This window comes from Rodentibacter caecimuris, assembly GCF_001019715.1.
GTDB lineage: Bacteria > Pseudomonadota > Gammaproteobacteria > Enterobacterales > Pasteurellaceae > Rodentibacter > Rodentibacter caecimuris.
In genome coordinates this window covers 1550353-1665695 of record NZ_BBXJ01000001.1, presented here as the reverse complement: position 1 = coordinate 1665695, position 115343 = coordinate 1550353, and the positions used below count along the sequence as shown (strand labels likewise).

The following is a 115343-nucleotide window of genomic DNA, read 5'->3' as shown; positions in this document are numbered from 1 at the left end:
CGCCAAGATGAATATGAAATCCAAGATCGATCATTTTTTCGGTGAGAGGTTCATTATTCAATCGGGCTAAGAGTTCTAGGGCTGCCGTTTTAGCAATTTCCAAACGAGGTGTGATGACTGTTGCCAGTTGGGGGCTAACGGAAAAGCCCACGTCATGTCCGTGAAATCCGGCAATAGCAATTTGCGTAGGAATATTAATACCTAAGCGTTGGCATTCGAATAATGCGCCAATGGCTAAATCGTCATTTGTACAAAATATACCATTGGTTTCTGGGCGTTTTTCGAGAATTTGACGAAGCTGTTTTCCGCCTAAGGTGAAGGATGAGGGTTCTTCGGTGATTAAACTATAGGGTTCAAGCCCATATTTTTTCATCGCTTGTTCATACCCCTGCATTTTTAGCTGGGTACGTTTATCCATTCGGGCGGTAAAATAGACTACATGGTTATGCCCGCGTTTAATCATGGTTTCCACCATGGCTTGTGCCGCAGCAACATTATCAAATCCAATCACTTGCTGAATACCGGGCTGTGTGCTGTCCATAATTTCAATCACCGGAATATTTGCTACTTCAATCATTTTGAGGGTTCGCAAAGAATGGTAATTTTCCGACAAAATCAGCCCGTCCACATTATACGAAAGCAAACTTTCAATGCGTTCTTCTTCCTTTTTAACACTATAACCGTAATGTGCCAGCATAGTTTGGTAACCGGCTTGGTCGAGGACGAGCTCAATCCCTTTTAGTACATCGGCAAAAACATGGTTGGTTAGTGAAGGAAGCAGTACGCCAATGGCTTTACTCTTGGCATTTGAGAGAATTTCCGGGGCTCGGTTGGGAATATAACCAAACTGCTCAATCGCCGCCGCAATTCGGGTTTGGGTTTCTTGTGCGACAGAATCGGGATTACGCAGATAACGGCTTACCGTCATTTTGGTGATACCAAGGTGAGTCGCAATATCTTGTAAGGTGGGGCGTTTATGTTTCATTAAAAGTCAGATTGAATAATGTATTGCGAAAGTATAGCAAAAACATTTGATTTTTTGACCGCACTTTTGTGTGAAAAAAGGTATAATTTGCCATCAATTTATTATGAGGAAAGGCTATAGTGGACGAAATTCGTTTAACACAATACAGTCACGGTGCCGGTTGAGGCTGTAAAATTTCGCCTAAGGTGTTAGGGACAATTTTACAAACGCAACTTGAACATTTTGTCGATCCGCATTTATTGGTCGGCAATGATACGGCAGATGATGCGGCGGTGTATGATTTGGGAAATGGTACTGCGATTATCAGTACCACAGATTTCTTTATGCCTATTGTGGATGATGCCTTTGATTTTGGTCGTATTGCGGCAACCAATGCCATTAGTGATATTTTTGCTATGGGCGGTAAGCCAATTATGGCGATTGCGATTTTAGGTTTCCCAATAAATAAGCTACCGGCAGAAGTTGCGCAAAAAATTGTGGAGGGGGGGCGATTTGCCTGTCATCAAGCCGGTATCTCTCTTGCCGGCGGCCATTCTATTGATGCGTCGGAACCTATTTTTGGTTTGGCGGTAACCGGCGTGATTAGTACTGAAAAAGTGAAACGAAATGCTTCGGCTCAAGCCGGCTGTAAACTGTATTTAACTAAACCTTTGGGGATTGGGGTACTGACTACGGCGGAGAAAAAAGGCAAGTTAAAACCCGAACATCAAGGTTTGGCAACTGCCGCAATGTGCCAAATGAATATTATCGGTAGCCAATTTTCCGAAGTGGACGGTGTAACCGCAATGACGGATGTAACGGGTTTTGGTTTACTTGGGCATCTACTTGAAATTTGTGAAGGCTCAAATCTAAATGCCGAGCTGTTTTTCGATAAAATTCCTACTCTTGAGGGCGTATCGGAATATATCTCGGAAGGTTGTGTACCGGGTGGTACGACACGTAATTATGACAGTTATGGGCATAAAATAGCTAGATTAACGGATTACCAAAAAGCCGTATTATGTGATCCGCAAACTTCCGGTGGGTTGTTAGTTGCAGTGAAACCGGAAAGTGAAAAAGAAATATTGGCGATTGCACAACACGCCGGTATTGAAGTTTATGAAGTGGGCGTATTGAAATCAAGAGAAGCGGAAAGCCCAATCTTTGTCGAAGTGGATTAAAAAAAGCGTGGTATTCATTCCACGCTTTTCGTTAGATTCGTTGTAAAATCAAATTCCCCATCATTGCAATATGTGCCGGTTCGGCATTGAGAGACGGAATATATTGATAAGATTGCCCGCCGTGATTGAGAAAGTTTGCACGATTTTCTTCATCAATTTCTTCAATGGTTTCTAAGCAGTCCGCAGAAAAATTAGGGCAGACGACCGCAACTTTTTGAATGCCTTGCATACTGGCGGATTCCAAGAATTTATCGGTGTAGGGCTGTAACCATTCTTCACGTCCAAAGTGAGATTGAAAGCTCATATTCCATTGATTTTCCGTTAAACCGAGTTTATCCGCCACGGCAATGGTTGTTTCCTTACAATGTTGTCGATAGTAATCGCCCATATTTTCGTAACGTAGCGGAATACCGTGATACGAAAATAATAAAAACTCGTCAGGTTTTAACCGCACTTTAATGGATTCAACTAACGCATTGATGTAGTTTTCATCTAAATGATAAGAGTGAATAAATTCAAAAGGAACAATATTTCGCGTGTTCTTTAATGCTCTCGCGAAAGCATCAAATAGTGCGCCGGTTGTGGTACTGGAATACTGTGGATAAAGCGGCAACACAATAATTTTTTCCAGCTGATTTTCAAGTAATTTATCAACCGCACTTTGCATAGAAGGATTGCCGTATGTCATAGCAATTTCTACCTGTATATCCATATCTTGGGCATCAAAATAGGCTTGTAAGGCTTTTTGCTGTTGTTTTGTAATAGCCAGCAACGGTGACCCCTGTTCTGTCCAAATCGCTTGATAATTTTTAGCAATGCGTTTGGAACGTAAAGGAAGAATTACGGTTTTAAGTAAAGGTAACCATTTCCAAGAGGGTAAATCGACCACGCGCGGATCGCTTAAAAATTCCCATAAATAACGGGAGATTGCCGAAGGAGTGGGTTGGGCCGGTGTTCCTAGATTAGCTAAAATAACACCGATTTTTTTTGTTTTTGTCATAAATCTATAATAGAAAGGGTTAATCGTGAAACGTGGCAAAGTTTATCCTGATCGTTGCGGATGTCAATTTGCCAAACATGGATATTTTTACTTAAATTGATAGGCGTAGCCTTTGCTGTCACTTTTCCTTGGCGTACCGGACGAAGGTGATTTGAGCTAATATCCAGTCCCACAGCGGCTTTACCTTCCTCGACACAAAGCAATCCGGCAAGCGAGCCGACAGTTTCCGCCAGAGCAACAGAAATCCCCCCATGTAATAGACCAAAAGGCTGTGTTGTGCGGTGATCCACCGGCATTGTCGCCTCAAGCCAATTCTCACCAAAAGCAGAAATTTCAATCCCAAGATGTTCAACGGCACAGTTTTTACCCATTTCGTTGAGTTGTGAAAGCGTAAATGGTTTTTTCCAGATCATTTATTGTCCTTAATGTAAAATCCCTCTTGTCATAAAGAGGGATAAGAAATTGAAACTATTTTTGCCCGCTTAATACTTCCAACAATGCTTGTATCGGATGTTTTAAGGTAACATTTTCATAGCGTTTTACCTGGCTGCGGCAGGAGTAACCGGTTGCTAAGCAAAAGTGCGGATCTTTTCCGTGGAGTTTTTTGCCCCATGAAATATCGTAAATTTCACGGCTCATGGTTTGATTTTGCACTTCATGTCCGAACACGCCTGCCATACCGCAGCAGCCCACTTTTTCTACCGTTAATGGTTGCCCGAATTTTTCAAAAATTTGTTGCCATTCTTTTGGGCTGTTCGGCATAAATGTGGCTTCCGTACAATGGGGAAAGAAATGCCAGTGGAAAGTGCGGTCAGAAATCGGTGCATTTTCCAATCGGGAATTTAAATTGGCAGAATGAAGTTGTATTTTTAACCATTCGTGAGCAGTAAGCACATGAAAATCACCGCGTTTTTCCTGTAATGCTTCTTTATATTCATCACGGTAGGAAAGCACAATAGCCGGATCGACCCCCACCAGTGGTACCCCCAATTTGGCAACACGGTTAAGTAATTCCGCCTGATTTTTGGCAGTTTTGGCAAAACGGTTTAAGAAGCCTTTTACATGTAGTGCTTTGCCGTTTGGTTTGAAGGGCAGAATGATCGGTTTAAAGCCTAATTTTTGTGTGAGAGCCACAAAATCCCGCACGACTTTGGCATCGTAATAAGAGGTGTAAGGATCTTGCACAATGAATAACATTTTTTCTTTTTCTATTGTGCTTAAACGCTCTAATTCTTCTAACGATTTGCCATGATAGCCAATTTCTACGAGCTGTTGTTGTAAATTCGGTGTAGAAAGTAGCGGCAAATCCGTCATGCCGATAACTTTCTCCGCTAATCGTTGGGTTGTCTTTAATTTTGTAAAATAATTGAAGAATTTAGTCTGTTTTGCCATATAAGGAGCGGCAAATTCTAAATTTGCTACAAGATGATCTTTTACGGGGCGTAAATAGCGACTGTGGTAAAAATGGAAAAATTTTGCACGAAAACTTGGTACGTCAATTTTTATCGGACATTGGCTGGCACAGGCTTTACAGGCGAGACAGGTATCCATCGCCGCTTTTACTTCGTGGGAAAAATCATAATCTCCCCGCCATTTTTGTATGCTATGGCGCAGACGGGCTACAAGTGCGGTCAGTTTTGTTTCGGTTTTTTTGAAATCTAACTTATCCGGTGTGATATTTTCATTGGCGAGTAAGCGGAGCCATTCGCGTACCATTGCGGCACGCCCTTTTGGGGAAAAAACACGATTTTTGCTCACTTTCATGGAAGGGCACATAATGCTGTGTTTATCAAAATTAAAGCATAAGCCATTGCCGTTGCAGTTCATTGCCCCTTTAAATTCATCGCGTATTTGAATCGGGATTTGACGATCATAGTCGGCGCGCATAGGGGATAAAATGGCATAAAGTTCATCTTCAGAACCTAAAGGCGTGCAGATTTTACCGGGGTTTAGGCGATTATGGGGATCAAAGAGGGATTTTATATAGCGGAGTTCATTCCAGAGTTCCGGCGTGAAGAATTTTTCACCATAATGTGAACGTACGCCTTTGCCGTGTTCACCCCACAATAAACCGCCGTATTTAACGGTGAGTTCTGCCACTTCATCAGAAATTCCTTTGAAAAGTTTGACTTGTGCTTTATCGCATAAATCTAATGCCGGGCGAACGTGTAATACACCCGCATCCACATGACCGAACATACCATATTGTAGGTTATGACTGTCTAATAGGGCTCGAAATTCCGTGATGTAATCGGCAAGATGTTCCGGGGGGACACAGGTATCTTCCACAAAAGGAATCGGTTTTGCACTGCCTTTAGCATTGCCAAGCAAACCGACCGCTTTTTTACGCATTGCATAAATACGTTCAATGGACGGTAAGTCGGTACAGACTTGATAGCCGATAATATGATCTTTTTGCTCGGCTATTTTTTCATCTAATGCTTGGCAAAGTGCGGTCACTTGGCGATGAATTTTTTCTTTATTATTACCGGCGTATTCCACGATATTTAAGCCAAGAATCGGGTTATTTTCTTCTTCCGTTAAAAGTTCGCTTACCGAGTGCCAAATAATGTCTTGTTTGGCAAGATTCAGTACGTTGGAATCCACCGTTTCGACAGAAAGGGCATTCGCTTTCACCATAAAAGGCGCATTGCGTAACGCAGCATCGAAAGAACTATACTTTATATTAATAAGGATACGATATTGTGGAATCGGTAATAAATTAAGTTTTGCTTCGCAAATAAAGGCAAGAGAGCCTTCGGAACCGGTAAGCAAGCGGGTGAGATTAAATTCGGTTTCATCGTCGCTAAAGACATTTTTTAAATCATAACCGGTCAAAAAACGATTAAGTTGTGGTAAATCCTTTACAATACTATTGCGTTTTTCTTTACAACGTTGTGCGATAGTTTGGTGAAGTGTTTTGGCCGTTTCATTTAAACCAAGAGTGTCAATATGATCGAAAACTGCCTGGGATTTGACCGCACTTGTATCAAGAATTTCTCCATTTATTAAGACGCTACGTAGTGCTAGTACGTGAGTGGATGTTTTTCCGTATTGCAGTGAACCTTGTCCGGAAGCGTCGGTATTAATCATTCCGCCCAAGGTCGCACGGTTGCTGGTGGAAAGTTCGGGAGCAAAAAATAAGCCGTACGGTTTTAAAAATTGATTAAGTTGATCTTTTACTACGCCTGCTTGTACCCGAACCCAGCGTTCTTCGACATTTAGCTCCAAAATAGCGGTCATGTAACGGGACATATCTACAATAATATTGTGATTGAGTGCTTGCCCGTTAGTGCCTGTTCCACCGCCTCGGGGGGTAAAAGTGAGCGATTGAAAGTCGGGGAGATTCGCCAATTTTGTGATACGTACGACATCCGCCACTGTTTTTGGGAACAATATAGCTTGAGGCAGATACTGATAGACACTGTTATCCGTAGCAAGGCTTAGTCTATCGGCATAATCTGTCGCAATATCCCCTTCAAAATGTTGTTTTTTTAGCTCTACAAGGTAACGTTGAACGCTTTTATCAAGTTGTGGCGTGTTGGAAAGACGAGGTAGCATAGTATCATTCGTAAAATAGGAAAAAAGAATAGAGCGATGATATATGATGTAAAAAAGAATGTCGATTTTTACAGCAGGAACCTAGTATAAAAAGGGGAAAAGCAAGGGAAAATAGACTAGATTATTACTGAACAAGAATTCATTTATTGCATTGATTGTTTAATAAATAAACAAAAATGACAAAAAAAGTTTGATCTTTGAGTTTTTTATAGGATAATAATCCTACTTTTGAACGTTCCTTTGGCGATACAAAGGAATTGAATTTGTCAAAAGGATAGATATAGGGCAAATTCAAAACCCTAGTTAAGCAAATGTTTAGAGTGTTACTTATTTTATAAAGTTCACGATAGACGAGGAAACTTTTCTTATTTTTATCAATCGATGACTAAATAGAGGACATCAAAATGAAAAAAACTGCAATCGCATTAGTAGTAGCTGGTTTAGCAGCAACTTCAGTAGCTCAGGCAGCTCCACAAGAAAATACTTTCTATGTTGGTGCTAAAGCAGGTTGGGCATCTTTCCATGATGGTTTAAAACAATTCGACTCAAAATATGGAAACGGTTTTGGTGTTAACCGTAACTCTGTAACTTACGGTGTTTTTGGTGGTTACCAAGTTTTAAACCGTGACAACTTAGGTTTAGCGGTAGAATTAGGTTATGATGATTTTGGTCGTGCTAAATTCTCTAAAGGCGAAAAAGTTGTTTCAAAACACACTAACCACGGTGCACACTTAAGCTTAAAAGGAAGCTATGAAGTGTTAGAAGGCTTAGATCTTTATGGTCGTGCTGGTGCAGCATTAGTTCGTTCAGACTATAAAAATGCTAAAGGTGTTGCAGAGGAAGATAGCGTTTGGGGTACTCGTGCTCACAGCTTAAAAGTGTCTCCGGTATTTGCAGCAGGTGTTGAGTATGCATTACCTTCATTACCAGAGTTAGCATTGCGTGTTGAATACCAATGGTTAACTTCTGTTGGTAAAGATAACAAAATTGCAGAAGATGCAGACTATACTCCGTGGATCGGTTCTGTAACTGCAGGTTTATCTTACCGTTTCGGTCAAGGTGCTCCGGTTGTTGCGCCTGAAGTTGTAAGCAGAACTTTCAACTTAAATTCTGATGTTACTTTCGCTTTCGGTAAAGCAAACTTAAAACCACAAGCACAAGCAACTTTAGACGGTATCTATGGTGAAATCGCACAAGTAAATAGCGCTAAAGTAGCAGTTGCTGGTTACACAGACCGTATCGGTAAAGATGCAGCAAACTTAAAATTATCACAACGTCGTGCAGATTCTGTAGCTAACTACTTAGTTGCTAAAGGTGTTGCAGCGCAAGACATCACTGCAACTGGTTACGGTGAAGCGAATCCTGTTACTGGTGCAACTTGTGACGCGGTTAAAGGTCGTAAAGCACTTATCGCTTGCTTAGCACCAGATCGTCGCGTTGAAATCGCAGTTAACGGTACTAAATAATTTCATTTAGTTATCCGTTGATGGATTAAATAGAAAAAGGCCTAAACTTCGGTTTAGGTCTTTTCTTTTAGTAAGAAGAATTTTGTTAATTTTATTAATAGGAACATTATTATGAAAAAATGGCTTGTTATTATCCTTGTTGTTATCGTGGCAGGATTTACTTTAATGTCTAGTTATAACGGTTTAGTTAAAGCGGAAGAAGAAATTGATTCTGTGTGGGCAAACGTAGAATCTTCTTATCAACGCCGTGCGGATCTCATTCCAAATTTAGTAAATACAGTGAAAGGGCAAGCGAATTTTGAACAGCAAACCTTAACGAATGTGATTGAAGCAAGAGCAAAAGCGACACAAACTAAAATTGATCCTGCAAATATGACGGAAGAACAACTTGATCAATTCCAGCAGGAGCAAAATCAAGTAGGATCCGCATTATCCCGATTACTTGTTACTGTTGAACAATATCCGCAATTAAAGGCGCATGAAGGTTTTATGAATTTACAAGCACAACTTGAAGGAACAGAAAATCGTATTAATGTTGCCCGTAATAAGTTTAATGATGCAGCTCGATTGTATAACCAAAAAGTGCGTCAATTTCCAACAAAATTTGCTGCGTTGATTTTGGGTTTTAAAGAAAAACCTTACTTTAAATCCTCAGTAGGTGCTGAAAATGCGCCAATAGTGAATTTTAACTAGGACATAGCGGATGAAATTCCTTTCAAGAATCCCTGTTGATAAAAAACAAATAGAGGCGGCAATTGCTCGCCTTGAAAGTCAAAGTTCGGCAGAATTACGGGTTTATATTGAACGTAAATTACCAAAAACCGAAAAAGGATTATCGGCGATTGAGCGAGCATTACAAATTTTTGGTGAGCTTGATATGCATCAAACGGCAGCAAAAAATGCAGTATTAATTTATGTTGGATACAAAAATCATCTTTGTGCCATTATTGGTGATAAAGGAATTCATCAATTTGTCGATGATGCTTATTGGCAAAAACAATGTGATTTAATGATTGCACGCTTTAAAGAAAAAGCCTATACAGAAGGCCTCGTTGAGGCGATTGAGCATATTACCGATACCTTAAAAATTCATTTCCCTATTCAACCGGATGACAAAAATGAATTATCAAACGAGGTGATTATTCATGACTAAACTTTTACAAATATTGAAAAGTGCGGTTGTTTTTATCTTCGTTTTTTGGGGTGCTTTTGTCTCTGCCGCGCAGTTTCCGCCCACGCCAAATCCGTTCCATTATGTGAATGATTACACGAATACACTTTCCCCGCAGCAACGGCAAATTCTTGAAAATAAACTAATAGCTTATAGTAATGCGACTAGCTCACAAATCGCGGTTGTGCTTGTTCCTACTACTGGTGAATATGAAATCGCGGATTATACTTTTGCCTTAGGCGATAAATGGGGAATTGGACGTAAGCAGCTGAACAATGGTGTCTTGATGCTGATTGCCAAAAATGATCGTAAGGTATTTATTGCCACAGGACAGGGATTGGAAGGCATATTGCCCGATGCATTTTTATCACAAGTAATTCGCAATGCCATCTTACCTCAATTCAAACAAGGTCAGTATGCACAGGGTATTAACGATGGTCTGAATGATATTATTGCAGCAAGCCAAGGGGAGTACGGTGCTTATCAGACGGAAGAGAGCGAGTTTGATAAATACATTCCTTTCATTATGGCTCTGGTGTTTATTGCCTTTGTGGTGTTTGGTGAATATCAATATCATAAAGATGAAATTTATATCAGCCCAAATCAGCGTGATCAGCTAAATCGAATTGTCCGTCAATCAACATTATCCCGTCGTCGTGGAGGCGGTTCCGGTTTCGGCGGAGGATTTGGAGGCGGATTCGGCGGTGGTGGCTCATCGGGGGGCGGTTTTGGCGGCGGAGGATTCGGCGGTGGTGGTGCCGGAGGAAGTTGGTAAACCTGATATAATCACTCAAGTTCTAATTTGTTATACCTCTAACTTATGTTAGAATGCGCGCCTATGTTTTTTATGGGGAACATTATGGAAACGTTAGACAAAATCAAAAAACAAATCAGCGAAAACCCAATTTTAATTTATATGAAAGGCTCACCAAAATTGCCTTCTTGTGGTTTTTCCGCCCGTGCATCAGAGGCATTAATGAACTGTAAAGTACCTTTTGGTTATGTGGATATTCTTCAGCATCCGGATATTCGTGCTGAGTTACCTGCTTACGCCAATTGGCCAACTTTCCCACAATTATGGGTAGAGGGTGAATTAATTGGCGGCTGTGATATTATTCTGGAAATGTATCAAGCAGGTGAGTTGCAAACGTTATTAAGCGAAGTTGCAGCAAAGCACCAAGAAGCGTAATCTTCCATCCTAAAACCCGTTTATTGCGGGTTTTATTTTGTCTAAATTTTGTGATCAAACTAACAGTTTTGTTTCAAGGTGCTTGTATATTTTAAAAAGTTTATATAGACTTTTAGCCCTTAGTCGGGGTGCTAACATTGTTTGGCTGAGAGATACCCGTGAACCTGAAACAGATAATGCTGGCGTAGGAAACTAACTCTTTTCATTAGGCTGTTTCTTCATTTCTATTTTTATAAGGACAGTACAATGAAGAAAATAATCCTCATTTCAACCGCACTTTTTGCTGCTTCTGCATTTGCTCAAACTGCTACACAACCACTCACTGTTTATACTTACGATTCTTTTAGTGCCGATTGGAGTGCCGGGCCGAAAGTAAAAACTGGCTTTGAAAAGCAATTTCCACAGTGTCAGTTAAATTATGTTGCTTTTGATAATAATGGTACTTTGTTTAATCGTGTACGCTTAGAAGGAAAAAAAATTAAAGCGGATGTGGTATTAGGTTTAGATAATCATCAAATTGATGAAGCCAAAAAATTAGCAATGTTCGAACCTAACCAAGTGGATCTTGGTAAATTGGCATTGCCGCTAAAATGGGATGATCACACATTTTTGCCTTTTGATTTTGCAAAATATGCTTTTATTTACGATAAAAATAAATTAACTAACCCACCAACAAGTTTGAAAGAATTGATTGCGCGTAAAGATCTAAAAGTACTATATCAAGATCCGCGTACCAGTAGTATCGGGCGCGGTTTATTACTTTGGGTAAATACCCTTTATCCGCAGTCGGAAGCACAAAATGTCTGGAAAACCTTATCAGAACACACTGTAACGATTACAAAAGGTTGGACAGAAGCCTACGGTGCATTCTTAAAGGGGGAGGGGGATCTCGTGTTAAGCACAAACACCTCGCCAATTTACCATATTCTTTCTGAGCAAAAAGATAATTATATGGCAACGGAATTTAGTGAGGGCGGCGTATTACAAGTGGAAGTCGTTGCTAAAGTGGCGAACCGTAATAATACTTGCGCGGATCACTTTCTTGATTATTTGATTTCACCGGAAGCACAAGCCGATATTGCGAAAAATAATGTGATGTTACCGGTCATTGATAGCCCTATCGAAAGTCATATTGATGCGCTAAAAAAACATACTCAAAATACGCCGGTACTGGATACGTCAAAAGTCACGGGAGAACAATTAAAAACTTGGATTAATCAGTGGCAAAAAGCACTTTCTAAATAGTTTCTAATGATATCGTTGTTTTCTCATCCGCATTTCCGTCCTCGTCATTATATTGGCGGAAGTGCGGTTATTTTTTTCATTGTTTTGCTTTATAGCACATCGCTTTCTGCGGTATTTTCCGTCTGTGGAAATTATTCTTGGGAGGCTTTCAAGCAGGATGACTATTTACACCAAGTTATCTTTTTTAGCTTCGGGCAAGCCTTTTTGTCAGCATTGCTTGCCGTGCTGATCGGGGCATTATTTGGACGTGCGTTTTTTTATCAGCCTTTCCCGGGAAAACGTCTTATCCAGCGTTTCCTTTCCCTTACTTTTGTGTTGCCGGCGCTTTTGGCGATCTTTGGCTTACTCGAAATTTATGGCACAGAGGGTTGGCTAAGCCGGCTAATGAAGTGGTTAGGGATTAATTGGAAACCGACAATTTATGGGTTGAACGGTATATTAATTGCCCACCTCTTTTTTAATATTCCCCTTGCTGCTAGGGTAACGCAACAAGCCTTGCAAGCTATTCCCTCAGAACAACATCAGTTAGCCGCACAATTAAATATTCGAGGTTGGCAATTTTTTCGTTTAATTGAAATACCTTATCTTAAAAACCAGCTTTTACCGACTTTTGTTCTCATTTTTATGCTGTGTTTTACCAGTTTCACCATCGTGCTTTCTCTTGGCGGCGGGCCACAAAATAGCACTTTGGAGGTTGCTATTTACCAAGCGATCTTTTTTGAATTTGATTTTCCTAAAGCGGCTTTATTTGCCTTGATTCAATTTGTTTTTTGCTTTGTATTATTTGGGGTATCCCAAATTTTTGCTAAACCGCCGGAAACCAACCTTTCCCAACGCTATATTTGGTTGATGCCGCCATCAAGTGCGGTCAAAATTTTTAATGTTTTTATTTTGTTTAGCGTATGTTTATTTCTTTTCATACCATTGCTGAGTATTGTGGTGGAAGGGGTGAGCGCACCGGAATGGTTTAGTTTTTGGCAAGATCCCCAATTATGGAAAGCGTTAATCTATTCCCTTTCGATGGCACCCGCTTCAGGTGTATTAGCGATAGTATTTTCTTTTTTACTACTTCTGCTTTCCCGCCAGCTACAATGGCTTCATTTTCCTGTGTTTGCAACCCTCATTCAAACCGGTGGTATGATGATTTTAGCCGTACCGACGTTAATTCTCTCGGTAGGATTATTTTTAATTTTACAGGAAATGGATTTTAGCAATGTTCATTTATTTTTAATTGTCGTGCTGTGTAATGCGTTAGCCGCAATGCCTTTTGTCATTCGAATTTTAAACACACCGATGATGCAAGCCATGCAGTATTACGAAAAGTTGTGTTTATCGCTAAATCTTAAAGGGTGGCAACGCTTCAAATTAATTGAATATCCCTTATTAAAAACACCGCTAAAATATAGCTTTACTTTGGCGACAACGCTCTCTTTAGGGGATTTTACGGCAATTGCGTTGTTTGGCAGTCCGGATTTTACTTCTTTACCGCACTTGCTTTATCAACAAATCGGACAGTATCGGAGTCAAGAGGCGGCGATTACGGCATTGATTCTGCTTAGCTTATGCCTTGGATTATTTATGTTTATTGAACACAATAGGGAAAACAATGATTAAATTAAAACAAGTGAAATTTAATTATCAATCCATGCCGATGATGTTTGATTTGCATATTTGTGAGCAAGAAAAAGTCGCAATTATCGGTGAGAGTGGTGCGGGAAAAAGCACTTTATTAAATCTGATCGCCGGTTTTGATTATGCCAATGCGGGGGAAATTTGGCTTAACGGTGAAAATCATACGAGAAGCGCCCCTTATGAACGTCCGGTTTCCATGTTATTTCAAGAAAATAATTTGTTCACTCATTTAACCGTGGCGGAAAATATCGCATTAGGCTTAAAACCGAATTTGTCCCTTTCAAAGGAAGAGGAAATGCGAATTGAACAAGTCGCAAGTGCGGTCAATTTACAGGATTTTTTAACGAGAAAATCGACCGCACTTTCCGGTGGACAAAAACAACGTGTTGCATTGGCACGTTGTCTGTTACGTGATAAACCCATTTTATTATTGGATGAACCTTTCTCCGCACTTGATCCGCAATTACGTATGGAAATGTTAAAGTTGCTCGACCAGTTATGTGATGAAAAAATGCTAACCTTACTGCTTGTTACCCATCAGCCTAAGGAATTAGAAGGGCATATTGATCGTATTATTCATATTCATCAGGGACAAAATTTATAGGAAAAAAGTATGACAACCGTACAATCTGTTCAATTAACCGAAATAACCCCTCATCCCTCAGTGGAGTATTGGTCTGTTTGTAAAGTAGAAGCGTTGTATGAAACGCCTTTTTTGGAGTTGATTTATCGTGCTGCACAAGTACATCGCGAACATTTTAATCCGCAGGCAATTCAACTTTCAACATTAATGTCAATTAAAACAGGCGGTTGTCCGGAAGATTGCGGTTATTGTCCGCAATCGGCACGTTATCAAACCGGTGTGCAAAATCAGCAATTATTGGATGTGGACGAAATTATTGCTAAAGCTAAAATTGCTAAGTCTCGCGGCGCAGGGCGATTTTGTATGGGGGCGGCGTGGCGTGGCCCGAAACCCAAAGATATGGGAAAAGTAACGCAAATTATTAAGGCTGTGAAAGAACTTGGCTTGGAAACTTGTGGTACGTTTGGATTATTACAAGACGGAATGGCTGAAGAATTGAAAGAGGCGGGATTGGATTATTATAATCATAATCTTGATACCGCACCGGAACATTATCATGAGGTTATCGGCACACGCCGTTTTGATGACCGCTTAAGTACCTTAGGTAAAGTTCGTAAAGCAGGTTTAAAAGTATGTTGTGGCGGTATCGTGGGAATGAATGAGACCCGTAAAGAGCGTGCCGGTTTAATTGCCAGTCTTGCGAATTTAGATCCTCAACCTGAATCGGTTCCCATTAATCAGTTAGTTAAAGTGGAGGGAACCCCTCTGGTTGATGCGGAAGATTTAGACTGGACGGAATTTGTTCGTACTATTGCCGTTGCACGAATTACGATGCCCAAAAGTTATGTGCGCTTATCGGCAGGACGCCAAGGAATGACGGAAGAAATGCAGGCTATGTGTTTTATGGCTGGTGCCAATTCTATTTTCTATGGTGATAAATTACTCGTTACCGGTAATCCTGAAGAAGACGGTGATCGATTACTTATGGCAAAACTCGATCTTGAACCCGAAACAGAAGAAAATCGAAAAACACTTGAACGATAGAGTAGAAGGGATAAAAAGTGCGGTTAATTTTAACCGCACTTTTCGATTTTAATTATTTTTTGATTCAAACTCCGCTAATGCTTCGTCAAACTGTTCCGCAACAAGAGGGTGTACAGGGGAAAACACAGAGGATGTGAGTGTAATAAATGAACAAACTAAGAAGCCGGGGATAATTTCATAAAGTTGAGATAAATCGTCCCAGCCTAAGAATTTCATTAATGGACTCCAACCCACTACGGTTACAGCACCTGATAACATCCCCCATAATGCCGCTTTAGAACTAATATTACGGTTAAAGAGTGAGAGAATGACCACAGGCCCGAATGCTGCACCGAAACCTGCCCAAGCATAAGATACCAATCCCATCACTTTAGAGTTTGGATCTTGGGCGATGACAATGGCAACAACGGAAATAGCCAATACCATTATGCGACCAACCCATACTAATTCTTGGCTTGAGGCACTTTTACGGAAGAAACCTTTATAGAAATCTTCAGTAATCGCAGCCGAGCACATTAACAATTGAGCGGATAGCGTACTCATGACCGCGGCTAAAATTGCTGATAAAACAATGCCGACAATCCACGGATTAAACATCACTTTTGAAAGTTCAATAAAAATAGATTCTGCATTTTCGAGTGGAATATTTTGGTGAGTGAAATAAGCCAAACCAAAGTAACCTACCGATACGGCTCCCCCTAGACAGAGGAACATCCACACAATACCGATTGTTCGCGCTTTATTAAGTGCTGACACCGAATCTGCCGCCATAAAGCGAGCCAAGATATGCGGTTGTCCGAAATAACCTAACCCCCAAGCAAGAGCAGAAATAACGCCGATTCCCGATACATTATGTAACCAGTTACTATATGGAATATTGGTCGCGGCGGACTTGGCGGCTAACGCTGCGTTGATTTCTTCCCATCCGATATTCACGAATGCCATTACCGGTGCAAGAATGAGCGCAAAAATCATTAAAGAGGCTTGAATAGTATCACTCCAAGAGACAGCCAAATAACCGCCGATAAAGGTATAAGCGATAGTGGCAATTGCCCCCAACCAAAGCGCGGTATAATAATCCAATCCAAGTAAACTTTGGAACAATTTTGCCCCTGCGACTACACCGGAAGCACAGTAAATAGTGAAGAAGAATAAAATAATGGAGGAAGAAATAATTTTTAACGCTTTTTTCTGACGCGGGAATCGTTGGGCGAAGAATTCAGGTAAAGTGAGAGCGTTGTTATACTTTTCAGTGAAAATACGTAAACGTCCGGCGACAATTTTATAGTTCAGAAAAGCACCGACTGTCAGCCCGACAGCAATCCATGCTTCGGATAAGCCGGAGAGATAAATTGCACCTGGTAAGCCCATTAAGAGCCAACCTGACATATCGGAAGCACCGGCAGACATTGCTGTTACAAAGCTGCCCATTTTTCGTCCGCCGAGAATATAATCGTCAAAGTTCTGAGTTGAACGGTAGGCATACAAACCAATGCCTAAAATTACCAATAAATACAAGCCAAATGTGATGTAAATCTGCATAGCTTTACTCCTGTTATTAAGGTACTGCCTTTGTAGAGCACTATTCAGCCATTTAAATAATGAGCTACACTGTGGCTGAATAAACTCTATTTTACAAAGGGCGATATTTTCGCTTGTTAATCATAAAAAGAAAACAAAGATCGTCATTTTTTATAGACTTTTTAAATCAATGTTCTTCTGCCGCCATTAATGATGTGTTTCCTCCGGCAGCCGTTGTGTTATAGCTACGAGAGAATTCATCATATAAAGGTAATAAATCTTGTGTTGTACACCAGTCGAAACATTTAAAGATCGCTTTACTGTTTTCCGCTAACCATAGGCGACGTTGTGTATCAAGTGCGGTCAAATACACGCCTTTTTGACAGTGTCCGAGTTTGGTATCGACCCGAATCCCCGCTTGGCGATTTTGGGCAAGCGGGTGGCTAGGTTCAACCAAAACAGTAAAACCTGCCGATAATAGTTTTTCTGCTGCCGACTGAGAAGCTGATAAATCGCCGTTAAGGATTGCGACTTCACAAGGTAAATAGGCAAGGCTATTATGTTCACCAGTAATACTTTCCAATACCGGTTTAGATTGCGGGAGGCTGTTTTCATCACCAAATTGGCTGTAATAATTTGGTGTACGGGTTAAGCGTTGGAGATAAAATTCTCCGCCTGCTTTAGGCCCCGTACCGGATAAACCATGTCCTCCGAACGGTTGTACTCCCACGACCGCACCAACGATATTTCGGTTGATATAGAAATTACCGCAATTGAGGTGTTTTTCCACTAAGCTCATTTGTTTACGGATCCGACTGTGACAACCTCCGGTTAAGGCATAACCTTTTTCATTGACTTTGTCGAGTACGTTGATGAGCTCTTCCTTGCGATAGCGAATAATATGCAGGATAGGGCCGAATACTTCTCTTTGTAGCTGATCGAGATTATCTAACAGATAAACGGACGGAGCGATAAAATGCCCGTCTTCCGGTACAGCTAGTTCAGTATAAGCAACTGCCACTTTACGCATATTGGCTTGATGGTTGAGCAAGTTTTGTTTTGCTTCTTCGTCAATAACCGGGCCAATATCGGTTTCAAGTAAACGTGGATCACCGAGGCTTAACTCTTTCATTGCCTCGCTAATCATTCGGTAGTACTGATCGGCGATTTCTTCTTGCAGTAATAGAATACGAAGGGCGGAGCAGCGTTGACCTGCTGAATCAAAAGCGGAGCTTAATACATCTGCGACCACTTGTTCCGGTAAGGCGGAGCTATCGACTACCAGTACGTTTTGTCCGCCTGTTTCCGCAATCAAAATAGGATCATTGTCTGCCACAGCTAAACGTTTTTCGATCAGTTTTGCTACTTCGGTTGAGCCGGTGAATACGACGCCGTCAAACGGTTGTTGGACAAGTGCCGCCCCGAGTTCTCCGTCCCCTAATACTAATTGTAAGGCTTCTCTTGGAATACCGGCTTGGTGAAGCAATTTTACCGCTACATAAGCAATGAGTGAGGTTTGTTCCGCAGGTTTGGCTATCACCGCATTACCGGCAGCGAGGGACGCAGCAATTTGACCGGTAAAGATTGCCAGTGGGAAATTCCAAGGAGAAATACAAAGTACGTTGCCACGGGCTTCACCCAGTTTATTGATAGCCGACAGACTTTCAAGTTGATTTGCATAATAGCGGAGAAAATCAACTGCCTCACGAAGTTCTGCAATAGCATTCGGTAACGTTTTGCCGGCTTCAATCATTGCTAATTTCATCAATAAACCGTGATTCTCTTCATAGTGATCAGCCGCTTTGCGTAAAATATTGGCTTTTTCGACCGCACTTTTTGCATTCCAGTTTTGGTTGGTAGCGGCTGAAAATACCGCTTGCGCTTGATCGATTTCTAAGAAACGTATTTCACCGATAGTTTCTGTTAGTTTTGCAGGATTTTTCACATACTGTATGGATTGTTGGCTTGGAGCTGCCAGTAGGGTAAGGGATTCCGCATTTTCGATTTGAGCGTTATTCAAGGCTTGCTCAAGTTTTTCCAATACCAGCTCGTTGGTTAAATCAAAGCCGGCGGAATTAAGACGATCGTGAAATAATTCAAGGGGGTTACGTACCAGTTTATTGGGTTCGTCATTGGATCTACTATACAGTTTCCACGGCGGAGTAACTAACTGAGAAACCGGAATACTCTCGTCCACTAATTGATGAACAAAGGAAGAATTTGCACCATTTTCAAGCAAACGGCGAACGAGGTAAGCAAGTAAGGTTTCATGAGTCCCTACCGGAGTATAAACACGAACTTGTTGGCTGAAGTTTTCATTACCCACGATATTGTCGTAAAGGTTTTCCCCCATACCGTACAAGCATTGAAACTCAAATTTTTTTCCTTGTCCGAGTTCATAGATAGTACACATGGTTAGAATATTGTGGGTCGCAAATTGTGGGTAGATAACATCCTGTGCTTCCAACAATTTTTTGGCGCAAGCAACATAGGCAATATCGGTATGATTTTTACGGGTGAAAAGCGGGAAATCGTCTAAACCATCGGTTTGCGCCCATTTGATTTCACTATCCCAGTAAGCACCTTTTACTAGGCGGATCATCAAATAGTGTTGTTTTTCACGGGCAAGATTAATCAAATAATCTAAAACATAAGGACAGCGTTTAGAGTAGCTTTGTACAACAAAACCAATTCCCTTGTAATCTTTGAGTTCCGGTTCATCAAGTAATTTTTCGATCAAATCAAGAGAGAGTTCGAGGCGATTGGCTTCTTCCGCATCAATATTTACACTAATGTTGTATTTTTGTGCCAGTAAGAAGAGTTGTTTTATACGAGGATAAAGCTCATTCATTGTGCGATCATATTTTGCACGATTATATTTCGGATGAATGGCGGAAAGTTTTACAGAGATACTATTACCGTTGTAAATATTTCGATCAACGGCATTTTTACCGACTTCTTCAATGGCATGTAAATAATCATTGAAGTAACGATCCGCATCGCTCGCAGTCATTGCGGCTTCACCCAACATATCGAATGAGAAAGTAAATCCTTTTTTGTAGCGGGGTTGAGTGTGTTTTAGCGCTTCATGTATATTTACGCCTGCGACAAATTGCTTCCCTATAATCTGAATGGATTTCACCATGACCTGACGCATGACAGGCGCGGCGAAACGGGAAAAGATATTTTTTAAATTATCGGTGACTTGAGTCTCTGTGAGATTTTCACTGATTTTTCTACCGAACATCAAACCATAACTGGCGGCATTAATGAAAAAAGATTTTGAGTTGCCCAGATGGGATTGCCAATTGCCGTCTTGCAATTTTTCGTAGATGAGATCATCACGGGTTTTGTCATCGGGAATACGCAATAAGGCTTCTGCCAAACACATCAATGCCACACCTTCTTCAGAACTTAAAGAAAACTCTTCCATTAAGGCATCTGCGCCATACTGTTTCTGTTTAATGTGGCGTAGTTTATTGATGAGTTTGGTTGCATGATCTGTAATACGTTTTTCTTGTTCTTCGGTAAAATCAAGCGTTGCCATTAGTTGATCTACTGCTATTTTTTCATCAAGACGATAGTTTTCAGTAATGCTTCGGCGTTTGGGAGAATAAGTTTTAGAAAGTGAAATAGACATTTGATAACCCTTTGTTTCTATTGTGTTACAAGATTATTTTTTGAAAGTAAATCCATTTAAACAAAATGTAAACAAAAGCTTTTGATATTTGTGAGTAATATCACAGAAAAAATGTGTAATGAGAGAGGAATATAAAAAATCCTCTTATTTAAGTTTAATAAGAGGATTTAGAGATGATTAAATATGTTGATTGATAAAGTTAGCTAACTGACCTTTTGGTAGTGCGCCTACTTGTGTTGCAACGACCTCACCGTTTTTCATTAAAAGTAAAGTCGGGATACTGCGTACACCGAATTGACCGGCAACCAGTTGGTTTTCATCAACATTGATTTTTACGATTTTTACTTTGCCTGCAAATTCCGGTGCAAGTTCGTCTAATACCGGTGCGATCATTTTGCAAGGGCCACACCATGGCGCCCAAAAGTCAACTAATACCGGAACATCAGAACGTAATACATCCGCTTCAAATGTTGCATCTGTTGTGTGTAGTACTTGGCTCATTTTTATTTCCTTTGTCTGTGAATAATGCCCTTATGTAAGGGCATTTTGTGAAATTACAAGTGCGGTCAGAATAGCACGAGTTGTTTAAAAATACACTTATTAATTTAATTACTAAAAGCTAAGAGGGGTAAACCAAGTTTTTACAAGGTTTGCCTGATTTTAGTTTATATACATTGTCCAGTGTGACGTCCGCAATACTGGTTAATGCTTCTTCCGTTAGGAAAGCTTGATGACCAGTAAGGAGTACATTATGGCAAGAAGAAAGGCGTCGGAAGACATCATCTTGAATGACTTCATTAGATTTATCCTCAAAAAATAGATCGCGTTCATTTTCATATACATCCATTCCTAATGCTCCAATTTTGCATTGCTTTAGCGCATCAATTGCAGCCAATGTATCAATGAGGGTGCCACGGCTTGTATTTATGATCATGACCCCATCCTTCATCTTTGCAAAAGCGTCACGATTGAGTAAATGGTAATTTTCCGGCGTCGCGGGGCAGTGTAGCGTGATGACGTGAGATTTTTCATAAAGCTCGTCAAGTTCGACATATTTTGCACCGAGTTCCTCAGCTACGGGGTTTTTAAAAGGATCATAAGCCAGAATATGCATACCAAAACCTTTTAAGATTCGCATAACGGCAATCCCGATTTTACCCGTACCGATGATTCCCACTGTTCGTCCGTGCATATTAAATCCGATAAGCCCTTCTAAAGAAAAATTGGCTTCACGGGTACGTTGATAAGCACGATGAATCCGGCGATTAAGTGTCATCATGAGGCCGACGGTATGTTCAGCCACGGCTTCGGGAGAATAAGCCGGCACACGAACCACTTGAAGGCCAAGATCCTGTGCCGCTTTTAAATCCACATTATTGAAACCGGCACAACGCAGCGCAATGACTTTTACGCCAAGTGCGGTTAATTTTTCCAGTACTTTTCGACTTCCGTCATCATTGACAAAAATACAAACTACTTCGCAATGTTCCGCTAGACGGGCTGTGTTTTCATTTAACATGAAGTCGAAAAATTCAAGATTAAAACCATATTTTGCATTAATTAATTCAAAGTATTTACGGTCATAATTCTTTGTACTGTAAACGGCGATTTTCATCTTGCCTCCAAGGATTATTTCAACTGAGAAAAGGCCTGAAGTAAATCTGCTTTGATATCTTCTACATTTTCAATACCTACTGAAAAACGCAATAAAGTATTGGTGATACCGCGAGCGATACGTTCTGTTTCCGGAATATCCATGTGGGTTTGGGTTGCCGGATAAGTAATAAAACTTTCCGTTCCGCCAAGACTTTCCGCAAAAGTGATAAGCTTGATAGATTTTAAGAACGTGTTGATCCAGTTTTCATTTTTCAAACGAAAAGAAAGCATTCCCCCTTTGTTCGGATAAAGAACCGATTCAATCTGCGGTTGGGATTTTAAAAATTCAGCGATCGCCTGAGCATTTTCTTGATGGCGTTTCATGCGTAGAGAGAGGGTTTTCATTCCACGAATTGTTAACCACGAATCAAAAGGCGAAAGTACTGCACCGGCGCCATTTTGAATGTAAGCGATACGCTCACAAAGCTCTTGACCTTTCGCCACGATTAAACCGACAAGGACATCATTATGACCTGCAATGTACTTCGTACCGCTATGAATAACAATATCCGCCCCTAAATCTAATGGGCGGGAAAGCACGGGAGTTAAGAACGTATTATCGACGATTAACATTAATTGATGTTTTTTAGCAAGTTTTGCGATTTCCGCTACATCGCATTCTTCCATTAATGGGTTAGACGGTGTCTCAATAAAAATTGCTTTGGTATTGGGCGTAATGGCGGCTTCAATATCTGCAGCAGAGGCGGTATTAACGTAAACCGGTTTGACACTATTATTCTTTTTGTAAGCAAAATCTAAAAGGCGATAAGTTCCGCCATAGACATCACTGGAAACAATCCACTCGTCCGGTGCAGTAAAAAGAGTCATTAATACTTGGATTGCCGCCATACCGGATGAAAATGCAAAGCCCCGCTCTCCGTTTTCTAATTGAGCGATAGTCTCTTCTAATACGGTACGAGTCGGGTTTTTTGTCCGTGTATAATCAAACCCGGTGCTTTCACCAATGCCATGGTGTCCGTATGCAGTAGAAAGGAAAATTGGGGTAGAAACCGCACCGGTACGTTCGTCGCTACGATTGCCGGCTTGGGCGAGTAGGGTATCAATTGTGTATTGTTGTGTTGTCATAATATCCTCGAAAATAATTTAAAAAAGCGACCGCACTTTTTATTAAAAAAGAACGAAAACATTTTGGCATAAAGCCCTAAGTGATACAAAGGAGAAATTGAGGGATTGCAATAAATTTCATTTTTTCATCATTTGTTGTTAATAATTTAAACGATATGCAGTTTTTTTAGACGGTTAAGATTTTTTTTAAGATCTGTGATTGACAGCGTTTAAAATTTCCGTAAAATGCGCACCACTAACAGCGAATGCGGGAATAGCTCAGTTGGTAGAGCACGACCTTGCCAAGGTCGGGGTCGCGAGTTCGAGCCTCGTTTCCCGCTCCAATTACTGGCGTGTTAGCAAAGCGGTTATGCACTGGATTGCAAATCCATGTAGCTCGGTTCGACTCCGGGACACGCCTCCATAATACGCTGTAAGTTAGTTTGCCCGAGTGGTGGAATCGGTAGACACAAGGGATTTAAAATCCCTCGCCTTTCGAGGCGTGCCAGTTCAAGTCTGGCTTCGGGCACCATCTAATGGCTGCTAACTATTCGCTGAAAAACTTCTTTAATATCCTATTCTTAGGGTCGTTAGCTCAGTCGGTAGAGCAGCGGACTTTTAATCCGTTGGTCGAAGGTTCGAATCCTTCACGACCCACCAATGCTATCTTAATCACTTACCTCTAGGCTTTTCATTAGTTTGCTCTTGACAAGAGAGTTTGACTATGGAAAATTTATCCCAAAATTCAGCATTTATCGTTACGGTTATGTCCACTAAAGGGGGCGTAACGAAATCAACGAATGTTGCCAATATCGGTGCGTTTTGTGCAGACTGTGGTTTGCGCACTTTGATGATAGACACCGATGTTCAACCAACTTTATCTACCTACTACAATTTAAACTACACAGCACCTCAGGGATTATTTGAATTCCTTATTCAAAGTAATACAAACCCTGAGCAAGTCATTTCAAAAACCGAGTATACTCATCTCGATATTATCCAATCTAATGATCCTACGGATGCGATTACCACACATTTACGTAATTCTCCGGATGGGATGTTGCGTTTCAATGATCTTGTCCGTTCCTTAGAAAACTATGATTTAATTCTCGTTGATACAAGAGGAACAAAAGGGATCACTGTCGATATGTCTGTATTGGCAAGTGATTTGGTCATTTCGCCACTCAAACCTGAGTTGCTATCAGCTCGTGAATTTGTTCGGGGAACAATGGGGCTTTATCAGCAACTTCAAGTCTTTACCAAACATGGTTTCAAATTACCTCAATTAAAAGCAGTCATTAACTGCTTAGACAAAACCAACGACGCAAAATCAGTGGTTGAAAGTCTGCGTAAACTCTTCATCGAAAGCAATGATAGCTATATGGAATTGCTTGAATTAGCGATTCCGGCACGTGTGGCTTATCGTGAAGCAGCCAGTCTTGCCCTTCCTGTTCACCGCCATAATAAGGATGAAAAAGAGAATATCCGCAAGCTCTGTATTTCACTTTTCCCGCAATGGGCGGATAAATTCCAAACTCGTTAATTGGAGGTGAAAGATGAGTCAACAGCCTCCAATGATTTGCAATATTGAAGCAGAGCAATCCGTGATTGGCGGATTGCTTCTTGATAATAATAAATGGGATGAATTGAGTTCTATTATAACAGCAGATAATTTCTATCTCAGTCATCATCGATTGATGTTTACCGTTATCAGTCAGCTTCTTATGAATAATGAACCGGCTGATATGGTGACGGTAGAACATGCGTTAAAACAACAGAACTGGCTTGAAGAGTGCGGTGGGCTTGCGTATTTGGCTGAAATTACACATAAGACACCAAGTGCAACCAATGTTGAAGCCTATGCCAAGATTGTACGGACCGATAGTCAAGCCCGCCAACTTTATGCGTTAGGCGATTTTCTAAGAAAGGAAACCGGAAAAGTGAATTCCCAGGATTCACTTGATGCACTGATTTCTAATACAGAAAAGCGATTGACGGAGTTGACCCTGAATCGTTCAGATAAAGAAACAAATGTCAATTTATCTGAAGTACTCAATCTCATTGTAACAAGAATGGATGAAAGCAAAAAGAATCTTTCCCCTGTTACCGGGACATCGTTTGGTATTGATCGTCTTGATGTGAATACAACCGGTTCACAAGCCGGTGATTTGATTTTACTTGCTGCTCGCCCTTCAATGGGTAAAACCGCACTTTCACTGACCTTTGCCAAAGCAGCACTTGAACAGAAAGAAGGAAGTACTGTTCAGTATTACAGCCTTGAGATGCCGGCAGAGCAAATTATGCAACGTCTCCTGGCACTCCTTGCCCGAGTTCCCTTACAAAGAATACGTCAAGCCATTCAAATTGATGAAACAGAGTGGGCAAGGATTGGTAACGCTTTTGGCATGATTGCACATCAGTGGAAAGACCGCTTGTTATTAGATGATAACAGTTACCTCACGCCACAACTCCTACGGACGAAAGTTCGTCGTAATGTTCGTAAATATGGCATACCTTCGGTCATTATTATTGATTATTTACAGTTAATGTCTGACCCGACTTATAAAGACGGTAAAAATCGAAACTTAGAAATTAGCAGTATTTCAACGCAGCTGAAACAGTTAGCAAAAGAAATAGGCTGCCCAATTATCGCCCTGTCCCAGTTAAACCGAAATTTGGAACAGCGTGCAGATAAACGACCTATCTCCTCGGATTTACGAGATTCAGGCTCACTGGAGCAGGATGCCGATATGATTTTCTTTATCTATCGGGATGAAGTGTATAACGACAATACGGAAATGCCGGGTATTGCTGAAATCATTATAGCCAAGCAACGTAATGGTCCGATTGGCACAGTATTAAGTCAGTTTAGAGGGGAATTGTCACTTTTTGAGAATATCCCGGATGAAGAATATGAACGATTAGCGAGATTATAAAAATGAGTGTGAAAAATCCTTTTGTTCCTTCTAAAAATAAAGAAGAACGTGCGAAAAAAATGTTGGCAGCGTTATCCACACCTGCAATTATGAATCATTCGCCGGAATATGAAAAAATGGTACAAAGCCAATCTCTCAATCCCTATCAGTCCGTTTCATCAGAAACGGAAATGCAAAGTGGTAATCGCTTAATTACGGTTACCTTAGATCAGCTACGTCCTTATGAAGGTAATCCCCGTCGTACTAAAAACCCGGCCTACGAAGAAATTAAGGCATCAATAAAATCCCGTGGATTGGATCATTCACCGAATATTACCCAACGTCCCGGAGATAGTTTTTACACGATTTTAGATGGCGGTAATACCCGTTTACAGGCACTTAATGAGCTCTTTAAAGAAACGAAAGATCTTCGTTTTTGGTCGATTGAGTGCGTTTTTAAACCTTGGCAAGGTGAAGCGGATGATATCAATTCACAACTTAATATTTTGATTGGGCATTTGGCTGAAAATGATGTGCGGGGTGAGCTTTCTTTTATTGAAAAAGCCCTAGGGATTCGTGAGGTGAAAAAGTTATATGAGCAAAAATATGGCGAATATTTTTCACATCGTAAGCTCAGTGAAAAACTAGGCGAGAATGGTTATCCAATATCTCATCAAATTATAGCCAAAATGGAGCAATGTTTAACGTATTTATATCCGCATATTCCAAATGTGTTGTTAAACGGGATGGGAAAACCTCAGATTGAAAAACTTCTAACGATTCGTCGCAATGCACAACTTTCATGGGAAAAGCATATAGAAGAAACAAAGGCTCATCAAGATTTCGATGTGGTTTGGATGAATGCGCTCACCGGATTTGATGAAGAACCAACGGAGTTTGTTATCAATGATTTTCAAGATCAATTGATTGGTCATATCACCGAAGCATTCAGTTATCAAATTCCCTATGAAACCTTTAAATTTGAAATAGATCTTGCCGAACAAAAACTGAAGAAGTTAGCTGAAAAGCAACCGGAAATTTTACAACGAACGCAAGATAGCGAGAGCCGAATTAAAGAGGCAATATCCCAACAGGTTGAGCAATCCCAGCGAAATATAACACGTCACGAGCAGAAGACATTGGCACAGTCCGAGCAACCCCAGGTGAAAGAACAAGATGATGAAACCATTCCTTCAATGAGGACCTATCAAACGACTTCATCTGGTATTTCTTCTGTGCCGGACTCTGATAACGGGGACTTGCTACCTCATTTAGGGATTTCAGAAACAGATTTTTCCTCTGCGGTTATTCAGCATTTTAATGATCTTGGGTTTACCCTGGGTGTTAATCCGGAAAAACAACGTCAAGAAGAAGCGGCACTTAATGGATTGGAATTTGCGAATTGTGGTAAACAGCCGGTCACCACTATTTGGAAAATCTATCCAAACCGCAAACATAAAATGGAAGCCTATTCTCTTGCCCTAGATATTGCTGAAGAAGTGGGATTGGGGCAATTTGTGGAACATGTACAACATGAGCCGATTGATTATAGCTACCGTATGCGTCCCCTTGATGGGAAAGAATATTCGGAATTTACGTTGTTTGTTTATCACCTATTAACCACATTGGCGACAGAGCCACAACGAGTACCACAAGCTGATTTATTAAATTCAGATTATTTAATTGGCAATACGATGTCGGATTTAATGCTCGTTCGTTTATTCCGTTTAATTCGTTTACACCGTTATATCAACGCACAACATATTGGAGGTCAAAATGCTTAATACGAATTTGAATCAAGCGTTGATTTCAGAAATCATCGCCCACATTCGCCGTGGTGAACTTAATTATTGCTATCAGTTAGGTTTTGATGAATCTGAGTTGGCCGCCATTATGAATTTGAAAACGGAGGAAATTTGTGAGCTATGTGATAGTAGCAGTTCTTTTGCCTCTATTCAGATCAATCATTCCGTTTTTTGGAATCTTATCGAGTCAGTCCGTGTAAATTCACAAGAGCGTAACATTATTGATCGTGCGTTGAACCTGGGGATTTCCGGTGAAATGCTACGTTCTCGATTTGGGTGGAGCTCTTCAGAAGTATCGGCACGTCGAAAATTATTGGGGATTAAAGAACATATCGGTCGCAAGAAAAACGCAGATGAACAAGATGAGTTAAAAGTGTGGGAACTTTGGCAAGAGAATAAGCATTCAGTTTCATCAAATGAAATTGAACAGTCTACAGAAGGATTAGATTTGCTGATGTATATCGCCGAGGAAACGGAGTTAAGTTTAACAGAAGTCTGGCGTCTTGTTTCGCAATGGATAAAAGAAGGGAAATAATTTTCCAAATAAAAAGCGAGTTGGGGAACTCGCTTAGGGATTGTTGTTTAATGCGGAGCACCTTGGGTTAGAAGGGACAGTACTCATTTCATTGCATTAGGTGCTCCATAATATAGAAATTATTCAACATGGCAATAGAAAAACTAAATAGAAAGTATGGAGTAAAAAATGTTACCGGAAAATAAAGACTTTCAAGGTTTATTGTTTGTCGGGAATCGACATGAGACCGTACCGGTAAGGTTGTTGCTGGATAAATACCTCACCTCAAGAGCAAAGATGGCTTGGCAGCTTATTAAGCTGCATTCAATGCAATTTAAGGGGGCGATGTTTCCTTCTTATGACACTTTAGCGTTGTGGTTGTCAGATCGAAGCTATCAACAAAAACCGATATCACGTAAAGTGGTCAGCCAAACGGTTATGTTACTGCGTTTAACCCGTTGGCTGACATTATGTGAAACCGTACGAAATAGTCACGGACAAATATTGGGTAATGTCTATGTCATGAACGATGAACCTTTTAGTATTGCAGATAGTTTAGTGATTAATGATGACTATCTTCGTTTTGTCGAAAAGATGGCAAAACATCGTGATCCTATATTACGCGATGTCGCGCTTTCTATTGTTGATGAGGTTGTGCAAAGTTCGGATACCGTATGGCATTTAGTTTCCCATATTGAAATTATCCGTGAGCGTTATTTAGCATTTGTTGAGCAACAAACGCCTGAATCAGTATCTCCATCCTTACCATCAAACTTGGCTCAGGCTATCGAAAAAACACAACAAAAATTACTGAGTTCCAATAGGGAACTCTGTAAAGAAGAAAGGGAACTGAGTCAAAAAACAAACAATTTACCAAGTTCCAAAATGGAACTCAGTAAAAATTCGCTGAGTTCCAATAGGGAACTGAGTCACCAAAATAACGATAAGTCATTGATTTTAGGCTTAGTTCCATTAGGGAACTCAGTAAAAGCACAGTACAGTACTAGTACTATAAATACTCAGTACAGTACTAGTACTATAAATACTCAGTACAGTACTAGTACTGAACGTACCGAATTTATTTATTCACAATTAGGGCAATTTAAATTGAGTGCGTTGGAAAAACAGTCTATCGCAAACGAGATGATGAAATTAGATCAAGAGACACTACAAGCCGTCATTTTTGAAGCAATACAACGTATTCAAGATGGGAAAGTACTCAAGCCCGCCGGCTACTTGTTTAATTTGGTTAAGCGAGCCAACAGTGGGGAATTTAAACCTTATTTGTTGAATAAAAACCGTCAAACTTCGACAGTTCAAGTCGATGAAGCAGGAGGGGAGAAATCTGGCTCTAAACGAATATTACCCGGTTTAACTGATTCATCATACCAAACGCATTGTGTTGATTTTGATGACATTCGGAAACTTGCCGGTTTAATGCGGGTATAGTCTGGTACAGGTTAAAGTTTAGTAGTTAGTACAGAAAATAGACAAAGTGTAAACAGTGTTTACAGTTAGTACAAAAAATAGACAAAGTGCCACCCAGGGTGGCAGTTAGTACGAAAAATAGACAAAGTGTAAACAGTGTTTACAGTTAGTGCAAAAAATAGACATTAAATTCTTTACATAAAAAGAGGTAACACCATGATCGCAGAAAATACATTGCATGAACCACAATCAACTCAACCGCAAATGGGCGCACTTCGTAGCGAAATTACATTAACATTGCATTCCCAATATGCAACACGAATGTGGCAAGGTCGCCCTATCCTTCGTGAAGGGAAAAAAATTGTTCGTCCCGGGATTTTAAGCATACCGGGATGTCTATCACTTCTCTCTCAGCTCCAAAAAGATGCGGCAAATGACGATCCTTATGCAGACTATTATTTAGCTGAATTTGAAAATATGGTGCTCAATAATACAGAACAAATGAAAAAACTTATCGCAGATTTAGTTGAAATCCATGCAGAACAGCTCCCGGATGGGATTGATATTCAACGCTGTAGTAATATTGAGCCCGCTATTTACCAAATCTATGCTGACTCCCCTTTAGCGTATAAATTGATTTATTTACTTTGTGAGTTTGATACACTGGCAAAAACGACGATGACGGCTGCTTATATCGCCTTGCTGACAAAAGCCGAAGCCCGTGAATGGCTTGAAGCCGGTTCAATTTTATTACGTCGTTGTTTTGGGGTTATCGAAACGTACCGACATAGCGGAATTACCCGCCAAGATGTGCGTAATAATTCAGCGCGTTATCAAGAAGTGCGACAACGCTTTAAACTTGAACTGCCGCAGGACATTTTAGAAGGAACGCGTCGGGCACGTTTTGCACCGGATATTCATCCAAGTACATCCGATAATAGTGATGTTTTAGAGAGGGAGTAAATTATCACAATGAAAATTTATGCGTTAATTCCGGAAAATATGTATCGAGATCTTGCCGCTAAACATAATATCAACGGGCTTATGCGAAATTTTTTCGGGGAGTTATCTTCACCGGAAGAAATTAAGCTATTACTGGAGCAGATTCGCATTGCACGTGACGGTATGATTGCAAGTTATCCCACGATTGTTAGAAATATAACCGATACGCTCGTGGGGACGCTTCCTCTTTTACTTTATCGTGATTCAGCCAGTAGTGCCGGCTCAGTTTATTTACGTTGGCGCAATGTAGAAAATAATAAAAGCGGACAAAAAGCTTGGGAAAATATTGTCAGTGATGTGAGCTATTCTGATGAAGTCAGAAAATCGTTGGTGCAGATAGAAAAAGAGCGTCTGGTGCTGAATATGCAAGTTTCTATATTAACCTCTATTATGCGCCAGTTATCAGAGTGTGCGGAGAAAATGGAAAAAATTGATGAGCTATGTCAAGGTGGGGAACATATTTGATCTCCGATCTTTGTTGCCTGTATAGCCTTTTTTTCATTGCTTGTAATCCCTTGAAAATAGTTGCTTGTAAAGGTTTAAATAAAAGGCCTTTAAAGGTAAGGGAGCGAGCCCCTTACCTTTGACGAGGAAAAGGCAATGATAATTTAAGTGAAGTGTGATATTTTCAAGTGTGAATACATAGCAGTACATCACTTTTAAGGAGCAATTATGTCTGAGCCTGATAAAATGAATCTCGCATTTCTGATTGTATTTGATCTAATTGGTTTTGCGGTAATTTGGGGATTTTATAAATATCACCAGCAAGCTCGTATGACGGAGTTGAAGAAAATCATTAGGAATGCATTGCTAAGAGATTTTTTTAACGATGACTCATTGGATATTTATATTGCTAAAACTAAGCTTAAATATGATGAAGTTTGTACCACATTATTTGGGTTACTTGTTGAATTAGAGGATGATAGTGATTTTGATGATGAAGCTAAGTTAGCTTATTTACGGAAAATTTCTCTACGTTATCAAAATATGGGGTTTCTATCTGACTTACCTGTCACTTTGCGAAATAAGATGAGGGCACTTGTAAAAATGAATGAGTCTTCTTCAGAGCTAGTATTTCAAATTGCCCAAGAAATTCAAACCTTAAATACTAAAAATCAGTTTAAGTTATGTTGTACCGTAGTTATCGGTATCATTACAACATCAATCAGTATATTTCAAATTATTCCTGAAGGACTTATTCTTATTAATAAAATAGGAAATCTTTTTTAATTTTTTAAAGCATTTGATTAATAGTTGGTTTTTGTCGGTTTATGAGTAATATCTCTACCAAATTTATTTGTAGAGGTAATCATGAAATTGCCATATTCTCAACGTTTACGTTACCTATATCTCCGCTGGAGATTAAAAAAATTTCTGTTAAAAGAGCAAGAAAGTCAATTGGAAGTATTTTTGAAACATATTTCTTCTAACCGATGCTATATCGATATTGACCTTTTTGAATCTTTTCGCTCTCAACATAAATTATCTCTTGGTGAAATGGGTATCTTATTGAGAGAAATTCTTTGGAATCCCTATAAATTTTTTAGTTTTGAATCTGATCTTGTATTAGATTGGTTATATCCGTCGCTGGACTATTATTCGGATTATGAAATTTTAAAGGTAGTTTTTACACCCACTCTTCTCAGTCAAATTGACAATTCTCTAAAGAATGAAAAGCGGGATGAATTGGAGATCGTCCAGGATTTTTATCGTAGTCTTGTGGAGTATATTATTAGAAAACGTTTGTATCTTTATTCAAATATTGAAAAGAGAGATATTGTTTATGGAATTTGATATAGAGTCGTTGTCAAATGATAAGATTTACGAGGAAATGAGAACGCCTCTTTTCTTGAGAGTAATAAAAAATCCGCCGCCTTGGGCTTTTGATTCTATTCAGCCTTGGGATACGCAGTATCTTTCTCAAGCAAGGATATTTCTCCGCCGTCATTATTGGACTTCTCAAGGTTCTGTGAATGTGTTTCGGGTTGTAGGTACCGATTGCCAACAATATCAAAATTGTTCTTGGTTAGATTTCCTTACATCGGGTAAAAAAATGAATATCAACCTTTCATTGCAGAACAAACAACCTGAATATTATCGCGATATAGCAGTGAAACTTCCGACCATATATTTCAATACCTTTGATGGAATAGATTACTATATTGGTTCAGATGGGAATCATCGAACCTGTCTTGCTAAATTTATGTTTTATGAAACAGGAGAAACCCAACTGCATGGCGTGACAATCAATCATTATGATATTGATGAGGCGTTTTATCGGCTATACCGTGAGCTAAGTGAGAAGATTAGCCAACTTGGTTTATCCGTTATTCTCACACCAGAATCAAAACAGATAAAACGAGAAGATACAGCTGGTTGGATGATTGATTATTTTCAACCTTATTTAATTTGGAAAGAACACGATAAGGAAAGTTATCGTGAATTACAAGAAGAGCTGAATTTTGAACAAGCAGAGAGAAAACTTTTTGAGCTCACAACTCAATTATCTGTTAAACAACAATCTAAAAATAAGCAAAAATCTTGGTTGTCGCAATTAATATCGCTATTTAGGAGATAAAAAATGGTAAATGTGAAAATGACGTTTACAGTCGAAATCGAGGGAGAAACCATTGTTCAACATCAAATCGAAGAACAGGCAGAAAAACGCTCTTACTTCTCTCAGGAGCGTAAATTAACAAAAGAAATTGTAGACAAGATGAATGCCTTCCACGCTGAAAGATGGATTGAAGCAAGACCTTGGGATAACTTTACAATAGATAAAAATCCGTAGATATTATCGATTACAGATTTTATAAATAGCTTTCGCTAAGGTATTTAGTTTAATCGCAATAAAATCTTCCTGAGAATAGGGTGATTTATTCCATTCTTTTATAAGGTCGTTTGGATTTCTTTCTCCTAAATCTAGTGACAAGAGATTTGAGGCTGCAATAACGGCTTCGCCAAAGGTAATACTAAGTTTTTCTGACATATTGATTTTCCTATTTTTGTTGTGGTAGATAAAAATGGAAATTCAATACAGCACATAGAGTCGGTGTGGCTAAATAAGCGACTCATAATTCTCTTATTTATCAAGTGAATTTCCTCTTAAGTATTCTTCATAATGTATGCACAATCTCCATCAATTCATTAATTACGCATGGGAGTAATATTATGGGAAAAGTGAATATTCATTTCAGTATCAGTATTGATGGAAAGTCGGTGGTTGATTCGTCAGTAGAGTACGAAAAAATTAAATCTCCCTTTAATGAGGATGATGAGAAAAGATTAGCGATTGATGTACTTAACCAATTAAATCAGCTTGAAACTCGAAATCATATCTATGCGGAAAACTGGGAAGAATAATATTTAAAAATAAGGAGTTATTATGGCTGGAGTAAACAAAGTAATTATTGTGGGACACCTTGGAAATGATCCCGAAATTCGTACGATGCCAAATGGGGAGGCAGTTGCCAATATTAGTGTAGCAACCAGTGAAAGTTGGACAGATAAAAATAACGGTGAACGTCGTGAATTAACAGAATGGCACCGTATTATTTTCTATCGTCGTCAAGCTGAAATCTGTGGTGAATATTTGAAGAAAGGTTCGCAAGTTTATGTAGAAGGTCGCTTGCGTACACGTAAGTGGCAAGATCAGAATGGTCAAGATCGCTACATAACCGAAATCCAGGGTGATGTGATGCAGATGTTAGGTTCTCGTCCGCAAAATTCAAATTCAGCAACGGGTCAACATCAACCTTCTCAACAACAGGGGCATCAACCTCAGCCAGAGCAGTCTACAATGGATAACTTTGATGATGATATTCCGTTCTGAATTCCATAAATATAAAATATGTCAGATTGAATGGAGATATTCTTGATGAAAAACGTTTTTCTTATTTCATTAATAGCATTAAGTTTGAATGGATGTGCCGAACTTACTGCTATTAACAATAAAGTGGGTGAGTTTGCAGGCCAACTCAATAAAACATTGGGAATTGGGAGTATTCAGTCTTTTGATGACGAAGCCACTTCTAAGCGTGATATTGATACTCTATATGTTCGTTTAAAACGAGAATTTAATTTTCCAACGAAAGATGAATATTTAGGGCGAGCATATGGTGATGTGCGTAAATGGAAAACACATCAAATGGAACAAGATGGCATTGTTCATGAAACCAATCCGGGTGTTTATTATCGTATGGCTAGGGCACTTGGTGAGAAGAATCAATATTACCTTGATATTAGCCTTGAAAAAGATGGGAGAAATAGTAAAGTATACTGGAAAGTCCGTGGTACGCCTGAATTGGCCACAGAAATTAAACAAGATATTTTAAAAACTATAAAATAATAAATGGTGAATTCTCCTTATTTGCTCCAACATCTGTTGGAGCTTTTTTTTGAAAAATTCTTTTTATCTTTTTTCTCTTTTTGTTCAATTGACAAATTTTTATAATATTTTTGTATCTTATAACAATAACTTTCCTTGAGATCCTACCGGTCAATCCTTTGACCATTCATCTCATCTAAACTCTCGCCCCATGATGAAAAGGGGCTTTTTTTTGCCCAAAAGAATTTGTTTTTAGTGTGATTTTCATTCCTTTTACTTCAGTAAAACATTCATTTAGTTTTTCCATTTGAGGTTTGCTTAAGCTTAAGTTCTGATGAAGTTGTTCAAGTAAACTTTTAATGAATTTATGTTCTGGTTTCTTTTCTAGGAAGACCCTTAACCAGAAATCAGTGGCATAGAGTGATTGTAATGATTTATAGGTAAACTCTGGATATTTCTTACCATGCATGACCATACTAAGGTATTTTTCATCATCCAGTGATATTTTGTTCTCAATTACATATTTTTGATAAATACTGTTTAACTTTTTTGACTTAAAATCTGAAATTTTTTGAATGTGAGCAAGTTTTTCAAATCTTAACAACAAGTAAGCCTTAGCAGCATTTTCGTCAAAGTAGTTATCAAAATCTAATGATGTAGGCAAGTTTTCATCTTGCTCTGTATTGATTGCTATTTTTACCTCCTTTTTAGTGGAGATATGTTCTTCTACACACCCTTTTGTTACATCTATAATTTTTTCTTTAGGGTTATCCACTTTATTTGGATCTTTCGCACAGCTTGGCCCAGCATAACTTAGCATCCCATTATCGTGTTGGACAATCACGGCCTTACCCGATGTAATATGTCGAGGACAAAATTGACATTTTACTGTTGTAGCAAAATCAATTCTAATTTTCTTCCATCCCATAAATACTCTCCTTTATTTACAATTGAATTATTGATTGTTTAGGTTTCATTGATTCGATTTAATTGTAGGAAATATAATTAAAAAGGATTTCTCATGTCATCATCGATCTTTCCTCGAATGATTGAACAAGTTATGTCAGATTATCAAGAAGAATTAGAGAACTGGGTTATGTCTGCGCCAATAGAAGATATTCGGGATTTTTTTATCACCATTCATGGTGGCGTATATCCTGATGATTGGGAAGACTTTGTCAGTCGCCATCAAAGTAATTCTAGCTTAGAACTAGAGACCATTTCTTCTTGTGAAGCATGTCGGCAGCTACTTCTTGCTATTCAAACAACAGATCTTTCTCGAAAAGAATTAAAATCGTTCTTCATAAAGAATGGCAGTAAAAAATTCTCTAAACATTCATAACAATTAATCGTTACTTTTACCTTAAAACCGATTTAACTTCAATATAATTAATTAACATGAGTCAATTTGGTAACGATGAAACTTTTTCTTTGTGAAAAACCTTCTCAAGGTAATGATATTGCCAAAGTATTAGGGGCAACAAAACGTGGTGAGGGTTGTTTATCAACACCGGATGGTCAGCTGATTGTGACCTGGGGAATTGGGCATTTGGTTGAGCAGTTTAATCCGGAACAATACGATCCCGCTTTTAAAAAATGGGCATTTGAAACCTTACCCATTATTCCGTCACAGTGGGGGCTTTCACCTAAAAAAGAAACGAAGAAACAGTACAATGTTGTGATAAAACTCATTAAGCAAGCACAATTGGTTGTGATTGCTACCGATATTGACCGAGAAGGGGAAACGATAGCCCGGGAGCTGCTTGATTTAGCGAAGTTTCGAGGTCAAATAAAACGCCTTTGGTTGTCTGCATTAGATGATGCCAGTATTCGTAAAGCATTAGGGGCATTAAAGAATAACGAAGACACTTTACCACTTTACTATGCGGGACTTGCCCGTAGCCGAGCTGATTGGCTTATCGGGATGAATTTCTCCCGCCTTTTTACGCTGCTTGCCCAACAAAAAGGTTATCAAGGTAAACCATTAAGTGTGGGACGTGTACAAAGTCCTACGTTAAGTCTTGTCGTTAATCGTGACCGCGAAATTAAAAATTTCATTCCAAAGCAGCACTTTACATTACAGGTTATGCTTTCTGAGGGAACGCAACCTTTTGCTACACAATATGTTATCCCTGAACAATATTGTGATACAGATGGGCTTTGTTTATCCGCTCAAGTGATACAGGCTGCTAATCAGCAAATTCGTCAAATCGGTCAAGCGAAAGTTGAATCGGTTGAGACAAAACGGGAAAAACAAAGTGCGCCGCTTTTATTTGCCTTGAGCGATTTACAATCTGAAGCAAACCGCCTCTATGGACTTGGGGCACAACAAGTGCTTGATATTGCTCAATCACTTTATGAAACCCACAAAGCTACGACCTATCCACGTACTGATTGCGGTTACTTGCCTGAATCCCAGTTAGTGGAAGCACCGAGGGTAATTCAGTGTCTCATTCAATCTGACAGCAGATTACAACCTATTGCCTCAAAGTTAAATCTAAGTCAAAAATCCCGAGCATGGAACGACAAAAAAATTACCGCTCACCATGGCATTATTCCGACTATGGTAAAAGCGGACATCAGTAAAATGTCGGAAGATGAGTTTAGGATCTACGATTTGATTCGCCGTCGTTATTTAGCTCAGTTCCTACCGGTGAGTGAAACCGATAAAACCCAAATTGTGTTGAAGTGCGGCCAACATGTGTTGGCTGCACGGGGGAATGTGTTGATTGCTCCCGGCTGGAAAATCTTATTTGGCAAAACGCTTGATGAAGAAGATGAATCTAAACAAGCGCTCCCGACCTTAACGCAAGGACAAACTTGCCGGGTCATCGATACGGAAATGAAAACCCAACAAACCACACCGCCAAACCATTTCACTGAAGGGACGCTACTCAGTGCAATGAAAAATGCGGCTAGATTTGTTACGGATGAGAGATTAAAACAACGGTTACGTGAAACGGAAGGGCTTGGCACGGAGGCAACGCGAGCCGGAACAATTCAGGGGTTGATTGATAAAGGTTTCTTAGCCAAAAAAGGGAAATCATTGATTGCTACAAATGAAGCCGTTTCTTTGATTGATAACTTGCCGGTATTACTCAAAGATCCGGGTTTAACCGCGCTTTGGGAGCAAGCCCTGAATCAGATTGCAGAAAAAACGCTTTCACTTGATGTTTTTATGCAGAGACAAGAGCAGTTTATTCGGCAATTGATGAAAGAGTGTCTTGCAAAAGGGATCTCTTTAGGAAGTATTGAAATTAAAAAGTGTTCTAAATGTGGTTCCCCGATGATCAAGCGGAAGGGAAAAAACGGTTTATTTTGGGGATGCAGCCAATACCCTAAATGTGATGGATTAGAAAGTATTGGCGGAAAACGAACAAGAAAGAAAAAAGTTGTGAGAGAAAGGGGAAATCAGATCCTCGTTTGATGTTGTTTTGTAGATTTGCTACAATTTGATTTGCAAAACCGCTTTGTATTGTCGGTCATCAATACAGAAAAATGTTCCTCAGCATTCTGAAAAGGACTCTGCTGTTGGCAGGAATGCAAACTAAACCATGCGATACGATTTTTTGTCGCTACCTTACAAATTGATTTACTGTAAGGACAAAAGAGTATTGAGGTATTTTTTTGTCCTTGCAGTAATGCTTATTTATCCAAACCGGAGCTCACCGGTGAAACATTGAGTGCCCTTTGCATTGTAATAATGCGCGTTGTATCGGTAAGAGGCTGCTTTGTTACCGAATAATAGAAGAATGTCGTTGTATTATGTTTTGACGAGGATGATACAGCACCACTTGTATTATATAGCCTGACTTATCAAATTTGTTCTTATCTGTGTAGCCCCTGGTGCGTTTGCCTAGGGGCTATTTTATTGTCTAAACAGAATATTCAATTAAATGTATTTATTTTATACAAAAAATTTTACATTAAGCCCATCTTTAAATATTAAGCAGCTATCGTTGATAGCACTTAAACATTGCCATCCCTTGAAAGAGCAATGCCTCGTCGTTGATGAGTGGGGAGTTCAATGTCTCTCAGCGTTCTGAAAAGAGCTCCAATGATATTGGGAACGCTTATTTTACTTATCAATTTAACCCTTGGCGGGAAACATTTTTCCCGTGCATTGGGTAAGGATGTTTCTCCGCTTTTTTACAATTAGGAGAAACATTATGTCTACTCAAACTAACGCTAAAACTTATTTTAACTTACACACCACAGGCATCGGCTATTTAAGCGATATTCGCACGGTAACGCCTAAAAAAGGTTCACCTTTCTTAGCTTGCCGTATTGCCGCTTTAGTCGGTGATAACAATGATGTGGAGTATCGTTATTTCGATACCAACGTTGTTGGTAAAGAAGCCGAGAGTTTAATTAAACGTTGTGAACAAGCCGTGGATGAAAAGAGAAAAGTGCTCATTTCATTTAATATCTCTGATATATGGACTGATACCTTTACTTATACAAAGGATACTCAGTACCATAAAAAAGGAGATGTTGGCGTGTCCTTAAAAGGGCGTTTAATTCTCATCGATATGATTAAAGTTGATGGTGACGTTAAATATCAGCGAGAACAAAAATCTCAAAAATCGGCTGAACAAGGTGAAAACCAATAGTCAGCATGATCTTAAACAATAAAGACCAGCAATGTTGTTGGTCTTTGTTTTACCGAAATAATGGTGATTTTTTCCATTACCCACAAGGGGAAGTTTTCCCTTCGTGGGGAATTTCTCTTTGTGTTATGATTAACCAACCTTAGGAGAAATTATATGGGGAATGCTATGGCAACCATTCGCTTTGATAAATTGCGTTTTGTAAAAAAATTGCAAGAGGCTAATCAATCGACCGAAATGGCCGAAGCCCTTGCCAATGCATTAGATGATGCACTGGAACAAAGCCAAAGCCCACTTGCAACCAAGGCTGATTTAAAAGAGTTAAAAGCTGAACTTAGATTGGAAATGTCCCAATTGAGAACAGAATTAACTTCAGCCATGTACAAAATGGCGGGTTTAATTTTGGCTGGAACAGGTGTATTGATGAGCTTGATGAAGTTTATCAACTAATTCTTTCTTTTACTTTCCAAAGTGCGTTCAAATTTAACCGCACTTTTATCTTTCATTTACCCGTTGGGGAAACCTCCCCACGGACGTTTCCCCTTATTTTTCTATGAGGAGAAACAAAATGATAGCGACCCATTTACCTATACCAACTTTGTCCCGTAAAACGACCTATGAAAACGTGATGGAGAGCGTTTATCTGCTGACTGTCTATCATTGTGATTTGATAGATTTGCGAGATTATCTTCGTCAACGGATTCAGTCTTCACCGGGATGGGCGGATATTTTACATCGGTTAAATAGCGAGATTGCCGTGGCATCAGAGAAAGCTACTCAAGATGTAGCTTACTTAGATACCGTTGATGCATTCAATATGGTAGAAAAATACGATATGTACGATTCAGCCATACCTTGGTATTTTTTTGGTATGCACGGTATCTGTCGTAGTGTATTAAATCGGACACATCCTTTGGTTAAACTCTACGATAAATATGAATATTTATTTGTCGATATTGAGAAATCCGAAGGCTGTATCAGCTATTCACCTAGAAAGCTGTTTTAGATTAATTTTCTTTTACAACCCTAAAGGGAAATATGTTCCCTTTGGGCAGCGTATTTCCCTTCTTTTTTACATCAAGGAGAAATACGATGACCATTAATACTTATGCAAAATTTTGTCCAAACGTTTTTGTTGCTAAATGTCCTGAAGCTCATGTTAAGGGCGACATCGTTACTTTAACCAGTAAATATGGCAAAGAAGCAGAGGTCGAAATTCACAATCTCGTGAAACAGACTGAAGATGCTTATTTTTACTCGTTTATACGTTGTGACGGTGAAAACGCTCAAACACGAGCTGAAAAACGGGCCGAACGCTATCAGGGTTATGCTGATAATGCAACCAAGCGGAGTAACCAGTGGTGCGAAGCGGCAAACGAGGGGCGTGAATTTCTTCGTCTCGCTGAGCCGATTAAAATTGGGCACCATAGTGAGAAACGCCATTGTGCGTTGATAGAACGTAATGCTCGCCGAATGGATAAATCCGTTGAGGAAATGAAAAAAGCCGTAAGCTATCAAGACCGTATTGCTTACTGGGAGAGAATGGCTGATAAAATAGATTTATCGATGCCGGAAAGCCTTGAGTATTTTCAGTTTGAGCTGGAAAAAGCCCGTGAAAAGCACCAAGACTTGAAGGAGCACCCGGAAAAGCGGTCGCACGCTTATTCTCTCACTTACGCTAAGAAAGCAGTCAATGAGTTAGAGAAAAAAGTGAAATTAGCCAAATTGCTTTGGGCATAAACGTTTACCTCGCTATGAAAGGAGCAATCTATGAAATATGAAATTATCTTAGAAGATAAAGGACAAGATTTACATAGAATCACAACTGAAGCAGACGGAAAAGTGATTGATGTCGGTGTATCTCATTATCCGATTGACAATGCTTATATTCCTGTATCGCAACTCCGGGTTGGTGACTTATGTCAAATCCATAATCCTCCCTATGTTTATCATGGATATTTAAACTATAAAGTCGTGGAAATAAACACGATTGCTTCAAAATAATCACTTGAAAGTGCGGTCAATTTTGACTGCACTTTTACCCCATAAAGGGAATATTTCCCTTATGGGGATATTCCCTCTTTTTAGAAGGAATATCAAATGTACCAATTAAATGCAAATGAACAAACTATCTTAAATCAGGCGAAAGAGATTTTGACGAAAATAACGGAGAATACTCCAATATATCGTTCTGAAAAAGAATTAATGGAATCGGAAATGGTCGCGTTTCACTTTCAAACCCTAATAGGTTATGAAGAAAGAGAAATGTGTGCGGTATTATTTTTAGATTGTAGTCATCGTTTGCTTAAAGCTGAAATATTGTTTCAGGGCAATGTGACTTCCGTGTCAATATCGCCTCGCGAAGTCATTAAGCGGGCATTACAGCTAAACGCGGTTGCAATTGTGATTGGGCACAACCATCCATCCGGAAATGTGGTACCCAGTTATCAAGACCAGAAGTTTACAGAGGGAATGATGAGAGTATGTAGATTAATGGAAGTTGATTTACTTGATCACATTATTGTATTCGGTAGTGAATACTACAGTTTTTCAGAAAATAGCTTACTGATAGATTAGTTTGTACAGCCCATTGAGGGATAACATCCCTCAATGATGGTGTTATCCCTTTTACATTTTTACTTAAAAATTAAGTTTAGGAGAAACACCATGTGTCAGAAAAATTATGTTTTAGAATTAGGTAAAATCATTATTTCCCGTCGGATCTCAGCGGAGTTAACGGCAGATGAGATTAGTCAAGTCACCACGTCTCACCGGGATGGTTATATCAAGTTAAAGAATGGTGAATGGCGTCAAATATCTTATGATCCTAATGTGAAATTTGTCGTGAACTACTACGCCTATCCATTCGGTGAGCATGACGTCGTAGTGATAACCGATTTGGACTCAGAAACTTATCGGACAGAAGTTTGTTTTTCCGATGAAACTCATGATCGAACAAAAGGTTATTTTGACTGGATGCTATACCAATCAAGAAAGATGCCTTTTACGCTTGGTAAAGTCGTCTGCACTGCTGAAGTTGAAAAATCATTAGCTATGCAAGATATCCATAGATTGATTGAAAAACAGCACCGCTATGATTGGGGGATGGTTGGTCCTAGCGATTGGGCATTAAATGATCATGCTGTGGAAAACGGTGGACGGGTATTAAGTCATCATTATATTGGTGACGAATACGTTTATGTGCTCACCGAAGCTGACCGAAGTTCTACAACCATTATGCTCGAATACGAGTATTGATTTTAATTTATAAACTATTAAGCCTATCTACTTTTTGTGGATAGGCTTTACTTTTTTTGCGATACAATAGGGAAAGGAAGGATAAATGACCGTGAAAGACATAACGAATACGCAACGAAATTTATTAAAATGGCTCGCACTTTGTACGATGGTTTTTGATCATGTTGGGGCCATATTTGGCGGATATACCCCCGAACTTATATTATTTCGATTAATTGGTCGATTTTCTTTCCTGACATTTGGTTTTTTAATGGCATTTAATCTGGCAAGTCGAGAGTTAAACACACGTCGCACACTCAGTTATCTGTTAAAACTGATTTTATTTGGTATACCGGCTCAATATGCTTACGTTTTTTTTATTCCTGATGCCGGATTAAATATTTATGGGCAATTTGTTGGGCTTATTTTAGTTATTTTTTCTTTTTCCCGCTTAACTCATCTTCAATCCATCCAATCTCAAGGAGAGCAACTTATTTTCGCCATAAAATATGCTGTATTAGGTGGGGTAGGGGTGATTTTATCTCATTATTCGGATTATCATTTCGGAGGACTCTCGTATTGTGTGGCGTGTTATTTTTTTGTTCGTTATCTGCCAATGACAAAAATAAGCCGTCAATTATGGTTTATTGGATTAGTGGGATTTGCATTTTTAGCGAATGAGGAAATGATGTCGGCATATTATGACACCACTATTGGCTTTCCAATGATATTGGCTATTGTTATGTCTGTCTATTTTATCCTGTCCCCGCCTCAAGAACGTAACATTCCTGCTTGGTTTAATATGGGTAGGAGAAAACCCTCAAAATTTCAGATGTACTTTTTCTATGCGTTTTATCCCGCTCATCTTTGGTTATTAGCTGGGATGAAAATGTTACTGGATAACCTATAAGGTGATTAAAAAGCATATTTGATTGGAAGATTGAATATGTTTTTTTATTTTAAGTTCAAGTTTATTTCTTTGTTAAAAGTGCAGGGTAATTAGTAGATGATACGACTATGATATCCTTATAGTTGTACACAAAATGAACAGGCTTTTATTTGGTAGCGAAGAATTAACGCAATATTATAGAACGATGAGAGAGAAAATTTTTGAATATAAACTCTATCGAGCTTATCAGTTGGAGGAAAATAGTCAGTTTATTTCAATGACTTTTTTTAATTTCTATCGTTATAAGAGAAATTTAAAGACCGGTAAAATTTCAGCTTATTATTTCAATCTAAAATCAAATAAATGGTATAAGGCAAGACTTAATGAAGCAATTTATCATTTTGCCCGGTTTTCATCATTGCCCGATTTAATGCCATTAAAAAATCATAATATGTTGATGGCTATGATTGATATGATGTTGCCTAAACTGCAAAAATTTGTCGATTATGATAAACGCTATTCTACTTATGATCGCCTGGCTTGGAGAATGAATCGCCTGGGTACATCTACAGTGAATAAGGCTTTGCAACGACTCATATTAAAGTACGCCCAACTTAACAATCAGTTAGCTGGACATTCAAAGTATATTACTAAATTCATTTGGCGGCATTTTATTGATAAATCGGTGTTTTCCTATTTAATAAAAATAAAAGGATTCACCACTTATTTTCATTTTTCAGATTATATTTATATCCACAATCATCTAGAAAAAGTTAAGCGTGTTGAAACGGAATACCCTAATCTTCTTCCATTATTAAAATATTTTCCGGCAAAACATTGGGATGACCCCAATTTATTTAGTTTTGATTATTGGACAAATGAATGCGCTATCCGTGAGCTTAATCGAATTGCGAAAATACATTTACCCGGTATGACCAAAAAGCAATGGCGTTGGTTAAAAAAGCAATCGCCGAAGTTTATCGCGCAATGGTCTGGACAAGAACTTTCCTGTTTAGTCGAATGTGGTATTCAAGAGAAAATTCCGGTTTGTGTCAAAATTTTCGTCATAAGGTTGAGCGATAGTTTTGATACATTTGGTGCGCAAAAAATTCGCATTATTCGATTGTTTATTTTGCATATGCTGAATGTTTGGCAAGAACAAGGATTTCGTGCATTGCAACATTGTCTTAAAAACGTAGCGAACCAAGTCATTGATATGGCTGATTACTGGCGGGCTATTGGATATCGAGGGGGAATACCTCAATCATGGGAAAGGATAGTAGAGCGTAGTAACGCCTGGCATAGACAATACCTTCTTGAACAACAACAGGCTCAAGATGAAGAACATCAAGCTCAATTGGCCTTGCAATGGGAAAGCCCGATTATGGTTTGGGAAGAGGCGAATGTTTTAGTCACAGCCTTAAATAATGGAAAAGCCTTATTTGATGAAGGACAAATAATGCGACATTGTATTTTCTCCTATGCACATCGTTGTGCGGAAGGAAGTACCTTGCTTTTTCGGTGATAGAACGGGATGAAAATCAAATTGAGATTGCTCGTTCCACCTTGGGGATTTACCGAGATATTCATCATCATACTTGGGAAATTGAACAACATCGCGGGGTGTGTAATGGTTATATCTCTCAAAAGCTAATGAAAATAGGCAAAAAATTTTGTCAGCAGTTAAATTTGTTATCAATATCTAATCATTGAAAATTGTTTCAATCTTTTTTTTGTTTTTTCCTTAAAAACAACAATCGTTTTTTGCATAGTAACAGTATCTTTTTACTATAAACTTGAGGTGACTATGAAAAAAGCGGTTTTAACCCTAGCCGTTGTAACCACATCTTTGATACTCTCCGGGTGTGCCCAAAATGCCACTTCCGATGAGTCGGCGCTTTCTCCCGGTATTCCAATGCCGACACAACAACCTATCACCACGACACAATCTACGACAATTCCGAATACGACGATTCGGCTAACAGAACAAACCATAGGGAGTGTAAAAGAGGTAAATTCCTACCGCAAGGTCAGCGAGGATATTTATATCAATACCACCTATGAAGAATATCCCGAAGTGATTCGTTATGGTCGTTATACGCTCGTCACCAGTGCACCAATCGGCGGACAAAAATATCTGTTGGAGCAATTAGTCGATGTCAATGTACCGGTTAAGAAAAAACAATATACGGCGACAGTACGTCAAGGGTTGCACACCACTTTAAATAATACCGGTTATAATTTATGTAGTTTGCCGGCTGATGAAGATGTGCGTCAGTTATTTGGACGTCCGTTACCAAAAGTTCATTATCAATTTGGCTCAATGCGGTTACGGGATGCGTTACAAATGCTTGTTGGTGAGGCATTTGAATTGATTGTCGATGATACACGTCGTCAAGTCTGTTTTGAAAAACGTGCCTCCATTCCACTATCGCCTCAGCCTAAAGAACGGGTAGATGTGGATATCGGCATGAAGTAAATTATTTCCAATCACGATAGAATTTTTCATTACGATTTTCCAGTCTTTTTGGCATAGTCGCCTCAATGATTTTATTTATTGGAGCGACTATGAAATTTTTTAAGCCCCTCGCGTTATTGACTCCACTTGTCTTGAGTTTCCCTACTTTCGCTACTTCCGTTTCTCAAAATGAAAATTTAACTAAGCAGGTGTTTTCTCAATCCAACACCTCTACCCAACAGCAGAATCATACTCAGTCGTTGACTGAAAATAAATGGTCTGAGTGGGGATTGACCGAGCGTGATTGGCAACAATATGAAACAGTGATGAAACACGGTGCACGTGGTATTTGGACACCGAATATTGACCCATTGACAGCGTTAGGTGTAGAGGCCACAACAGAGGAAGAGCGGCGACGTTATGCGAGATTACTTGCCAAAAAAGAGTTTGAACGGGCAGAAAAAGAAATCGCCTTTCAAATTGCTTATACGCAAGCATTTAATGAATTGTACCCGAATATCTTGCCATTTAATGTAGGCGATAGCCAAATTCAATCCGGCAATATTCGCCGTATTATTTATTTTACCCGTATTAATGACTGTCAAGAATGTGGTCGCGATATGATGAAACTATTGAATTATGCCGGAGACACACAAGTTGACATCTATGTTGTCGATAGTCGAAAAGATGATAACAAGATTCGTGATTGGGCATTAGCGAATCATATTAATGTGGAGAAAGTCAAAAAACGTCAAATTACCTTAAACCACGATCTCAACTTGAATTGGGCAAAATATGCAAAGGGGAAAATGCCGGCTGCATTTGGCATTGATGGAGAAGGGCAGTGGATAAATCTCACTTATTAATCAAATTGGGTTGTATCTTGCTTACCTTACCTTTGGTTACACAAGCTCGGTTTAACGGATTTGGGCGTGAAATTGATACGTATATCAAAGAATCGGCAAATCGTTATCAAGTCAGTGAAACAATGTTGCGGGGGCTGGTTAAGATGGAAGACGGTTGGTATGGAAAAATCTCGCCAACAGGCCCTATCGGCGTCGGACAATTTACTATGGGAACCTGGAATTTTTTATCCAATACCGTTGAAGGATATCGTATAGGCATGCGTCCGGTAACGGCAAAAAATCGTAATACGCGATTCGATCCCCGTCATAATAAATACATCAACACTTTGGCAACCGCACTTTATGCCCGGTGGCATATAGAGCAATTTGTAGAAAGAGGCATAAAACCAACCGATGAGAATTTGTATTTAGCTCATAATATTGGTTTAGAGGGATTGCATCGTGCCATTTTAGGGCGTTCAACGGCTGAAGATATTCGCAATATGCGTCGAAATGGTATGAAACGGGGAATGTCGGTAAAACAATTTATCGCTTACCAAACAGGGCGATATAACAGCCATAAATCTATAGCAAATTTTGTATCGAAGACAGGAAAGCAAACTGAAATCGTGTGGATTAAGCCACAGACTCATAAAAAACGACCTTCAACTACAGAGACAAAACCGTCGTTGCCAACAGGTCAAAGTGCGGTAAAAAACGCAATGATTTGGATTGAGCCTAGCGATAATAATGTGCTCTGGATTGATAACACCGTCAAGATGTAGGAACTAAAATGTTTGGAATATCATTATCTTCTAACCCCATTCGTACTATTTTTTCGTTTATACGACAACTTATTTTTATGATGGCAAATGCGTTATTTTTGGCATTAGCTAGCTATGGTATTTTTTGGTTCTATCTACTTTTACCAACCGATTTTGACACAACGTTAGTTCAACTTATCGCAATAAAACCCAATACACCCGAGTATCATCGGTTTTTTACCGATTTGTATAGTACCTGTTTATCTTTTGGGGTGTTTATTGTCCTTGCCGAAAAAATGGTGCGTTTTATTTGCGGTATTTTCTCTCCAAAAAGCAATGAACAAGGTAGGTTACCCAGCGGGGTATCTGTTATCCATAGAAAAATGACACCGCAAGATATTCGATATGTCGGTGCCCATGAGGCCGGTCATCTTCTTGTTTATGGTGCATTAGGTCAATTGCCCCCTTCTATGAAAGTTGAAGTGAAGGAACACACGGATAATACTACAAGTTTAGGCTATGTTTCCGCTTTTACTTCTAAACGGGTCACACAAAGTCGGTTATTTATTGAATGGCAAATGCTCGCCTCCCTTGCCGGTCGTGAGGGAGAAAGTATCTTGTTACAAGATAATTCACTAGGTTCTATCTATGATAATCATGAATGGTTTGAGCTTGCCCGCCTTTATTTAAAAAACCATTTTAAGGGTATTTTTTATATTGAGCCGCTCTCTGAGTTTGAATTTAATGCCAATGAGGCGAAATTAAATGCCTTAAAAGAGAAACAAACGCAGCTATTACAAGCATTTTTTAGTTTGAATTTATCCGTCTATAAGCAACTCACTTCCATGCTCATTGAAAATAAGATTTTGTATGGTCACGAGATTATTCCATTTTTCCAGCAAGCAGACATTACCTTTCCGCAAGGTTTTCCTTTCCCATTTGGTCGCTTTGAAAAATTTAGTGATGAATGGCTCCTCGAGGAGGAGTATGGCGGAGTGGGTGATATCGTAGATAAAATTTTGGAGCAAAAATAATGAAGAAATTAAATCATTTTTTATGGCTTGGATTATTCTTTTCCGCACACTCCTTCGCAGAATTAAAGATCATTGCAGATTTAGGGGGGGAAAGTGCGGTACGTTTTTATGAATCTATTCAACCTGTCCATACAGAAAATGCACCTCAGCACCCTAATGCCGTACCGGGGGAGATGTCTGAAAATATGTTACTTCCTGTGGTATCACATAAGTGGACGGTAGGGCAGGTTGAGTCAAAACCGGTTAATTTACCCGGCGCAATGCCTATTTTCTTAATTGGTTTTGATGAAACGTCAAAACAATGGTTGAAAGCAAATTATCAGGAATTGGTTCAGCAACAAGCAACCGGATTGGTGATTAATGTCAATACGGCGGAAGAACTTGACCAATTGCGCAATTTAGCCCCGAAATTATCATTAATGCCCGTGGCAGCAGACACGTTAGCTGATCGTATTGGTATTTATCATTATCCATTACTGATGACAGATTCTCTGATTACTCAGTAACATCGAGGTGAGAGATGAGTAATAAATATCTTGTTGAAGCATTATTACGCCCTCCTGTCGAATTTTATACGACAGCGATTTGTACGATGGCTGCCGGTCTTTGTGCTTATGCACCTTGGGCGGTAGCGTTAAAACCGCATGTAGGATATGGCATGGCATTGGGATTTGGCTTAATTGGTGCAAAACGGGCACACGAGGGTTGGCAGATTTTACGTTATCACCGAAATTTAAAACGTTTACCGTACTATGCCTTAACCAGTAAACAAATACCGGTATTTAAACGTGATCTTTTTTTAGGTAAAGGGTTTCGTTGGCAACAAAAACATACACAGCGATTACATGATTGCTTTCAGCAATCTGCCGAAAAATACACACTTCCTTCCAGGTCTTTTACCTGGGTACGTGAATTTGAGAAGAAACACAGCGATAGCTTTATTGCTAAATTGACGTCAAAAGACAGTCCTTTTAATCCTTTTAGACCCTTACCTCCGGTTGAAGGCATTCCAGCAATTCATGGTATTGAATTAAACGAAGTCAATGTGACGGTTCCCTTAAGTAGTCGTGTAGGTCATATGTTGGTATTAGGGACAACCCGTGTTGGAAAAACACGACTTGCTGAGACATTAATTACACAAGATATCAATCGAGGTAGCCGCTTTGAAGAGCGTGAAGTCGTGATATTTATCGATCCTAAAGGGGATGCCGATATTCTCAAAAGAATGTATGCTGAAGCGAAGAGGGCAGGTCGGGAAAAAGAATTCTATGTTTTTCATTTAGGCTGGCCGGATATTTCTGCCCGCTATAATGCCGTTGGGCGTTTTAATAAAATCACCGAAGTGGCGTCTCGAATTTCCGGTCAATTAAGCGGTGCGGGGAATTCGGCAGCATTTAAAGAGTTTGCCTGGCGATTTGTGAATATTATTTCCAGGGCATTAGTTGAACTTGGACGTCGCCCTAATTATGAACAAATTGCACGCTATGTTCGAAGTATAGAGTCACTTTTCTTGGATTATGCTAGATTCTATTTCGATCGGAAAGATAAAAAAATCTGGTTGACGATTCTGGAAGCAGCAGTCAAAGTCGATCCGAATAAATCCTCGCTTGCAATGAGAGGGCGTAGTCCGGAGGTCATTGCCGTCGATCAATATATTCGTGATGAACAAATTTTTGATCCCGTATTGGATGGATTATGTAGTGCGGTACGTTATGACAAAACTTACTTTGATAAGATTGTGGCCTCGCTTTTGCCGTTATTGGAAAAATTAACATCGGGTAAAGTGGCTGAATTGCTTTCTCCGGATTATTCCGATATTACAGATACGCGCCCTATTTTTGATTGGGAAGAAGTCATCCGTAAGCGTGGGATTGTTTATATTGGGCTTGATGCACTCTCTGATTTGACAGTCGCCTCTGCTGTGGGCAATTCCATGTTTGCTGATTTGGTCTCGATGGCTGGGCATATTTATAAATTTGGGGTCAATGAAGGATTACCTCAGCAAGCCAATGCGAAACAAGGTAAGATTGCCATCAATGTACATTGTGACGAATTTAACGAATTAATTGGTGATGAATTTATCCCATTAATCAATAAAGGCGGTGGGGCAGGTATTCAAGTTACGGCATACACGCAAACCATTTCTGATATTCAAGCAAGGACGCAAGATAGAGCAAAAGCCGGGCAAATCATTGGTAACTTTAATACGCTTGTGATGCTTAGGGTTAAAGAACAAGCGACAGCAGAAGTCATGACGAAAAATTTACATGAAGTAAATATATTGGAAGTGATGGCGCTTTCCGGCACAAGTGATAATACGAACCCCAATTCATATGAGGATTTCGGCTCTAATACGAGCGATAGGGTGACAGTAAAATCAAAACCGATGCTTTCTGCTGCGGATATTACGAATTTACCCAAGGGACAGGCCTTTGCCCTAATAGAAGGCTCTCAATTGTGGAAGATTAGAATGCCATTACCGGTTGAAGATAAAGACGATATGATGCCCTCATCTTTACAGCAACTTGCCGACTATATGCGAAATAACTATCGAACGACAGATTCTTGGTGGGAAGGTGTGCATCATTATCAGCCCAATAAAGAGGCGGTAGAAGCCTTTGAAGCGTTGTCTCAAAAAACATTAAGAGAATCATATGATAATGAAAAATACAAAGATTGAAATGCGAATTACCGATACACCGGATTGTCGGGTGAATCTGGATATTGATATGGGCGCACCTTTTGGATTATCTTCAGTGGGTCAATTTGATAATGAACGACTTGTCTTTTTTGTCGAGACAATTTTTCCGGAGTGGGAAAAACATCAGTGGTCATTACATCAACTGGATAATTATCTTGCTCAATATGGGATTGAAGTATGGAGTCATGATGAGGAAATTAAATTCGGTACGGTACTCCCGGAAGGTTATTTTAGTTTTTGGTTGCGTTTTACACAACAATATCCCGGTGACGTGCTTGTGCAGTGTCAGCGTTTATCACAACAAAAGGTGAATTAATGGCAGGAAACGAACAAGATAAAAGCCAACCGGAAAAGAAGAAAAAGGAATTCTTACCTTGCAAAGTGATTGGCACACTCATTTTCTCGTTATTACTCAGTATCGTCATTGAATGGGTGGGTATTGCGTTTCAATATTGGGAGCCACCCGGTTATCTACACAGTAAACTGGTGATGAAAAATGAGTTCGGTTGGTTTTCCACTGAATTTCAAAAAAGTCTTCTTTATAGTACGCCCGTGGAATTTGTGGAGTGGGCAATTTTACAAACACATCATTGGTTATTTGTGCGAACCGGGATTCAGGCTTGGCTTAATGATCCCTCAAGCTCTGAATGGGGGGCATGGATTTATCATTATCTACGCGATTACGTTGAATCTGCACTTTATGTCATCATCACGTTCATTATTCGATTAATGATCATTGTGCTGACCAGCCCATTGTTTTTACTTGCGGCTTTAGTGGGTATTGTAGATGGATTGGTTCAGCGGGATTTACGTCGTTTTGGCGTAGGACGGGAATCCGCATTTAAATACCATCATGCTAAAAGAGCGATTTTTCCGGTCATGCTTGTTGCTTGGATATTGTATTTATCTATTCCTTTTTCCATTCACCCTAACTGGATTTTAATCCCCTCTGCCGTTTTCTTTGGACTGACGATTTCTTTTACGCTGTCAAACTTTAAGAAACATTTATAATAAAGGAAGCCCACCTTTGTGGGCTTTAAATAAACTCTCTTACTTCTCAATAGGATTTCTCATTACAATCCTTTCCTAAATTTTGCATTATTTCTTTGCAATAAAATTAACCTTTGGAGCAAGAAATTCATGCGTAACGCTGCTTTCATTTTTCTCTTTTCATTAGCATGTTCAACGGTTGCTTATGCTGATGAAACCAGTGAATTAGAACAAGCTATGAGACAACTAGAATCGGCTAAACAAGCTTTGGTTCGTGCCCAAAAAAGTGCGAATGCCGGGCTGAAAAGTCGTCTCTATTTTGATTATCAAAAAGCGCATCAAGATATTAATACCGTTAAACAAGGGATTAATCTCTACATTAACGGTGATCGCGCCCAACCACGCGACCCTCGCAAACTTAAAAGCCTTTCCGGTTACTACGATAAACTCCGGAAAAACTAACGATGTCGGACAAGTCATCTGTAGTACAAAATGCCTTTAAAGCCGGTTCAGGTGCGACGCCTGACGAACTTCATATCCTCATCATAGGCTTGATTTTTGTCAGCGTTTTCCTGGTCTTGGCATATATCTGGGTAAATGCATTTAAAGATTTGCGGGAAGGTAACATGAAGATGAGTACCTTTGGCGGATTGATTGTGCGTGGCGTCTTGTTTTTTTGCATTATGGGCTATTTTTTATTGCGTTAGGTTTATTTTCAATATTAAGGAACATCTAATGAAAACATTCGTGAAATTGAAACAATACGGTAAACAAGCTGCACTTGCCATTCCATTATTGGCGTTACAAACCGGAAATGCATTAGCTACTGGCGGAGGCGGTGGTAAAGGTATTCCTAAAATGGATGCCCCTAGCCGTGGTGAAGGCTCCGGTATTATGGAAACCATAAAAAATTATGGTTTTGATATTGCGACATTATTGGGTTTATTAGTGTGTTGCTGGGCATTTTTTGTTGTAGCAGGCTCTGCGATTGAAACCTTCAGAGAAGTGCGTGCCGGTAAAAAAACATGGGGTGAATTCGGCATGATTTGCGGTGTGGGTGTAGGACTTCTTATTGTCATTATTTGGTTAATTACTAAAGCGATTGATATGTTATAAGGACATCCCATGCAAGAGCATTCTCATTCAACCATTACTTTTCTTCCTGAGCGTATCAATCGCTCACCGACCGTCTTTCGGGGAATGACCATGACGGAACTTTTTGTTGTTGTAGGCATAGGGGCCGTTGTTGGGGTAGTAATCGGCTTATTGGTGGTGCTCTTATTTGGTCTTGGTTTATACATTATACCTTTGGTTGCTCTCCTTTTAGGTTGGGTGAGCATCCGTTTTGGCGGGGGATATATCGCCGGCTTAAAACGGGGAAAACCTGATGCGTGGTTTGAGCGATATATCCAGTTTAAACGCTCTCCATCAAAATTCATTACAGAAGAAACCCACTGGTCAATTCATCGTTCCCGCAAAAAAGGGCATTTCTAATGAGTATATTGAGTCGATTTAAAAACGCGTTAAGTAATGAGCGCGCCCATGTTAATTCCTTACGTTTGGTGATTGTGGGGCTTTTTATAACCTGTCTAGGATTAGGTTATGGTTGGCATAAATCACCGGATAACTTGACTATCCATGTTCCGCCCGATTTACGCTCGGGCTCAACAAAAGCTTGGTGGGAAATTCCTCCGGCTTCCGTTTATTCTTTTTCTTTCTACATCTTTCAACAATTAAATCGTTGGCCAACAGATGGTCGGGTCGATTACAAAAAAAATATTGAGGTGCTTAGTGCCTATTTCACACCACAGTGCAAAAACTTTTTATTGGAAGATTATGCTAAGCGAGATGCACTGGGCGAACTTCGCGATCGTGTTCGAGGTGTCTATGAGATACCCGGACGAGGATTTTCAGAAAATCGCGTAACCGTTAATAGTGCTGATGACTGGGATGTCACCCTTGATTTAAGTACTGATGAGTACTTTTTAGATAACCCGGTAAAGCGCGTTTTAGTTCGTTATCCTTTGCATGTTGTGCGCTATGACGTGAATCCGGAAGCAAATCCTTGGGGACTTGCCATTGATTGTTACCGCAGCTCTCCAAAACTCATTGAATACCGCGAAAATAAAGAACAACAGTAGGTTTTGTATGAAAAAATCAGCATTTTTACTTAAAACACTCTCCGTTTCGACCGCACTTTTTTCCGCCTTTTCCATTCAGGCTGAGATTTTAATGAAGTGGGATAGAACCCCATTGGCGATTGATCTTGCTACAAATAAAGAACGGATTATCTTTGTAGACAAAAATGTGAAAGTCGGCATACCTCAAAATCTACAAGGAAAATTGCGCGTACAAAGCATGGGAGGCGCCGTTTATTTTACGGCACTAGAGCCTTTTGAGTTAAATCGAATTCAATTGCGAGAAATTGGGACGGGACAAAATATCTTGCTTGATATGAAAGCCGTACAAAGCCAACGTAAGCCGGATCATATTCGATTGGTCTTTGATGAGGATGTGCAATCTAATCGCCCCGGTGTGGAACAAACCCGTGTTTCTGATTCAGTTGAAGATGACGTCAATCAAGTACGTAGCGCTTTACCTGTTCCTGCTGCATTGGTGCGTTATGCTGCACAGTCGCTTTATGCGCCACTACGAACAGTTGAGGCACTCCCGGGTGTTCGACGTGTTGCAATGAAATTACCAAGCTCATTACCGACATTACTCCCAAATTTAAAAGTTCGCGCAACACCGCTTGAAAGCTGGGGATTAGATGGGTTTGTCGTTACAGCGGTAAAAATACAACACTTAGAGCCATTTCGAGTGAATTTAGATCCTCGCTATCTCCAAGGAAACTTTTATGCGGCCAGTTTCCAACATGGGTGGATCGGGGAATATGGTTCGCTTAACGATACAACAACTGTTTATTTGGTGACGGAAGGCGATGTGAGCAAAACCATCATTCCAAGTAACCTCAAAACGAAATCAAGTACGAAAAAACTTGTGAAGAAAACCGTCACGGTGCCCGCACAATAGGAGGTAGAAGATGGCCGAAGTCAAATCAAATAAATTACTTAAATATGGCGTACCTGTCGCAATATTCTTCTTTATTGCGGTAGCTGTCATTATTACCAAAAAAGCAAAACAAGAAGAAATCTCTGCAACACCGGATAATTCAGTGGTTTTTGATTTAACGGATGAAGAACGACGAGATTTAAATCTGAAAGATGGAGATACCCCTCATGACACGCTTAAAACGCTGTTGAGTGAAGTGAAAAAAGCAAAATCGGAAATGGAAAAAACACGTCGTGAAAATGCTGCTTTAAAAGGAAATTCCGCCGAGATAAATGCACGAATTAATGAAGCCGTGCAAATACGTCAAAATGAGATTGAAGCGTCATTCCAAGCTCAACTTAATAGTATGCAACAGAAACTTGAATCCATGATGTCCGGTTCAGCGCAAACTACAAGCCTGATGAATGCAGGGAATCAAAATAATAGTGACTTACCCATTGGTTTAGGAAGTGAAGGAAAAAATATTGCACCGGTGATGAACAATGACGCAGTCGGTGCAGACGGGATGCTCTGGGTCGATCCGGATGATATGCAATATAAAGACCAAAGTGGTAAGACGGTTGATGCGAGTGCAACTGGCGCAATTCCTTCCTTTCCTAATCTTTTCAAAAAACTTGATGACTCTGTTGTGGGGAAAGCGGCCGATGATTTAACGAGAAAAAGACGGGTTTATACCGATGAAACTAAAGTGACGCCTTATTATACCATTCCGGCTAATGCCACGCTTGTCGATGCGGTGGCATTGACGGCATTAATTGGACGTGTGCCTATTGGTGGTGCACTCACGGATCCGTTCCCTTTTAAAGCCATCATTGGACGTGAAAACTTATTAGCAAATGGCATTGAATTGCCGGATGTGCAAGAAGCGGTGATATCCGGCACGGTATCTGGGGATTGGACGCTGTCTTGTGTACGAGGAAAGGTCACTTCAATGACCTTTATTTTCCAAGATGGACGTATTGTCTCCTTACCTCACTCTCAGCGTGAAAACGGCACGATAAGAGAAAATTCAGAGGAAGGGTTCGGTTGGTTATCCGATCCTCAAGGGGTAACTTGTATTCCCGGAGAACGTAAAACAAATGCACCGGAGTATCTTAGTACGCAATTTTTATTATCCGGGGCAAGTGCAGCAGCACAAAGTTTAGCGCAAGGTCAAACAACAACCATCGTTGATGGCGGTTCTGTTGTCGGTGCAGTGACAGGGCAACAAGGTAAATATATTTTGGGACAAGGGCTTGCCGGGGGATTAAATGAAACGGCAACCTGGGTTAAAGAACGTTTTGGCCAAATGTTTGATGCGATTTATGTTCCACCGGGTAAAACCGTTGGGATCCATATCACCAAAGAATTAGCGATTGATTACAACGAGGCGGCACGTAAAGTGAAATATAACGGCTCTTCCACTCGTAAGCATTTAGATTAAGGAGACAACATGAAAATGCGTTATTTACTCCCATTTTTGACCGCACTTTTAATGACTGGGTGTTCAACCTCTCAAGAGAAATTATTACCGGCAGGTGATCGCTCGATGGCCGAGATTTGGAAAAATGGCGGAGGTAGTTCGCAAAGTGGCATTAATGAAGCACGTGATACGCTTGATTCGTCACGTCCTTTGGAAGGGCGTGATGTTGTAGGTGATGAGAATATTCGTTATACCCGGACAGCAGAAAATGAGGTCACAAACCTTTTTCCTCGTCTTCCAAATCCGGATATGACGCTCTATGTGTTTCCTCATTTAACGAACTCAGCTGAGCAATTGCCTGTGCCCGGCTATACGACGGTATTCCCTTTTTACGGACGTATTCAATACGCGCAACCTGGCGAAAGAACTCGTGATTATTAGGAGGAATTGAGATGCTCAATCTTTTTAAATCATCAAAATCCTCCCGACGTCCGGTGAAGCGCCATGTCGTTCAAGGCAATACTGAATTGGTTGAACCGGTAGATGCTATCACGCAAGATCAGGACGAGGTGACAGAAAGTGTACCGGTCTTTATCAAACGTCAAGGCGACTACACCGTAGCCGAACATTTAAAGCAATACCATCCCATGTCCTCTTTTGTCGATAAGATACCTTATGTGGAATATTTAGACGATCGAAAAATCCTGTTATTAGAAGATGGTCGTTCTGTGGGGGCAATATTTGAATTAAATGCACTTGGTACAGAAGGACGTTCTAAAAGTTATTTGGATGAAGTGCGCACAAAAGTGTGCCATGCGATTCAAGACAGCTTTGACGAACTTGATCATCATCCCTGGGTTGTCCAATTTTATTGCCAGGATGATGAAGTCTCGATGGATTATGTTGATATTTTACGTAGTTATATTCGTCCTGATGCGCAAGGTAGTGAGTTTTCAGAGCAATGGCTCAAAATTATGACCAAGCATCTTAAAGATGTCTCTAAAGAGGAAGGATTATTTGAAGACAAAGCAGTAACCGGTACGATGTGGCGAGGGAAACAACGTCGCACACGTATGGTTATTTATCGCTATGTGGAAAGCAACTATGAGCTGGATATGGCGATTGAGGATTTAGACGCAACTTGTGAAAATGCAACCAACGCATTATTGAGTGCCGGAATTACGGCCAAACGCTTAGATGGTCATGCAGTACACCAATGGCTATTACGTTGGTTTAATCCAAAACCGGACTTATTTGATGATAAGGAAGAATTTTATCGGTCTTGTGGCTATACGCAAAAACAGACTGATGCCCCGGGTGATTTGTATTTAGCCAATGACTTTGCGGAAACCTTATTAGTGAAATCTCCCCGTACGGAAGAACACTACTGGTATTTTGATGATATGCCTCATGAAGTCGTGGTTGTCGATTCATTACGCCGAGCACCGGAGGTCGGGCATTTAACCGGTGAAGTAAAGCGTGGGGATAACATTAATGCGTTATTTGACTTGTTGCCGGAAAATTCGGTGATGGCGATGACCATTGTAATTTATCCTCAAGATGTACTGGAAAATCATTTAGCAGCAATCAGTAACAATGCACTGGGTGACAATACTGAATCAAAATATACCAAGTTAGACTGTGAAGAAGTCAAACGTTATATCAAAGATAAACATAAGCTATATCTTTCCTCTCTCGCGTTTTATTTACGTGCGGATGATAAAACCGAATTAAAACGCCGGAGCCGTAAGTTACGCTCAATTTTACAAAGTACCGGTTTAGTGCCGATACGTGAAGGCAATGAAATTGCACCATTAAGCACGTATTTACGCTGGCTCCCAATGTGTTTTAATCCAGAAGATGATACTAAACGTCTTTATACGAAATTTAATTTTGTGCAACACCTTGCCAATTTAATGCCGGTATTAGGTCGTTCAATTGGCACGCGTCACCCAGGTATTACCTATTTCAATCGAGGTGGTGCACCACTGGATTTTGACCCATTAAATAAAGATGACCGAGCTAAGAGTGGCCATTGTTTGATCCTTGGCCCGACGGGGGCGGGGAAGTCGGCTACCTTGAACGGCAAATTTGCCCAGCTGATGGCCATTTACCGTCCTCGATTATTTATTATCGAAGCCGGTAACTCTTTTGGGCTGATTTGTGAATATTTTCAACGCTATGGTATCACTGTAAATAAAGTTTCCTTAAAACCCGGTGCAGGGGTTTCTCTCCCATTGTTTGCCGATTGCAATAAATTAGTTGCCGATCCGGAAATCCAACAAAAACAACGTGAGTTATCTGAACAAGTATTATCCCCTGAAGGTGACTTGCCGGCATTTAAAGAGAGCGATCTGGAAAACGATGATGAGGCTGAAGAAGGCGATGCACAACGTGATATTTTGGGCGAAATGGAGATGATTGCGCGCATTATGATCACCGGAGGAAAAGTCAAAGAAGACGAGAATATGACACGTGCCGATGAAGCAATGATTCGTAAAGCGATTATCTTGGCTGCAGAAACGACCGTCGCAGAAGGAAGAACAACGCTCACGCAAGATATTCGAGATGCCTTTTATACATTAAGTAAAGATGAGAATTTGCCGGAAAGACGGCGTGAACGTGCTTACGATATGGGAGAAGCAATCGGGTTGTTTTGTCAACCGGGGAGTTTTGATGCTGAATTATTTAATCGAGAAGGGGAGATTTGGCCCGAAGCAGATGTGACCTTGGTCGATTTGGCAACGCTTGCCCGTGAGGGGTATGAAGCACAGCTATCTATTGCTTATATTTCCTTAATTAACCATATCAATAACCTCGGTGAGAAATATCAATTCTCCGGTCGCCCAATCGTGAATGCAACAGATGAAGCCCATATCATCACCGTCAATGCCATGCTTGCCCGTTATAAAGCTAAAGCGGGGAAAATGTGGCGTAAATTAGGGATTTGGCTATGGTTGGCCACGCAAAATATGAAGGACTTTCCGAATGATGCGGCGAAATTACTTTCTATGATTGAATGGTGGGAGCTGCTTTGTTTAGAAAAAGATGAAGTAGAGCAGGTAAGTCGCTTTAAAGACCTGACACCGGAACAGCAATTTTTATTACTTTCAACAAAAAAAGAGAATCGCAAATACACTGAAGGGGTCGTTCTTGCCACAAAAATGGAAGCCCTTTTTAGGGTTGTACCGCCTAGTTTGTATTTAGCTTTAGCGATGACCGAACCTGAAGAGAAAAAAGAACGTGCCGATATCATGAAAGAATACGGCATTTCAGAATTGGATGCGGCGTTAAAAGTGGCTGAAAACATTGATAAAGCACGAGGTATCTATGCTCACTAAATCAAAAACAATTTTTCAATTATCCGCCTATCAAACGGATATTCAGGTATTAAAAGAAACATTAGTTGAGCCTCATTTAAGTCAAATTAATGCATTATTGGCCCATTGCAGAAAAAAAGTGGGGGTGTTACAAGAGCTTTTGATTCACCCCTATCGGGTGAGTCAGACAAATTACGTTAAAGTCACCTTGATGGGTGAACAGGGAAAGTTGACATTTACGTTTGTCATCGCAGGTTATACCGAATATCCGCCGATTGCAGAAAATGCGCTTCGTATTTATCTGTATGTGGTTGATACCGCAGATTGTTATTGGTTTATCGAATTATTGAAATTTGAGCTATCCACAAAATCTGTGGATAACGCTGTGAAAAATAGCCAAACTCCTGCAACAGAGAAGAACGATGAAGCGTGATGAAAAAATAAGCAAATCATTTTCATGGGTAAAAAGTGCGGTCAAATGGGGAGTGATTTTATTTATCACGATGGCACTCTTCATTGGATTTTCCGCACTTTTAATGGCACATAGCGATGGTGTGCTGACAATACTTTCAAGCGTACGTCATCATCGCTTTATGTGGTTGGGTATTCGTGGCGTTATCTACAGCATTTGTGCGATTTATCTCTATCGCATTTACCATTTGGCCAAAAATGAGGAAGATAAACGTGCCTATCGACGCTTAATTCGGGCTGTCGTGATTTTATTTAGTACGATTGAGCTGCTTCAGGCATTTCGAGGGTAAGTAAGATGTCTATTTATTTAACGGTTGATAGCTATTATGAATATTTTTTAACGTTACTTGGTTGGATTATTAGTAACGGCATTTGGGATTTGATGGTTGATACCGGTGCATGGGCGATCCCATTTCTTGCGCATATTATTCGCTTGTTTATCAAAGCCCGTGAGCAAGGGGATGATGAAGGAAATAAAGGTAAACTTCTTGCAGCGTGGATTGAAAATGCGGTTTATGGCAGCCTAATTGTAATGGTTTTCACCTGTTTACCACTTTTTAACGTGTCTTATAGCACCTTGCAGTTTGATACCGAGAGAATGAAAGAATGTGGTTACTCGGTGCGTAAACCCAGTGATTTGGGAATGAAAGGATTGTCGTCTGAATTAAGTGGACAAACAGCCTCTCTTCCGCTTTGGTGGGCGTTTATGTATACCGTTGGCAAAGGATTTACACATGGTGCTATTGCAACCATTCCGTGTAAACCGGATTTACGACAATTACGTTTTGATGTTCAGCATACTCGAATCCAAAGCCCGGTTCTACGTCAGGAAATTCAGCAGTTCGCAGAGAATTGTTTTTTACCTTCAAGAGCAAAAATTAAACGCCAAAAAATTGAGCTCGATGAAGTGCAATCTCGCGATCTTGATTGGATTGGTTCAAGTCTTTTAGTGAATACTCCCGGTTTTTATGACATATATAGAGCCAAAACACCTCAACCATTTTGGGCATATGAACTGCCTCGAGATGATGCTTTACCCAATACCGGCAATGGCGGGTATCCGAGCTGTAAAGTTTGGTGGTCTGATCCAAATGTTGGATTACGTCAGCGTATTATTGATACGGTGGATGATGATGTATTCTTGCAGCTGAAAAAAGCCGTGTCTGATGATTTGTACGCAGAGGGTGTAGAAACAGTGATAAGAAGCATCGTGCGCCCAAATAATTTAAAGGTATCAAACGGTGATCCGGTGTATATGGGGTATGGTAACAATACCGGGGTTGATGGCGTCTATAATTATGTTGCTTCAGGTTTAGGAATGGGCATTACGGGATTCTTCTCTTTTCCGGCATTTGATGCGATGCGTCAATCTCTCCCGATGGTTCAGGGACTACTTTCACTTGCTGTTGTTGTAGCTATGCCACTTATCATGATAATCGGTTTGTATGGTGTAAGAGCAATGATTACCTTAACTTTTGTACACGTTGGTATTTTCTTCCTTTCCTTCTGGTGGGAATTGGCACGTTGGTTAGATACGTGGCTTATTGAGGTATTATATAACAGCGATACTCACTCAAGATGGAACTTAGCCGGGTTAGTCAATGAGCGAGACGATATGATTGTAAAATTAGTGATTGCGACCATGTTCTTTATTTTACCCGCACTTTGGTTTGGGATGATGTCTTGGGCTGGATTGAAAGTCGGTGGGGAACTAGCTGGTGCGATATCAAGAAGCACTAATGATACGGTGAATAAACAAACACAGGATAGCACTCAACAAACAGTAAAACAGATCACGAGATGAACTATAAAAAATAAAGAATAAAATACCCCGTTATATTGATAGCGGGGTATTCTTTAATTATCATAATTATGTTGGTTGTAATCATGCCCAAAAGGATTAGAGGGATTATATTCATAGTAGTCATCATGGTACTCATATTTCTCTGTACGCAAAGAGGTTATTAAAAGAACCATTACGAAAGCAAAGAATGACATTAAAGAAACAGTAATTGCCACAATGGCTACAAGTGCAATAAAAAATAAATACACACGTTTTAATGCTTTTGGATGTTTCCAAACTTTAAAGCGATAATGGAGATACTTTGTATAGTAGAACGCTCTTGTCGCTATTTCACGAAAGATTGGAGGGAATAGCAACGTTAATATTTTTTTTATGATATTCATAATGCACTCCACAAACAATTATTGATTGCAAACAATAATAAGCCGAATAATGACAAGTTGCAAGATGCTCAAAACATTATTTAATGATCTTTGTCAGCGGATAGAATAACTTAGTATATGCTTTCTCTCAGTGCGGTAGCTTTACCGTGCCAGTCTTTGTGTTCGCCTTTATGCATCCCTCGGTGTTTCATTGGCATATCTATAATCTGTCCGTTTTCGCCATTTACGATAACGTGGAAACGCTGTCCGTTCGCAAGAGTTTCAATTTTATAAAATTCTTGCCTGTCTCGAAATATGAAATCGGCTTCAGCCACTTTGCTTTTTTTTGTCTATGGCGATATTTATTGCCTATTCAAAGGAAATGCTTGTGCGTCCGACGACATTGCTTGAGCGATATTTACCACACCAAATGTCACGCTTCCGGCTAATAAAGTGGTTAATAAGGTTTTACTTGCTTTTTTCATACGTTTCTCCTTGTTTGAGATTGAATTTTGAAGCAGTGAAATACTGCCTTTCAATGGTGCGTATTCTAAGGAGTAAGAATTAGGGAAAAATTAGCAAATAAAATTTCTATAAAAATGTTAACGCTATCACAAAATCAACGTTTGTTTGTTGATCATTAACATGCTAAATTATTATTATCAATAAATGGAGTTTGAATTGATAACAACTCTCTGTTTATTTTTTGTAAATTTAAAGCGAGTTTATTTTCAATTAATTACTTTGTTTTCTCGTAAGGTTATTGAGATTTTTGTAAAAATAACCGTAATCCCATCAATTTATTGCTTAGATATGGCATGAATGGCACTTTAGGCTACATAGTATTTCCGAAAAATTTTAAATTCAGTTAATTGTTTCATTTAGAGATATATAAAACTGCACTATACTAATGCTATTTTTATATGTGTTAAATAAAGGATGATTTATGACAACCCAATCCGACTACCGCTACACCCTTGATACTGGTGATAAATACTATTTTGATGTGGTAAGTTTTTATTTAACCGAAGGACTTTCCGAACCTTTTCGTTTAGAACTGATGTTATCCAGTTTTGACCCGAATATTCCCTTTTCGGCATTGATGGATAAATCGGTCACCTTCACCTTTTGGCAGGGGGATAAAGCAGTGCGCTATGTCAATGGAATTGTCACGGGATTCGGGTTGGGTAAAACGGGCTTTGTGCGCACCCACTATAATATGGTGGTAGAGCCGGCGTTAGTCCGGGCGGGGTTGCAATCGGACAGCCGCATTTTCCAACATCAAAACAGCGAAAAAATCATCCGCACGTTGTTGCAAAAAAATCGGGTAGAAAAAGTCACCTTCGAACCGTTACCGTCGGATTGGGGGCGGGACTATTGCGTACAATATCGGGAAACGGATATCGCCTTTATTGAACGCTTAGCGGCAGAAGAAGGCTGGTATTATTATTTCAAACATGATATCGGCAGCCACGAATTATGTTTTGCCCATCAAAGTCGGTCTTCGCCCATTTTAGGCACCCTCACCTATAACGCCAATCCGGCAGGCGACCGCCCTTTTGCCAGTCTTTGGCAGTTTGAATACCGCCACAGACTGACCACAAACCGGCAAACTTTACGTGATTACACCTTCTTAAATCCTAACTACAACTTAGAACATCAACATACCGCCCAATCTGCCGCTCTAAAGGATTCTTCCTCCCCCCAATCGCCTAAAAGTGCGGTCAATTCGCCGAGCGTTTATGAACACTACGATTACCCCGGTCGATACAAACGGGACGAACAAGGCAACCCCTTTAGCCGTTATCGGTTGGAGGCAGAACTGGCGCAGTCAGAAACGGCACAGGCTATGGGCGATGATATGCGCGTCATACCGGGTTACGGTTTTACCCTCGAAGGACACCACTCAGCGGCATTCAACCAAGAATGGTTAGTAGTACGTGTCGAACATAGGGGAAGCCAAATCGGTGTGTTAGAGGAAGAAGCGATAGAACGGGCAACGGTTGAAGACGAACCCTCAAAAAGTGGCAACCATTACGAAAACACCCTATTCCTCATCCCTCATCACAAACCTTGGCGCAGCCCGCCAAAACCCCGCCCGATTATTCGTGGCACCCAAGTGGCGCATGTGGTCGGCCCTGAAGGCGAAGAAATCTACTGTGACGAATGGGGACGGGTTAAACTACACTTCCCGTGGGACAGACGGAGCAACGGAGACGAACACAGCTCTTGCTGGATACGGGTGATTCAAGGCTGGGCGGGTGCGCAATACGGTAATATGATGATACCGCGAATCGGCGATGAAGTGCTGGTCAAATACCTCAACGGCGACCCCGACCAACCGATAGTGGTGGGGCGCACCTATCACAGCACCACCGAACCGCCCTATAAACTACCGGAACATAAAACCCGCACCACAATAAAATCCAAAAGTCACAAAGGTAACGGCTTTAACGAACTGCGTTTTGAAGACGAAAACGGACAAGAAGAGATTTTTATCCACGCCGAAAAAGACCTCAACCACCTCGTCAAACACGACGAAACCACCCAAATCGGGCATAACCGCACCGAACAAGTGAACCGAAATGAAACCGTCCACATCGGCAACAACCGCACGGAAAGCGTCAATCAAGACGAAGCCTTAACCGTCAACCGAGACCAAACCAACCACATCGGACGCAACCGCCTCACCAAAGTGGAACAAGATGACCTCCTTAACATCAATAACAACCGTTATGTCAATGTACATGGCGACACCATCATCCACGTCGGCAATGAACTCAACATCGACATCGCGCAAAACGGCAGTTGGCAGGCGGGCGAACTGTTTGAGCAAATCTGCGAACAATTTGATTTAGAGGGTTACGAAACGGTAGAAATCAGTGGCCCGGGCGGTTCGATAGTTATCAACCGAGAGGGAATTGAGCTGATAGGGAATGTGTATATTGAGGGGGAACTTTGTCAGGAAAGTACCGAGTTGGAACATGTGACGCGTTTTAATACGGAAGTGAATTCAGCCACATTACCGCCAATGCGATTGACGTTTTTCCAATCGCCGCATACTAAACGTCCGCTGATTGGCATGCCTTACACGCTTTATGCAGATGGTCGGGAATTGGGTCGAGGCGTGACAGATGATAAAGGGGAAATCGAAATTGTTCATGAAGAGCATATTGAAAAATATGAAATTCGATTTGTTAACGGTTTGAATTATGAAATTCCCATGATTGAGTCATTTGAAAAAGAGAGCAATAATGATGAACTAATGAATGAGGGATTCTATCAATATGACGAGACCAACCACCAATCTGTTTTAGATATTGCAAAAGTTTATGATGCGTTGGTAAAAGGACTAATCAAGTAAGGAAAGAATATGTCAGATAACGGTAAAATCATTCGTGTCCCCACAACGAAATATAAATTGTGTTCGACCATCAATTTTAGTTGGTTTTTAGAGAATGCGGAAAAATTTGACAATGGAACCCGTAGCCAACCGGTGCCGGCGACCTTTAAAGCTTTAGTCAACGGCAAAGAAGCCTTTGAAGAGTTGCATAACAGAATTGAAAATGCCAAATCCTCTATTGATATTGCGATTTGGGGCTTTCAGCCGTCTATGCATTTTAAACGGGACGGTCACTCGCCTTGTATTGGTGATTTATTGATTCAAAAAGCGCTTGAAGGGGTGAAAGTTCGGATTTTGGTGTGGAGTATGGCAGGTCATGTGCAAACATGGTCAGAGGCTAATCTCGGTAATAAACCGCAGGTACCTTTTAAAAATAAAGTTGAAGGCGTGACGGACGAGCAGACTAACTATGACCATTGGTGGTTTGACGCGATTCGAGGACGTTTGGGTAATGCCATTACGACGGCAAAAACGGATGGGGTTATCCATGTATGGGAAGCTCACGAAATAGAAAAGCATAAAAAACTGGTTGAATTTACCCAGTCGGCGAAAAGAACAAATTTGGTGTATAAAAACCGTCAGGTTGCAACGCAGAATAATCATTATAAAGATACAACCTTACCGGGAGGTGCTGAAGTTGCACTCAAATATGCGCCTTCCCACCATCAAAAAACAGTGTTAATTGATTATGACAAACCTGACGTTGCCGTAGGTTTTGTGTTAGAACATAACATGGTAGATAACTATTGGGATACCGGTGAACATTCGCTAAAAACAACTGCGCCGAATCAAGGTAAAAACAGCCCAACACCACTTCAAGATGTCTCCAGCATTGTGACAGGTCAAGTGCTGTGGGATATTAACCACAATTTTTGTCAATCTTGGGATAGAAAAAATAATATGCAATGGGGTGGGGATGCTGTTGAGAGCAATTTAACGGCACAGCGTAATGGATTGACCCGAGAAGATTATCCGCCTAATCCATCACTGGTTGAAGACAGTAAACTGTTGATGGCGCAAATCCTGCGTACCTATGACCAACCGGATGTCGAAGACATTATGAAAGTCTATTTAAAAAATATTAAACAGACCACCAGTTATCTTTACACCGAAAATCAGTATTTTCGTTTTCCACCGTTAGTACGGGAATTTATCGCCCACTGGGAAAAACTGAAAAGTGGCGGACGGGCTGAAGGACCGATACACTGGTTTACCGTAACGAATTCTTCCGATGAAGGCATTGGCAAAGGCACGTACACCACCAATGAAATGTTTAAATTATTGGGCAAACAAGAGGTGATGCCGGGCGTGGCGAGAGCGATTAAACGTCAAGAGCTGGAACTGGAATTAGGTAATCGCAAAGTCATTCGGCCAGTTTTGTACAATAAGGTAAGACAAATGCCTAGCCCGGAGGGAAAAGCGGCGGCGGAGGCGGAGTATCAAGCCAACGAACAAGCAATTCAACGTCTTGAAAAAGAGCTTGCCGATTTCAAAGCCAAACAGCGTGAAGCCGAGAAAAAACAAGGGGAACAGAACGCCAAAAAAACAAATAACCCAAACAGCCAAGAGGCAAATCCCATTGAAAATCAAGAATTAAGCCAAGAGGAAACCAACCTCACCAAAGAACTAGGCTATGAAATCAGTGATACACCGGGGATTAAAGCGCATATTTGCACATTAATGCCAAAAGATGAGCACGGCAAATATGTGCATAGCTACAAAGACAGCAAAGGCAACGAGACATTAACAGAAGTTTATGTACATTCCAAAGTCACCATTATGGACGATGTGTTTACCGTTATCAGCTCGGCAAATCTCAACACAAGGAGTATGCAGGTGGACACGGAGCTAGGCATTATTATGGAATGTGGCGAAGTAGCGGAAGGGTTACGCAAACGCTTATGGGATTTGCACACCAATAAAAACAGAGAGGCGAATCCGGATAATATGCATGATTATGCGGTGGCGAAAGAGGCATTTAGAAAATGGAGAGAATTAATGAGAGCAAATAAAGAGGCGGTAGAATTAAAAACTTCTCCAGAATGCGCTCTACGGGAATTTTATCGGGCGGATCCAACGGTTAGTCGGAGTGATTAATGATGGCACGTATTTTTAAATGGTTAGTGGTTAGCATAATCGCCTTAATTGTAATCGCGATTTGGGCAGGCAATCGTTTCTTCAACGGGATTGATTTGGGTGGTGCGGGGCATACACCTTCAAGCAATTTTATTGAAGACTATATGAATAAATATCAAGCGGAAAAAAACAAAATGGAAAAAATGGAACAATTACAGGCAAGTCTGGAATTTGTCTGCAAACACGAAGAGAAACCCGAACTCTCGGCAGAAACTCAACAACTGTATAACTATGCGTTATACCACGACCTGCACAATATGTGGACGGGCAAACGAGGCGATGCGGTATGGGACGGCTTGGCAAGGTATTACCGCATAGCAGCGATGAACGGAGATTATAAAGCCAACATCCGCTTGCAATATCTACTCAAAAGCGGACGTATCAGTGCCGATATGCCGCAAACAGAAGTGCATAATCTCAATGAAGAGTTGGCAAAACAGCTACCTGCAACCGCTTATTACAATCTGTACGGTTATTTAGATGTAGGATATGGGGTACGTACCGAAAAAGACGGTCAATATGCTTACTTAAGAAAGGCGGCGGATTTAGGGAGTCGGGAAGCACAGTATGTTGTGGCGGATATATTAGGTAAAATTAATGATGACGATACATTAGAAATACGAATAAAACAGATTAATCAACTACGCGCTTGTGCTTCGGAACAAGGATTAGGCGATGCTTCAGAAATGTTAGGGCTTAGATTGGAAAGAAAGAAAGAATATCGACAGGCACTGGAAGTATTTCATCAAGGTGTAAAAAATGGCAGTGAACTTTCTGGTAATGTTTTATCAGAAGTTTTTAATAATAAAAGAAAAAATAAATATTTAGATGATTTAAACCTTAAAGAAGATAGTGAAAGATCTCGTCGCTATAAAATTATCGGCGATTATCTTTATGATAAAGACTACCTCCAACCTAAAGTTCCCGATCTTGACGATATTGTGCCGTTACCGCCAGCTCCCTTGCCGGAATGGGATGGCAAAATTGCCTTTCAGCGTTGGTATGAAGGCGATGCCCCGCCCAAACCGAGTGAGGCATTAATGATGAAACTGGCAAATCAGGCAGGCGTCCGAGTGGATAATGGGTTAGATTTAGAAACGGGTCTGCCGAAAAAACCGAAAAAATAATGGAACAGTTAACCGCACTTTTAGGCTGAACAATTTAAAAGTGCGGTTGTTTTTTAATGTGTTTTTAGTGTTTTACGGATGAGATTTTCTCATTGTGATTTTCCGGAGTGATTAATAATGGTACGAATTTTAAAATGGCTAGTGATTAGCATAATCGCCTTAATTGTAATCGCGATTTGGGTAGGTACTCGTTTCTTCAATGGAATCGATTTGGGCGGTGCGGGGCATTCACCTTCAAGCAATTTTATTGAAGATTATATAAATAAATATCAAGCGGAAAAAAACAAAATGGAAAAAATGGAGCAATTACAGGCAAGTCTGGAATTTGTCTGCAAGCACGAAGAAAAACCTGAACTCTCGGCGGAAACCCAACAACTGTATAATTATGCGTTGTACCACGACCTGCACAATATGTGGACGGGCAAACGGGGCGATGCGGTATGGAACGGATTAGCGAGGTATTACCGCATTGCAGCACTAAACGGCGATTATAAAGCCAATATTCGCTTGCAATACTTATTAAAAAGCGGACGAATCAGTGCCGATATGCCGCAAACGGAAGTGCATAATCTCAATGAAGAGTTGGCAAAACAACTGCCTGCCACCGCTTATTACAATCTGTACGGTTATTTAGATGTGGGGTATGGCGTGCGTACCGAAAAAGACGGCAAGTATGCTTATTTAAGAAAGGCGGCGGATTTAGGCAGTCGGGAAGCGCAGTATGTTGTTGGAGATATTCTGACAGATATTAACGATGAAGAAACAAGACCGCTACGTTTAAAAATTTATGACCAGCTGTTAGCTTGCGCTTCGGAACAAGGATTAGGTAAAGCGTCAGTTATGTTAGGTATTGGGCTTGAAAGAAAGAATATCAAAAAGCACTGGGAGCGTTTCATCAAGGTGTAAAAAATGGTAGTGCTCTTTCCGCAAATGTTTTAGTTGGAGTATTTAGTAATACTAGAAAAGAAAAATACTTAGCTGCTTTAAATCTTAAGGAAGATCCGGAACGTGCTAGACGTTATGACATGATTTGGAAATATTTAGCCTATAAAGACTACCTCCAACCCAAAGTCCCCGATCTCGACGATATTGTACCATTGCCGCCTGCCCCCTTGCCGGAATGGGATGGCAAAATTGCCTTTCAGCGTTGGTATGAGGGGGAAGCTCCGCCAAAACCAAGTGAGGCATTAATGATGAAACTGGCAAATCAGGCAGGCGTTCGAGTGGATAATGGGTTAGATTTAGAAACGGGTCTGCCGAAAAAACCGAAAAAATAACGGAAAAATTAACCGCACTTTTAGGCTGAACAATTTAAAAGTGCGGTTATTTTTTAGTGCGTTTTATAAGGATATTGTCTATTTTTGCCTTGTGATTTTTCGGAGTGATGAATGATAGCACGTATTTTTAAATGGTTAGTGATTGGTGTAATCGCCCTTATTGTTGTCGCGATTTGGGCAGGCTATCGTTTCTTCAACGGGATTGATTTGGGTGGTACGGGGCATTCACCTTCAACCAATATTATTGAAGATTATATAAATAAATATCAAGCGAGAAAAACCAAGATGGAAAAAATGGAACAATTACAGGCAAATCTAGCGTTCGTCTGCAAACACGAAGATAAACCCGAGCTCTCGGCGGAAACCCAACAATTGTATAACTATGCCCTTTATCATGATTTACACTATTTAGTTTGGAAACAAAAAAGCAGCTTAATGCCGCTTTTCTGGGAGGATAGAGATAAAACTAAGGTGAAGCATTCATGCTGCGTTGTTCGAGATTATGGACAAGACCGCTCGTGTTACATTGAAAGGTCTCCATTTTTTCGCCTTTAAACACATAAAGCATAGGCGATTCAACTGATTTTGAACTGCGAGGTTGCACAAATTCAACCACGTAACGTTCACCTTTATTTTTAAGTTCGAGAGAGTTGGTAATAAAACCTGAACCAGCAGCAATATAAGAATTTTCGTTTGCAAAAACCTCTTTGGCTGGATTTTTAAAGGTTGTGTTGCCATATACAAATTCATAATCATTTCCAACTTTGGTAATAGTCACGGGGTTACCACTATTGGTTGTACAAGAAAATATCGTGTTATTAGCAGCGATAGCTGGGAGAGTGCTCATACTTAACATTGCGATAGTGAGTAGTTTTTTCATATATGCTCCTTTTACAATCCTAAAATATAATCTGCTTCTTGGTTGCGACGACGTGCATTGATACCATTATTATTGGTTTGACGATTTCTAACTGCACTGGCTAACTCATTCATATTGCCGGATTGTACTGAACGTCGGGCAGCGTCTGCAACATCTTGTGTAACATGACCGTAATTGTAAGCATAAGAAGTCAATGCGGCTTGTGCATTTGGGGTGAGTTTATTCCATACTTCAGTCGTCACATTACGCCTTGCAGTATTGGCAAACTCTTGAGTACGACGGGCTAAATCACGTTCAGCATCTGCACGATCAATTTTCATATCTTTCGTCACCCGAACGACGGTACCATCTGCTTTAGTAATCGTATCAGAACCATAGCCGGCACGGTGTGCATTAACATCCCAGTAAGCAGTGTTACGATAGCCTTCAAAGTTTTTAAGGAGTCCGGTGGCTTGCTCTAACGCACTGCCGGTGATGGTTGCCACACGATTATAACTTCCTGAAGGTATTGAGCCGAAACCTGTTCCGGTTGTATTTGAAGCTGTACCATTATAATGTCCATTAATATTGCCCAGTCCACCTGAGGTGCCACTCGGAATCGGGAGCACAATCTGACGATCCTTAGCTTTAAAGTTTTGACCGTTACGGTTATCAAGGTTATTTGTACCGTATTCTTTAGTCAGGTTTCTGAATTTACTGTCAGAATCATCCGAACTGTTACTTTCAACCGCACTTTGTGCTTCATTAATCCGGTTATTTAAGATGGCCATTGCCGTGTTATTGGTAAGGGATTTTTGAATATCCATTTCCAATTTGACTTGTTCAATTTCACGATCAAGTGCGGTCAAATTTGCCGTTAATTCTTCTTGAGCGATCGTATTAGTACTCACATTAGGCTCTCGCATACCTGCAAGAATCATCCGACGGGCTACGAGTGCTTTTTCAATCGTTCTTGAAATAGCGACTTCTTGAGAAAGCCGGGTTGCAAGTACAACCGCATCCGGATCTTCTCGAAGAGATTCAACCAGGCTACGCGTAATTGGCATTGTTGTTGAACTAATACTCGCTAATTGTGCACCGGTAATATTGTCACTATTTAATACACCTTGGAAATGAGTCATGACATTGACAGTTTCATCTTCAATTTTAGGGGCTAATCCTGTACCGGCTTTTGTCGAAGTCGGTGGTGTCCCACAGCTTTCGCAGGTTGAGAGCGATTTATCCCCCAATACATCACGCACCCATTCAGCTGCTTGTTCAGGCGTGTTCCATTCCGTGCAGAGCATTCCATCACATTGCGTTTCCGGTACTTTACTTTTATCCAGTACATTTCTGCCTTGTAAAATGTTAAAACCGGATTCAACGACATCTTTGAGTACTTCAATACGGTCTTGACCTTCTCCGCCTTTCTTTTCTCCGCCAATCCAAGTTTGCCCTTTTTTGCCAAGTTCTTGCTCTGATTTTTTCTTCGCTTTTTTAGCATCTGTTTCGGACGACACAATATTTTTGAAATTTTCAAGCTTTGCGGACTCAAGCCATTTATTATCAAGGACGTGATCGGCAAGCTTGTTCGACATTTCTTCGCAGCTTGTTTTTAATGAATCAAAGTCGATTTTTGCTTGATACAACCCATTTGAGAGAATATCGTAAAGTTGAGGGTTAGCCCGCTGGATGATCATTGCCGGAAGGCTTGCAACCGCACCGGTAGCCGATTCAATCACGTTGCTATAAAGATCTTTGAAACCTTCTGTAATACCGTTTAATTGGTTTTTTACGGTCGTTTTCATATCAAAATTACCGCACATCAGGTTTGTTTTCCATCCAAGCCCAACAGAATATTCATGCATTCTTTTTTAGAAGGGGGCGGCATGATGGCTGATCCTCCGCCAATTTGATAGAACACTTTATCGGATAATACCGAACCTTGAGCGTAGCCTGTTGCGTATACCACATTTGAGCTTGAGCTGAGTACACCGAGAAATAAACTAAAAGCAATAGGGGTTAATTTCATTTTCATAGGTTAGTTCCTTAATAATTAATAACTCATCCAATCAACACTACCTAAAAAAGTTTGTCCACGTCGTTTACAGCAAGCATAAGGTCGCCATAATGCCCAGCTGTAGCTTTCTTGATTAGATAACTTGTCACCATAAGCATCAGTTGTAAAACCGTCGGGAAATATGGCACAGGTATTTTGTGTCCTAGGGCTTAACATTTGCCATTTATGTGTCTTTTCATCGCCTTCTTTAACTTCTTTCGGAGGCCAGTAACCATCACGCTGTTTTGCTGTTGCCGGGAGATAAACGTGTAATTGTCCATCACGGCTGACGATATCTGCGATACGTTGTGCAACAACTGCAGAGGCTTTGTAGTCGTGAACTTGTGAAACATAACCGCCACGTGGGAAGAGGTTTCCCCACATATCCCCGCTTTTACTCACTTCTCTCATACCGGGCGTAAGTGCTTCCGGATAAAACATTTCCGGCATGTTATAACGCCAAGCAAAGTAATCGAGTGCACTGAGAAAGTATGGAACATAAGGTGTTGTTTGGCTTTCGCAGGAATACCCCATAGAGCTAATCATGTTTAAAAATAACCCGCCGGGATGCCCGATTGCTTCCGCATTTTTAAAAGTAAGCTGAGTATATTTTCCCTGTGTCAGAGATTGATAGCCGCCGCCTTTTGCACCTTGATTCAGCATTTTCATTTCAGTCCAAGGACTTTGATTATCATGGTTATAGGTTGAAACAACCATTTCAGGAATGAAATGATGTACTTTTGTTGAAGTGCGTACTTTACAGCCGAACTGAGTACAGAAAAGCCAATAGCACATTCCCACAACCTTATAGTCCGCACAATTTGGAGATGCGGAGGATGAGGCAATGGTTGCCGTATTAATTGAGCGGCCTTCTATAGCGTAAGAGATTGGCGGAAGGCTTACACCGGCGATAGTAGAGGCTAATCCATATATAACTAATGATGAATATCGTTTTTTCATTGCGCTTATCTATTTTCATGTTGTTGGTAAAATTGAAGTGCTTTGGCGATATCTGTTTCGCCATAAATAACCGCACTTTGTCTGGTCTCAGGATGGGTAAATAAGATGGCGGGGACTTTAGTGATACCGTTTTTCCAACCCTCTGTCACACCGATATAAGCCTCAGCCAGGGCTTGTTCTGTTTGTTTCCATGCTGAAGATTGCATTTTTTGCCGAATTTGAGTTTCAGCAATTTGAGGATTTGTACTCAAATGATGACTGAGCTGTTCTTCGAGCAGTTCGACTTGATCGAGATGGTAAACATGTGTGGCTAATTGACGGTTCTTGATTGGGTAATAACTTGTGGTATAAGCATTTACCTCAATATGAGCAGGTAAAGAAGCCGATGCACTCATCGTAAAAAATAAAGTCAGCAGAAAAAGAATATTTTTTCGCATAGTATTAAGTGATTGAATGTGGTTTTCGGTAGGGTAAAGTTAAGAATTTTAATCAAAAAAAGAAACGGGAAACTCTATTCAAAATAAGGAGAATTAAATTCTCCTTGAGAAAAATTTAATTAAAAATTGAAGCAAAAAATAAAATATTAATAATCAACATTAACTTTCGCTATCGTTGGTAGCAAAGAAGGCAACCGGAATCTAGAAGGTTGTGTATTCACTGCGGTGAATAGGATTCAAAAATGATCCTCAGCATTCTGAAAAGGACTCTGCTGTTGGCAGGAATGCACTTTATACTCATCTTAACCGTCCATTAGGGAACGCGATTCCTAATAGGGCGCGTCTTCTCTTTGGACTTCTTTAACTAGGAGTTCATTATGAACAATTCACCATCTATTGAAACCTTTGATCCATTTTCCGAACCAAAACCTAAATCAAATATTTTAGGGCGGTTACTGGGTAAAGTTGTTGTTTCTGCCCGTCATAAAATTTCAGGCGTATCTCAAGGTATTCACCAAAGTATTGAGGATGATGTTGAAAGACGTCTTCATGAGCAAGGTGAACACTTTGAAGCGATGTATCATTCGCGTGAAATTGAGCATGAGCAGGAATGTTTACGTCTTAAACGGAGCAGAATCAAATTTGCAATCATGATGTTATTGATAGGGGTTGCTATCGGTATGTCGATGATGGGATATTGGTTCTTCATTCGTTAATTCATTAACCTTTCGGTTTTTCCTTAGAGGGAATAGATTTCCTCAAGGAAATGTATTTCCTCATATCATTTAGGGGAAATACAAATGAAAATTTCACTCCATCATTCTTGCCTGGATTTGTTTAAAAGTGCAAAGATGCAACCTCATCGTAATTCATCATTTATCAATGAATTTTCTGAGCAGGCTCGTCTTGCTTGGGAATCAAGAGATGAAGGAAGTGACGTTGCACGTTTTGCTTTCTCGATTCCAAATGAGTATGGGCAGCGATTTCACTTTTTTACAGTCTCGCTATACCGTCAAGGTAGCACTATTTTAACTGTAAGAGGATAAATAGTGCTGATAAGTAGGCATTAAATCATACTTGATTTAATTTTTGCACTTTTTACCAAAGCCTTTAATCCTACTATATTAAGGGATTAAGGCTTTTTTCATTGCCTCTTTGAGAATGCGTTTCTAGGAGGAGAATCTTTATTCATAACGAATTTTGACCGCACTTTTTAAGTTCGGGCAAATTTTACCCCGATGGGAACAGTTCCCATCGGGAGACTGTTCCCTTTATTTTGGAGAACAGCCATGAAAAAACAAACTCAACCTAAAGACTTATATCAACAAATTACAGACCAAATTGTCGAGGCGTTAGAACAAGGTACGATGCCTTGGCAGAAACCTTGGGATAGCGGTTGGCCACAAATGGCTATTCCGTGTAACGGTGAAAGTGGACGTCAATATTCCGGTATTAACGTGTTATTGCTTTGGATGAGTGCCATTCGTAAAAATTTTACTCAACGTAAGTGGGTAACATTTCAAGGGGCAAATCATCTAGGCGGACAAGTTCGAACCGGTGAGAAAAGTACGATCATTATTTTCTACAAACAAAATCAGTTTGAAGAGAAAGATGAAGCCGGCAATGTTATCTTTGATGAAAACGGTGAGCCGAAAATGAAATCATCGGTATTTATTCGTGGCCATCATGTGTTCAACATTGAACAATGTGATGGGCTAGAAGAATACTATGAAGATTTTCCGGCACCGGAAACTTCATCAGAGATGAGTCCACGCCCGGATTTAGACGTGTTACCCGCTAAGATGGGGATGCAGTTATATAACAAAGCACAAGACCGGGCTTGTTATATACCTAAGCGTGATTGTATCGTGATGCCGGATTTTGAAAAATTTGAAACCGCTGACGATTACTACGCTACACTTTTACATGAGTGTGGCCATGCTACCGGACATCAAGACCGGTTAAATCGTGATGGTGTCGCCAGATTTGATAAATTTGGTTCTAAACGCTATGCATTTGAGGAATTGGTTGCAGAACTGACCAGCGCATTTACTTGTGCGCACTTTTATGTTCGTAATGACATCTCACAAAATGCGGCCTATATCGATAATTGGATTCAAGCATTGAAATCCGATAAGAAAGCGATTTTTCGTGCGTCTTCTCAAGCGCGGGAAGCAACACAATATTTGATTGATAAATTCAATCAAGAAGCATGTCTTGCTGCTTAATCCTTTTTTACTTTCTGAAAGTGCGGTCAAATTTGACCGCATTTTTTCCATCCCATAGGGAGTAAACGCCCTATGAGGCTTGCTCCCTGCTTATATACAAACAAGGAGTAAATATGCCTGATTGGTGTAAAAATAAATTAACAGTTTGCGGTTCTAAAGCGGAAATTGATGCCATTAAACCTTTTTTATTTGGAAAACATTCCCGCGCAGGTGACCTAGAAGTGGATTTTAATGCATTGGAAGTATGTCCTGAATCCCTCAGTATACCGTTTACGGATGATGCCACTCGAGCACAAATATTATTGATGTTACCGGAAGATACCCCACTCAGAGAGTCATTTATTCAAGGTCACTTTAATGATGAGGACGCAAATGTTGCGCACTTGTTGATGGAGATTAAACATCACAACATCAAAACAATAGGGGAGCTGATTAAATGGTTTATGGAAGATAACGAGAGAGAATTCAAACACTGTTTGGATTTGAAATTAGGTCGGCAATATGTTGCTAACCTGATTCAATTCGGTCAGGAGACAGGTCACGATTGGCATGAAAAACATTGGGGAACCAATCTCAATGCAGAGACTCGACTGATTGATGACGAGGGAAAGGAAGTGATTTGTTTCTTTGACACGACTTGTTCAGAACCCAAAGTCTGGTTTGAATTACTTTGTCAACGTTTTCCTCATGTAGAGTGGGTGTTTGAGTATTTTTCAATAAATGGATTTTACGCCGGGAAAATACATTTTAAAGACAAGATTTTTTCGTACCAATACTTCGGTGAGTATTCGGAAGTTGGGAATTTCGCTTACGATGTATTTGATTATATCGACGGTGATGAAAAGTAACCTTTAATTATTTTATCCCTTGGGGAGTTATCCTCAAGGATTGCTCCCTGATTTTATTAAGGAGCAATCTATGGATATGAATTTTGAACAAAAATTTACCGCACTTTTTAAATCAATTGCGCCTCATTACCGGCGTTCAGAGGTATTTTACGACTTCATCACCATTTTGGGACTTGAATTTTATCTGGTTTTGTATGGTGAGTCAGCGGATGAGGCGCTAAAACAGCGTTATCAGACGGCTTTAGGTCACTACACAGATGACGAAAAGCAAAAGTTAGTTGAGCTTAGTGTGATTGTGGTAGAAGCCCTTGAAAACAAGACCTATGATTTTTTAGGTTCGGTGTTTATGGGCTTAGAGCTCGGCGATAGATATAAAGCACAGCATTTCACACCGAGCCATGTTGCACACGCGATGGCCACAATGACATTATCCAATTGTCATGAATTAATTCAACGACGTGGATTTATCACGTTGCAAGAGCCAACGTGCGGCTCCGGTGTGATGATTATAGAATCCTATAATTATTTACGTCGAGAATCATTTAATCCTCAGCAACAGATGTGGGTACAAGCTCGAGATTTGGATTTTACCGCTGCGATGATGTGTTATATCCAAATGACACTTTTACATATACCGGGCGAAGTGATAATTGGGGATACCCTAAAAAATGAGGTTTATCATCATTTATACATAACAGCTCATCTATGGGGGAACTGGGACAATAAATTAGCATGTGCAGATTTAGAGACTGAACCAGAAATTCAACAAATTGAATCTGAACCAGTAGAAGAATTGCCATTTGAAATTGATTGGGAAAGTGAACCGATGTTTTATTAAAAATCAAATACACGCTATTTAGTGCTAAAAAGCCTAGTGAATTAAAATTCACTAGGCTTTATTTATATTATCTATTGATTTATTTTTTTATTATTGGGTTTTCTAATAAGTCATTTATAGCAATATTAAAATACACCATAAATGCACCAACGAGAAGAAAGAAGCAAAGAAAAAGTAAGATTGTTTTTATTTTTTCTTTTTTATTTTTTTCTTCTAATCCACGTATTAAGTTGGTTGATATTAAAAATAATAAGATTGCTATTAAACCATAATTCATAATTTTCTTCTTTTAGTAAAAACGATTCCTGACATTGAGCTAACATTTCCCCCAATGTTGCTATCTATAACTTTCTTTGAATCTAAATTTTCTAAGTATTCTTTTGCTTCATTTAATACATCTTTCTCATATTCAAAATCTTTTATTTTGATGTGCTTTTGGATTGGTAAATATCCAAAGCAGCACATAGATATACAAAGTGATAATACTAATCCTATATTAGTTTTTCCAATAAAGACTAATATAGAAAAAACAAATATCAATATAATAAAGATAAACCCTAGTGCTTTTTCTAATTTACTAAAGTAAGGTTTTGTCTTAGTGACTGTTTTTTGTTTAATAGCCTTGAATTTGTGTCCCATATAATTGAACATTAAATTTCCAGATTCATCCCTTCCTAAAGGGATTATTATTCCAGCTCTACCATCTATATTTTAACCTTTCCAGTTTTTTCAAAACTTAAAACTTTTTCAGTGGGATTTTTAGTTTGGTAAGGTCATTTTCAAGTTTGCTTACTCTTCTTGCTAAGATCATATTGCCTATACCAAGTAGAAAAACAGCGATTCCGAGTAGAATCAAAGATGCAGTTTCCATGTTTTCTCCTATTCAAAACTTAACTCTAATTAAGAAAAATCAGATGGGCTTTGCTCCCATTTTTCCCAAATATTGCAAGTAACCCCTATTTTTCTAGATTGATTCAGGATTCGTCCTAATTTTTTTCTTAAGTATTCATCATTATCAGATATGTAATCTGTACCTATCACTGTTACCTCTTTAAAAGGTAAATCAATTCCTTTTTCCAATTTCATTTCACATAAATAGAGCACTAATTTTAGTTTATCTATATTAGCTAACTGAATTTCGCGATCTGCTGGACAATAGTTGAATCGGATTATAATTTTCTCCATATTTTGTCTCCTTGTAGTCAAAACTTAACATTCTATTCTTTAATCAGTAAAGTTATTTTAGTGTTACAATTTTGCTTAACAATTTCTGTAACTTTACGCTTTGTTTTATCATCTTGTTCAATTTCATGAAATGAAGAATAAGGAATTACACGATCACCAATAATAGGCTTAGGTATTTCATCATCTTCTTTTTCATCCAATAACTGTTTAAAAATATCGGTTGTTTTTCCTTTCCTTATTGTCCCCACTACAAGAGTATGATTAGGACTTATATCTATCACTTCAGAAAAATTCTTATCTTTCATTGTTATATCCTTACCAAAATTTAAAGAATTTCACCTAATATATTAGGTATTATCCTGCGGAGGTGCCGGCAAAGGTTGCCAGTGTGTTATTTTATAGCTTACCTAGTATTGCTAGTCTAAGATCTTACCCTTTGATAGTTTTTAGACTGTCTAAAAACCTCATTCAAAGTTTCTAGACTTGATGATAAAGTTCTGAACAAAAATAGCAGTGATAAATTATTTCTAAATTGAGGAGAGTTTAAATTCAAACTAACAAGAATATGAATAAAGCTGTTAGATTGGATGTGAGCAGCTTACCATTGATAGAGATATAATTTTCACTACCTAGATAATGAAAAATTACTTTTTGCTACTTGTGATAAGCCTGACTCAAATTTCAATTGCTTTTACTAACATTCGCGATCCGCATGAAGGAGGCATTTGCCATGTTGAAGCAGAATATTTTTATCCCGGCGTATGGGAGAAGTATGGTGAAAATGAGTTAATCTGTAATTATTGGAAGTTTTTAAGTGAAATGGATAAGCAAGCCTTAGAATCCGAGTTAAATGATGACAATAATAATGATGATACAGAAGATAAGACAGTTGAAGTTAATAATAGCGATTATGATACTTTAGAAGAAATGGATGGAGAATAAATAAGATAAAATGATGGGGAGCTAAACTCCCCATTGTTTTCTAGCCGCTGCCTAAAATCCTCTACTTGCTCATTATAAGCTGGCTGAGGAGCACTCTGCGAGTCCCTGCTGTATTTAATGGCCGAGGGGACATTTACCCTATCAATCTAAAAAATAAATACTAAACCCAATTTTCTAGTCTTAATCCCTCAACCCGTTCAAATTCACGTAGATTATTTGATACAAGAATTAATCCTTCTGCACGGGCATGCGAAGCGATATGAAGATCATTTTCACTAATCAATGCACCTTGTTTTGATAATGTGCTTTTTATATTGCCAAAATGTGCAGCCGCTTTTTCTGTATAGGGTAAAATATCTAAACGAGATAAAAAATCTTCAACAATTCTTAGATTTTTATTAGGAAATTGGCTTTTTTCTGCGCCATAATAAAGTTCGGCAACAGTAATGCTGCTCACACACATTTTCCCTGCATGTTGATTAAAAATATGGGCGACTTGCACTGGCTTATGTTTGATCACATAAATGACAATATTTGTATCCAACATATATTTTAGCACTAGAATGACTCTCGTTCAGGTTGAATACTTGATTCACGCTCTGTCATAAAATCTTCACTGGCATGATTATCAGAAAAAAAGAAGCTATCCCAGGTTTGATCAATTGGCGTAAGAATACGTTCATTTCCAATCACGCGCACCATCACTTTTTTTACCGAGTCAGCAAAACGAACATTAGTAGGTAAGCGTACAGCTTGGCTTTTATTTGTCATAAAGATAGAGGCTTCTTGCATAATAAACTCCTTAACTTTAATGTATCTACGTGCAGTATATACCAGATTCTTTCATAATAAAAGAAGTATGTATCAAGTAAAATAATAAGATTATAAGGGGTGAAATTTATACCTTTAAAAAGGAAAAAGCCAAGGGGCCCTACGGGCAAGGGGAAGTTTTCAAGGGTAAATCCGTTTCCAGGGGAAACGGGCTTACCCGAAAAGGCAAAAGGGCTAAAAGGCTAAAGAGCCTTTTCCTCTACCTTATAAGATATCATCTCGTCATATAGTGACAAAATTTTAGGTATATCTCCATCATTTGATGGTGTATCTAACTCAAAACATTTTGCCGTAGAAACATACATGGTATCAAAATTATATTTATCTAAACGTTTTTCCGTTCCATCAGATTGTGATTGATAGCGTTCAGGATATTGTGTTTTCTCATATCTAAAAATATCAGTCGCTATATCTGTAATCGCCTTATCAATGTTAATAATTTCCAATCCGGATAAAAATTTTTCTGCTTTCTCATATTCCACCTTACTTTCTTTGGAATAATCATAAAATCGTAAAACTTCATGTCGAATTAATGGCGTAGTAAAGAAAATAACATCATCAAATTCATATTGTTGTTTAAACCATCCAATATCGTCAGGATTACCTTTTAGAATATTGATGATTTTATTGGTATCTAATAAGATTTTCTTCATATCCCTACCTAATTAGTTATTCCTAGAGTATCAAATAAATTATTTTGTTGTTTTTCAGAGCGTTCAGCTTGAATGTTATCTAGTTTAATTTTATTTAAATTGACGTTAAATGCAGTAGAGAGTAAATCAACAAATGCCTCATTGCTTGGGTTAGAAATTTCTTTATTTTTAACAATGCCATTTTCGTTAACTAATTGATATGCTTTACCGTTGTATAACTGAGATAATACTAATGACGAATGCGTAGCAACAATAAAGATGGTGTTGGGGAAAATTTTATTCAGTATAGGCAATATCCTTGTTTGCCAACTAATATGTAAATGGCTTTCAATTTCATCAATTAACACAACGCCCATTTCATTTTCAATATCAGTTGAATTTGTGAAAAATGAATAGCCGGATACTATGGATTGTACGATTCTAATTAAGGAAGTAAATCCAGTGCTAAGTTCTTGTAAATTTCTTTTTTGCCCATCTATTGTAAATTCAACAGAGTTTCCCCCTGGTATAGAAAAAGATTTTTTATCATTACTAATGCGATTATCAATTTTATTCAAAATATTAAGAATGGATAGCAGCTCAATCTCTCTATTATCAATTCCAGTTTGGTATTCATTAGTAGACATGGCTCGTTGAATAAACCATTCTGTAATAGAAGTATTATTAGGATTATTCATGTTTTTATATATATTTTCAAAATACTCTCTTTTCCTTTCTTGATATTTTCCTAAGGGTTTTATGCTTTCAATGTTTTTATCATTAATATATCCTCTTTCTTGTGCAGGAATATAAATAATAGGGAATGATACAATCTTATTAATGTTTTGAAGAGTGTCATTTGATGAATTTTTCCAAAAGAAAATGTCATTAATTTTGGCATTTTTAAATACTAACTTTGACCTAATGTTTTGAAAAGTAATCTTATCTAGGAAATATTGTTCATTGGAAAATAACAGGGATTGATATAAACATTCCAATGCTTTTGTTTTACCAACTCCATTATTCCCAATAAAAACATTAATTTTACTATTAGGGTCAAGATTAATAGATAATCGTTCAATCCCTTTCACTCCAGAAAATTCATAAGCTGAAGGAATTTTATTTACTTTTAGGTTGCTCATATTAACCTCTGTCTTTATCTATAAGCTGGATTTTAGTTTATTAAAGGTAATTTTCCCAATTGGAATACACTATATTATTGCTTGTAAAGCCTTTAGGTTAGTATAAAAAAATCAAAATGAAATTGCATTAACTTTCTGCTTTACCTCATTATTGCGTTCTTGTTGTAATAGGCAAAACATTAACAAGCTATCATTAGAAATGCTCAAAAAGCTCATCACTGCACTACGTATAATGCCCCCTCAAAAAACACAGACTGAGAAAAACACATCTATCACTGAAGGGTGGTATAAACCATTATCAGCTTCGGAACTCCTTAATACACCTCTAAGAGAGCGGTATTTAACCGATATTTGGCAGAATGTATCCATGACACCCAAAATGTTTGATACGCTTTATCGTAACCCAATAGAACGGTATGCTGAAATTGTTCAATTACTTCCTGCATCAGAAAGTCATCATCATGCCCATAATGGGGGGATGCTTGATCATGGATTGGAAGTATTGTCTATTGCTGCAAAATTAAGACAAAATTATGTTCTACCGCCAAACTCTCCTCCCGAAGAACAAGCTAAACAAAGAGATGTATGGACTGCTGTTGTCATTTATGCAGCATTATTACATGACCTAGGGAAAACAGCGGTCGATGTCGAAGTTATTTTAGAAGATCAAAGACGTTGGTTTCCTTGGAAAGGGAAAATAGATAGCCCATATCGTTTCCGTTATATTAAATCCCGAGATTATTCACTTCACCCTGTCATAGGGGGGGTATTTGCACAACAATTTATTCCGCAAGAAGCATTGGATTGGTTAGCTGAATTTCCGGTAGCTTTTTCCACATTAATGTACTTTATTAGTGGACATTCAGATAAAGCCGGTGTTTTAGCGGATATTATTCAAAAAGCAGATCAAATTAGCGTGACAATGGCACTTGGTGGGAATATTCAAAAAATTGGCGAAAAAGTTCAGATCTCATTTGCAAAACAACTTCATATTGCACTAAAAGAAGTCATCAAAAATATGAAATTGAATGCACCTAAAGGTGGAGGGGAAGGATGGCTAACCAATGAAGGACTATGGGTGTTAAGTAAAAGTACAACGGATAAAGTCAGAGCTTATTTAATGCAGCAAGGTATCTCTGTTCCGGCTCAAAATAGCCGTGTATTTGATGAATTACAGGCAAATAAATTAATTGAAGCAACGCCTGAAAATACAGCGATATGGTATGGAAAAATTGCCTCTAACAGTGGATGGCAGCCACCTGAGCCATTTACATTACTCAAGATATCTCCCAACGTTATATGGGAAGGCATTGACAGTCGCCCACCTTTATTCGATGGACTTGTCACAGTAACGGATAAGGAAGGTAAAAATAAAATACAAGAAGTTACGTTAGGAATTAATGAGACAACTGAAGCATTAATTAAGAACAATGATGATGCCGGTGAGTTTTCGTTAAGTAATATTAACATCACATCAAATGTTACATTAAATACTGGTACAAATGATAACAATATAAAACCTGAATCAGAACAAGATCCATTTGGCTCTTACTTAAACTTATTTCCTACACTGGATGAAAATAATTCATCAATGACTTCATCTTTCCACGAATCCGATAATATAACTCTTGAAACAGTGGAAGAAAAATTACCTGAAACAGAGAAGGATACAACATTATTGAAAGAAGAAATAAGTAGTGTAGGGAGTGAGAAAAAGCCAAAAAGTAAAAAAAGCCCGATTTCAGAAGTAAAAATTAAGGATAAGGCAATAGACAGTGGTGACTTATTAACAACTGAAAAATTTATTAAATGGGTAAAAGAGGGTATTATAGGCAAGTCCATTCACATTAATAAACCTGATGCAAAATTACACTTTGTAGAAAACCATTTGTTTATGGTTACACCGGCTATATTTCAGTTATATACACGAGAGAAGTTGGGGAGCGATAAGCAAGAGGATTGGGAATTTCTACAAAAAGAATTTCAAGATCTAGGTATCCATAAGCGCTTTTATGCAGATGGGGATTCTTGGAACATTTGGTCTTGTGATGTGATTGGACAGAAAAAAACATCTTCATTGAGTGGGTATATTATTGAAGATGTAAAGCTCTTTGTAGGAAATAAACCGGTATTTAATAATCACTGGTTAAAACTAAAAGGAAATATTCAATGACAGTTTCAAATTTTAATGAATTATTAACTCAATTTTTTTATTTCGTGAACTCAGACCAGACACTAAGAAAGCCTATCAAAAGGTCGTCAATCAACTATTAAAATTTTATCCTGACAAATCGCCGCACACACTAACAAAAGCTGATGTAGTCCATTGGAGGGCGGAAGTTTTATTTAGAATTAAGCCGGTGACATGGAATAATTATTGTCGGCATTTGAAAAGCCTTTATAATTTTGCCATCGAGCAGAGCCTTATAGAAAACAAGGATAACCCACTAAAAAAAATGATGGTGAGAGAAGGTAAAACTTCTCGAAAAGTCTTAGATGAAACTATTTTTAAGAAAATAGATTTACTTTTCAAAAGCGAAGAAAATCTTCCTTCCCGTTTAAAACCCAAGTGGTTTATTTTATGTTTGATTAACGTATTAAAATACACAGGAATTCGACGTGCTCAACTTGTGAAATTGAGAGTCAAGGACATTGATTTGTCAAGAAAAATAATTTGTATCCCGTCGCACATAAACAAAAATCATAAATACCACGAAATTCCTATTCCGCAGATACTGTTTACTGACTTTGAGAAGATAGCTGACGAGTTAAAAAGAACAGGGGACGGTGAGAATGCTCAATTTTTTAATGTAAATCGATTTTCAACAACAAATTATCGTCAAGGTGAAATGATGACTAACAATCAGCTATCTCATATTTTTTATGTGTTATCTAAAGAGATTCGTTGTAAGGTATCTCCTCACCGTTTTAGACATACTTTGGCAACAAAACTGATAAAAAATAAAACGAGTATTTACGATGTAAAACGAATATTAGGGCATTCAGATTTGAAAGTGACGATGAGTTATATTGAAGAAGACCCAGAAGATCTTCGTTCAGCATTAGATTCGGTGTATTAGAATTAGAATAAAGGCTTTACAAGCAGTATAAAAAGTGTAGAATTAGATCCGTTGGCAGTGTTGTTTTACTGCTAACGGATCTTTTTTATTTTCATCGTGCAAATTTGATGATAAGTCTGTGCGGTATTTTTTTAAGAAAATAGCATAAAGGATTTAAAATCCCTCGCCTTTCGAGGCGTGCCAGTTCAAGTCTGGCTTCGGGCACCATTTAATAAAACCTTAGTTTTATTAAAAACTCCTTTAAAATCCTACTCTTGGGTCGTTAGCTCAGTCGGTAGAGCAGCGGACTTTTAATCCGTTGGTCGAAGGTTCGAATCCTTCACGACCCACCAAGTCTTTATTTCAAAGCTTAATTCAGTTATAAAAATCTATCTTTTCTGTTTGTTAGCTATGTGCTAAAGCTAATAGTATGAATACGGTCAGTATTGCTGTGTTTTGCACTTATCATTAAACAGCTCTTTGCGAAAGAATTACTTTTGGGGCTCCGTATTAAAGTAGGCTCTAGTTTACGTAGTTCTCTGATAGCGTTTTCAATTGTAGCTTGTGTATATACTTTATCTTGTTCCAAAAGGATTCCTTTTTCCTGCCTCTAATTCATCACGATCTTTGCGTTAATTTTGTGAGCTAAAAATTACTCATATCCCCTCTCTTTGAATATCATATTTTTCCCCAGTGATGTAATAAAGGTAGCTTTTCCCAAGAGAAAGGTCTTATCTGAAAAAGTCAAAAGGCTTAAATATTTTTTATACAGTACATCAAAAGAAGCTAAGGGAAATGAAAATATTACTATACGAGTTTAATTTGCTTTGTATAAATATTAACAAAGATTATAGTATGTTTTATAATCAAACGCATAAATTCAATCACTTAGTTTAAAGTATGAAAACAGTATTTAATAAACTCTATACCGTTACATTATTTTCGATCGTACCACTATTTGCTTTTGCTAATAAACCGGAAAATTTCTCCCGTTTAAACCAAATGGATGCACTTCAGCAGCAACGTCAACAACAAAATCAGCAAGCACAAGAGAAAATCTTGCAATCTCAGGCTGATGTTCGTTTAGAGACGACAAATTACAAAGGATTGACCTTATCTGATAAAGAAACGCCTTGTTACCTGATTCATCATATCACGTTGATTGATTATTCAGCTAAACATTCCTCTTCTGAAAGCCAATTCCAATGGGCACTAAATCAAGCTTACAACGATTTAAAACTTACCCTCCCGCATTGTTTTGGCGGAGAGGGAATAGGTATTTTGATGAAACAAATTCAAAATCGAATTATTGAAAAAGGATACGTTACCACACGTGTTGTAACGCAAGAGCAAGATCTGAACAGTGGTTCTTTAGTGTTAACGATTATTCCCGGTAAAGTAGGGAATACCATCGTTGAGGACAGTGGCAATGTTCCACGTTTTAGCCGTTTACATGCTTTAACAGGATTCACCTTTTCAAAAGGTGATCTTTTGAGTGTAAGAGATATGGAACAGTCGCTTGAAAATCTTAAACGGGTGCCAACAGTAGAAGCGAACATTGAGTTATTGCCAAGTAAGAGCGATATCGGTGTGAGTGACATTAAAATTAGTTATCAACAAGCCTCGCCTTTCCGAGTGAATTTAAGCTTGGATGATTCTGGTTCGAAATCAACGGGGCAATATCAAGCAAGTGGAACATTATCTCTTGATAATATGTTTTCTGCTAATGACCTTTTTTATACTTCTTTTACACATAGTTTAAAGACTCACAATGATGAAAAAGGTAACCGTGCCAGTAAAAATTTAACCTTTTATTATTCTATCCCTTTCGGTTATTGGACGTTATCGGCATCACAAACCTATAACCGTTATCGTCAAGAAGTTTTTGGTGCTTTCGATAATAACTATCTCTATTCGGGAAAAAGCAATACCACAAAGGCGACGCTATCTTACTTAATTTATCGGGATAGTAAGCGTAAAACCTCTATTTTCGGAGGATTTTGGTCTCGTCAGTCTAGTAACTATGTAGATGGTTCGGAGATTGATGTGCAAAAACGTCGTATGGCGGGGTGGGAAGCAGGACTGTCTCATAAAGAATATATTGGCGATGTGGTTCTTGAGTTATCCGGTAGTTATAAACGGGGAACCGGTGCAAGAGGGGCATTATCAGCGCCGGAAGAACTTTGGGGAGAAGGAACTTCTCGCCCGGAAATTATTTTTGCCTCCATTAATTTTACTCAACCGTTTATGTTGGGTAAACAATCCTGGCAATATCAAACCGCTTGGAGTGCACAATGGAATAAAACCCCTTTAATTGCCCAAGATCGTTTTAGTATTGGCGGGCGTTATACTGTCAGAGGTTTTGATGGTGAACTTACGCTTGCCGGTGAACGAGGTTGGTTATGGCGTAATGAATTTGCTTGGAATGTGAATGGTAAAGGGCAACAACTTTATTTTGCTTTTGACGGAGGACGAGTTATGGGATGGTCAACCCAATCTCAATTAGGTCATCATCTTATTGGCAGTGCGATTGGGCTGAAAGGGGGATGGCGAGGTTTTTATTATGATGTTTTTGTCGGAAAACCAATAAGTAAACCAACAGGTTTTAGAACATCAAATACCGTTGCCGGTTTTAATGTAGGCTATAGTTTCTAATTAAACATATTATTAAAAATTAAAGGATAGTTAAAATGAATAAAAATTGTTTCCGTGTCATTTTTAGTAAAACTTTACAATGTTTGGTTGTCACGTCGGAGTTAGCGAAAACAGAAGGAAAATCAACCGAGGGGGCTTCATCCGGCATTCCCCAATTGTTTGCGAAAATTCAACCACTTACTTTCAGTCTTTTCTGTGCGCTAGGATTTGTTTCATTTTCTAGCACGGTATCTGCTAATTTGATTATCCAAGCAGATAAATCAGCCCCTAAAACTCAACAACCAATCGTGCTACAAACAGCAAACGGTTTGCCACAAGTCAATATTCAAACGCCTAATGAACAAGGGTTATCCCATAATAAATACAGTAAGTTTGATGTTGATACTAAAGGAGCAATATTAAACAACAGCCGAACACATGTTCAAACGCAACAGGGCGGATGGGTGCAAGGTAACCCTTATCTTGCCAGAGGCGAGGCGAAAGTCATTTTAAATGAAGTGAATTCATCCGATCCCTCTGTGCTTAAAGGTTATGTTGAAGTAGCAGGTAAAAAAGCTGATGTAATTATTGCGAATCCGTCAGGTATTCATTGTGAAGGCTGTGGGGTTATTAATTCAGATCGTACTACGTTCACGACAGGTAAACCTCAAATTCAACATGGTAATCTTGAAAACTTTGTTGTGGAAAAAGGCAAAGTCAGTGTATCCGGTAAAGGCTTAGATAACAGTCGTGTAGATTATACGGAGATTATTGCCCGAGAAACCCAAATCAATGCGGGCGTTTGGTCGAAAAAAGAAATGAAGGTTGTCACCGGTAAAAATACGGTTAAGCGTACGGGCAAACCTGAGGATTTACAAATTATTCATACCAATCAAGCCACTACACAAGAAACGAAGCCACAAGTTGCGATTGATGTGGGGCAGTTAGGGGGAATGTATGCCGATAAAATTCATCTGATTGGTACCGAACAAGGTGTTGGCGTACACAATGCAGGGCATATCGGGGCGAATGCCGAAACCCTTAAAATTGACAGCCAAGGGCGAATTGTCAATAGCGGTACGTTAAATGCGAATAAAGCGGTTCAGCTCAGCGGTACAAAGGGTATTGAAAACCGTGGCAAAATTGAAAATCGTCAGGGGGACATCACACTTAATAGCAAATCGGACATTAAGCAAGATGGTGTCATTGTTGCCCGAGCTGGCAATATTCATAAAACCGCCGATCGGGGTATTACCCAACAAGGTGAATCCATTGCGAAAGGGAATATTCACTATAATGCACCAAGTGTCACTGCTTCAACCCGTTCACTTATTGCCGCCGGTGCCGATGTAAAAGATACGGCTGAAGGTGAGAAACGCTCACTGGAAAATCTCTCCGCACAAGGAAAAACAATAGCTATTAATAGTTCGGGTAAAGCAACGTTGCAAGGCAAACACCTTGCGTCGGGACAATTAAATATTAATGCCAAGGAAGTCAATTTAGACCACAGTCGCAATCAAGCCTATGACATTCAAGTTCAAGCACGACAGGGCGATATTCAGGCAAATGAAGCGTGGTTGGCAGCGCAACAAAATCTTGTTTTAGATACGCCGACAACGCTTTCTACGCCGAATAGTCATTTGACGGCAAATAAAATTCGGACAAAACAGACCGCACTTAACAATGCTTATGGCGTTTGGCTGCAAACCGGTGCTGAGGATTTTAAACTGTCTGCTCAATCCATTAATAATTCGGGCGGAACATTTTCAACACAAGGACATTTCTTTATTGATACGCAACGGGTGGATAATACAAAAGGTAAATTAATTGCTGCCGGAAAACTGGAGGTCGATACTCATCAGGGACAATTTCTTTCTTCGTCGGGATTATTATTTGCCAATCAAACCCTTTCTCTTTATACCGGTCAATTAGATAACCGACAAGGTAGAATTCAAGGCGAGCAAAGTGTCCGCATTGAAGCATACAATCATTCATTCAACAACCAAGCAGGCAAATTATTCACACATGGTGATTTAATCCTTAACAGTGCCGCATTATCTAATGCACAGGGGAATATTCAAGCAGACGGACAGCTCAATATTGAAACCGCTGGAAGTCAGCTAGATAATGATAAAGGCATTGTATCAAGTGGTACAGAGTTAACTCTGCACAGCGGTAATCTAACCAATCATCAAGGTATCATCCGCGCACAACAGGCAACCATTCAAGCCGCTTTAATAAGTCAAAGCGAAGGCGTAATCAAAGCCGATAACGCTCTGACAGTATCGACCGCAAAGGATTTAATCAGCCAAGAGAACAGTTTAATTGAGGGCGGTGAGGTTGATTTAACGATAGGCGGTTCGTTTATCAATAACGGACAAAGCGATGTAGTGGCTAACAGGCTAATCAATGTAACTGCTGCTGATATGGATAACCAACAAGGGCAAATCGTCAGTCGCGGAGATTTGATGATGAAAATGCACCGTGGCAGAATTCGTAACGCACAGGGAAAAATCAGTGTAGGGGGTAATACCACTGTTTCCGCTCAAGACTTTATTAATACGAAAGGATTGGTTCAAAGCCAAGGGGCGATTCATCTAGCTCTACAAGGCAATCTTGATAATCGCCAAACCCGTCCGGCATCCGGTACACCGCTCGGCATCATTAGCTTGGGTAATTTGTCCGTTCGGACTGAACAATTAGATAACCACTTGGGATACATTGCGGCAGGTGAAAATCAGAGTCTGAATGTTCGTGGGTTGGATAATCGAGAAGGCATAGTAACCGCTAAAACCACCCAGCAAATTCAAGCGGCAACAATCATTGATAATAGTCAAGGTCGGCTAAGTAGCGGCGATAGTCGGCTGAATGCGATGGAAATGATCAATCGTAAAGGACAAATTTTGGTTGCTGATCAGCTTCATTTAACAGCGACGCAAGGTGTTGATAATCGGCAAGGCGATATAAAAGCGAGTCGTGCCGTTACGCTACTTGCCGACCGTCTTGATAACCAAGACGGCACGATTGCGGCGACACAAGGGGCTGCAACGCTTAAGATTACGCAAGCATTACAAAACCTTAATGGTACGATCAATACAAAAAACTCTCTCAATTTGACCGCACTTGGTGTGAATAATACTCAAGGTCGAGTCACGACGGAGCAAGGTGAGATTCAACTTAACACACGAGGAGAGGCATTTGATAACCGTAACGGCAAATTGCTTAGTGGCGGTTTGCTTGCATTATCCGCCGGAGCTATTGATAACCGAGCCGGATTTATTCAGGCAACGGGCGATGCGGATATTACGGCAACCGATTTGAACAACTCTCGTGTCGGTGCATTGGGTTCGGCTGTCATTTCTCATCAATATTTGCGCTTCAATGTATCTAATATCGACAATCAAGCCACGAAAGCGCAACAAGATAATCCGACACAGGGGATTATTGCCCGAGAGTTGACGGTAAACAGTCGTCAGCTCAATAACCAAGAGGGCGGCATTTATAGCCTAAGCCGGGCGGATTTTCGTCTTGATTCGCAATTAAACAATCATCAAGGCGAAATATTGAGCTGGGGCGATTTGCATATTAACGGCTCGCCGAATAGTTTGGATGTCAATAATACGCAAGGCATTTTACAGGCAAATAATAAATTGAATTTAACCGCTCGTGCTTTTAGCGAAGACGGACATATTGAAGCCGGACATATTGATATTAATGTTCAATCGGATGTGAATACCAAACGAGATATCAATGCTTATCATAGCTTGAAATTAACGACTGCCGGACAGTTAGTCAATCAGCACCGTTTATCAGCGAATGATCGTCTTCAACTTCAAGCGGGTAAAATAACCAATCATCAAAGTGGAAGAATCAGTGCGGCACAAACCCAAGTGGTTTCCGCTTCAACATTACATAACGAAGGCTTGATTAATAGCTTTAATGAAACGGAAAACGCCACTACGCTGATTCGAGCTAAACAAATCGATAATATTGGCACGGGGCGGATTTACGGCGATTATGTTGCGTTACAAGCTGATAGCGTATTAAACAAAGATCAACGGGGTAACGACGGTAAGGTTTATGCAGCGACGATTGCAGCGAGGAAGCAATTAGATATAGGGGCACAGCGTATTACCAACTTAACCGAAAATTATGATGCGAACAGAAAAAGTGGTGCGCTCATTTATAGTGAGGGCGGTATCTTCTTCGGTAATCGTTTAGACGAGAATAACTATGCCGTCGGTCAAGCCTTGAGTTTGAAAAACTTCAGCAGCATTATTGAGGCAGGAAAAGAGATTGGATTAAATATCAAAGATGTGGCTAACACGAATATCCATTACCAATCCGCTATTCAAGAAACCTCAAATGTTTCGGTATCCAAATCCTATATTTTGCCGGATTATTTAGCAACAGGTGACTCACCTTACAATAACGGCAAATTATCTTATATTGATACCAAAGGTTTAAGACGCGTTAATTTCAGCCGGGCGTGGAAATATGTGCGAAGCTACGATCCAAGCCGTTTACAGGTCATTACCGACAGTAGCCAATTAACGAAAGATCAACTGCTTGCTATACCGAATACGGCGGATTGCGACAAGGGCGAATGTCGGATTATGCCGGAAAGCGTTTACGGCAAGGATAATCCGATTTGGCAATATTTTAATTTAACTGCACCGGCGGAAGAGATGCCGACAATTACGCCGGCAATGGCGGAAGCGATAAGTCGTCAGAAACAAGAGGGCGTGAGTAGATTGACGCCGTCGAATTTAAGCGAAGAAGAAATCAATGCGTTAGACGAGCAGCAAGATGCCCAAATGGATTATGCGCCGATTGTGCCTGCAAAACCGGTTGAGCCGAAAAGAGAGAATTATCCAGGTTTCTTCGCATATAGACAGGCAAAAAACAAATATAAACGAGAGTTAACCGCTTATAACAAAGCTGTGCAAGATAAAGCGGATTATGAAACCCTATTGCCGTTAATTAGTTGGACGGCGAAATACGGCGATAATTTAAAAGCACTCAGCGATGCGATAGATAAACACAACAGTCCGTTATTGGGCGAAGAGTTTTACCGTTTTTGGGAGCTTTTTGTCAATCGTGAACGTGTGGAAGAAAACATTACTACCGCCTCATTACCGGCGCAAATTTTAGCCGGAGAAAATATTACCTACCAAAGCGAGCGTTTTCTCAATGATAAAAGCTGGGTCATTAGCGGGCGGGATATTCGTAATGCGGGAAGCGGTACTTTAAAAAATTTAGATGATGAAGACGCCATTACACGCAATATTGAAGAAGGATGGCGAGATTACACTTATACCAGATGGCGCGGCGGTTTTCGTCGTTATCATCAGCGCAAACACACTCAAGGCGGTGCATTGAAACGGGTTGATGAACAACACAAAGATATGGGCATTTTTGTTCAGCTTGAAAACACACAACCGGCGGCTTATCAACACTATCAAAGCGGTAAATCCCGTAATGAGATTGCTAAGGTGCAAAATGGGGTCAATAGTACGGATATTGGTAAACTGAATGTCTCGTCAGTGACAAATGTTGATCGTGATCAAAATAAGGTCAACTTTGACAATAACACGAACCAAACTAAACTGTCGGTCACTGAATTAGCAGTGGAACGGATTCCTACTATTGATAAGGATAAAGGGATTGAAGTTCGTAGTATTCCGGTTGACACCCGCCTGCCGACACAAAGCCTATACCGTATAAACCCGAATGCGAACAGCCACGTTCTTATCGAAACCGACCCGGATTTTGCCCAATATAAAAAATGGCTGAGTTCGGATTATATGTATAAAGCGCTGCGTCACGATCACGAAAATGTGCATAAACGCTTAGGCGACGGTTACTATGAGCAACGTTTGGTTCGAGAGCAAATCAACTTACTGACAGGCAGACAATATTTAGGCGGCTATCAAGATTTTGAAAGCCAATATAAAGGTTTAATGGATGCAGGTATTACCTTTGCGAAATCTTTTCATCTTACACCGGGCGTGAAATTATCAGCTGCCCAAGTGGCGGCATTAACCACCGATATTGTGTGGCTGGAAAAAGAGCAAGTCAGACTGGATGATGGCAGCCAAACGGAAGTGTTAGTGCCGAAAGTGTATGCGGTGGTCAAAAAAGGGGATGTAGCCGGCAACGGCACCTTATTCTCCGCTCATAATGTTCAAGTCAAAACCCAAGAATTGGTCAATCAAGGCACAATTGCCGGACGGCGGTTAGTGATGTTAGAGAGTCAATCGGTTCATAATAGTGGCAAAGTCTCAGGTGGTACGGTTGCTGCACAAGTGTCGGGAGATATGCACAATATTGGTGGCGTGTTTGAGGCTGATGACGCGTTATTATTAAACGTAAAAGGTGATTTAGCGCATCAAAGCACGAGCAAAACCACCGCAGTCAATCTTGACGGCTATCGACGTCACCAAACCAATCTTGACCGCCAAGCATTGTTACACGTTAAAGGCGAAAACGGCACGCTTGCCGTGAGTGCCAATCGAATTAATCTGTTAGGAGCGGCGATAATCAATGAGGGTAAAGGCGAGACACAAGTAAGTGCCAAAACCGACCTCAATCTGACCGCACTTTCAGTCGGTTTTGATGAAAAGATGGGTGGTGGTAACCATTATCGTAACGAACGTAAAGACGATGTGGAAATCAGCCGGATTAAAGGTGGTGGTGATGTTCGCTTAGCAGCAAAAAATATTTATTCGCAAGGAGCCCTGCTTGAAGCGGCGCAAAGGCTGACGGCATTGGCGCAGAATGACTTAGTGTTAGACAGTGTGGCAAAAGCCTATGAGCTTGAGGAATATCATCATATCAAGAGCGGTTCGGGCATTTCAAAATCCAGCAAAACCAGTTTTGCGGCGGCAAAAGGCGAACAGCAACAAGGCAGTGAACTTAAAGGCGAAAGTATCACATTAGTAGCCGGTCAAGATATACACGCACAAGGGGCAACCTTACAGGCACAATCGGATATAGTGTTATCGGCGGAAAATAATTTGACATTGGGTGTGTCGGAAAACAGTCATTTTGCGACCCAGTGGGAGAAACGTAAAAAATCCGGCTTTGGTGCGAGTTTCTCCGGTGGTGTAGCGGCATTGGGCTATCAACGCAGCAAAGAAAACCGTCAAGGGCAATATGATAGCTCGACGGTAAATAGCACAGCGTTAGTTTCGCAATCGGGCAATATCGAACTGTATGCCAAACAGACTTTAAAAGGCGAAGGCGTATTGGCGGATGCTGGAAAAGATATTTTAGTGCAAGGCGGCAATGTAGCGTTAGAGGCTGCGTATAACCGCTTATACAGCCAACATCAATCGTCACGTAAGACAAGCGGTGTAGGGGTGAGCGTTGTGTATAATCCGGTTAAAGTGGCGAAAGCCAATTATGGCGAGCAGGCGGGACAGGGCTCGGCTGGTGGAATTGTCGGCAAAATCCTCACGACAGCAGAAGCGATAGGTAAAACCGGGCACCAATTAACCAGCCCGTTTAGTCCTTATATAAAACACCAACAGGAAAAATCTAACAGTCATAGAGCAAGCCAACAAGCGGTGGTGAGTGAATTGAGTGCAGGCGGCAATTTAACGATTACGGCAGCAGTAGGCAATATTACCACACAGGGCGCCTTGTTATCGGCAAAAGGAGACGGGGCGTTATGGGCAAAAGAGAACATTGACTTAAATGTGGCGGTCAATCAGGAAAGCCAAGCCAGCCGTAAGCGAAATTGGGGCGCCGGGCTGGATTTATCCAAATCGTTGACTTCAATGGCGACATTGTATGCCGGAGAAGGTTTGGGCGAAGGGGAGCGTTATCAAGAACAGGCGAGTACGCTTTCCTTTGGCGGAAATGCTAGTGTAACGGCACAACAAGGCGATATTCGTTTAGTCGGCACTCAATTTGTGAGTGAGGGAGAAAGCCATCTCTCGGCAGGTAAAGACATTCGTTTAACGACTGCCCAATCCCGTCTCGGACAAAGCGAAGATAATCGTTTCCAAGGTATCGGCGAGGCGGTGATATCGGAGACGGAGCGTTTTGCGGGTTATAACCGTAAACTCAATAGCCAAAACGCTGATTCGGTGAGTCATCAAGGGGCAATGATAGCGAGCCTAAATAAGAATCTTAATATCAATGCCGGAGGCGATTATCATCAAACGGCAGGGCAATTACTGGCGAAACAACAGATTAATCTTCAAGCGGACAATATCACCTTTGACACAGTAATCAACCGCCAACAGTCGGACAGTCATCAGAGCGATTTAAAAATCGGTCAGTTTGCGCGAGTTAGTTCACCGTTGATAGATTTGATTCAAACAGTGGAAAGTGCGGTCAAAAATAAGGACGCTTCCGATAGAGTAAAAGCGGCACAGGCGTTAGGTTTGGCGGCGAAGGGATATACGGCTTACACGGACGTAGCGGCTGGTGGTGCATTAATTCGGGTGGAAAGCGGTTCGGGTTTCTCGCATAAACGGGAGAACACGGACGCAATGAGTGAATTCAGTTTGGGTAACAGCGTCAATGCTAGGGATATCCGCATTACGGCGACAGAAGGGGATATACGGGCGAAGCAAACGGATTTTACCAGCCGGGATAGTGAGGGCAAACGCCAAGCGGACAGCCGTATTCAACTGAATGCTTATAAAGACCTGATATTGGAATCGGGACAAAGTGCTGAGAAATTTAAAGGTAAACAACAAAGTGCAGGCTTTGAATCGGGCGTAGGCTTTGCCGTTGGCGCACAGACGGGCTTATATATTTACGCTCAAGCGGGTTTCACGCAAGGTAAGCAAGAAGAGCGTCATGTTACCCAACATAACAGCCATCTTGATACGGCACACTTAAGCCTGACAAGCGGCGGGGATACCACCTTATCGGGAGCGGTGGCGAAAGCGAATCGGATTGATACGGACATCAAGGGTAATCTCCGGATAGAAAGCCGCCAAGATGAACATCTGTCAAAAAGCAGCAGTTCGGGCGGTGGCTTACGGGTACAGGGCGGCATAGGCACGGCGTGGGGCGCAAGCGGTTATGCGAATGCTTCAAGCGGCAAGGCACAGGGTAAACAAGTGATTGAACAATCGGGTTTATTTGCCGAGGAGGGCGGTTATCATATTAATGCCGATAATGTTCATCTGAAAGGCGCAGCGATTGCCTCAACCAATGCGACAAACAGCGAATTGAAAACCAATAAGCTGACTTTTGAAGATATTCAAAATGAAAGCCAAAGCCGAGCGATAAGCGGTGGCATTAGCGGCAGTGCAAATTTAACCAAAGCGATGGGCAATGCCCCGATAACCGGTGCACAAGCCAAACAACAGTCGGAGTTTGCCAAACTGACCGGCACATCACAAAGCAATCATCTTTCGCCGACGGTTCCGATGTATGACAGCGAGCAAGACAGCAGTGTCACCAAAGCGACCTTAACGGAAGGGCGTATCACCTTAAACAAAGATAGCGCCCCAAGAGAAACCACAGCGGCAGAACTGGGCATTAATACCGACCTCACAGACGCCAACCGTCAAGTCAGTGCCCCGAAAGACATTCAAAAGGTGCTGAAAGAGCAGCAAGTACTCAGCCAAGCGATAGGCAATATTGCCGAGGCGACAAGCCGGTATAGCGAACAACAAGCCCAACGACTAGAAAAAGAAGCGGCAGACGCGGCACAACAAGGTGATAGTCAAACGGCAAAAAACAAACAAGAGGAAGCAAAAAAATGGCAGACTGGCGGCGAGCATAAACGCAAGGTCGAGGCACTAACCAATGCGATTAGCTTTGCTTTAGCAGGCAAATCCACCGAAGCTATCGCCACAGGTGCGGCATCGCCTTATATCAACGAACAAATCAAAAAAGCGACCGAAACCATGCCCGGACTGAATATTCCGGCGCATATCTTGTGGGGAGCGATTGAAGCGGAGCTTGCAGGGGGCAAAGCGGCAACCGGTGCGATTGCGGCGGGAGTAGGTGAAGCGAGTGCAGGGATACTTGCCGAAGGCATGTACGGTAAATCGCCAAACGAACTTACAGAAGAGGAAAAACAAAATGTGTTAACCTTAAGCAACGTTGCGGCGGGGGTAGCTAGCGGTTTAACGGTAAACGGCAATCGTGCGGAGAATCTGGCAACAATTAGCACAGGGATAACTGTTGCGGAAAATGCGGTGAAAAATAATAGTTTCGGGCAATCTTATTCTCAGTGGAAAAAAGAGCAGGAGTTAAGAGAGAAAGATCCGGAAGCGTACCAAAAGTTGAAAGAGGAACAATTTGAAGTATTTAAAGATGTTTTAGGTATTGCAGCTGATTTTACACCGGTAGTGGGTGATATGAAGTCTTTTGCTGAAGCAGAAGATAACATTGATTATACTTTAGCCGTGATAGGCATTATACCTGGTTCAGAGATTGTGACTAAGCCCTTAAAGGCTGCTAAGGAATCTATTCAAAAAGCAAAAGCGGCTGAAAAGTTAGGGAATGTAGTAGAGGCAGCTAAACATCAACAAGATGCTGTTCGCTATATTGATAATTCGGTTAATGGGTTCTATGAAGCAAAAGAATTTAGACGAAGCTTTGAAGATGTTTATGGTAAGGGGAATGTTAAATCTACAACTATGCCGCCAGATACAGCTAAAAATGTAAAATTAGCAGGTAAGAAACATCCGGTGACAGGTGTTCCATTTGATAATAAAGGTTTCCCTATTTTTGATGATATATCTAAATATGACACTAAGTTAAGTTTAGAACACTATAGAAAATTAAGTTACACAGACCAGATGAAAGAAGCTACTAAACAAATGTATAAAGAATTAGGAGAAGAAGGAATTAAAAAACAATTTGATTTAGAACAAATTAAGGCGATTAAATCATCAAATAATAAAATTCCAGGATATACTTGGCATCATCACCAAGATACAGGGAGAATGCAATTGGTTCCTGAGCGTGAGCATTCTAAAACTGGACACATTGGGGGAGATTATATACAGAAAGGGAAATAATATGTGGAAAATATATAAAGGAAATGATCAAGATCTCAGCTTTGCGTTAGATTGTCTTTATTGTCAAGCTATTAATTTAGAAGAGTTTAAATTATGGATTTATCGTATTATAGAAACATCTAGTGTAGATGAAGTGCCTGTCTATTTTTATGATCTACTTGACTTTGATGATTCTTTATTTAAATTGTCTAAAGTTATTGGTTTTTCAGTGAAAAGTTATTTATCTTGTGAGGGGGAATATTCTATTTATGGCATTTCATATATAAGAGGAATAGATGTATTTGATTCACCTGTTAATAAATTGGAGGCTATTTCATATTTGAAATTAAATGAAGAGATATTAAGTAAGTTTAAGTTTTTTTTCCCTTTTATATATATAGAAGAATTTTGAAAAATAGTCTTGCTTCATTACTTCAAACTAATATTCATGATCCAGTAAAACATATTATATAAAGAGATTTAAATTGGTTGATAATTCTAGGATTACTGTTTCCATCTCAATATAGGCATATTTGTGGGTACGAATGGCTGCAGCTACGGCATATTTATATCATTCATTTCCAACATCATATGATGAACACGAGCCTGAGAAAGATATTGAAAATTTATGGTGGTATGTCAATTGTCCTGTTGATATAGGTTGGTTGCAACCTAACGGAACATATTGGTTTAGTTAAATTGAAAATATTTTAATAGTATAAATTTGATATATCGGCTCCGTAGAAAATAGAAACGGCGGCTGGTGGTGCCTTAATTCGGGTGGAAAGCGGTTCGGGTTTCTCGCATAAACGGGAGAACACGGACGCAATGAGTGAATTCAGTTTGGGTAACAGCGTCAATGCTAGGGATATCCGCATTACGGCGACAGAAGGGGATATACGGGCGAAGCAAACGGATTTTACCAGCCGGGATAGTGAGGGCAAACGCCAAGCGGACAGCCGTATTCAACTGAATGCTTATAAAGACCTGATATTGGAATCGGGACAAAGTGCTGAGAAATTTAAAGGTAAACAACAAAGTGCAGGCTTTGAATCGGGCGTAGGCTTTGCCGTTGGCGCACAGACGGGCTTATATATTTACGCTCAAGCGGGTTTCACGCAAGGTAAGCAAGAAGAGCGTCATGTTACCCAACATAACAGCCATCTTGATACGGCACACTTAAGCCTGACAAGCGGCGGGGATACCACCTTATCGGGAGCGGTGGCGAAAGCGAATCGGATTGATACGGACATCAAGGGTAATCTCCGGATAGAAAGCCGCCAAGATGAACATCTGTCAAAAAGCAGCAGTTCGGGCGGTGGCTTACGGGTACAGGGCGGCATAGGCACGGCGTGGGGCGCAAGCGGTTATGCGAATGCTTCAAGCGGCAAGGCACAGGGTAAACAAGTGATTGAACAATCGGGTTTATTTGCCGAGGAGGGCGGTTATCATATTAATGCCGATAATGTTCATCTGAAAGGCGCAGCGATTGCCTCAACCAATGCGACAAACAGCGAATTGAAAACCAATAAGCTGACTTTTGAGGATATTCAAAATGAAAGTCAAAGTCGAGCGATAAGCGGTGGCATTAGCGGCAGTGCAAATTTAACCAAAGCGATGGGCAATACCCCGATAACCGGTGCACAAGCCAAACAACAGTCGGAGTTTGCCAAACTGACCGGCACATCACAAAGCAATCATCTTTCGCCGACGGTTCCGATGTATGACAGCGAGCAAGACCGCAGTATTACCAAAGCGACCTTAACGGAAGGGAGAATAATCCTAAACAAAGATAGCGCCCCAAGAGAAACGACGGCAGCGGAACAGGGTATTAATACCGACATCACAGACGCCAACCGTCAAGTCAGTGCCCCGAAAGACATTCAAAAGGTGCTGAAAGAGCAGCAAATCATAAGCCAAAATGTGGGGCATATGATGGCGGCTGCTACTGCCTTTAGCGATAATCGAGCGAAAGTGGCGAAGGAGGCGGAAGATAAGGCAGCAGAGGAATTAGAGACGGCAATTAAACGCAATGACACCGCCAGTCTTGAGGCTAAGATAGCGGCGTATGATGAAGCGAAAGCGGAAAACCAACGCTGGCAAGACGGTGGTTCAAGTCGTCGCAAAGTGGATGCGGCAGTTGCTGTGGTGGGTGCCATTTTATCGGGTAAGACGGCGGCACAAACAGCGGTTGCAGGACTTTCTCCTGAGCTGAATGCGAAAATCCACGACTTAACACAAGATAATAAAGCGGCGAATCTGTTTTCACATGCGGTACTTTCTGCTACGGAGTTTTATGCAGCGGGCTTAGATCCTGCGGCAGGCGCATTGGCGGGTGTCGCAGGTGAAGGCGTGGCAATGGTGTTGTCTGAAAAAGTATTTAACAAACCGGCGGAACAACTGACTACGTCCGAACGGAATCTATTAAAAACGGCTTCTCAACTAGCCGGAGCAGTTGTTGGGGGAATATCGGGCAACAGTACGACTGCTACTTTGGAAGGTGTGGCGACGGCGAAGCGGGCGGTGGAGAATAATTATCTCTATAACGGCGAAGTGGATAGCCTAGTCAAAGAACTGGCGAAAGCAGAAAAAGAAGGTAAAGACACGAAACCGATTTTTGAAAAATATGCGAAGTTAAGCGAACGTAATCGCCGAGAAATGCTTGAAGAATGCGGAAATAATCCGGTGTGTTATTTACCGCATATTCAAATGATGAATAAAGGCGATGAGGCTGCGTATGAGAATTTCTCGGGGTTAAGATTAACTTCATACTTTAATGGTTTAAGTGATGAGCTGAAAGCGAAAATGAGTGATTTTGTGGAACAGGAGAACGCCAAAACGAGGGCGGAATTACCACAAAGTTTACATTACGGCACACTCGCATTAGGGGCTGCAGAAGCTGTCGGGCTTGGAGGACTTGCATTAAAAGATAAGTTGCCAAAACTTTCTTTTTCAGGCAAGGATAAGAATTATCCTAAGACTGGGATGGATAATCATCAACGAGCAAAAGTAGGGGATAGTGATTATCCGAGTGGAGCGGAAAATATAGCACTTTATCCGAAATTGAAGGAGCAATTACATAGAGAAAATATTTTAAATATAGGAAAACTAGATCCTAAATTACAGGAATTAACAGATAAATTAGGAAAAGAATTAAATTATGGAATAAGTGGGATCAGTTCTGTTCATGAAGCTAATAGGCTAGGTCGATTATGGGTTGGTAATGATGCTTCGGAAATTGTAGAAAAAGATAAAGTTATTGGCTGGAAAAGTCAGGATAATACGAGGGTTTATAGATTGCCAAGTGCAAAACCAAATGCAAGGGAGAGTAAAACGAAAACTCAAGCAAATTTTGAGACATATAAAATAGATCCTATTTCAAAAGAAAGAATAAAAATAGGTAATGGGCATTTAGATATTAAGGATTAAAAATGAGAGCAAAATTAAAATCAATTATGGAGCAAGTTGGGGAATTTGATTTAGAGGTATATAGACCAGAAAATGAAAAATTATTTTGTATAAATGTCTTATTGTGTATAGGTCCAGATGATAATACGGATTCAATAAATTATTTTGATCTAAAAGTATGTACATTGGATTGGTTATATCTTTATCAAAAAAAAACCAGTGTATTAAGGCATGTAATGATTGTAGATAGATATGATTTTAAACAAATTATATCTTATATAAATGAAATTATAACTCAATGTTATGGAGATTCTTGGGAAGACATTGCTAATAAACTATCTAGATATTTTTTTTGGGAGTATGAGGATTATAGTTAAAACTAATAATCAGAAATGCTCTTAGGAAATATATATGAATTTAAAAAAAGAAATTAATAGAACTAAGGAAGTAAAGGCTAAGAATGGATTTGGTTATTCCTATATACAAAAAAGTACTAAGCCGATTGAATGTATTGGTAATCACGGTATGAGCGATCTGACTTCTATTATTTATGGGTATAGCGTAGGATTCAAAAAGTTATATTCTCCGTTTTTATCAAGAGTGATCGATTGGATTTGCGAAGGAATTAAAAAGGAAGAGACTTTTGGAGATTTAGAATTTCATCAATATGGATTAACATCAAGTTTAGCACTTGCAACTTGGTTAAATACTGAAAAGAATGATGTCGATTTATGGAAAAATAGTTTGAAATGGCAAGAAATATTATACGGTAACATTGATTTTTCAAAAAAAATGGGGAGAGATGACAAAGAGATCTTTGCGTTGTCAATTTTGCATTATATTCAAGCAGAGGAATATGACAAAGCCATTCAGCTTTATCAATCGACAAAAGGAATTAACCCTTTTAAATTAAACAGTAATATGAGTGGCTATCATGTAGCATACGCTTACTGCCTTCATTTTTACGAAAATAGATTTACGGTGGACCAGTTAGAGAAGGCAGCAAGACCATTTCTGGAAAAACATTTACCAATGTTATACACAATGGGGCGTTGTAGAGAAATGCTTTATTGGTTAAAAACGGTTTGTGACGCTAGAGAAAAAACATATACGCCAGAAGAAGTAATTTATACGTTTTATGAGTATATACCGAAAGAGGAGAAACCAGACTTTATCAAGGAGTTATTAGGAGAAAAAGAGCCAAAGAAAAAGTCATTTCTTTCTTTTTTTAAGTGGTAGGCTACTTTATAAACAAAATAATGATTTACCGTATAACCGCCTATACAGCCAACATCAATCGTCACGTAAGACAAGCGGTGTAGGGGTGAGCGTTGTGTATAATCCGGTTAAAGTGGCGAAAGCCAATTATGGCGAGCAGGCGGGACAGGGCTCGGCTGGTGGAATTGTCGGCAAAATCCTCACGACAGCAGAAGCGATAGGTAAAACCGGGCACCAATTAACCAGCCCGTTTAGTCCTTATATAAAACACCAACAGGAAAAATCTAACAGTCATAGAGCAAGCCAACAAGCGGTGGTGAGTGAATTGAGTGCAGGCGGCAATTTAACGATTACGGCAGCAGTAGGCAATATTACCACACAGGGCGCCTTGTTATCGGCAAAAGGAGACGGGGCGTTATGGGCAAAAGAGAACATTGACTTAAATGTGGCGGTCAATCAGGAAAGCCAAGCCAGCCGTAAGCGAAATTGGGGCGCCGGGCTGGATTTATCCAAATCGTTGACTTCAATGGCGACATTGTATGCCGGAGAAGGTTTGGGCGAAGGGGAGCGTTATCAAGAACAGGCGAGTACGCTTTCCTTTGGCGGAAATGCTAGTGTAACGGCACAACAAGGCGATATTCGTTTAGTCGGCACTCAATTTGTGAGTGAGGGAGAAAGCCATCTCTCGGCAGGTAAAGACATTCGTTTAACGACTGCCCAATCCCGTCTCGGACAAAGCGAAGATAATCGTTTCCAAGGTATCGGCGAGGCGGTGATATCGGAGACGGAGCGTTTTGCGGGTTATAACCGTAAACTCAATAGCCAAAACGCTGATTCGGTGAGTCATCAAGGGGCAATGATAGCGAGCCTAAATAAGAATCTTAATATCAATGCCGGAGGCGATTATCATCAAACGGCAGGGCAATTACTGGCGAAACAACAGATTAATCTTCAAGCGGACAATATCACCTTTGACACAGTAATCAACCGCCAACAGTCGGACAGTCATCAGAGCGATTTAAAAATCGGTCAGTTTGCGCGAGTTAGTTCACCGTTGATAGATTTGATTCAAACAGTGGAAAGTGCGGTCAAAAATAAGGACGCTTCCGATAGAGTAAAAGCGGCACAGGCGTTAGGTTTGGCGGCGAAGGGATATACGGCTTACACGGACGTAGCGGCTGGTGGTGCATTAATTCGGGTGGAAAGCGGTTCGGGTTTCTCGCATAAACGGGAGAACACGGACGCAATGAGTGAATTCAGTTTGGGTAACAGCGTCAATGCTAGGGATATCCGCATTACGGCGACAGAAGGGGATATACGGGCGAAGCAAACGGATTTTACCAGCCGGGATAGTGAGGGCAAACGCCAAGCGGACAGCCGTATTCAACTGAATGCTTATAAAGACCTGATATTGGAATCGGGACAAAGTGCTGAGAAATTTAAAGGTAAACAACAAAGTGCAGGCTTTGAATCGGGCGTAGGCTTTGCCGTTGGCGCACAGACGGGCTTATATATTTACGCTCAAGCGGGTTTCACGCAAGGTAAGCAAGAAGAGCGTCATGTTACCCAACATAACAGCCATCTTGATACGGCACACTTAAGCCTGACAAGCGGCGGGGATACCACCTTATCGGGAGCGGTGGCGAAAGCGAATCGGATTGATACGGACATCAAGGGTAATCTCCGGATAGAAAGCCGCCAAGATGAACATCTGTCAAAAAGCAGCAGTTCGGGCGGTGGCTTACGGGTACAGGGCGGCATAGGCACGGCGTGGGGCGCAAGCGGTTATGCGAATGCTTCAAGCGGCAAGGCACAGGGTAAACAAGTGATTGAACAATCGGGTTTATTTGCCGAGGAGGGCGGTTATCATATTAATGCCGATAATGTTCATCTGAAAGGCGCAGCGATTGCCTCAACCAATGCGACAAACAGCGAATTGAAAACCAATAAGCTGACTTTTGAAGATATTCAAAATGAAAGCCAAAGCCGAGCGATAAGCGGTGGCATTAGCGGCAGTGCAAATTTAACCAAAGCGATGGGCAATGCCCCGATAACCGGTGCACAAGCCAAACAACAGTCGGAGTTTGCCAAACTGACCGGCACATCACAAAGCAATCATCTTTCGCCGACGGTTCCGATGTACGACAGCGAGCAAGACAGCAGTATTACCAAAGCGACCTTAACGGAAGGGCGTATCACCTTAAACAAAGATAGCGCCCCAAGAGAAACGACGGCAGCGGAACTGGGCATCAATACTGACCTCACCGAAGCCAACCGCCAAGTCAGTGCCCCGAAAGACATTCAAAAGGTGCTGAAAGAGCAGCAAATCATAAGCCAAAATGTGGGGCATATGATAGCGGCAGCCACCGCTTTTAGCGATAATCGGGCAAAAGCGGCGAAGGAGGCGGAAGATAAGGCGGCAGCGGAATTAGAGACGGCAATTAAACGCAATGACACCGCCAGTCTTGAGGCTAAGATAGCGGCGTATGATGAAGCGAAAGCGGAAAATCAACGCTGGCAAGACGGTGGTTCAAGTCGTCGCAAAGTGGATGCGGCAGTTGCTGTGGTGGGCGCCATTTTATCGGGTAAGACGGCGGCACAAACAGCGGTTGCGGGACTTTCTCCTGAGCTGAATGCGAAAATCCACGACTTAACACAAGATAATAAAGCGGCGAATCTGTTTTCACATGCGGTACTTTCTGCTACGGAGTTTTATGCAGCGGGCTTAGATCCTGCGGCAGGCGCATTGGCGGGTGTCGCAGGTGAAGGCGTGGCAATGGTGTTGTCTGAAAAAGTATTTAACAAACTGGCGGAACAACTGACTACTGACGAACGGAATCTATTAAAAACGGCTTCTCAACTAGCCGGAGCAGTTGTCGGGGGAATATCAGGCAACAGTACGACTGCTACTTTGGAAGGTGCGGCGACGGCGAAGCGGGCGGTGGAGAATAATAATCTTGCTCTTGGTGTTGTAAAAAGAGCGACATTACCGGCAGTCAAACTAGTATGTAGTGCGGAATGTAAAACGGCTTTAGGTCTTGTTGGAACTGCGTATTTGCTCTCAAACTTAGAGATAGAACAAACGATAGAAGCGGGCATATCGGCAGATCCAACAAAAATAGCGAAATTAAGTAGTGAGCAACGTGAGTACCTAAATAATGAAATTTTGAAAGGTGGTAATGCCGGTTTGTTTTTAGGTAATGAAGTTTGGATTCCGAATGCAAGTGGAGGTTTTACAGCAGTTGATCCGAGTTTAGTTACAACGACCTACGGTGGAAAACAAGTAATAGATCCAAGAATATTTGTGAACCATACGGGTGGAATAGAGTATCCAGCGGATTATAACTTACCGACAAATACAGGAGGGAGCCAGACTATTAACCCTGATAAAGGTAGTCATATTTTGGTCGGAGGTGAAAGTCAAATTGGAGATTGGCGGGATAATGTTTTATTTGCGAGAAATAAAGATACGATAGAAGTCGCAGAAAAATTAGGATATAAGAACAGAATACCTCCACAAAAAGCTCCTTTTAATTCACATGGACAGCCAGTATATTGGAATGGAAAAAATTATATAACGCCAGATGTTGATGGACATAATGTGACAGATGGATGGAAAATGTTTGATCGTAGAGGTAATAGGTTAGGTACTTTTGATAAAGATTTGAATAGAATAAAGGATTAATAAGTATGTTTAATATAGCTTTAGAATCTAAGCCATTTATTAATGAATGGGATGATTTAGTTTTATCTGCATCAATAACTATTAGTGATTTTAAGGAGGATTTTTTTCTACCTATATCATTTTGGTCTGTTAAAGATTATATAAGTCAATGGTCTTTATCGTTAGAAGAGGGAATGAAAAGAAGGAATCATTCGGTTTTAATTACGTCTATGTATCCACCTAATGATCTAGAATTTATTCAATCTTGGATTGTTTACTATAGTGAAAATATTGCTTTAGTCCAAAATAAGATTTTTTTTGTAGATGATTATATAGATTTTGACTATAAAAAAATAAATGATTTTGTAGAGTCTAGAAGAGAGTATTCTGAATTTGGAGAAAAAATTTCAGAGTGGAAATGCAGTTTATCTTCAATTGATCAGTTTTATATAAAATTAATAAAAAAATTAAATATCCTATAAATAGAAAAGATAATATGATTATAAAACTGGGGAGGAAATTAAGGCTGCAGATCCTAAGAGAAAAATTGAACTATAATTTTTAAGGGAGGTTTATGAAAGAACTAGAAAGATATATTGAAATATATAATAATCTTACAGATGAACTTCTTGCTAGGATAAAAGTGAATATAGATCAAGATGATATAAAGAAACATATATCTGTGGATATTGATGATCCGCTTGTTTTAGGTGTTTATCAATTATCTAATGAAAATTTATCTAACTTTGGGATCATTAAGTTAAGGTTATATTAGCTTTTTTCTAACTTCCGAAGGATAAATTAGCAAGCAAGCGTAGGGTATGTAGATTTGAAAAATCTACGCACGTGGTTATGTATCTTCGTGCGTGAACCTTTGGTTCATGCACCCTATCTCGTTGCAGGTGGTAGTGTAGGCGTATTCGTTGGAACGAACGGCAACAGCTACAGTTTTGGTATTGAAGGTTCGGTAAATGCATCGAAAGGGCAAATCCAACTTGGATAGTGAACGTTGGAAAAACAGCAGTCTTAAAGCGAATAAGCTTATCACAAACAGTGAAGCAGGCAGCTTAACGTTTGATGCGGCAAAATCAAAGAGAAACGTTGGGAAGTAGATACTTGAGCGGAGGCGATTATCATCAGACAGTGGAAAGTGCGGTCAAAAATAAAGATGCATCCGATAGAGTGAAAGCGGCACAAGCGTTAGGTTTAGCGGAGATACGGCTTACATGGACTCAATGCGTGAATTCAGTTTAGGTAATAGTGTGAATGCTAAGGATATCCGCATTACGGCGACAGAAGGGGATATACGGGCGAAGCAAACGGATTTTACCAGCCGAGATAGTGAGGGCAAATGGCAAGCGGACAGCCGAAATTGTGTTGAGATATTTTTTGACAGTACAACGACTGAGGCGAAGTTGTTTAGCGGCTTGCCGCTGAGAGAGGCGGTCTTTATAGTAAAAGTGGCAGATTTTTTTAATTGTTTCCATGCCAAGCATACTAGGTTATTCTTTGTTTAAATAACAAGGCGTTTATCAAAAGACGCAGCGGATCACTTTTCTATGACCCTCCTGCGTCTGTCAGGTCTATTTTTGAATGATCATTGACAGAAAGTCATTTATCTCCTAATTCATCCAATACATTTTCTTTTGCGGCACTTAAATATTGAATCATTGACCAAACCGTTAGAATAACTGCTACATAAAGTAAGATGATTGCCAAAATCTCCATATAAATATTGTAGCGCCACAATAAACCGCCTAGTGCAAGCATTTGAGAGGTGGTTTTGACTTTGCCTAACCAAGAAACCGCCACTTTATTGCGTTCGCCTAATTCTGCCATCCATTCACGTAATGCAGAAATAATAATTTCGCGGGAAATCATAATAATTGCAGGAATTGTGATCCAAAATGTATGTTGGCTTTCCACAATGAGGACTAGTGCGGCAACGACCATGACTTTATCCGCCACGGGGTCTAAAAATGCCCCAAAGCGGGTGGTTTGTTTCCATTTACGTGCAAGATAGCCATCAAGCCAATCCGTTACTCCGGCTATGAAGAAAATAAGGGTGGTAACAAATGGGGCTGATTCAATAGGCAAATAAAACGTGATCACAAAGAAAGGGATCAAAATGACACGAAAAATTGTAAGGAAAATAGGAATATTAAATTTCATAGAAAATTAACCGCACTTTGGTTACAGATAGCGCTATTCTAAAGGATCTCTAAATATAAAAAAAGCCACATCATGTGGCTTTATTATAAAGGTTTAGTAAAGATTATAATTTGTCGGCATTTTGTTTTAAATATTTAGCAACACCTTCAGGGTTGTCTTTCATTCCTTCTTTACCTTTTTCCCATTGCGCAGGACAAACATCACCGTGCTCTTCGTGGAATTGTAGCGCATCAACCATACGTAACATTTCATCAATATTACGACCTAACGGAAGATCATTGACAATTTGGTGGCGGACTACGCCGTTTTTATCAATTAAGAACGAAGCACGCAATGCCACACCTTCGGTAGGATGTTCAATGCCGTATGCTTGAGCTATTTCATGTTTAACGTCAGCTGCCAATGCATATTGAACCGGCCCGATACCGCCATTTTCAGTTGGGGTATTACGCCACGCATTGTGGGTAAATTGAGAGTCAATAGATACGCCAACGACTTCAACACCACGTTTTTTAAATTCTTCATAACGGTGATCGAATGCAATTAATTCAGACGGGCACACGAAAGTGAAGTCTAACGGGTAGAAAAAAATAACGGCAGCTTTGCCTTCAATATGTTTTTTGAAATTAAAGTTATCAACGATTTCACCGTTGCCTAAAACGGCGGATGAAGTAAAATCCGGTGCTTGACGAGTTACTAATACCATAGTCATAATTCCTATATTAGAGTGAATAAAAATTTTCTGATAGAAAAATGTAGTCGATATTCTATAAAATTTGACCGCACTTTTACAGCGGTTTTTCCATCACATTGTTCGTATTGTCTAAGTAAAGGTGAAATCTATGTCAAAAAATGATTCATTATCTACAACATTTGTCCATGGCGGGCGCAATAAACGATTTTCTCAGGGCGCGGTAAACCCCGTTATTCAACGTGCGTCATCTTTGGTTTTTGAAACGATAGCGGATAAAAAACACTGCACGAAAAATCGCTATAAAGGTGAATTATTTTATGGGCGTCGCGGCACCTTAACCCACTTTGCTTTACAAGATTTAATGTGTGAAATAGAGGGCGGAGCCGGTTGTTATCTTTATCCTTGCGGTGCAGCTGCAGTGACGAATGCGATTTTGTCTTTTGTGAAAAGCGGTGATCATATTTTGATGAGTGGTGCGGCTTATGAACCGACACAAGATTTCTGCAATGTTGTTTTGAAAAAAATGCAGGTTGATACGACTTATTATGATCCTTTAATCGGTGAGGGTATTGCTCAATTAATTCAACCGAATACTAAAGTTCTTTTTTTAGAATCACCGAGTTCTATTACGATGGAAGTACCGGATATTCCTACTATCGTAAAAGCTGCCCGTGCGATAAATCCTGAAATGGTGATAATGATTGATAATACTTGGGCAGCAGGCGTGTTATTTAAAGCATTAGAGCATGGGATTGATATTTCTATTCAAGCGGGGACGAAATATTTGGTGGGACACTCGGATGTGATGATTGGCACTGCGGTCGCAAATGACCGCACTTGGGATCAATTGCGTGAACATTCCTATTTGATGGGACAGATGGCGGATGCGGATTCGGCTTATACTACGTCTCGGGGCATTCGTACCTTAGCGGTGCGTTTAGCACAACATCATAAAAGCAGTGTTAAAGTGGCAAAATGGTTGAGTGAGCAACCGCAAGTGAAGGCGGTGTATCATCCTGCGTTACCAAGTTGTCCCGGACATGAGTTTTTCCAACGTGATTTTAGCGGTGCAAGCGGATTGTTTTCTTTTGAATTAAACCAACGTCTAACCGATACACAAGTCTCAACATTTATCGATCATTTCAAACTGTTTACGATGGCCTATTCATGGGGCGGGTTTGAATCGTTAATTTTGTGTAATCAACCGGAGGAAATTGCCAGAATTCGTCCAAATATTAAACGAAAACTAACCGGATCATTAATTCGTGTACATATCGGTTTTGAGAATGTTGATGAACTTATCGCCGATTTAAAAGCCGGATTTGAACGAATTGCTTGATTTCTTTTCTTATTTATTCAAAGGGCTTAATAGAATAAGCCCTTGTTTACTCATTCTTTGAGTTGATCTATCATACTTTCCGTTTTTTAGTACAAAAGAGAGCACAATGAAGCATATTCATATCTTAGGCATTTGCGGCACATTTATGGGTGGTGTGGCAATGATCGCCAAGCAAATGGGGTATAAAGTTACCGGTTCGGATACAAATGTTTATCCACCGATGAGCACCTTTTTACAAGAGCAAAATATTGACATTATTCCGAATTATGATGTTGACCAACTCCAACCGGCACCGGATATAGTGATTATTGGAAATGCACTAAAACGCGGTAATCCTTGCGTGGAGTATGTGTTGGAAAATAGCTTGCCTTACACTTCCGGCCCGCAATGGTTGCATGATAATTTATTGAGAAATCGTTGGGTTTTGGCGGTTTCCGGTACGCATGGTAAAACCACCACAACCGGTATGCTGACATGGATCTTGGAACAAAATGATTTGAAACCCGGCTTTTTAATTGGTGGAATTGCCGGTAATTTTGGTACTTCCGCCCGTTTAGGGGAAAGCAATTTCTTCGTTATTGAAGCTGATGAATATGATACGGCGTTTTTTGATAAGCGTTCTAAGTTTGTTCATTACAACCCTAAAACCTTAATTATTAATAACATCAGTTTTGATCATGCGGATATTTTTGATGATCTAAAAGCGATTCAACGCCAGTTCCATCATATGATTCGTACTATTCCGGCAAGCGGGCGTATCCTTTCTTTTGTCAATGAACAAAGCGTAAAAGAGACGCTAGCCATGGGTTGTTGGTCTGAACAACAATTTATCGGGGAAGATAAAGAATGGTTCGCAGAACGTATTACAACGGATGCCTCCCATTTTGCGGTATTCCATGATGGTGAAAAAGTAGCTGAAGTGAAATGGAATGTGGTTGGTGTACATAATATGCATAATGCATTAATGGCAATTGCCGCAGCCTATCATATAGGCGTTCCTGTAGAAAATGCTTGTGAAGCCTTGGGTTCTTTTGTTAATGCAAAACGCCGTTTGGAAGTAAAAGGCGAAGTCAATGGGGTTACGGTTTATGATGATTTCGCCCACCATCCGGAAGCTATTCTTGCAACATTAACCGCTTTACGTGACAAAGTTGGGGGAGGCGTTCGGATTCTTGCCGTATTGGAACCTCGTTCGAATACCATGAAAATGGGCGTGCATAAAGATGAAATTGCACCGGCATTAGGCAGAGCGGATGTCGTCTTTATGTTACAGCCGGATAATATTCCTTGGGAAGTGGCTGAAATTGCCGCACAGTGCGTACAACCTGCATATTGGACGGCAAATCTTGATAAGTTAGTTGATATGATCGTTGCAGAAGCACAACCTACGGATCATATTTTAGTCATGTCAAATGGAAGTTTTAGCGGCATTCACCAAAAGATTTTAGATAAACTAAAATAATTTTTTGATTAAAGTGCGGTTAGAAAATGAAATTTTTTCTGACCGCACTTTCGTTTTATTACTTGATTAGAAAGGAGAAAAAAATGGCTGATCCGCATATTCAATCCCCTATGGATATTTGGGATAAAATCACCGTGATTATTTATCGACTAGGGTTTATTATCGCCGCGTTTAGTATTTTGCTGCTGACTTGGTTGCCAAGTTTGGCAGAAATCACCGTTTTAATTGCCGCGATTTGCTGTGCTTCGTCTTTACATATTTATCTCAAGCATTTTCGTTTAACTTTTCAATTTGCTACTTGGTTAGGCTTAGTTTGCTATATTTTAGGTTGGCACGAACTGGCATTAGGCGGTGCATTAGTCACACTAGGCGGGCTTTGTTTTAAAGAATATTTTTGTTTCCGTGTGCCGTTATTAAATTTACAGCCTATTTTTGTAGCAATACTATGGTTTGCTTGGGTATTTGAAGGCGGAATAATAACTCGAATTTTGTCGATTATTGTTGGCATGCTGATGTTACTTCTCGCGATACAAAAATGCCGAATGCCACTGCATTTTGATATTGGGGATAAAACAAAGTATCAGGTTTAAAATAAAAAAGAGCGGTCAATTTTACCGCTCTTTTTGTATCTTATGCGTGTAGATAGGTCACCACAACTAAGAAAACTTTTAATAGTGAGGCGTTGATTAAATCAATAAAGAATGCCCCCACCATCGGTACGATTAAAAAGGCTTTATGAGACGCACCGAAACGACTGGTGATTGCTTGCATATTTGCAACCGCAGTAGGTGTTGCACCTAAACCAAAACCACAGTGCCCCGCGCTGAGTACAATCGCATCATAATCTTTACCCATTGCACGATAAGTGACGTAAATGGCGAAGAATGCCATGAAAGCAACTTGAATTGCTAGGATAACTAATACATCCGTGGCAAGACCGGC

At 40.1% G+C, this 115343-nt stretch carries 114 protein-coding genes, 5 tRNA genes, 2 pseudogenes and 1 riboswitch (2 of these 122 only partly in view); of the genes and pseudogenes, 89 read left to right on the top strand and 32 right to left on the bottom strand.

Annotation, left to right across the window (positions count from 1 at the left end; translation table 11 throughout):
- On the bottom strand, positions 1-985 hold the 5' portion of the coding sequence (gene gntR / locus PNEUHYL_RS08220) for a gluconate operon transcriptional repressor GntR (protein WP_059367026.1). 11 nt of this gene lie to the left of the window's left edge; only the first 985 of its 996 coding nucleotides appear in the window; it begins with the start codon at positions 983-985; the stop codon falls past the left edge of the window.
- 116 nt (positions 986-1101) lie between these two features.
- On the opposite strand from gntR, the gene selD reads away from it, so the two are divergent.
- On the top strand, positions 1102-2145 hold the full coding sequence (selD, locus tag PNEUHYL_RS08215) for a selenide, water dikinase SelD (protein WP_077663971.1): 1044 nt from the start codon (positions 1102-1104) through the stop codon (positions 2143-2145).
- 31 nt (positions 2146-2176) lie between these two features.
- On the opposite strand, the gene hemH is transcribed toward selD, so the two are convergent.
- The 3 genes from hemH to ydiJ are packed head-to-tail and all read right to left on the bottom strand — an operon-like array spanning position 2177 to position 6706.
- Positions 2177-3145: a ferrochelatase gene (hemH, locus tag PNEUHYL_RS08210; protein ID WP_059367020.1), complete on the bottom strand. Its 969-nt coding sequence runs from the start codon at positions 3143-3145 to the stop codon at positions 2177-2179.
- On the bottom strand, positions 3142-3558 hold the full coding sequence (locus tag PNEUHYL_RS08205) for a hotdog fold thioesterase (protein WP_059367018.1): 417 nt from the start codon (positions 3556-3558) through the stop codon (positions 3142-3144). Before PNEUHYL_RS08205 ends, hemH begins: the two co-directional genes overlap by 4 nt.
- Positions 3559-3613: 55 nt before the next feature.
- The gene (ydiJ, locus tag PNEUHYL_RS08200; RefSeq protein ID WP_059367015.1) at positions 3614-6706 is read right to left on the bottom strand and encodes a D-2-hydroxyglutarate dehydrogenase YdiJ; all 3093 of its coding nucleotides are present in this window, start codon (positions 6704-6706) and stop codon (positions 3614-3616) included.
- 404 nt (positions 6707-7110) lie between these two features.
- Here ydiJ and ompA point away from each other — a divergent pair, with 404 nt between their 5' ends.
- The 9 genes from ompA (at position 7111) to bioB (ending at position 15036) form a co-directional block, all read left to right on the top strand.
- Positions 7111-8172 carry a porin OmpA gene (ompA, locus tag PNEUHYL_RS08195; RefSeq protein ID WP_059367013.1) on the top strand — a complete coding sequence of 354 codons (1062 nt, stop codon included), beginning with the start codon at positions 7111-7113 and terminating at the stop codon, positions 8170-8172.
- Positions 8173-8283: 111 nt separating this feature from the next.
- On the top strand, positions 8284-8865 hold the full coding sequence (locus tag PNEUHYL_RS08190) for a LemA family protein (protein WP_059367008.1): 582 nt from the start codon (positions 8284-8286) through the stop codon (positions 8863-8865).
- Between the two features lie 10 nt (positions 8866-8875).
- The gene (locus PNEUHYL_RS08185) at positions 8876-9325 is read left to right on the top strand and encodes a TPM domain-containing protein (protein ID WP_059367007.1); all 450 of its coding nucleotides are present in this window, start codon (positions 8876-8878) and stop codon (positions 9323-9325) included.
- Complete coding sequence (locus tag PNEUHYL_RS08180) at positions 9318-10118, top strand: TPM domain-containing protein (protein WP_018357029.1); 801 nt, start codon at positions 9318-9320, stop codon at positions 10116-10118. Before PNEUHYL_RS08185 ends, PNEUHYL_RS08180 begins: the two co-directional genes overlap by 8 nt.
- An 84-nt stretch (positions 10119-10202) precedes the next feature.
- Complete coding sequence (grxD, locus tag PNEUHYL_RS08175; protein WP_059367002.1) at positions 10203-10532, top strand: Grx4 family monothiol glutaredoxin; 330 nt, start codon at positions 10203-10205, stop codon at positions 10530-10532.
- 114 nt (positions 10533-10646) lie between these two features.
- Positions 10647-10740: riboswitch (TPP riboswitch) on the top strand.
- A 38-nt stretch (positions 10741-10778) separates the two neighbouring features.
- Positions 10779-11777, top strand: coding sequence for a thiamine ABC transporter substrate binding subunit (gene thiB, locus PNEUHYL_RS08170; RefSeq protein WP_059367000.1), 999 nt, complete (start codon positions 10779-10781; stop codon positions 11775-11777).
- 6 nt (positions 11778-11783) lie between these two features.
- Positions 11784-13391, top strand: a complete 1608-nt coding sequence (gene thiP, locus PNEUHYL_RS08165) for a thiamine/thiamine pyrophosphate ABC transporter permease ThiP (protein WP_059366997.1) — start codon at positions 11784-11786, stop codon at positions 13389-13391.
- The gene (gene thiQ, locus PNEUHYL_RS08160; RefSeq protein ID WP_059366995.1) at positions 13384-14013 is read left to right on the top strand and encodes a thiamine ABC transporter ATP-binding protein; all 630 of its coding nucleotides are present in this window, start codon (positions 13384-13386) and stop codon (positions 14011-14013) included. The genes thiP and thiQ overlap by 8 nt, the downstream gene beginning before the upstream one ends.
- A 9-nt stretch (positions 14014-14022) precedes the next feature.
- Positions 14023-15036, top strand: coding sequence for a biotin synthase BioB (bioB, locus tag PNEUHYL_RS08155; RefSeq protein ID WP_059366993.1), 1014 nt, complete (start codon positions 14023-14025; stop codon positions 15034-15036).
- A gap of 48 nt (positions 15037-15084) precedes the next feature.
- On the opposite strand, the gene putP is transcribed toward bioB, so the two are convergent.
- The 5 genes from putP to PNEUHYL_RS08130 form a co-directional block, all read right to left on the bottom strand.
- A complete protein-coding gene (gene putP / locus PNEUHYL_RS08150; protein WP_059366990.1) occupies positions 15085-16578 on the bottom strand; it encodes a sodium/proline symporter PutP in 1494 nt (497 codons plus the stop codon).
- Between the two features lie 166 nt (positions 16579-16744).
- Complete coding sequence (gene putA / locus PNEUHYL_RS08145; protein ID WP_059366987.1) at positions 16745-20197, bottom strand: bifunctional proline dehydrogenase/L-glutamate gamma-semialdehyde dehydrogenase PutA; 3453 nt, start codon at positions 20195-20197, stop codon at positions 16745-16747.
- Positions 20198-20374: 177 nt separating this feature from the next.
- Positions 20375-20698: a thioredoxin TrxA gene (trxA, locus tag PNEUHYL_RS08140; RefSeq protein ID WP_059366985.1), complete on the bottom strand. Its 324-nt coding sequence runs from the start codon at positions 20696-20698 to the stop codon at positions 20375-20377.
- Positions 20699-20816: 118 nt separating this feature from the next.
- Positions 20817-21812: a 2-hydroxyacid dehydrogenase gene (locus tag PNEUHYL_RS08135; protein ID WP_059366983.1), complete on the bottom strand. Its 996-nt coding sequence runs from the start codon at positions 21810-21812 to the stop codon at positions 20817-20819.
- 14 nt (positions 21813-21826) lie between these two features.
- Positions 21827-22939, bottom strand: a complete 1113-nt coding sequence (locus PNEUHYL_RS08130) for a methionine biosynthesis PLP-dependent protein (protein WP_059366978.1) — start codon at positions 22937-22939, stop codon at positions 21827-21829.
- 247 nt (positions 22940-23186) lie between these two features.
- Here PNEUHYL_RS08130 and PNEUHYL_RS08125 point away from each other — a divergent pair.
- The 15 genes from PNEUHYL_RS08125 (at position 23187) to PNEUHYL_RS08055 (ending at position 33373) form a co-directional block, all read left to right on the top strand.
- Positions 23187-23262 (top strand) — tRNA-Gly (locus PNEUHYL_RS08125).
- 6 nt (positions 23263-23268) lie between these two features.
- Positions 23269-23342, top strand: a tRNA-Cys gene (locus PNEUHYL_RS08120).
- Between the two features lie 21 nt (positions 23343-23363).
- A tRNA-Leu gene (locus tag PNEUHYL_RS08115) sits at positions 23364-23450 on the top strand.
- Positions 23451-23502: 52 nt separating this feature from the next.
- Positions 23503-23578, top strand: a tRNA-Lys gene (locus PNEUHYL_RS08110).
- Positions 23579-23642: 64 nt separating this feature from the next.
- Entirely contained in the window at positions 23643-24461 is an 819-nt protein-coding gene (locus PNEUHYL_RS08105) for a ParA family protein (protein ID WP_059366973.1), read from the top strand.
- 13 nt (positions 24462-24474) lie between these two features.
- Positions 24475-25854, top strand: a complete 1380-nt coding sequence (gene dnaB / locus PNEUHYL_RS08100; protein WP_059366968.1) for a replicative DNA helicase — start codon at positions 24475-24477, stop codon at positions 25852-25854.
- A 2-nt stretch (positions 25855-25856) separates the two neighbouring features.
- Positions 25857-27617 (top strand): ParB family protein, encoded by a 1761-nt coding sequence (locus PNEUHYL_RS08095; protein ID WP_059366966.1) that lies wholly within the window; start codon positions 25857-25859, stop codon positions 27615-27617.
- On the top strand, positions 27610-28173 hold the full coding sequence (locus PNEUHYL_RS08090) for a DUF2857 domain-containing protein (RefSeq protein WP_059366961.1): 564 nt from the start codon (positions 27610-27612) through the stop codon (positions 28171-28173). Before PNEUHYL_RS08095 ends, PNEUHYL_RS08090 begins: the two co-directional genes overlap by 8 nt.
- Positions 28174-28341: 168 nt before the next feature.
- Positions 28342-29601, top strand: a complete 1260-nt coding sequence (locus PNEUHYL_RS13545) for an STY4528 family pathogenicity island replication protein (RefSeq protein WP_059366959.1) — start codon at positions 28342-28344, stop codon at positions 29599-29601.
- Between the two features lie 195 nt (positions 29602-29796).
- Entirely contained in the window at positions 29797-30543 is a 747-nt protein-coding gene (locus tag PNEUHYL_RS08080) for a PFL_4669 family integrating conjugative element protein (RefSeq protein ID WP_059366957.1), read from the top strand.
- Positions 30544-30552: 9 nt separating this feature from the next.
- Positions 30553-31047 (top strand): DUF3158 family protein, encoded by a 495-nt coding sequence (locus tag PNEUHYL_RS08075; RefSeq protein ID WP_059366955.1) that lies wholly within the window; start codon positions 30553-30555, stop codon positions 31045-31047.
- Between the two features lie 207 nt (positions 31048-31254).
- Complete coding sequence (locus PNEUHYL_RS08070) at positions 31255-31812, top strand: hypothetical protein (RefSeq protein ID WP_059366953.1); 558 nt, start codon at positions 31255-31257, stop codon at positions 31810-31812.
- An 81-nt stretch (positions 31813-31893) separates the two neighbouring features.
- Positions 31894-32376: a hypothetical protein gene (locus PNEUHYL_RS08065; protein ID WP_059366951.1), complete on the top strand. Its 483-nt coding sequence runs from the start codon at positions 31894-31896 to the stop codon at positions 32374-32376.
- A 37-nt stretch (positions 32377-32413) separates the two neighbouring features.
- Positions 32414-33160: a hypothetical protein gene (locus PNEUHYL_RS08060; protein WP_129582418.1), complete on the top strand. Its 747-nt coding sequence runs from the start codon at positions 32414-32416 to the stop codon at positions 33158-33160.
- A gap of 3 nt (positions 33161-33163) precedes the next feature.
- Positions 33164-33373, top strand: a complete 210-nt coding sequence (locus PNEUHYL_RS08055) for a hypothetical protein (RefSeq protein ID WP_059366944.1) — start codon at positions 33164-33166, stop codon at positions 33371-33373.
- Between the two features lie 3 nt (positions 33374-33376).
- Here PNEUHYL_RS08055 and PNEUHYL_RS08050 read toward each other — a convergent pair whose 3' ends face one another.
- On the bottom strand, positions 33377-33571 hold the full coding sequence (locus tag PNEUHYL_RS08050; protein ID WP_011609871.1) for a hypothetical protein: 195 nt from the start codon (positions 33569-33571) through the stop codon (positions 33377-33379).
- A 182-nt stretch (positions 33572-33753) separates the two neighbouring features.
- Between PNEUHYL_RS08050 and PNEUHYL_RS08045 the strand changes: the two genes are divergently transcribed.
- Genes PNEUHYL_RS08045 through PNEUHYL_RS08035 form a run of 3 tightly spaced genes read left to right on the top strand, consistent with a single transcriptional unit; the run spans position 33754 to position 34930 of the window.
- Positions 33754-33945, top strand: coding sequence for a hypothetical protein (locus PNEUHYL_RS08045; protein ID WP_059366941.1), 192 nt, complete (start codon positions 33754-33756; stop codon positions 33943-33945).
- A gap of 22 nt (positions 33946-33967) precedes the next feature.
- Positions 33968-34414, top strand: a complete 447-nt coding sequence (gene ssb, locus PNEUHYL_RS08040) for a single-stranded DNA-binding protein (protein WP_059366939.1) — start codon at positions 33968-33970, stop codon at positions 34412-34414.
- Positions 34415-34459: 45 nt separating this feature from the next.
- Positions 34460-34930 carry a hypothetical protein gene (locus tag PNEUHYL_RS08035; RefSeq protein ID WP_059366937.1) on the top strand — a complete coding sequence of 157 codons (471 nt, stop codon included), beginning with the start codon at positions 34460-34462 and terminating at the stop codon, positions 34928-34930.
- Between the two features lie 175 nt (positions 34931-35105).
- On the opposite strand, the gene PNEUHYL_RS08030 is transcribed toward PNEUHYL_RS08035, so the two are convergent.
- A complete protein-coding gene (locus tag PNEUHYL_RS08030) occupies positions 35106-35837 on the bottom strand; it encodes a hypothetical protein (protein WP_059366935.1) in 732 nt (243 codons plus the stop codon).
- Positions 35838-35930: 93 nt separating this feature from the next.
- Here PNEUHYL_RS08030 and PNEUHYL_RS08025 point away from each other — a divergent pair, with 93 nt between their 5' ends.
- The 32 genes from PNEUHYL_RS08025 (at position 35931) to PNEUHYL_RS07870 (ending at position 62506) form a co-directional block, all read left to right on the top strand.
- A complete protein-coding gene (locus PNEUHYL_RS08025; protein ID WP_059366933.1) occupies positions 35931-36251 on the top strand; it encodes a hypothetical protein in 321 nt (106 codons plus the stop codon).
- 75 nt (positions 36252-36326) lie between these two features.
- Positions 36327-38336, top strand: coding sequence for a DNA topoisomerase III (locus PNEUHYL_RS08020; RefSeq protein ID WP_059366932.1), 2010 nt, complete (start codon positions 36327-36329; stop codon positions 38334-38336).
- 600 nt (positions 38337-38936) lie between these two features.
- Positions 38937-39068, top strand: coding sequence for a hypothetical protein (locus PNEUHYL_RS13770; RefSeq protein ID WP_255204587.1), 132 nt, complete (start codon positions 38937-38939; stop codon positions 39066-39068).
- 10 nt (positions 39069-39078) lie between these two features.
- Positions 39079-39522 (top strand): STY4534 family ICE replication protein, encoded by a 444-nt coding sequence (locus tag PNEUHYL_RS08015; protein ID WP_059366930.1) that lies wholly within the window; start codon positions 39079-39081, stop codon positions 39520-39522.
- Positions 39523-39687: 165 nt separating this feature from the next.
- The gene (locus PNEUHYL_RS08010; RefSeq protein ID WP_239690350.1) at positions 39688-39969 is read left to right on the top strand and encodes a CCDC90 family protein; all 282 of its coding nucleotides are present in this window, start codon (positions 39688-39690) and stop codon (positions 39967-39969) included.
- 118 nt (positions 39970-40087) lie between these two features.
- On the top strand, positions 40088-40525 hold the full coding sequence (locus PNEUHYL_RS08005) for a hypothetical protein (protein WP_059366925.1): 438 nt from the start codon (positions 40088-40090) through the stop codon (positions 40523-40525).
- Positions 40526-40611: 86 nt separating this feature from the next.
- A complete protein-coding gene (locus tag PNEUHYL_RS08000) occupies positions 40612-41259 on the top strand; it encodes a DUF3560 domain-containing protein (RefSeq protein WP_059366922.1) in 648 nt (215 codons plus the stop codon).
- A 30-nt stretch (positions 41260-41289) separates the two neighbouring features.
- Positions 41290-41523 carry a hypothetical protein gene (locus PNEUHYL_RS07995; RefSeq protein WP_059366916.1) on the top strand — a complete coding sequence of 78 codons (234 nt, stop codon included), beginning with the start codon at positions 41290-41292 and terminating at the stop codon, positions 41521-41523.
- A gap of 96 nt (positions 41524-41619) precedes the next feature.
- A complete protein-coding gene (locus tag PNEUHYL_RS07990) occupies positions 41620-42096 on the top strand; it encodes a JAB domain-containing protein (protein WP_059366912.1) in 477 nt (158 codons plus the stop codon).
- 90 nt (positions 42097-42186) lie between these two features.
- A complete protein-coding gene (locus PNEUHYL_RS07985; RefSeq protein WP_059366908.1) occupies positions 42187-42777 on the top strand; it encodes a hypothetical protein in 591 nt (196 codons plus the stop codon).
- Between the two features lie 85 nt (positions 42778-42862).
- The gene (locus tag PNEUHYL_RS07980; protein WP_059366906.1) at positions 42863-43666 is read left to right on the top strand and encodes a TraX family protein; all 804 of its coding nucleotides are present in this window, start codon (positions 42863-42865) and stop codon (positions 43664-43666) included.
- 133 nt (positions 43667-43799) lie between these two features.
- Positions 43800-45170 carry a PcfJ domain-containing protein gene (locus tag PNEUHYL_RS07975; protein ID WP_077663983.1) on the top strand — a complete coding sequence of 457 codons (1371 nt, stop codon included), beginning with the start codon at positions 43800-43802 and terminating at the stop codon, positions 45168-45170.
- A 282-nt stretch (positions 45171-45452) separates the two neighbouring features.
- Complete coding sequence (pilL2, locus tag PNEUHYL_RS07965; RefSeq protein WP_059366900.1) at positions 45453-46124, top strand: PFGI-1 class ICE element type IV pilus protein PilL2; 672 nt, start codon at positions 45453-45455, stop codon at positions 46122-46124.
- Between the two features lie 89 nt (positions 46125-46213).
- Entirely contained in the window at positions 46214-46969 is a 756-nt protein-coding gene (locus tag PNEUHYL_RS07960; RefSeq protein WP_059366898.1) for a TIGR03759 family integrating conjugative element protein, read from the top strand.
- Positions 46969-47733 carry a transglycosylase SLT domain-containing protein gene (locus PNEUHYL_RS07955; RefSeq protein WP_255204610.1) on the top strand — a complete coding sequence of 255 codons (765 nt, stop codon included), beginning with the start codon at positions 46969-46971 and terminating at the stop codon, positions 47731-47733. Before PNEUHYL_RS07960 ends, PNEUHYL_RS07955 begins: the two co-directional genes overlap by 1 nt.
- An 8-nt stretch (positions 47734-47741) precedes the next feature.
- Entirely contained in the window at positions 47742-48746 is a 1005-nt protein-coding gene (locus tag PNEUHYL_RS07950) for a hypothetical protein (protein WP_059366894.1), read from the top strand.
- Positions 48746-49252: an integrating conjugative element protein gene (locus PNEUHYL_RS07945; RefSeq protein WP_059366892.1), complete on the top strand. Its 507-nt coding sequence runs from the start codon at positions 48746-48748 to the stop codon at positions 49250-49252. The genes PNEUHYL_RS07950 and PNEUHYL_RS07945 overlap by 1 nt, the downstream gene beginning before the upstream one ends.
- A 14-nt stretch (positions 49253-49266) precedes the next feature.
- Entirely contained in the window at positions 49267-51426 is a 2160-nt protein-coding gene (gene traD / locus PNEUHYL_RS07940; protein ID WP_059366890.1) for a type IV conjugative transfer system coupling protein TraD, read from the top strand.
- Positions 51407-51763: a hypothetical protein gene (locus tag PNEUHYL_RS07935; RefSeq protein WP_129582408.1), complete on the top strand. Its 357-nt coding sequence runs from the start codon at positions 51407-51409 to the stop codon at positions 51761-51763. Before traD ends, PNEUHYL_RS07935 begins: the two co-directional genes overlap by 20 nt.
- Complete coding sequence (locus tag PNEUHYL_RS07930; RefSeq protein ID WP_059366887.1) at positions 51763-52458, top strand: TIGR03747 family integrating conjugative element membrane protein; 696 nt, start codon at positions 51763-51765, stop codon at positions 52456-52458. Before PNEUHYL_RS07935 ends, PNEUHYL_RS07930 begins: the two co-directional genes overlap by 1 nt.
- A gap of 129 nt (positions 52459-52587) precedes the next feature.
- Positions 52588-52899, top strand: a complete 312-nt coding sequence (locus PNEUHYL_RS07925) for an integrative conjugative element protein, RAQPRD family (RefSeq protein WP_059366885.1) — start codon at positions 52588-52590, stop codon at positions 52897-52899.
- Between the two features lie 2 nt (positions 52900-52901).
- The gene (locus PNEUHYL_RS07920) at positions 52902-53144 is read left to right on the top strand and encodes a TIGR03758 family integrating conjugative element protein (RefSeq protein ID WP_059366883.1); all 243 of its coding nucleotides are present in this window, start codon (positions 52902-52904) and stop codon (positions 53142-53144) included.
- Positions 53145-53172: 28 nt separating this feature from the next.
- Positions 53173-53553 (top strand): TIGR03745 family integrating conjugative element membrane protein, encoded by a 381-nt coding sequence (locus PNEUHYL_RS07915; protein ID WP_077474525.1) that lies wholly within the window; start codon positions 53173-53175, stop codon positions 53551-53553.
- Between the two features lie 9 nt (positions 53554-53562).
- On the top strand, positions 53563-53931 hold the full coding sequence (locus PNEUHYL_RS07910; protein WP_059366881.1) for a TIGR03750 family conjugal transfer protein: 369 nt from the start codon (positions 53563-53565) through the stop codon (positions 53929-53931).
- Positions 53931-54578, top strand: coding sequence for a PFL_4703 family integrating conjugative element protein (locus tag PNEUHYL_RS07905; RefSeq protein ID WP_174435483.1), 648 nt, complete (start codon positions 53931-53933; stop codon positions 54576-54578). Before PNEUHYL_RS07910 ends, PNEUHYL_RS07905 begins: the two co-directional genes overlap by 1 nt.
- Positions 54579-54585: 7 nt before the next feature.
- Positions 54586-55470, top strand: coding sequence for a TIGR03749 family integrating conjugative element protein (locus PNEUHYL_RS07900; protein ID WP_059366878.1), 885 nt, complete (start codon positions 54586-54588; stop codon positions 55468-55470).
- A gap of 10 nt (positions 55471-55480) precedes the next feature.
- Positions 55481-56932: a TIGR03752 family integrating conjugative element protein gene (locus tag PNEUHYL_RS07895; protein ID WP_059366876.1), complete on the top strand. Its 1452-nt coding sequence runs from the start codon at positions 55481-55483 to the stop codon at positions 56930-56932.
- A gap of 9 nt (positions 56933-56941) precedes the next feature.
- Positions 56942-57352, top strand: coding sequence for a TIGR03751 family conjugal transfer lipoprotein (locus PNEUHYL_RS07890; RefSeq protein WP_059366872.1), 411 nt, complete (start codon positions 56942-56944; stop codon positions 57350-57352).
- An 11-nt stretch (positions 57353-57363) separates the two neighbouring features.
- Positions 57364-60252 (top strand): conjugative transfer ATPase, encoded by a 2889-nt coding sequence (locus PNEUHYL_RS07885; RefSeq protein WP_077663986.1) that lies wholly within the window; start codon positions 57364-57366, stop codon positions 60250-60252.
- Entirely contained in the window at positions 60242-60664 is a 423-nt protein-coding gene (locus tag PNEUHYL_RS07880) for a hypothetical protein (protein WP_059366870.1), read from the top strand. Before PNEUHYL_RS07885 ends, PNEUHYL_RS07880 begins: the two co-directional genes overlap by 11 nt.
- Positions 60654-60992 (top strand): hypothetical protein, encoded by a 339-nt coding sequence (locus PNEUHYL_RS07875; protein ID WP_059366868.1) that lies wholly within the window; start codon positions 60654-60656, stop codon positions 60990-60992. The genes PNEUHYL_RS07880 and PNEUHYL_RS07875 overlap by 11 nt, the downstream gene beginning before the upstream one ends.
- Positions 60993-60997: 5 nt before the next feature.
- Positions 60998-62506, top strand: coding sequence for a conjugal transfer protein TraG N-terminal domain-containing protein (locus PNEUHYL_RS07870; RefSeq protein ID WP_059366866.1), 1509 nt, complete (start codon positions 60998-61000; stop codon positions 62504-62506).
- A 53-nt stretch (positions 62507-62559) separates the two neighbouring features.
- Here the strand turns inward: PNEUHYL_RS07870 and PNEUHYL_RS07865 are convergent, their stop codons facing one another.
- From PNEUHYL_RS07865 to PNEUHYL_RS13765, 3 genes are all read right to left on the bottom strand, one after another.
- The gene (locus PNEUHYL_RS07865) at positions 62560-62889 is read right to left on the bottom strand and encodes a hypothetical protein (protein ID WP_059366864.1); all 330 of its coding nucleotides are present in this window, start codon (positions 62887-62889) and stop codon (positions 62560-62562) included.
- 110 nt (positions 62890-62999) lie between these two features.
- The gene (locus PNEUHYL_RS07860) at positions 63000-63203 is read right to left on the bottom strand and encodes a hypothetical protein (protein ID WP_059366862.1); all 204 of its coding nucleotides are present in this window, start codon (positions 63201-63203) and stop codon (positions 63000-63002) included.
- A 27-nt stretch (positions 63204-63230) separates the two neighbouring features.
- Positions 63231-63353 carry a hypothetical protein gene (locus PNEUHYL_RS13765; RefSeq protein ID WP_255204586.1) on the bottom strand — a complete coding sequence of 41 codons (123 nt, stop codon included), beginning with the start codon at positions 63351-63353 and terminating at the stop codon, positions 63231-63233.
- Between the two features lie 461 nt (positions 63354-63814).
- Here PNEUHYL_RS13765 and PNEUHYL_RS07855 point away from each other — a divergent pair, with 461 nt between their 5' ends.
- The 5 genes and pseudogenes from PNEUHYL_RS07855 (at position 63815) to PNEUHYL_RS07830 (ending at position 71366) form a co-directional block, all read left to right on the top strand.
- Positions 63815-66232 carry a type VI secretion system Vgr family protein gene (locus PNEUHYL_RS07855; protein WP_078061248.1) on the top strand — a complete coding sequence of 806 codons (2418 nt, stop codon included), beginning with the start codon at positions 63815-63817 and terminating at the stop codon, positions 66230-66232.
- Between the two features lie 9 nt (positions 66233-66241).
- Positions 66242-68368 (top strand): phospholipase D-like domain-containing protein, encoded by a 2127-nt coding sequence (locus PNEUHYL_RS07850; protein WP_059366859.1) that lies wholly within the window; start codon positions 66242-66244, stop codon positions 68366-68368.
- On the top strand, positions 68368-69534 hold the full coding sequence (locus PNEUHYL_RS07845) for a DUF6396 domain-containing protein (RefSeq protein WP_059366857.1): 1167 nt from the start codon (positions 68368-68370) through the stop codon (positions 69532-69534). Before PNEUHYL_RS07850 ends, PNEUHYL_RS07845 begins: the two co-directional genes overlap by 1 nt.
- A 114-nt stretch (positions 69535-69648) precedes the next feature.
- Positions 69649-70811, top strand: a pseudogene (locus tag PNEUHYL_RS07840) (SEL1-like repeat protein).
- A 111-nt stretch (positions 70812-70922) separates the two neighbouring features.
- Complete coding sequence (locus tag PNEUHYL_RS07830) at positions 70923-71366, top strand: hypothetical protein (protein WP_239690368.1); 444 nt, start codon at positions 70923-70925, stop codon at positions 71364-71366.
- Here PNEUHYL_RS07830 and PNEUHYL_RS07825 read toward each other — a convergent pair.
- The 5 genes from PNEUHYL_RS07825 to PNEUHYL_RS07810 are packed head-to-tail and all read right to left on the bottom strand — an operon-like array spanning position 71278 to position 75126.
- The gene (locus tag PNEUHYL_RS07825; protein ID WP_059366850.1) at positions 71278-71691 is read right to left on the bottom strand and encodes a hypothetical protein; all 414 of its coding nucleotides are present in this window, start codon (positions 71689-71691) and stop codon (positions 71278-71280) included. The genes PNEUHYL_RS07830 and PNEUHYL_RS07825 overlap by 89 nt on opposite strands.
- Before the next feature lie 11 nt (positions 71692-71702).
- Positions 71703-73496, bottom strand: coding sequence for an integrating conjugative element protein (locus PNEUHYL_RS07820; protein WP_418066650.1), 1794 nt, complete (start codon positions 73494-73496; stop codon positions 71703-71705).
- Positions 73496-73708 (bottom strand): hypothetical protein, encoded by a 213-nt coding sequence (locus PNEUHYL_RS13455; protein ID WP_077664054.1) that lies wholly within the window; start codon positions 73706-73708, stop codon positions 73496-73498. Before PNEUHYL_RS13455 ends, PNEUHYL_RS07820 begins: the two co-directional genes overlap by 1 nt.
- A gap of 18 nt (positions 73709-73726) precedes the next feature.
- On the bottom strand, positions 73727-74689 hold the full coding sequence (locus tag PNEUHYL_RS07815; protein WP_059366843.1) for a TIGR03756 family integrating conjugative element protein: 963 nt from the start codon (positions 74687-74689) through the stop codon (positions 73727-73729).
- Positions 74690-74694: 5 nt separating this feature from the next.
- Positions 74695-75126: a TIGR03757 family integrating conjugative element protein gene (locus PNEUHYL_RS07810; RefSeq protein WP_239690366.1), complete on the bottom strand. Its 432-nt coding sequence runs from the start codon at positions 75124-75126 to the stop codon at positions 74695-74697.
- Between the two features lie 377 nt (positions 75127-75503).
- Between PNEUHYL_RS07810 and PNEUHYL_RS07805 the strand changes: the two genes are divergently transcribed.
- The 5 genes from PNEUHYL_RS07805 (at position 75504) to PNEUHYL_RS07785 (ending at position 79040) form a co-directional block, all read left to right on the top strand.
- Positions 75504-75842, top strand: coding sequence for a hypothetical protein (locus tag PNEUHYL_RS07805; RefSeq protein ID WP_059366841.1), 339 nt, complete (start codon positions 75504-75506; stop codon positions 75840-75842).
- Between the two features lie 84 nt (positions 75843-75926).
- On the top strand, positions 75927-76172 hold the full coding sequence (locus PNEUHYL_RS07800) for a hypothetical protein (RefSeq protein ID WP_059366838.1): 246 nt from the start codon (positions 75927-75929) through the stop codon (positions 76170-76172).
- 243 nt (positions 76173-76415) lie between these two features.
- Positions 76416-77354, top strand: a complete 939-nt coding sequence (locus PNEUHYL_RS07795) for an ArdC family protein (RefSeq protein ID WP_059366835.1) — start codon at positions 76416-76418, stop codon at positions 77352-77354.
- A gap of 113 nt (positions 77355-77467) precedes the next feature.
- Positions 77468-78202 carry a hypothetical protein gene (locus PNEUHYL_RS07790; RefSeq protein ID WP_059366829.1) on the top strand — a complete coding sequence of 245 codons (735 nt, stop codon included), beginning with the start codon at positions 77468-77470 and terminating at the stop codon, positions 78200-78202.
- A 70-nt stretch (positions 78203-78272) separates the two neighbouring features.
- On the top strand, positions 78273-79040 hold the full coding sequence (locus PNEUHYL_RS07785; protein ID WP_239690365.1) for an N-6 DNA methylase: 768 nt from the start codon (positions 78273-78275) through the stop codon (positions 79038-79040).
- Between the two features lie 79 nt (positions 79041-79119).
- Here PNEUHYL_RS07785 and PNEUHYL_RS07780 read toward each other — a convergent pair whose 3' ends face one another.
- The 6 genes and pseudogenes from PNEUHYL_RS07780 to PNEUHYL_RS13980 form a co-directional block, all read right to left on the bottom strand.
- Positions 79120-79317, bottom strand: a complete 198-nt coding sequence (locus tag PNEUHYL_RS07780; protein ID WP_059366827.1) for a hypothetical protein — start codon at positions 79315-79317, stop codon at positions 79120-79122.
- Positions 79314-79691 carry a hypothetical protein gene (locus PNEUHYL_RS07775; protein ID WP_059366825.1) on the bottom strand — a complete coding sequence of 126 codons (378 nt, stop codon included), beginning with the start codon at positions 79689-79691 and terminating at the stop codon, positions 79314-79316. The genes PNEUHYL_RS07780 and PNEUHYL_RS07775 overlap by 4 nt, the downstream gene beginning before the upstream one ends.
- A gap of 85 nt (positions 79692-79776) precedes the next feature.
- Entirely contained in the window at positions 79777-79911 is a 135-nt protein-coding gene (locus PNEUHYL_RS13760) for a hypothetical protein (RefSeq protein ID WP_255204583.1), read from the bottom strand.
- A 29-nt stretch (positions 79912-79940) separates the two neighbouring features.
- Positions 79941-80225 carry a hypothetical protein gene (locus PNEUHYL_RS07770; RefSeq protein ID WP_059366823.1) on the bottom strand — a complete coding sequence of 95 codons (285 nt, stop codon included), beginning with the start codon at positions 80223-80225 and terminating at the stop codon, positions 79941-79943.
- A 32-nt stretch (positions 80226-80257) separates the two neighbouring features.
- A complete protein-coding gene (locus PNEUHYL_RS07765) occupies positions 80258-80530 on the bottom strand; it encodes a hypothetical protein (protein ID WP_059366821.1) in 273 nt (90 codons plus the stop codon).
- Between the two features lie 42 nt (positions 80531-80572).
- Positions 80573-80629 (bottom strand): annotated as a pseudogene (locus PNEUHYL_RS13980) (DUF551 domain-containing protein); the annotation flags it as partial.
- Between the two features lie 232 nt (positions 80630-80861).
- On the opposite strand from PNEUHYL_RS13980, the gene PNEUHYL_RS07755 reads away from it, so the two are divergent.
- On the top strand, positions 80862-81167 hold the full coding sequence (locus PNEUHYL_RS07755) for a hypothetical protein (protein WP_059366819.1): 306 nt from the start codon (positions 80862-80864) through the stop codon (positions 81165-81167).
- 160 nt (positions 81168-81327) lie between these two features.
- Here the strand turns inward: PNEUHYL_RS07755 and vapC are convergent, their stop codons facing one another.
- From vapC to PNEUHYL_RS07735, 4 genes are all read right to left on the bottom strand, one after another.
- Positions 81328-81726 carry a type II toxin-antitoxin system tRNA(fMet)-specific endonuclease VapC gene (vapC, locus tag PNEUHYL_RS07750; RefSeq protein ID WP_059366817.1) on the bottom strand — a complete coding sequence of 133 codons (399 nt, stop codon included), beginning with the start codon at positions 81724-81726 and terminating at the stop codon, positions 81328-81330.
- On the bottom strand, positions 81726-81959 hold the full coding sequence (gene vapB, locus PNEUHYL_RS07745; protein WP_059366815.1) for a type II toxin-antitoxin system VapB family antitoxin: 234 nt from the start codon (positions 81957-81959) through the stop codon (positions 81726-81728). Before vapB ends, vapC begins: the two co-directional genes overlap by 1 nt.
- Positions 81960-82180: 221 nt before the next feature.
- Positions 82181-82651, bottom strand: coding sequence for a type II toxin-antitoxin system VapC family toxin (locus PNEUHYL_RS07740; RefSeq protein ID WP_059366810.1), 471 nt, complete (start codon positions 82649-82651; stop codon positions 82181-82183).
- Between the two features lie 8 nt (positions 82652-82659).
- Positions 82660-83772, bottom strand: coding sequence for an AAA family ATPase (locus tag PNEUHYL_RS07735; RefSeq protein WP_059366807.1), 1113 nt, complete (start codon positions 83770-83772; stop codon positions 82660-82662).
- Between the two features lie 199 nt (positions 83773-83971).
- Here PNEUHYL_RS07735 and mobH point away from each other — a divergent pair, with 199 nt between their 5' ends.
- The 15 genes from mobH (at position 83972) to PNEUHYL_RS07665 (ending at position 110251) form a co-directional block, all read left to right on the top strand.
- The gene (gene mobH, locus PNEUHYL_RS07730; protein ID WP_192844406.1) at positions 83972-85945 is read left to right on the top strand and encodes a MobH family relaxase; all 1974 of its coding nucleotides are present in this window, start codon (positions 83972-83974) and stop codon (positions 85943-85945) included.
- A 187-nt stretch (positions 85946-86132) separates the two neighbouring features.
- A complete protein-coding gene (locus PNEUHYL_RS07725; RefSeq protein WP_077664032.1) occupies positions 86133-86852 on the top strand; it encodes a tyrosine-type recombinase/integrase in 720 nt (239 codons plus the stop codon).
- 256 nt (positions 86853-87108) lie between these two features.
- Positions 87109-87184: transfer RNA gene (locus PNEUHYL_RS07720), tRNA-Lys, on the top strand.
- Positions 87185-87731: 547 nt separating this feature from the next.
- Positions 87732-89486 (top strand): ShlB/FhaC/HecB family hemolysin secretion/activation protein, encoded by a 1755-nt coding sequence (locus tag PNEUHYL_RS07715; protein ID WP_059366802.1) that lies wholly within the window; start codon positions 87732-87734, stop codon positions 89484-89486.
- A 35-nt stretch (positions 89487-89521) separates the two neighbouring features.
- Complete coding sequence (locus tag PNEUHYL_RS07710; protein WP_059366800.1) at positions 89522-100465, top strand: two-partner secretion domain-containing protein; 10944 nt, start codon at positions 89522-89524, stop codon at positions 100463-100465.
- Position 100466: 1 nt separating this feature from the next.
- Positions 100467-100856, top strand: a complete 390-nt coding sequence (locus PNEUHYL_RS07705) for a hypothetical protein (protein WP_059366799.1) — start codon at positions 100467-100469, stop codon at positions 100854-100856.
- A gap of 133 nt (positions 100857-100989) precedes the next feature.
- Positions 100990-101142, top strand: coding sequence for a DUF596 domain-containing protein (locus tag PNEUHYL_RS13975; protein WP_110890453.1), 153 nt, complete (start codon positions 100990-100992; stop codon positions 101140-101142).
- An 82-nt stretch (positions 101143-101224) separates the two neighbouring features.
- Complete coding sequence (locus PNEUHYL_RS07695; protein WP_255204580.1) at positions 101225-103873, top strand: hemagglutinin repeat-containing protein; 2649 nt, start codon at positions 101225-101227, stop codon at positions 103871-103873.
- A 2-nt stretch (positions 103874-103875) separates the two neighbouring features.
- Positions 103876-104229 carry an Imm8 family immunity protein gene (locus tag PNEUHYL_RS07690; protein WP_059366795.1) on the top strand — a complete coding sequence of 118 codons (354 nt, stop codon included), beginning with the start codon at positions 103876-103878 and terminating at the stop codon, positions 104227-104229.
- A 34-nt stretch (positions 104230-104263) separates the two neighbouring features.
- On the top strand, positions 104264-105091 hold the full coding sequence (locus PNEUHYL_RS07685) for a hypothetical protein (protein ID WP_059366793.1): 828 nt from the start codon (positions 104264-104266) through the stop codon (positions 105089-105091).
- Positions 105092-105176: 85 nt separating this feature from the next.
- Positions 105177-108755 carry a hemagglutinin repeat-containing protein gene (locus PNEUHYL_RS07680; RefSeq protein ID WP_078061247.1) on the top strand — a complete coding sequence of 1193 codons (3579 nt, stop codon included), beginning with the start codon at positions 105177-105179 and terminating at the stop codon, positions 108753-108755.
- Between the two features lie 5 nt (positions 108756-108760).
- The gene (locus PNEUHYL_RS07675) at positions 108761-109216 is read left to right on the top strand and encodes a hypothetical protein (RefSeq protein WP_059366789.1); all 456 of its coding nucleotides are present in this window, start codon (positions 108761-108763) and stop codon (positions 109214-109216) included.
- 92 nt (positions 109217-109308) lie between these two features.
- Positions 109309-109509, top strand: coding sequence for a DUF7683 domain-containing protein (locus PNEUHYL_RS07670; protein WP_059366787.1), 201 nt, complete (start codon positions 109309-109311; stop codon positions 109507-109509).
- Between the two features lie 54 nt (positions 109510-109563).
- Positions 109564-109737 (top strand): hypothetical protein, encoded by a 174-nt coding sequence (locus PNEUHYL_RS13450; protein ID WP_158513618.1) that lies wholly within the window; start codon positions 109564-109566, stop codon positions 109735-109737.
- A gap of 232 nt (positions 109738-109969) precedes the next feature.
- A complete protein-coding gene (locus tag PNEUHYL_RS07665; protein ID WP_129582421.1) occupies positions 109970-110251 on the top strand; it encodes a hypothetical protein in 282 nt (93 codons plus the stop codon).
- 94 nt (positions 110252-110345) lie between these two features.
- Here PNEUHYL_RS07665 and pgsA read toward each other — a convergent pair whose 3' ends face one another.
- Both pgsA and PNEUHYL_RS07655 read right to left on the bottom strand, forming a co-directional pair.
- Positions 110346-110906, bottom strand: a complete 561-nt coding sequence (pgsA, locus tag PNEUHYL_RS07660) for a CDP-diacylglycerol--glycerol-3-phosphate 3-phosphatidyltransferase (RefSeq protein WP_059366784.1) — start codon at positions 110904-110906, stop codon at positions 110346-110348.
- A gap of 103 nt (positions 110907-111009) precedes the next feature.
- Positions 111010-111612, bottom strand: a complete 603-nt coding sequence (locus tag PNEUHYL_RS07655; RefSeq protein ID WP_059366782.1) for a peroxiredoxin C — start codon at positions 111610-111612, stop codon at positions 111010-111012.
- Positions 111613-111748: 136 nt separating this feature from the next.
- On the opposite strand from PNEUHYL_RS07655, the gene metC reads away from it, so the two are divergent.
- From metC to PNEUHYL_RS07640, 3 genes are all read left to right on the top strand, one after another.
- Positions 111749-112939 (top strand): cystathionine beta-lyase, encoded by a 1191-nt coding sequence (gene metC / locus PNEUHYL_RS07650; protein ID WP_059366780.1) that lies wholly within the window; start codon positions 111749-111751, stop codon positions 112937-112939.
- Positions 112940-113045: 106 nt separating this feature from the next.
- Entirely contained in the window at positions 113046-114401 is a 1356-nt protein-coding gene (gene mpl, locus PNEUHYL_RS07645) for a UDP-N-acetylmuramate:L-alanyl-gamma-D-glutamyl-meso-diaminopimelate ligase (protein ID WP_059366778.1), read from the top strand.
- Positions 114402-114484: 83 nt separating this feature from the next.
- Positions 114485-114991: a DUF2301 domain-containing membrane protein gene (locus PNEUHYL_RS07640; protein ID WP_059366777.1), complete on the top strand. Its 507-nt coding sequence runs from the start codon at positions 114485-114487 to the stop codon at positions 114989-114991.
- 40 nt (positions 114992-115031) lie between these two features.
- Here PNEUHYL_RS07640 and gltS read toward each other — a convergent pair whose 3' ends face one another.
- Positions 115032-115343, bottom strand: the 3' portion of a protein-coding gene (gltS, locus tag PNEUHYL_RS07635; protein ID WP_059366775.1) for a sodium/glutamate symporter. Its footprint extends 906 nt past the window's final position; 312 of the gene's 1218 nt are visible here — the last part of the coding sequence; its start codon lies off the right edge, out of view; the stop codon is at positions 115032-115034.

What these genes read in the sequence shown, in the direction of transcription:
- hemH (WP_059367020.1), bottom strand. Translation starts at nt 3,145, where the DNA reads ATGACAAAAACAAAAAAAATCGGTGTTATTTTAGCTAATCTAGGAACA.
- PNEUHYL_RS08205 (WP_059367018.1), bottom strand. Translation starts at nt 3,558, where the DNA reads ATGATCTGGAAAAAACCATTTACGCTTTCACAACTCAACGAAATGGGT.
- ydiJ (WP_059367015.1), bottom strand. Translation starts at nt 6,706, where the DNA reads ATGCTACCTCGTCTTTCCAACACGCCACAACTTGATAAAAGCGTTCAA.
- ompA (WP_059367013.1), top strand. Translation starts at nt 7,111, where the DNA reads ATGAAAAAAACTGCAATCGCATTAGTAGTAGCTGGTTTAGCAGCAACT.
- PNEUHYL_RS08190 (WP_059367008.1), top strand. Translation starts at nt 8,284, where the DNA reads ATGAAAAAATGGCTTGTTATTATCCTTGTTGTTATCGTGGCAGGATTT.
- PNEUHYL_RS08185 (WP_059367007.1), top strand. Translation starts at nt 8,876, where the DNA reads ATGAAATTCCTTTCAAGAATCCCTGTTGATAAAAAACAAATAGAGGCG.
- PNEUHYL_RS08180 (WP_018357029.1), top strand. Translation starts at nt 9,318, where the DNA reads ATGACTAAACTTTTACAAATATTGAAAAGTGCGGTTGTTTTTATCTTC.
- grxD (WP_059367002.1), top strand. Translation starts at nt 10,203, where the DNA reads ATGGAAACGTTAGACAAAATCAAAAAACAAATCAGCGAAAACCCAATT.
- thiB (WP_059367000.1), top strand. Translation starts at nt 10,779, where the DNA reads ATGAAGAAAATAATCCTCATTTCAACCGCACTTTTTGCTGCTTCTGCA.
- thiP (WP_059366997.1), top strand. Translation starts at nt 11,784, where the DNA reads ATGATATCGTTGTTTTCTCATCCGCATTTCCGTCCTCGTCATTATATT.
- thiQ (WP_059366995.1), top strand. Translation starts at nt 13,384, where the DNA reads ATGATTAAATTAAAACAAGTGAAATTTAATTATCAATCCATGCCGATG.
- bioB (WP_059366993.1), top strand. Translation starts at nt 14,023, where the DNA reads ATGACAACCGTACAATCTGTTCAATTAACCGAAATAACCCCTCATCCC.
- putP (WP_059366990.1), bottom strand. Translation starts at nt 16,578, where the DNA reads ATGCAGATTTACATCACATTTGGCTTGTATTTATTGGTAATTTTAGGC.
- putA (WP_059366987.1), bottom strand. Translation starts at nt 20,197, where the DNA reads ATGTCTATTTCACTTTCTAAAACTTATTCTCCCAAACGCCGAAGCATT.
- trxA (WP_059366985.1), bottom strand. Translation starts at nt 20,698, where the DNA reads ATGAGCCAAGTACTACACACAACAGATGCAACATTTGAAGCGGATGTA.
- PNEUHYL_RS08135 (WP_059366983.1), bottom strand. Translation starts at nt 21,812, where the DNA reads ATGAAAATCGCCGTTTACAGTACAAAGAATTATGACCGTAAATACTTT.
- PNEUHYL_RS08130 (WP_059366978.1), bottom strand. Translation starts at nt 22,939, where the DNA reads ATGACAACACAACAATACACAATTGATACCCTACTCGCCCAAGCCGGC.
- PNEUHYL_RS08105 (WP_059366973.1), top strand. Translation starts at nt 23,643, where the DNA reads ATGGAAAATTTATCCCAAAATTCAGCATTTATCGTTACGGTTATGTCC.
- dnaB (WP_059366968.1), top strand. Translation starts at nt 24,475, where the DNA reads ATGAGTCAACAGCCTCCAATGATTTGCAATATTGAAGCAGAGCAATCC.
- PNEUHYL_RS08095 (WP_059366966.1), top strand. Translation starts at nt 25,857, where the DNA reads ATGAGTGTGAAAAATCCTTTTGTTCCTTCTAAAAATAAAGAAGAACGT.
- PNEUHYL_RS08090 (WP_059366961.1), top strand. Translation starts at nt 27,610, where the DNA reads ATGCTTAATACGAATTTGAATCAAGCGTTGATTTCAGAAATCATCGCC.
- PNEUHYL_RS13545 (WP_059366959.1), top strand. Translation starts at nt 28,342, where the DNA reads ATGTTACCGGAAAATAAAGACTTTCAAGGTTTATTGTTTGTCGGGAAT.
- PNEUHYL_RS08080 (WP_059366957.1), top strand. Translation starts at nt 29,797, where the DNA reads ATGATCGCAGAAAATACATTGCATGAACCACAATCAACTCAACCGCAA.
- PNEUHYL_RS08075 (WP_059366955.1), top strand. Translation starts at nt 30,553, where the DNA reads ATGAAAATTTATGCGTTAATTCCGGAAAATATGTATCGAGATCTTGCC.
- PNEUHYL_RS08070 (WP_059366953.1), top strand. Translation starts at nt 31,255, where the DNA reads ATGTCTGAGCCTGATAAAATGAATCTCGCATTTCTGATTGTATTTGAT.
- PNEUHYL_RS08065 (WP_059366951.1), top strand. Translation starts at nt 31,894, where the DNA reads ATGAAATTGCCATATTCTCAACGTTTACGTTACCTATATCTCCGCTGG.
- PNEUHYL_RS08060 (WP_129582418.1), top strand. Translation starts at nt 32,414, where the DNA reads ATGAGAACGCCTCTTTTCTTGAGAGTAATAAAAAATCCGCCGCCTTGG.
- PNEUHYL_RS08055 (WP_059366944.1), top strand. Translation starts at nt 33,164, where the DNA reads ATGGTAAATGTGAAAATGACGTTTACAGTCGAAATCGAGGGAGAAACC.
- PNEUHYL_RS08050 (WP_011609871.1), bottom strand. Translation starts at nt 33,571, where the DNA reads ATGTCAGAAAAACTTAGTATTACCTTTGGCGAAGCCGTTATTGCAGCC.
- PNEUHYL_RS08045 (WP_059366941.1), top strand. Translation starts at nt 33,754, where the DNA reads ATGGGAAAAGTGAATATTCATTTCAGTATCAGTATTGATGGAAAGTCG.
- ssb (WP_059366939.1), top strand. Translation starts at nt 33,968, where the DNA reads ATGGCTGGAGTAAACAAAGTAATTATTGTGGGACACCTTGGAAATGAT.
- PNEUHYL_RS08035 (WP_059366937.1), top strand. Translation starts at nt 34,460, where the DNA reads ATGAAAAACGTTTTTCTTATTTCATTAATAGCATTAAGTTTGAATGGA.
- PNEUHYL_RS08030 (WP_059366935.1), bottom strand. Translation starts at nt 35,837, where the DNA reads ATGGGATGGAAGAAAATTAGAATTGATTTTGCTACAACAGTAAAATGT.
- PNEUHYL_RS08025 (WP_059366933.1), top strand. Translation starts at nt 35,931, where the DNA reads ATGTCATCATCGATCTTTCCTCGAATGATTGAACAAGTTATGTCAGAT.
- PNEUHYL_RS08020 (WP_059366932.1), top strand. Translation starts at nt 36,327, where the DNA reads ATGAAACTTTTTCTTTGTGAAAAACCTTCTCAAGGTAATGATATTGCC.
- PNEUHYL_RS13770 (WP_255204587.1), top strand. Translation starts at nt 38,937, where the DNA reads ATGTCTCTCAGCGTTCTGAAAAGAGCTCCAATGATATTGGGAACGCTT.
- PNEUHYL_RS08015 (WP_059366930.1), top strand. Translation starts at nt 39,079, where the DNA reads ATGTCTACTCAAACTAACGCTAAAACTTATTTTAACTTACACACCACA.
- PNEUHYL_RS08010 (WP_239690350.1), top strand. Translation starts at nt 39,688, where the DNA reads ATGGCAACCATTCGCTTTGATAAATTGCGTTTTGTAAAAAAATTGCAA.
- PNEUHYL_RS08005 (WP_059366925.1), top strand. Translation starts at nt 40,088, where the DNA reads ATGATAGCGACCCATTTACCTATACCAACTTTGTCCCGTAAAACGACC.
- PNEUHYL_RS08000 (WP_059366922.1), top strand. Translation starts at nt 40,612, where the DNA reads ATGACCATTAATACTTATGCAAAATTTTGTCCAAACGTTTTTGTTGCT.
- PNEUHYL_RS07995 (WP_059366916.1), top strand. Translation starts at nt 41,290, where the DNA reads ATGAAATATGAAATTATCTTAGAAGATAAAGGACAAGATTTACATAGA.
- PNEUHYL_RS07990 (WP_059366912.1), top strand. Translation starts at nt 41,620, where the DNA reads ATGTACCAATTAAATGCAAATGAACAAACTATCTTAAATCAGGCGAAA.
- PNEUHYL_RS07985 (WP_059366908.1), top strand. Translation starts at nt 42,187, where the DNA reads ATGTGTCAGAAAAATTATGTTTTAGAATTAGGTAAAATCATTATTTCC.
- PNEUHYL_RS07980 (WP_059366906.1), top strand. Translation starts at nt 42,863, where the DNA reads ATGACCGTGAAAGACATAACGAATACGCAACGAAATTTATTAAAATGG.
- PNEUHYL_RS07975 (WP_077663983.1), top strand. Translation starts at nt 43,800, where the DNA reads ATGAACAGGCTTTTATTTGGTAGCGAAGAATTAACGCAATATTATAGA.
- pilL2 (WP_059366900.1), top strand. Translation starts at nt 45,453, where the DNA reads ATGAAAAAAGCGGTTTTAACCCTAGCCGTTGTAACCACATCTTTGATA.
- PNEUHYL_RS07960 (WP_059366898.1), top strand. Translation starts at nt 46,214, where the DNA reads ATGAAATTTTTTAAGCCCCTCGCGTTATTGACTCCACTTGTCTTGAGT.
- PNEUHYL_RS07950 (WP_059366894.1), top strand. Translation starts at nt 47,742, where the DNA reads ATGTTTGGAATATCATTATCTTCTAACCCCATTCGTACTATTTTTTCG.
- PNEUHYL_RS07945 (WP_059366892.1), top strand. Translation starts at nt 48,746, where the DNA reads ATGAAGAAATTAAATCATTTTTTATGGCTTGGATTATTCTTTTCCGCA.
- traD (WP_059366890.1), top strand. Translation starts at nt 49,267, where the DNA reads ATGAGTAATAAATATCTTGTTGAAGCATTATTACGCCCTCCTGTCGAA.
- PNEUHYL_RS07935 (WP_129582408.1), top strand. Translation starts at nt 51,407, where the DNA reads ATGAAAAATACAAAGATTGAAATGCGAATTACCGATACACCGGATTGT.
- PNEUHYL_RS07930 (WP_059366887.1), top strand. Translation starts at nt 51,763, where the DNA reads ATGGCAGGAAACGAACAAGATAAAAGCCAACCGGAAAAGAAGAAAAAG.
- PNEUHYL_RS07925 (WP_059366885.1), top strand. Translation starts at nt 52,588, where the DNA reads ATGCGTAACGCTGCTTTCATTTTTCTCTTTTCATTAGCATGTTCAACG.
- PNEUHYL_RS07920 (WP_059366883.1), top strand. Translation starts at nt 52,902, where the DNA reads ATGTCGGACAAGTCATCTGTAGTACAAAATGCCTTTAAAGCCGGTTCA.
- PNEUHYL_RS07915 (WP_077474525.1), top strand. Translation starts at nt 53,173, where the DNA reads ATGAAAACATTCGTGAAATTGAAACAATACGGTAAACAAGCTGCACTT.
- PNEUHYL_RS07910 (WP_059366881.1), top strand. Translation starts at nt 53,563, where the DNA reads ATGCAAGAGCATTCTCATTCAACCATTACTTTTCTTCCTGAGCGTATC.
- PNEUHYL_RS07905 (WP_174435483.1), top strand. Translation starts at nt 53,931, where the DNA reads ATGAGTATATTGAGTCGATTTAAAAACGCGTTAAGTAATGAGCGCGCC.
- PNEUHYL_RS07900 (WP_059366878.1), top strand. Translation starts at nt 54,586, where the DNA reads ATGAAAAAATCAGCATTTTTACTTAAAACACTCTCCGTTTCGACCGCA.
- PNEUHYL_RS07895 (WP_059366876.1), top strand. Translation starts at nt 55,481, where the DNA reads ATGGCCGAAGTCAAATCAAATAAATTACTTAAATATGGCGTACCTGTC.
- PNEUHYL_RS07890 (WP_059366872.1), top strand. Translation starts at nt 56,942, where the DNA reads ATGAAAATGCGTTATTTACTCCCATTTTTGACCGCACTTTTAATGACT.
- PNEUHYL_RS07885 (WP_077663986.1), top strand. Translation starts at nt 57,364, where the DNA reads ATGCTCAATCTTTTTAAATCATCAAAATCCTCCCGACGTCCGGTGAAG.
- PNEUHYL_RS07880 (WP_059366870.1), top strand. Translation starts at nt 60,242, where the DNA reads ATGCTCACTAAATCAAAAACAATTTTTCAATTATCCGCCTATCAAACG.
- PNEUHYL_RS07875 (WP_059366868.1), top strand. Translation starts at nt 60,654, where the DNA reads ATGAAGCGTGATGAAAAAATAAGCAAATCATTTTCATGGGTAAAAAGT.
- PNEUHYL_RS07870 (WP_059366866.1), top strand. Translation starts at nt 60,998, where the DNA reads ATGTCTATTTATTTAACGGTTGATAGCTATTATGAATATTTTTTAACG.
- PNEUHYL_RS07865 (WP_059366864.1), bottom strand. Translation starts at nt 62,889, where the DNA reads ATGAATATCATAAAAAAAATATTAACGTTGCTATTCCCTCCAATCTTT.
- PNEUHYL_RS13765 (WP_255204586.1), bottom strand. Translation starts at nt 63,353, where the DNA reads ATGAAAAAAGCAAGTAAAACCTTATTAACCACTTTATTAGCCGGAAGC.
- PNEUHYL_RS07855 (WP_078061248.1), top strand. Translation starts at nt 63,815, where the DNA reads ATGACAACCCAATCCGACTACCGCTACACCCTTGATACTGGTGATAAA.
- PNEUHYL_RS07850 (WP_059366859.1), top strand. Translation starts at nt 66,242, where the DNA reads ATGTCAGATAACGGTAAAATCATTCGTGTCCCCACAACGAAATATAAA.
- PNEUHYL_RS07845 (WP_059366857.1), top strand. Translation starts at nt 68,368, where the DNA reads ATGATGGCACGTATTTTTAAATGGTTAGTGGTTAGCATAATCGCCTTA.
- PNEUHYL_RS07830 (WP_239690368.1), top strand. Translation starts at nt 70,923, where the DNA reads ATGATAGCACGTATTTTTAAATGGTTAGTGATTGGTGTAATCGCCCTT.
- PNEUHYL_RS07825 (WP_059366850.1), bottom strand. Translation starts at nt 71,691, where the DNA reads ATGAAAAAACTACTCACTATCGCAATGTTAAGTATGAGCACTCTCCCA.
- PNEUHYL_RS07820 (WP_418066650.1), bottom strand. Translation starts at nt 73,496, where the DNA reads ATGTGCGGTAATTTTGATATGAAAACGACCGTAAAAAACCAATTAAAC.
- PNEUHYL_RS13455 (WP_077664054.1), bottom strand. Translation starts at nt 73,708, where the DNA reads ATGAAAATGAAATTAACCCCTATTGCTTTTAGTTTATTTCTCGGTGTA.
- PNEUHYL_RS07815 (WP_059366843.1), bottom strand. Translation starts at nt 74,689, where the DNA reads ATGAAAAAACGATATTCATCATTAGTTATATATGGATTAGCCTCTACT.
- PNEUHYL_RS07810 (WP_239690366.1), bottom strand. Translation starts at nt 75,126, where the DNA reads ATGCGAAAAAATATTCTTTTTCTGCTGACTTTATTTTTTACGATGAGT.
- PNEUHYL_RS07805 (WP_059366841.1), top strand. Translation starts at nt 75,504, where the DNA reads ATGAACAATTCACCATCTATTGAAACCTTTGATCCATTTTCCGAACCA.
- PNEUHYL_RS07800 (WP_059366838.1), top strand. Translation starts at nt 75,927, where the DNA reads ATGAAAATTTCACTCCATCATTCTTGCCTGGATTTGTTTAAAAGTGCA.
- PNEUHYL_RS07795 (WP_059366835.1), top strand. Translation starts at nt 76,416, where the DNA reads ATGAAAAAACAAACTCAACCTAAAGACTTATATCAACAAATTACAGAC.
- PNEUHYL_RS07790 (WP_059366829.1), top strand. Translation starts at nt 77,468, where the DNA reads ATGCCTGATTGGTGTAAAAATAAATTAACAGTTTGCGGTTCTAAAGCG.
- PNEUHYL_RS07785 (WP_239690365.1), top strand. Translation starts at nt 78,273, where the DNA reads ATGGATATGAATTTTGAACAAAAATTTACCGCACTTTTTAAATCAATT.
- PNEUHYL_RS07780 (WP_059366827.1), bottom strand. Translation starts at nt 79,317, where the DNA reads ATGAATTATGGTTTAATAGCAATCTTATTATTTTTAATATCAACCAAC.
- PNEUHYL_RS07775 (WP_059366825.1), bottom strand. Translation starts at nt 79,691, where the DNA reads ATGTTCAATTATATGGGACACAAATTCAAGGCTATTAAACAAAAAACA.
- PNEUHYL_RS13760 (WP_255204583.1), bottom strand. Translation starts at nt 79,911, where the DNA reads ATGGAAACTGCATCTTTGATTCTACTCGGAATCGCTGTTTTTCTACTT.
- PNEUHYL_RS07770 (WP_059366823.1), bottom strand. Translation starts at nt 80,225, where the DNA reads ATGGAGAAAATTATAATCCGATTCAACTATTGTCCAGCAGATCGCGAA.
- PNEUHYL_RS07765 (WP_059366821.1), bottom strand. Translation starts at nt 80,530, where the DNA reads ATGAAAGATAAGAATTTTTCTGAAGTGATAGATATAAGTCCTAATCAT.
- PNEUHYL_RS07755 (WP_059366819.1), top strand. Translation starts at nt 80,862, where the DNA reads ATGAAAAATTACTTTTTGCTACTTGTGATAAGCCTGACTCAAATTTCA.
- vapB (WP_059366815.1), bottom strand. Translation starts at nt 81,959, where the DNA reads ATGCAAGAAGCCTCTATCTTTATGACAAATAAAAGCCAAGCTGTACGC.
- PNEUHYL_RS07740 (WP_059366810.1), bottom strand. Translation starts at nt 82,651, where the DNA reads ATGAAGAAAATCTTATTAGATACCAATAAAATCATCAATATTCTAAAA.
- PNEUHYL_RS07735 (WP_059366807.1), bottom strand. Translation starts at nt 83,772, where the DNA reads ATGAGCAACCTAAAAGTAAATAAAATTCCTTCAGCTTATGAATTTTCT.
- mobH (WP_192844406.1), top strand. Translation starts at nt 83,972, where the DNA reads ATGCTCAAAAAGCTCATCACTGCACTACGTATAATGCCCCCTCAAAAA.
- PNEUHYL_RS07715 (WP_059366802.1), top strand. Translation starts at nt 87,732, where the DNA reads ATGAAAACAGTATTTAATAAACTCTATACCGTTACATTATTTTCGATC.
- PNEUHYL_RS07710 (WP_059366800.1), top strand. Translation starts at nt 89,522, where the DNA reads ATGAATAAAAATTGTTTCCGTGTCATTTTTAGTAAAACTTTACAATGT.
- PNEUHYL_RS07705 (WP_059366799.1), top strand. Translation starts at nt 100,467, where the DNA reads ATGTGGAAAATATATAAAGGAAATGATCAAGATCTCAGCTTTGCGTTA.
- PNEUHYL_RS13975 (WP_110890453.1), top strand. Translation starts at nt 100,990, where the DNA reads ATGGCTGCAGCTACGGCATATTTATATCATTCATTTCCAACATCATAT.
- PNEUHYL_RS07690 (WP_059366795.1), top strand. Translation starts at nt 103,876, where the DNA reads ATGAGAGCAAAATTAAAATCAATTATGGAGCAAGTTGGGGAATTTGAT.
- PNEUHYL_RS07685 (WP_059366793.1), top strand. Translation starts at nt 104,264, where the DNA reads ATGAATTTAAAAAAAGAAATTAATAGAACTAAGGAAGTAAAGGCTAAG.
- PNEUHYL_RS07675 (WP_059366789.1), top strand. Translation starts at nt 108,761, where the DNA reads ATGTTTAATATAGCTTTAGAATCTAAGCCATTTATTAATGAATGGGAT.
- PNEUHYL_RS07670 (WP_059366787.1), top strand. Translation starts at nt 109,309, where the DNA reads ATGAAAGAACTAGAAAGATATATTGAAATATATAATAATCTTACAGAT.
- PNEUHYL_RS07665 (WP_129582421.1), top strand. Translation starts at nt 109,970, where the DNA reads ATGCGTGAATTCAGTTTAGGTAATAGTGTGAATGCTAAGGATATCCGC.
- pgsA (WP_059366784.1), bottom strand. Translation starts at nt 110,906, where the DNA reads ATGAAATTTAATATTCCTATTTTCCTTACAATTTTTCGTGTCATTTTG.
- PNEUHYL_RS07655 (WP_059366782.1), bottom strand. Translation starts at nt 111,612, where the DNA reads ATGGTATTAGTAACTCGTCAAGCACCGGATTTTACTTCATCCGCCGTT.
- metC (WP_059366780.1), top strand. Translation starts at nt 111,749, where the DNA reads ATGTCAAAAAATGATTCATTATCTACAACATTTGTCCATGGCGGGCGC.
- mpl (WP_059366778.1), top strand. Translation starts at nt 113,046, where the DNA reads ATGAAGCATATTCATATCTTAGGCATTTGCGGCACATTTATGGGTGGT.
- PNEUHYL_RS07640 (WP_059366777.1), top strand. Translation starts at nt 114,485, where the DNA reads ATGGCTGATCCGCATATTCAATCCCCTATGGATATTTGGGATAAAATC.